The organism is Jiangella ureilytica (assembly GCF_004348545.1).
GTDB classification, from domain to species: domain Bacteria; phylum Actinomycetota; class Actinomycetes; order Jiangellales; family Jiangellaceae; genus Jiangella; species Jiangella ureilytica.
This window is the reverse complement of the sequence record NZ_SMKL01000005.1, coordinates 57,672-140,749: the sequence shown is the minus strand read 5'-3', so window position 1 is coordinate 140,749 and position 83,078 is coordinate 57,672. Positions and strand designations below refer to the sequence as shown.

Genomic DNA, 83,078 nt, shown 5'->3' with positions numbered 1-83,078 from the left:
GCCGGCGGCGGGCGGCCCCGCCGGAGCACACCGCTGGCTGCTCCCTCTTGTGAGGCCCACCACTTTCGTGTCAAATGTGGCATAGTACTTTCCGACCCGCCGGACCCAGTCTGGGTCGCCGTCTCTGACGCTCACCGGCCGGAAGACAACACAGGCCCGCCGCACCCGGGCAACGGTGCAAGAGGAGGGAGGCGACCGGCGGTCAATGTTACCGCTAACACACAGCCATCAGGGTCGTCACGACCACCCACAGTGCCGAGCTCGCAATGAAGGGAACGAAGCATGACCATCGAGAAGCCAGGCCTGAGCCGCCGCACGTTCGTGCGCGCATCCGCCATCGGCGCGGCCGCGGTCGCCACATCGCAGGCCATTCCGGGTGCCGCCGCCGCAGCGGCGGAGACCACGGGTACGGCCGCTGACGCGACGGCCGCGCCGTACGTCGGCGCGGGCAGCAACGCCCCGGTCCGGCCGTTCTGGCCGAACGACGTCCGGCTGGGGACGGGTCTGCTGCAGGAGAAGCGCGACCGCATGAAGGCGTTCCTGCAGACGTTCGACGAGCGTCGCTTCCTCGTGCTCTTCAACCAGCAGGCCGGCCGGCCGAACCCGCCCGGGGTGTCGAACCCCGGCGGCTGGGAGAACGGCGGCCTGCTGAGCGGCCACTGGGCCGGCCACTACCTGAGCGCCCTCGCCCAGGCCTACGCCGACGGCGGCGAGCAGGTCTTCAAGACCAAGCTCGACTGGATGGTCACCGAGCTGGCCGCCTGCCAGGCCGCCATCACCGCGCGCATGGAGAACCCGGGCGAGGAGCCGGAGGAGCCCGAGGAGCCGGTCATCGGTCGCGTGCCGGGCAAGTTCGGCAATGCCTTGCGGCTCAACGGCGACAGCGCCGCCCAGTACGTGCGGCTGCCCCAGGAGGCGGTCTCGCAGCTCACCGACTTCACGGTCGCGACCTGGGTGAACCTCGCCGCGGCGCAGAGCTGGAGCCGGATCTTCGACTTCGGCACCGGCACCACCGCCAACATGTTCCTGACCGCGCGGGCCAGCGGCAACCTCCCCCGCTTCGCCATCACGGTCAGCGGCAGCGGCGGCGAGCAGCAGATCAACGGCACGGCGCAGATCCCGACCGGCCAGTGGGTGCACCTCGCGGTCACCCTCGCCGACAACGTCGGCACGCTGTACGTCAACGGCGCGGTGGCCGGCACGAACTCGAACATGACGCTGAACCCGACCTCGCTGGGCGCGCCCGGCAACGTCTGGATCGGCCGGTCGCAGTACGGCGACCCGGTCCTCAACGGCAGCATCGACGAGTTCCACATCTTCGATCGCGCACTGAGCGTGGCCGAGATCCAGTCGCTGCAGACCTCCGCGGCGGGCAGCACCACCGGCGGCAACATCGCCTGGTACCGCGCCGACGAGACCGAGGGCCCCTCGCTGCTCGACGCCTCGCCCAACGGGCGCGCCGCCGGCATCGTCCCGGTGCCCAGCGGCAACCAGCCCCTGTGGAAGCCGGTCTACCCCGGCTACCTCGGCGCGATCCCGGAGGACGCCGTCATCCGCCTGGCGCCGCCGCGCTTCGCCGTCTACGGCAGCAACCTCGAGACGAACGTGTGGGCGCCCTGGTACACCCAGCACAAGATCATGCGCGGCCTGCTCGACGCGTACTACCTGGCCGGCAACCAGACCGCCCTCGAGGTCGTGACCAAGATGGCGAACTGGGCGCACCTGGCCCTCACCGTCGGCGACAAGAACCACCCGCAGTACACGGGCCCGATCACCCGCAGCGACCTCAACTACATGTGGGACACCTACATCGCGGGTGAGGCGGGCGGCGCGAACGAGATCTTCCCGGAGATCTACGCGCTGACCGGCGACGAGCAGCACCTCGAGACCGCCAAGCTCTTCGACAACCGCGAGTCGCTGTTCGACGCGGCCGTCGAGGACCGCGACATCCTCGTGGTGACGAACCCGAGTGAGATCGGCCGCCGACGTCCGGCCCGGCTGCACGTGAACATGCACGTGCCGAACTTCACCGGCTACATGCGGATCTTCGAGCAGACCGGCGAGCAGGACTACTTCGACGCCGCGAAGCACTTCTTCACCTGGATCGTCCCGCACCGCATGTTCAGCCACGGTGGCACCGGCGGCAACTTCCCCGGCTCGAACAACAACATCGAGATGTTCCAGAACCGGGACAACATCGCCAACGCCATCGCCCAGGGCGGCGCCGAGACCTGCTCGATCTACAACGTGTCCAAGCTGGCCCGGAACCTGTTCTTCCACACGCAGGACCCGGCCTACATGGACTACTACGAGCGGGCCATCTTCAACCAGATCGCCGGCTCGCGGGCGGACACCACGACCACCAGCAACCCGCAGGTGACCTACTTCCAGCCGCTGACGCCCGGTGCGAACCGGTCGTACGGCAACTCGGGCACCTGCTGTGGCGGCACGGGCGTCGAGAACCACACGAAGTACCAGGACACGGTGTACTTCAAGTCCGCCGACGGCTCGGCCCTCTGGGTCAACCTGTTCGTGTCGTCGACCGTGACGTGGGCGGAGAAGGGCCTCGTCGTCTCGCAGGAGACGGCGTTCCCGCGCCAGGACAGCACCCGGGTCACCATCCAGAGCGGCGGTGGCCTGTTCGACCTCAAGCTGCGCATCCCGGCCTGGGCGACGAAGGGCTACACGATCCGCGTCAACGGCCGTCCGGCCCCGATGCAGGCCGCCGACCCGGGCACCTACGCGACGATCCGCCGCACCTGGCGTCCGGGTGACGTCGTCGACGTCACGCTGCCATTCAGCATCCGGATCGAGCGGGCCATCGACCGGCCGGACACCCAGTCGATCATGTGGGGCCCGCTGCTCATGCCGATCCTGGGCAACCCGGGCGGCGGCACCTACCGGCAGCTGACGCTCTACCCGCACCTCAAGCTGGACGGCGACTACTCGAGGACGGCCATCACGTCGGCCGGCCGGAGCGCCGCAGGCGACCAGCTGTTCACGACGCACGGGTTCAACCTGCGCCCGTGGTACGTCGGCGACACGCAGGCGCACTCGGCGTACTTCCGTCGCGTGGAGCCGCAGATCGTCTTCGGCAGCATCGACACCGGCATCGCGAACGTGAAGCGCAACGACGGGTTGCCGAAGTACGACGTCCCGGTCGCCGGCATCCCGCAGCCGGGCACCGACGGCCTGACGTTCCTCGACGTCGTGTGGGACAACGCGCCGTTCAAGAACCACGGCGCGTTCGTCTCGGCGGTCGCCAGGACCGCCGACGAGTTCGTCGGCCTCGGCCTGCTGACCGAGGACCAGAAGGACACGCTCGTCTCGACCGCCGCCAGCCCGGCCGTGCGGGCCGAGCTCGCGGTCTGACGCACCACCCAAGGGAGCCCCTCCGTCCGGCCGAGCGCCGGGCGGAGGGGCTCCCCCGTACTCTTTGGACGACCTCACCGAAGGCGGTTCAGTGACTGACGAGTTCGGGCCCATGGAGCTGTGGGAGCCGCAGACACGCCGCGATCCGCACGCGTTCTACGCCCGGGTGCGCGCCGCCGGCCGGCCTGTCCCGCAGTACGACCCCGCCGGCAACCGGTTCTGGATCGTCGCCCGCCACGCCGACGTCCTCGAGGGCCTGCAGCACCCGGACATCGGCCACGAGGTGCACCGCCACCAGGAGCGCGACGTGTCGCCCTGGGACGAGCCGAGCCCGACCGAGCACATCTCGTCGCGCCAGCTCATCGCGCTCGACCCGCCCGACCACACCCGGCTGCGGCGCCTCGTCAGCACCGCCTTCACCGCCCGCACCGTCGCCCGCATGGAGCAGTGGATCGCCGGCGTGGCGGCCGACCTCGTCGCGCACGCCCGCGGGCTGGGCCGCTTCGACGCCGTCACCGACCTGGCCGACCCGCTGCCCGTCAACGTCATCGCGCAGCTCGTGGGCGTGCCCGACGAGGACCGGCCCCGGTTCCGCGAGTGGTCGGCGGTCATCGTGTCCGCGTCGGACTGGGACGGCTCGGCCACGCTGGCGTTCGCCGGCTACATCGACGAGCTGGCCGCGCGCCGCCGCGTGGAGCCGCGGGACGACCTGCTCTCGGGGCTCGTGGCCCTCGAGGCCGAGGGCGACGCCCTCGACCGCAACGAGCTGGTCGCCATGGTGCAGCTGCTGCTGATCGCCGGCCAGGAGACCACCGTCGACGTCATCGCCAATGCGATCCGGCTGCTGCTCACCCACCCGGACCAGTGGGCCGACCTGCGCGCCGACCCGGCCCTGGCGAGCGCCGTCGTCGAGGAGGCGCTGCGCTTCCGCGGGCCGGTCGAGATCGTGCCGCCCCGGTTCACGTTCCGCGACATCACGCTCGCCGGCGACACGATCCCCGCGTTCGAGCGGGTCGGGCTGTCGCTGTGGGGCGCGAACCGCGACCCCGAGGTCTTCTCGAACCCCGACGTGTTCGACATCCACCGCGCCGACGTCGCCCAGCACATCGCCTTCGGGTACGGCATCCACTTCTGCCTGGGCGCGTCCCTGGGCCGGCTCGAGGCCCGCCTCATGCTCGAGGCGGTGGCCCGCGAGCTGCCGGACCTGCGCCTCGCCGACGGCGCCGGCGAGGCCGAGGACGTCCGCCTGCACCACGGCGGCGTGCTCCCCTTACAGGCCGGGCCGGCTCCGTCCAGCTGATCTGGACGGAACCGGCCCGGCTGGTGTGGGATATCAGCCGCACGTAGCGGCGTCGTAGTCGGCGTAGACCTCGGTCACCACCTCCTCACCGTCGACGACTCCCGTGGCTCTGACCGTCACGTCGCCGAAGGGCACCCGGGACGTGCGCGCGGCGAGGGACTGGTCGACCACCACGCCCGGTGCGACGTCGCGGAACGAGCGGACGCCGTAGGCGGTCTCGATCCGGAGGTCGACGGGGGCGTCATGGTCGTTGGTGACCCGCACGTCCAGGAACCCCGTGCGGCCGAGGCAGCGGGTCTGCGCCGTGGCGCTCACCGGCACCCTGGGCAGGCCCGGGTCGTCCGCGAAGACCCGCCACTCCGTCGCCGCGACCGCGGAGAACGTGGTGCCGTTGCCGCTCGCGGAGATCGACGCGCGCAGCCGGTCGGTGGTCACCGGCGCGAACGTCACCGTGTTGAAGGCGGTCGAGCTGGTGCCGTACGCCGACGGGTTCGGCACGTCGACCCAGCCGGCGCCGTCCCAGTACTGCAGGACCCAGGTCTGCGGCTCGGCCACGCCCTCGCCCGTCCCCTGCGGCTGGTCGCGCCAGAACTTGATCTCGGCGCCGGTCAGCCGGATCGGCCGCGACCACGTGTACTGGGCCCACTGGGTCGCGGGCCGCGTGCCGGACCAGGTGCCCCAGATCTGCGCCTGGCTGGGGTTGGCCGGGTCGAGACCGTCGTTGAGGGCGCCGACGGCGTTCCAGCCGGCCGTGTAGGACGCGGTCGCCGTGCCCAGCGGTGCGACGTTGCCGGTCAGCGGCCCGGAGATGTCGGCGGGAATCACCGCCGACCGGGTCGTCTCGACGTTGCCGGCGACGTCGGTCGCGCGGAAGAACACCTGGTGCCGCTGGGTGTCCGGCGCCTTGACCGGGCGGCCGGTGTAGAGCGTCCAGGCCCCGCCCGTGCCGATGGCGTACTCGATGCGCGCGAGGCCGGACGTGGCATCGGTCGCAACGATCGCCACGGACCGGCGTGCCTGGTCGACGGTCCCCGTGCTGACCGGGGCGACCCGGTCGATCCGCACCGCGAGGCTCGCCGCGTCGGAGGTGTTGCCGGCGCGGTCCGTGGCCGTCGCCACCACGGTGTGCTGGCCGTCGCCCGCCACGGTCACGTCGGTGTAGCGCACCGGCCCGGCGACGACCGGTGTGCCGCCGTCGACCGCCGACTCGATGGTGACCCGGCCGCCGCGGTCGTCGGCGCCGGCGATGCGCACCCGCACGTCGGACCGGTACCAGCCCGCGCTGCCCGCGCTGCCGCTCGGGCTCAGCGTCACCGTCGGCGCCGTCTCGTCGCCCTCGGTGTCGCCCGGGTCGATGACGGTGACGGTGGCCGTGAGCCGTCCGCCCGCGTAGCCGAGGACGGAGCCCTCGACCGTGAACGTGCCGGGCGCGGCCACGTCCGCCGGCTCCACGGCATCCCAGAACGCCGGGATCTGCAGCGTCTCGCCCGACGACTGGAACGTCACCGGCACCGTGCCGGGCAGCTCCGTCTCGTCGACCTCGACGGTCATCGCCGGCGGCGTGACCGACGCGGGCTGCTCGGCCAGGACCTTCCACTCCTCCACCGCGACGGCGGAGTACGTCTGGCCGTTGGTCGAGCCGTTGAACGTGGCCCGCACCTGCGTGGTGGTGACCGGGTCGAAGGTCGTGTTCTGGAAGCCGCTGGTGCCGGTGCCGTAGCCGCTCGGGTTCGGCACGTCGCGCCACTGGCCGTCGCCGGTCGCGTCCCAGTACTGGATCTTCCACGAGGCCGGCGCCGCGACGCCGACGCCGGTGCCCTGCGGCTGGTCGTTCCAGAACTCGATCTGCGAGCCGGTCAGCCGCACCGGCCGGTCCCAGGTGTACTGGGCCCACTGCTGCGGCGGGTTGTTGCCGGTCCAGGTGCCCCACATGTCCGGCGGCAGCGGGTTGGGCCGCACGATCTCGTCGTTGAGCGCCTTCACCCAGTACTGCGTCGGCACCGGCGTGTTCGAGACCGTGACCGTGGCCTCCTGGGCGACGTTCGCGCGCGGAGTGACGTCCTTGACCTTCGCCGGCGTCGTGACGACCGGCGTGATGCGGGCCGGGGTCTGGGTGTCGTCCCACTCGAGGCGGTCGATGGCGACCGAGCGGCGGAAGTGGTTGCCGCCCACGGCGTCGGCCGTGTGGTAGGCCAGCCACCACTGCCCGTCGAACTCGAGGATGCCCGGGTGGCTGGTCGTCGACGAGACCGGGGCGAGGATCCGGCCGCGGTACGTCCACGGCCCGGTGGGTGACGTGGCCGTGCCGTAGGCGATGCAGGCGTGGTAGTTGGCCGGCGTGCACGGCGACGTCGGGCCGGCGTTGTTGCCGGCGTAGGCCATGTAGTAGACGCCGTTGCGCTTGAAGATCCACGCGGCCTCGAAGAAGCCGGTGAGCCCGCTGACGCTGCGGACCGAGCCGATGGGAGTCTTCATGTCCTGCTGCAGCTCGAGCATGCGCAGGTTGCCGAAGCTGCCCCAGTAGACGTAGACGCGCTGGTTCGGCGCCTCGCCGTCGACGAGGATCGTCGGGTCGATGTTGTGGATGGTGTTCGCCGTCGGCACCCGCTGCGAGATGATCGGCGCGCCGACGTGGTCGGTCCACGGACCGGTGGGGGTGTCCGAGACCGCGACGCCGATGCCGAACTTGTCGCTGGCGGGGCTCGCGGCCTCGTGGACGGGGACGTACCAGTAGTAGCGGCCGTCCACGCCGCGCACGACCTGACCGGCGTAGGCGCGGCCCGGGGTGGCCCAGCTGAAGACCTGCTCGGGGCGCATGAGCGACGGGTGGTGTGTCCACTCGCCGGCGTCGACGTCCGACGTCACGAAGGCGCCCCACTCGTTCATGATGAAGTCGTTGCGCGTCGGGCCGGCCTCGTCGTGGCCGGTGAAGATGTAGAGCTGGTCCTCGCCGGTCGCGTTGCCCGGCGTGCCGGCGGGCACCACGATGGGTGCGGGGTCGGCCGAGTAGTAGCTGCCGTCGCCCAGGATCGGGTTCTCGGTGTTGGTGAAGGTGTACGGATCGGCCGCGGCCGCCGGGGCGACGGGACCGAGCAGGGAGGCGGCGAGCGCTGCGGCGACGGCAGCCGGCCCACTGCGGGAGAGCCGGCTGCGGCGTCGGGTGCTGGTCATGGGTGTCTCCTGACGTTTCGGGGATCGGCCAGGGGCCCTCGGGGCGCAGGATTTGCGCCCCGAGGGCTGAGAGGGTGGTGCCGGCCGGTGCCTACCCGCAGGTGGTCGCCGGGTACTGCTGCACCACTCGTGCCGTCCTGCCGTTGGCGTCGATGCCGGTGACCGTCACCTGGCCGGCGGCGATGCTCGCCTGCTTGGTGGCGAACATGTGGGACGCGGCGGAGCCGGGCTCGATGCCGTCCAGCTGCCGGGAGCCGTACGGCGTCTGCAGCGTCATGTCGAGCTCGACCGCCTCGCCGTTCGTCGCCCGGACCTCGATGACGGCTCGCCGCCCGAGGCACCGTGCCTGGCTGGTCACCGTGACCACAGGCGGCGTGCCGCCGTCACCCACCGTCAGCAGGAGCGTCGTGGACGTGGTGCCCGCGTCGCCCACGTAGTCGGGCAGGATCAGGTCGCCGGTGATCGTGTAGGTGCCCGGGGTGTTGACGACGGCCGGGTTGAAGTCCCAGTCCACGCCGATCGCCTGGTTGTCGCGCGAGCCGTCGTTGTAGGACACCTCGACCTTCGTCGGCAGGTGCGGCAGCTCGCCCACGTCGACGGACTGCTCGAACTGCTCGGCGCCCTGGATCGAGATGCCGCCCGGCGAGTTCTCCGGCCGCACGTAGATCCGCGCCTCGGCGATGAGCCCGTACGTCGTGTTCGTGCCGTAGACCACGAACGGGTCGACGTTGGCCTCGGCCACCATCTCCGGCGTGATCTCCTGCCAGGTGAACGGCAGGGACCCCCGCGGACCGCTCGAGTACTCGACGTCGAGCGTGGCCGGCAGCGTCGGGACCTCACCGACCACCGTCCGCATGAGCACCGGCTGATCCACCTCGCTGATCGTGTCGCCGTTGGCCCGCCACCGCAGCACACCCGTCCCGGCGCCGCTGCCCTGCACCCCGAAGATCCGGATGCGCAGATGGCTCGTGGTGACGGGCTCGAAGTCGAGGTGGTTGTAGGCGTTGCGGGTCAGCGCACCGGCGTAGGTCGAGCTGCCGGTGAGCGTCACGGGCGTCCAGGTCTGGCCGTCCGTGGAGTGCTCGACGACATAGGTGTCGGGCCGCGGCATCCGGGTGCCGCCGTTGTCGTCGTACCAATAGATGTCCGTCGACCCGAGGAGCACCGGGGAGTTCCAGGAGTACCGGATCCAGGCCGTGGTGGCCGGGCTGGTGCCGTTGGCCGGCTGACCCCACGAACCCCAGCCGTTGCCGGCACCGGGGCTGGAGCTGGCCGGCGTGGTCGACTCGTTGACCCGCAGCGGGTTCTCCCACGGAGCGCTGCCGCTCGTGGTGATGGTGGCCAGCGCGCCGAACTCGGCGGACGTCGCCTTCTCGGTCAGCTGCACCTCGACGTCGCGCTGCGTGGTCAGCTCGCCGTCCGACGCCGTCAGCCGGAACACGTAGGTCCCCGCGATGGTGCCGGTGACCGACGTGCTGAGGGCGTCGTCGTCGCCGAAGATCACCCCGGCGCCGTCCGGCTTCGAGACGGTCGACCAGCCGTAGGTCAGCTCGCCGGTGTCCGGGATGCCGTCGTCGGTGATCGCGCCGATGAGGTTCGTCGACAGGTTGCCGTCGCGCGACCGGTCGACGGTGACCGTCACCGTCGGCGGGTCGTTGACCACGTCCGGCACCTCGCGGCCGGAGTCGAAGACCTGGATCTCCGAGATCGCGGTGTAGAAGGACGGGGTGTTCGTGAAGGCCACCCGCACCCGGTCGGTCGTGACGGCGTCGAAGAGCGCCTCGTTGAACTTGGCACCGGGGATCTTCGGCGACTTGTAGGCGTCGGGCACGGTGACCCAGCCGCCGTTGCCGTCCGGGATCTGGATCGTGTAGCGCTGCGGCTCGCGGTAGCCGCCGGCCTGGCGGTCGCTGACGAACCAGACCTTGATGTTGTCGAACCGGGTGGGCTCCCCGAAATCGAGCTCGACGTGGCCGCCGGGCTCCGTGGTGCCGTAGTTGCCCCAGTACGGCTCGTTGACGGTGACGCCGTCGGTCACGGCCTCGAGCGTGACCGGGCGCTCGGTGACGTCGATCGCGCCAGGGGTCGAGTTCCGCGAGCCGGACCAGCCAGGCGTGTGGAACTGCCGCCACGGCGTGGGTCGGACGCCCTGCTGGGTGAACGACGACGACAGCTCGGCACCGTCGGCCAGGTTCGGCGCGTCCTCGGCGAGGTCGATACCGGCCGTGCGCAGGTACGACGCGACCCGCTCGTCCTCGATGGCGGTGTCGACCGCCGTGGGCAGCTCGGCGCCCTCGGCGGAGGCGACGGTGACCGTCAGGCCCTCGTCGGACTCGACGACCTCGTTGGAGTTCGGGTCGTAGACGAACCGGCCCAGCGCGTCGGCGGTGGCCTTCTTCTGACCGTCGACGAACAGCGAGTAGCCCGCGCCCAGGCCGTAGTGCGACCCGTCCTCGTCCCAGACGATCGTGACGTCCTTGCCGTGGTAGCGCAGGTTGTTGACCATGAAATGGTCGTAGCCGAGATCGATCGGCCACAGCTCGATCTTGTCGTCGGACCGGGGCTGGATGCCGCCCACGTCCTCGACGTAGATGTAGTTCATGTTGCCGAGCATGATGTGGTTCTGGTTGTTGCGGTTGTAGGTGCGCGTCGTCGGGTTCCAGTTCGAGTAGTACTCGGCCTGGTTGGCCACGCGGGCGTCACCGTTGGGGTAGATGCTCCACGCCATCCAGTTCAGCAGCCGCGCGGCGTACTCCGGCGTGACGTACTTCTGCTCCGGGTCGTAGTGCCGCAACGCCGACCGGACGGCGCGGTACTGGACCGTGAAGTTGATGTTGGAGAAGTTGTTCGACCCGCCGATCCCGAACTTGGTCCGGTCGTACTGGTTGGCCGTGTAGAACGGGAAGATCGGGAAGTTGTCGCCGTAGCGCAGGAACCGGTAACCGTCCACGTAGGTCTCGTGGTCGTCGAACGGGATGAGGTTCTGGGCGTAGATGTCGTAGAGGTTCGACTCCTTCGCCGGGATGAGGTCGCGCTCGGCCTCGGTGAGCGGGTTCTGGCTGCCGCCCGAACGCGCCCCGTGCGAGGTGCCGGCGAGGAACATCCGCATCTCCTGGCTCCACAGCCGGCCCAGGATCGAGTCGCGGATGTCGTCGGCCGTGCCGCCCATCTCCTCGACCTTCGCCGGGTCCGCCCCGGCCATCGCGTAGAGCTGGCGGGCCGCGTCGAACGCGCCCCACACGTACGCCGACTCCGGCCGCTCGATCGTCTGCGCGCCGGGGGCACCGGCGTTCACCTTCGGGTAGCCGAACGTGATCGCGTCGGCGTCGTTGCCCGGCATGTAGTTGGTGTCGTAGGCGATGAGGTCGTCGTCGTTGCCGTCGTAGTGCTCGAGCTGGCCCTTGCCGTCCCACTCGAAGTAGTGGGCGAACCGCTCCGCGATCTCCTCGCCGCCGCCGTGCACGTTGTAGGCCTCGAGGCCCGCCGTGCCCAGGTACTGCGAGTAGTGGTTGTTCCAGCTGGTGTGGCCGGGGCTGTCGAGGAACGCCGACGAGCCGGAGAGCTCACCGATGTTCATGATCTGCCCATAGGCGAGGTACGGGTTGCGGATCCACTTCGTGTCCTGCAGGTGCATCGGCTGCGTGAGCGCGACGGCGTTCTGGTACAGGTTCACGCCCTCGATGGTGGTCGGGTACTGGTAGACGTAGCCCGGCTCGTTCGCGTCGAGGCTGTTGTAGCGCTCGCCCCACCAGCGGTAGACGATCGCCTTCTCGACGCCGGCACTCGGGACGTCGATGTAGGGGATGTCGGCCGCCCAGCGCCGGTTGAACTCGGTGATCGCGGTACGCGCGGCCTCGGCCGGCGGCAGCGCCGCATAGTCGTAGAAGCTGGTCCGCGAGTCCGGCAGGGCGTCGGAGTACAGCACACCGACGACGGACAGGTCGACGGAGCCGCCTGCCGGCACGGTGACCTCACGGTCGAGGTTCGTGCCGTTGCGCGTGAAGCCCGCCGCCTTGAGCCCGATCGTCACCCGCGACCATGGGGTGTCGATGAGGCCGTTGTTGGCGCCACTGGTCAGCGTCCGGGTGCCGGTCAGCTCGTCGCTCGCCGACGTCGACGTCGTCGCGAGCGGTGCGGCCGCCCGGACGGTGAACGTCACGGGCGCGGCGCCCGGGTTGCTGAACGTCAGCGCGGTGACGGCGACGTTGTCGTACGTGATGAACTTGGTCTGCTCCGCGACCACGCCCGTGCTGCCGACGGTGTAGCGGCCCTTCGCGTGGCTCGGGGCGTTCCACCGCTCGGCGCCGACCTCGGCCACGGTCTGGCCCGGCACGGTGACCGTGTAGAAGTTGCCCAGGTTGTTCGGCCCGCCGGCGTACGCGCTGCCGGCGAAGCCCATGGTGCCGAACTGGCTGCCGCCGCGCATGTAGAGCGTGCGACCGCGGGTCTGCAGGACGTTGTTGCCGGCGGTGCCCCGGACCCCGAGGATGCGGTCGAGGTAGTAGTCGGTGCCGCCGGCGGCGAGGTCCTTCTCGAAGATCGACTGATGCATGCTGCCGGCGGTGTAGGGCACCCCCGGCTCGAGCGCGGCCGCCACCTGGTCCTCGTTGAGGTACGTCGGCTCGCCGATGTCCATCGTGTCGGTCAGGCCGTTGGTGTACAGCCCGACGTCGCTCTCGTTGCCCGGCAGGACGTGGGAGTCCGCGTAGGCGACGCTCGGTAACAGCACGAGGCCGCCGCAGACCATCGCGCCGCTGGCCGCGGCCGCGATGGCACTTCTGAATGTTCGTCCCGACATCACCGTGTCCTCTCCATCGGGGAACTGGGGTGGAACAGGGCACTCGGCCCAGGATCTGTGAACGCTCACAACATTGGTCGGATCATGTGTCTCGCGGTGCGTCGCATCAGCACGGGCTCAGCGGATCACCCCTTCACGACTGTTAGCGCTAACAACGGCGTGGCCGGTATCTCTCGTCGAACGTCGTCGCCTGTCATCCGGGGACCGTCGAGCCACGGATCACCACGCGGGTGTCCAGTGCCTCGACCCCGGATCGCGGCTCGCCGTCGATGGCGGCGAACAGGCGCTGCGCCGCCACGCGACCGAGACGCTCGAAGTTCATGTCGACGCTGGTCAGGGTCGGCCGGGCGCCATTGGTGAAGATCTCCCAGTTGTCGAAGCCCATGACCGCGACGTCGTCGGGCACGGTGCGCCCGTGCTCCCGCAGCGCGTCCATGACGCCGCGAGCCACCTGGTCGCTCCCGCAGAGGATCGCGTCGAGCTCGGGGTGCTGGCCGAGCAGCATGGACGCCGCCGCACGGCCCCAGCTCTCGGTCCACGACCCGAACCGCACCTCGCCGACCAGCGACAGGCCATGGTCGGCGAGCGCGGCCAGCGCCCCCTCGGCGCGCTCCTGCGAGGCGCCGTACGTGGGGTCGCCGGTGATGTGGGCGATGCGCGAGCGCCCGGTCGAGACGAGGTGGTCGACCGCGCTGCGGCCGGCGCCGACGTTGTCGACCACGATGGACAGGTCTTCGGGATCCTCGGACGGCGCATAGGCATAGACGACCGGGACGGACAGCTCGCGGCCCAGCGACGGCCGCGGGTCGGTGCGGCTGCCCACGACGATGAGGCCGTCGACCCGGCGGCTGAGCAGCGCCTGGACGTGGTGCTTCTCGCGGATGGCGTCACCGCGGGCGTCGCACAGGAAGACGGCCACGCTGTCGGCGCCGAACGCGTCCTCGGCTCCCATGAGGATCGGGATCGAGAACCGGCCCTCGAGGTCGTTCGTGAGCAGCCCGACGGTGCCGGTGCGGTCGGCCAGCAGGCTGCGGGCCAGCTCGTTCGGTGAGAACGAGAGCTGCTCGGCCGCCTCGACGACGCGCGCGCGGGTTTCGGCGCGCACCTGCTTGCGGCCGTTGAGTGCCTTGGACGCGGTGGCGACCGAGACCCCGGCCAGGCGGGCGACGTCGTTCAACGTCACCTTGCGCGAGACCGGCGACGGCACTTCGGGTTTCATGCTCTGGGTGCCTCCGATGCGACATTTCGGCTCACTGTACCGGCGTGTCCCGAAACTGCCTAGAGGTGTTTTCAAGTTTTCATAACGAGCCTGCCGCACTGTCGTTTCAGTTCGGTGAATTCGCATGCCAGGGAGGGTTGACGCGAGGAAGTCGAGTCCCTACGGTTCGCAGAAAGCCTTTTCGGCACTTTCGTACTCGCGCGGCCAGAGCACTCGTATCGCGGCCCGCCGACCCGGTGCCGGCACGGAGGCATTCCCATCACATTCGGTCCCACCGGGAGACGGACGATGCGACGTAGTACCAGGACACGGGCGACGACGGCCGTGACCGCTGCTGTGCTGGCGCTCGTGGTGAGCGCTTGCGGCGGTGACGACGGCGGCGACGACACCGACACCACAGGCGGCGACAGCAGCGATGGCGCCGACGAGGCCTCCCTCGCCGAGGGGGTCGACGACGGCAGCACCATCACCATGTGGACCCGGGCGGCCACCGAGGCGCAGTCACAGCGCCTCGTCGACGCCTACAACGCCAGCCACGAGAACCAGGTCGAGCTGACGGTCATCCCTACCGACGACTACCTGCCGCGCGTCGGCACGGCGGCGGGCGCGGGCGAGCTGCCCGACGTACTGAGCCTCGACGTCGTGTTCGTGCCGCAGTTCACCACGGCCGGCGCGTACCTCGACATCACCGACCGCATCGACGCGCTGCCGTTCGCCGACGACCTCGCGCAGTCGCACATCGAGGTCGGTACGCAGGACGGCGCCAAGTACGTCGTGCCGCACACCATGGACCTGTCGGTCCTCTTCTACAACAAGGACCTGTACACGCAGGCCGGCCTCGACCCTGAGGCGCCGCCCACCACCATGGAGGAGTTCGCCGAGCACGCCCGCGCCATCGACGCGCTGGGCGGCGACGTCAGCGGCACGTTCTTCGGCGGCAACTGCGGCGGCTGCTACGTGTTCACCTGGTGGCCGAGCATCTGGGCCAGCGGCGCCGAGGTCATGAACGAGGACGGCACCGAGTCGTTCCTGGCCGAGCCCGAGGCGCAGGCCGTCTACGACATCTGGAAGGGCCTGGTCGACGACGACATCGTCGCGGCGGGCACGCAGGACGAGGCCGGCCCGACGTGGACCGGCGTCTTCCCCGAGGGCAACATCGGCGTCATGCCGATGCCGTCCACCACGCTCGGCCTCATGCCCGACACCTTCGAGACCGGCGTCGCGCCGATCCCGGGCGTCGGCGGCGGCGAGTCCACGTTCGTCGGCGGTGACGCCGTCGGCATCTCCAGCAACAGCGAGATCCCCGACGCGGCCTGGAACTTCATCGCCTGGACGCTGGGCGACGAGGCCCAGGTCGAGGTGCTGGCGCAGAACCGCGACGTCGTGGCCCGCACCGACCTCGCGTCGAACCAGTACTCCGATCAGGACCCGCGCCTGGTGACCATCAACGAGGTCGCCGGTGTCGGCCGCACGCCGTACTCGATGCGCTTCGGCGAGACGTTCAACGACCCGCAGGGGCCGTGGCTGCCGCTGGTCCGCAACTACGTGTTCGGTGACGGCACGACGCTGGACCAGGACAACGAGGCGGTCGACGCGTCACTGCAGAGCTAGGCGCGGTGGCGGGGCCGCGCAGCACCGTCCGCAGCCGGCCCCGCCACTCCGTCCCGCCCGACCGCAGCCCGACGCCGTCGACCGAAGAGGAAGGACCGTCGCTTGGCCAGCCCCGTCCTGCAGGAGCACGACGCCCTGCCGGCGCACCAGACCACGAGCTCCCGGGTGTGGTGGCGCACACGGACGTTCCAGGGAGCGATGTACGCGGCGCCGGCCGCCCTCTTCGTCCTGCTGTTCTTCGTCCTGCCGCTGCTGCTGGTGGGGCAGATGTCGGCCAGCGAGTGGCCGCTGCTCCAGGGCGGCCAGGGCATCAACCTCCCCGACAACTACGCCGGCATCGCCGACGACCGGCTGTTCTGGCCGGCGGTCGGGTTCACGCTGAAGTACACCGTCATCGTCGTGGTGGTCCTGCTCGTGCTGTCGATGGCGATGGCGCTGCTGGTGCAGGGCCGCCGCCGCGGCATCGGGCTGCTGCGCACGGCGTACTTCCTGCCGGTGTCGCTCGGCCTGGCGTCGGCGTCGCTGCTGTTCTGGGGGTTCTACAGCCCGCAGATCGGCCCCATCGACCCGGTGCTGCAGTGGCTGGGCCTCACCGACGAGCCGATCCGCTGGATCGGGACGCCGAACATGGCGCTGTTCTCGTCGATCGTCCTGGTGGTCTGGAAGTTCGCCGGATTCTTCATGCTCATCCTCATGGTCGGGCTGCAGTCGATCCCGAACGAGGTGTACGAGGCCGCGAAGGTCGACGGCGCCAGCAAGGTGCAGTCCTTCTTCCGCATCACGCTGCCCCTGCTGCGCCCGTCGATCGCGCTCTGCCTGATCATCTCCGTCACCGGCTCGCTGCTGGCGTTCGACCAGTTCTTCATCCTGACCAACGGCGGTCCGGACAACTCGACCACCACCGTGGTGATGATGATCTACCGCGAGGCGTTCCGCCGGTTCGACCTCGGCTCGGCCGCAGCGCTGTCCGTGGTCGTGCTGCTGGTGCTCCTCCTGATCAACATCGCCCAGTTCCGCTACCTGCGCCGCGGCGCGGACGACTGAGGGGCGACCGATGAGACTGCAACAGGCCATCGGCCGCACGTCGTTCTGGGTGTTCGGCGGCGGGCTGGCGATCATGTTCCTGATCCCGCTGATCTGGACCGCCGTCGCGTCGGTGTCGCCGCACGGCGCCACGGCGCAGCAAGAGGGCTACGGCTTCGCCAACTACCGCACGCTGACCGAGTACGACGCCGGCCTGCCCACCTACCTGTGGAACAGCGCGTACGTCTCGATCCTCACGGTGATCTTCACGCTGGGGCTGTCGCTGCTGGGCGGCTACGCGTTCGCCCGGTTCCGCTTCCCCGGTCGCGACCTGCTGTTCCTGCTGATCATCGCGATCCTCATGGTCCCGTACGCGACGCTGCTGGTGCCGCTGTGGGTGCTGATGGGCGAGATCGGGCTGCGGAACTCGCTGTTCGGCCTGGCGCTCGTGCTGACGCTGTACCAGCTGCCGTTCTCGATGTTCATGATGCGCATCTCCTTCGAGGCGGTGCCGCGCGAGATCGAGGAGTCCGCGCTGGTCGATGGCTGCGGCACGTTCGGCGTGCTGCGCCGGGTGCTGGTGTTCGCCGTCTGGCCGGGCATGATCACCGTCGGGCTGTTCGCGTTCCTGCACGCCTGGAACGACTTCATCGCGCCACTGTTCATGATCAACGACAGCTCGCGCTACCCGCTGTCGCTGGCCATCGCGACGCTGCGGCAGCAGACCATGGGCGCCGTCGACTTCGGCGCCACCCAGGCCGGCGTCGTGATCATGGCGCTGCCCTGCCTGATCCTGTTCGTCCTCCTGCAACGGCACTACGTGCGCGGCTTCATGTCCGGAGCACTGAAGGGATGAGAGACGCGACCCCGCCTCTCTCCCGTCCCGCCGTCCCACCGACCCCTCCTGGAGGTGAATGCATCGTGCCCGCCGACCTGACCGCCGATGCCGGAACCCGCGACGACTCCGGCGGCCGGCCCGTGGTGCCGAGCACCGGCCGGCTGCGCCCGCTCGGACTGCGCGAGGTGCGCATCACCGGAGGCTTCTGGGGCCGCCGCCAGACCGTCAATGCCTCGGCCACGCTGGAGCACAACCTCGGCTGGGAGCGCCGGGTCGGCTGGATCGACAACTTCGCCGCCACCGTCGAGGGCCGGGTCGGCAGCGACCGCCGCGGCCGCGAGTTCTCCGACTCCGACGTCTACAAGCTGATCGAGGGCATGGCCTGGGAGGTCGCCCGCACCGGCGACACGTTCGCCGCGGAGTCGATCGCCGAGCTGTCGAAGGTCATCGAGCGAGCACAGGAGTCCGACGGCTACCTCAGCACGGCCTTCGGCCATCCCGGACAGGGCGCACGCTACTCCGACCTCGAGTGGGGGCACGAGCTCTACTGCTACGGCCACCTCATCCAGGCCGGCGTCGCGCTGCTGCGCACGGGCATCGACAGCCCGCTCACCGACGTCGCGCTGCGGGCCGCCGACCACGTCTGCGCCACCTTCGGGCCCGACGGCAACCAGGGCTTCTGCGGTCACCCCGTCATCGAGATGGCGCTGGTCGAGCTGTACCGGGTCACGGGCGAGCGGCGCTACCTCGACCAGGCGAGGCTGTTCGTCGACCGCCGCGGCCATGGCACGCTGGCCGACATCGAGTTCGGCCGCGCCTACTTCCAGGACGACGTGCCGATCCGCGAGGCCGACGCGTTCCACGGGCATGCCGTCCGCGCCCTCTATCTCGCCGCGGGCGCCGTCGACGTGGCCGTCGAGACCGGCGACGACGAGCTGCTGGCCGCCGTCGTGCGGCAGTGGGAGGCAACGGTCGCGAGGCGCACCTACATCACCGGCGGCATGGGCTCGCGGCACATGGACGAGGCGTTCGGCGAGGACTTCTTCCTGCCGCCGGACCGCGCCTACTCCGAGACCTGCGCCGCGGTGGCGTCGGTGATGCTGGCGTGGCGGCTGCTGCTCGCCACCGGCGACCCGCGCTACGCCGACCTCGCCGAGCGCACGCTCTTCAACGTCATCGCGACCTCGCCCGCCGACGACGGCCGGTCCTTCTTCTACGTCAACACGCTGCACCGCCGCCAGGTCGGCCCGCTGCCGGCGACCGACCGGCACCACCCGCGGGCGGAGTCGGCCGTCCGGGCGCCCTGGTTCGACGTGTCGTGCTGCCCCAACAACCTGGCCCGCACGTTCGCCAGCCTGGCCGCCTACCTCGTCACCGCCGACGACGACGGCCTGCAGGTGCACCAGTACGCCGACGCCGACGTGTCGACGCGCCTCGGCGACGGCCGGCCCGCCGGCGTCGCCATGCGCACCGGCTACCCGGCCGACGGCGCCGTCGTCCTGCGTGTCACGGAGACGTCCGAGGTCCCGTGGACCCTGTCCGTGCGGGTTCCCGCATGGGCCGGCGACGGCGCCGTCCTCGTCGAGCCGGACGGCACCCGCCGTCGCGTCGGCCCCGGCGTCGCGACGGTGACCGCCGCGTTCGCCGTCGGCGACGAGCTCCGGCTCGAGCTGCCCCTGGAACCGCGCTGGGTCCGCGCCGACCCCCGCATCGACGCGCTCCGCGGCACCGTCGCCGCCGAGCGCGGCCCGCTGGTGCTGTGCGCGGAGTCCACCGACCTGCCGGCCGGCCGCGACGTCGCCGCGGTCCGGGTCGACCCGGCGGCCCCACTCGCCCCCGACGGCGACGGCTCGGTCCTCGCCGTCGGGGCGCTGGCCGACGACGGTGACGGCACCTGGCCGTACGCGCCGGACTCCGGCGCGGGCGGCGGCACCACGCCGGCGCCGATCCGGCTGGTCCCGTACCACTCCTGGGCCTCCCGCGGCCCCTCGACGATGCGGGTCTGGCTGCCGGCCGTGGAGTCCGGCCGGGACCTCTAGAGTCGGAGGATGTTCGAGAATCTGACGACCGCCCACCTGGCCGACGCGTGCCTGCGGGCGGGGGTGCCGGTGCGGTGCGCGCCGCTGCCTCCGGTGAGCCCCGGTCTGCGGGCGGCTGGGCGGGCGCTGCCCTGCGTGCACGTCGGCAGCGTCGACGTGTTCCTCGAGGCGTACGAGTCGGCCGGCCCCGGTGACGTGCTGGTGGTCGACAACGGCGGCCGGCGCGACGAGGCGTGCGTCGGCGACCTCGCGGTGCTCGAGGCGCGCGCGGCCGGGCTGTCCGGCGTCGTCATCTGGGGCCTGCACCGCGACACCGCCGACATCCTGGCCATCGGGCTGCCGGTGTTCAGCCTCGGCGCGCTGCCCACCGGCCCGCAGCGGCTCGACCCGCGGCCGGCCGACGGCGGACTGGTGCGGGCCGCGGTGGCCGGGTTCGAGGTCACCCGCTCCGACGCCGTCCTGGCCGACGACGACGGGGTGGTCGCGGTGCCGTGGGACCGGGCCGAGGAGCTCACCGAGCTGGCCGCGGCGATCCGCGACACCGAGCGCAGGCAGGCCGACCTCGTCCGGTCCGGCACGACGCTGCGCGACCAGCTGCGCTTCGGCGACTACCTCGACCGGCGCCGCGCCGAGCCCGACCACACCTTCCGCGACCACCTGCGTGCCATCGGCGGCGCCATCGAGGAGTAGCGCCCGCTCACCTCACCCCCGACGGCGCTTCGCCGGGGTGGCGCGTCAGCGGACGGCGCTCAGCGCCCGCACCGCGGTGGCCTGGTCCGGCGCCAAGCGGAGCTGGTCGGCCAGTCCTGCCAGCAGATGCTCGGCCAGGTTCTGCAGGAGCGCCAGGTGGGCGGCGTCGTCGGGTGAGCCGAACGCCAGCACGACGTCGACCGGGTCGTTCTGGTCGTGGCCGAACTCGACCGGCGCCGACAGCACGGCCGCCGACAGGCAGAGCCGCAGCACGCCGTCCTCGGGCCGGGCGTGCGCCAGCGCGATGCCGGGCGCCAGCACCATGTACGGCCCGTGCTCCTCGGCGATCGCGATGCAGCGCTCCGGGTACCGCGGCTCCAGTGCGCCGGAGCTGACCAACGGGGCACAGGCGGCGTGCACCGCGCCGCGCCAGTCGGCCGCCCGGACGTCGACCACGGCGTCGACGACCGGATCGGCGCCGGCGTGGGTCACGACAGCCAGCCCTGCGCCCGCAGCGCCTCGTCGAGCTGGCGGCGCAGCCCGTCGACGTCCATGAAGTTGCTGATGGCGAGCACCACCGGCGCCACCGAGCCGAGGTCGTCGGCGTGCAGGCCCTGGGCGATGGCGACGTCGGCCTTCATGCCGCGCGCCGACGACACGTCGGTGTGCTCGACCTTCGCCTCGACGCCGAGCGACTTGAGGGCCTTCTCGGCGTTCATTTTCAGGATCAGGCTGCTGCCCATGCCGACGCCGCAGACGGTCAGGACTGTCAGCGGGCGGTTCGGTGCTGGCGACATCGGGGGACTCACCGCTCTCTCGAGGCTTCTTCGTCGGACGGCTCGGGCTCCGGCTCGGGCTCCGCCTCCGACTCTGCCAGGGTCTCGTCGTCGCGGCGCTGCAGACGCTTGAGAAGCCACGTCCAGACACCGAAGATCACCACGACGACGAGGCCGACCAGCAGCACGGCGTTGTCGCCGAACCCGGAGAACAGCTCGCCGAGGCCGAGCAGCAGCAGGATGACCAGGTACCAGTCGGGGTCGGCCAGCGTGGCCAGCTCGGGCGCGGTGTCGGACAGCAGGCTCCAGCCGAGCCACTGGCCGAAGGCCAGCGAGATGCCGGTGACGACCCCGGCCAGCGTGGCGCCGCGCCAGCCGCCGAACGCGTTGCCGAACACCGCCGCGCCGGCGCCCACGAAGAACAACATGATCATCGGGGGCACCAGGACGAACCAGCCGGCCGCCGCGAACACGCCCATGAGCACGAGGAACGTCGCCGTCGTCGAGACGAACCCGAGCATGACGGCGCTCGGCGCGACCGGGAAGATCGTGGGGGCGTCGAGGGCCGGCCGCGAGCCCGGAATGGCCTTCTCGCTGATGCCGGTGAACGCCGGCACGATCTCGGCCAGAAACATCCGCACGCCGTAGAGCAGGATCGCGATGCCGGCGGCGAACCGCAGCGCGGCGACGACGCCCCACACCCACGGGTTGATCTCCGGGTCGTACGCGGCGGCCTGCTCGTCGACCACGCCGCCGTCGGCGAAGGCCAGCCCGACCAGCATGATCAGGCCGATGACGACCGCCGTCGACACCGTGACGTCCTTGAAGAACGACAGCCGCTTCGGCAGCCGCACCTGCTCGACGTCGTGCTTCTGCGGGTCGCCCACCAGGGGCGCGAGCCGCCCGCTCAGCCACGCGACGGACGAGCTCGTGTGCCCGTAGCCCCAGTCGTCGGAGGAGATGACCCGGCGCATCATCGGCGCGATGAACAGCGGCTGCACCGTCCAGTAGCAGCCGGCCACGGCCGAGCCGACCAGCACGAGCTGCCACCGGTCGAGCTCGCCGAAGACCTGCACCAGCGACGCCGTGATGACGACCGCCATCCAGAACAGCAGATGCCCGGTCAGGTAGACGTAACGGGTCTTGAGCACCCGGACCAGCACCAGATGCACCACGAAGCCCAGCGTGATGACCAGCGCCACGTCGCTGCCGTGCGTGCCGAGGAACTCGTCGAGCGTGTTGTTCGACGACGGCGGGTCGAGGCCGACGGCGCTGGCGACGATCGCCTGGAACGACGCCAGCCCGGCGACGAACACGTCGACGCCGATGAACAGGATGATGATGCCGATGGTGGCCCTGATGGCGCCGCCCACGACGTCCTCGACCGGCTTGCGCTGCAGCAGCAGGCCGATGGCCGTGATGGCGCCGATGAGGATCGAGACCTCGTTGAAGAGGTTGATGGCGATGAACTCGAGAACGTCCACGACTCGTGTCTCCCCGAAATCGGCGTTTCGACACCCCCCGTTTGGTTGGGTGAGACTCTACGTCAGCGGAGCCTCAGGCGCCGGTCGCGAGATGCAGCAGCGCCTTGCCGTAGGCCTCTTCGGCCTGCTCGTCGTCGAGCTCGACCCGGCGCCCGGCCACGTCGAGGGTGACCCGGAACCCGTCGCCGGAGCGGTCGAGGCGGACGAACGCGCCGCCGAGCAGCTCGCGCAGCCGGGACTCGCCGGGCAGCCAGAGCGCGGCGTCCTGCTCGACGCTGTCCAGCGCCCACTCGACGGTGCCGTTGAAGCCGAGCACCCGGCCACCGGACGGGAACTCGTGCACGTCGACGACCATGTGGCTGACCACGAAGACCTCGTCGTCCATGCCGCGGTCGGCGATGACGAAGCGGTCGCCTGGCTGGGGCTCCCAGCGCAGGCCCGCCTCGCGCAGCTTGCGGGCCAGCTCGAGGGAGATCATGCCTCCATTGTCCGCCTTCAGCGACGGCGGCCGAGCAGCCCCAGGAGCTTGGTCTGGTCGTCGGCGTCGTCGGGCACCGGGACCTCGGGGCCGCAGACACCGGGCCGGCGCAGGTTGTCGCCGAGGGCGCGGACCATGGGCAGCAGCTCCTCGACGTCCTCGGCCGGGATGGTGTCGTCGAGGCCGGCGCCGCGGGCGATGTCCCAGCCGTGCACCACGAGGTCGAAGCCGAGGAACTGGTCGGCCGTCGCGGCCACCGTCGTCGGGCCGAACATGCCCTCGTACGGGGTGTTCGCACGCTCGGGGTCGTCGAGCAGCTCCTGCATGGCGTCGCGGGTGTGCCGCCAGGCCGCGACGGGGTCGTCGGCGGCCGAGGGCCCCTGGGGCAGTGTCAGCTCGCCGAGCTTCGCGACGCCGTGGTGCCAGTCGACCAGGTGCGCGACGACGTCGCGCGTGGTCCAGCCCTCGCATGGCGACGGCGACTCCCAGCGGTCGTCCGGGACGGACTCGATGCGGCGGGTCAGCGTGGCGGCCAGCCGCCGGTAGCGGTCAGCGATGTCGGTCATGCCTCCACCCTGACGCGGCCGCGGGCGGCGGCGCTTGTACCGATCGGACATCGAGCCGTCAGCCCGGACCGCGTGGTGCCGCCCGACGTGGAGGTGCGGGCGGACGGCGGCAGCGTGCGGCTCACGCCGCAGCCGGTGTCGTGGACCGCGGCGCGGCTGACGCGCCGCCCGCGGGGTCGACCACCGAGCCGGGGCCGTGCCAGTCGGGCGCCTGGCCGGCCAGCAGTTCGCTGGGCGTGCGGGAGGCGATGCGGCGGCAGTCGTGGGAGAGGTGCGCCTGGTCGCTGTAGCCGGCCAGATGCGCGAGCTCGGCCAGCCCGAGCGCGGCGTTGCCCGGGGCGCGGGCCAGCGCCATGAACCGCTGCAGCCGCAGGATGACCCTCAGCATGGAGGGCGGATAGCCGAACGCGGCCCGGCTGCGCCGCTGCAGGTGCCGGTCGGTGAGCCCGGCGGCGTCGGCGAGCTCGGCGATGCTGCTGTTGCGCCGGCTGAGCACCCGCACTGTCCAGGACGCCAGCGGGTCGGGGCCGCCGGCGTCGCCCAGCCAGTGCCGGGCGGCCGCCGTCAGGAGCGCCAGCCGCGCGTCGGCGGTGCCGGCGTCGGTGACCTCGCGCGCCAGGGCCCGCGCGCCGGGGCCGAGGACGTCGTCGAGCCCGACCCGGGTGTCGAGCAGCACATGCGCCGGGGTGTTCAGCACGCCGGGCGCGACGCCGGGCCGGAACCGGACCCCGACGGCCTCGGTGCCCGGCGGCGTGGTGACCGGCCAGGCCGCGGTCTCGGGGCCACACACGACGACCCGGCCGTCGGCCAGCCACATGACGTCGATGCAGCCGTCGGGCACCAGCACCTCGACGCCGTCGACCTGCGCCGTCCAGCCGCAGACCAGCGCGTCGCGCAGCTCGGGCGCGACCGCCACGGGCCGGTACCAGGACATGGGACGAGCCTAGGCGGCGGCACCGACAGACCGGGCGAAACGTCCGGACCGCTCACGACGATGACGCCGTGGGCGCCGCGCTGCCGGGGTACGAGGAGCAGTGGTGGCGCGCGCTCGCGGTGTTCCGCACGTTCTCGGTGCTCTATGCGGCCGCCCTCTACGCCTTCGCTCTCGACGACTACCGGCACGTGACGGCCGCCTGGCTGGTGCTGGCCGGGCTCGGGCTCTGGACGGCGCTGACGTTCGCCTGGTACCGCCGGCCGGGAGCCCGGCGCTGGCCGCTGCTCACCGTCGACCTGCTGGTCGCGGCCGCCGCCATCGTCGCCACCCGTCCGCTGCAGCTGGAGGCCGCCGTCGAGCGGGGCGCCCAGACGCTGCCCGTCTTCTGGGTGGTCGCGCCGGTCATCGGCTGGGCGCTGGTGTACGGCTGGGTGGCCGCGCTGCCCTCGTCGGCGGTCATCGGGCTGGCCAACGTGGCCGAGCGGGGCGCCGTCACGCCGCCGCTGCTGCACAACACCGCGCTGGTGCTGATCGCCGGCGCGACGGCGACCAGCAGGAGGACGCCGCGCTGACGAAGCGGCTGGACCAGGCCCGCGTGGACAAGCTGATCGCCGAGCACGACCCGTTCCGCGAACCCGTCTGAATCGTGGCGGACGGGGAATCACGACACGCCTATGGGGTCGTCTAGCGAAATCTACGGTTCCCGCTAGACGACACCATAGAGTCCGATCATGGACCCGGTGCGCAATCCCTACGCCCCCGGCGCCGGTCAGCGCCCGCCCGAGCTGGCCGGCCGCGACCGCGAGCTGCAACAGTTCGACGTCGTGCTCGAGCGGATCGCGCGCGGGCGACCCGAGCGCTCGCTCGTGCTCACCGGTCTGCGCGGCGTCGGCAAGACCGTCCTGCTGAACGCGCTGCGGTCGCAGGCCATCGGCCGCATGTGGGGGACCGGGAAGATCGAGGCCCGGCCGGACCAGTCGCTGCGCCGGCCCCTGGCGAGCGCCCTGCACATGGCGGTGCGCGAGCTGACCCCGCGCCACCGCGACCCGGACCGCGTCGACGGCTTCCTCGGGGTGCTCAAGGCGTTCGCGCTGCGCTCGGCCGGCGACGACGCCAAGCTGCGCGACCGCTGGCAGCCGGGCATCGACGTCCCCGCCGCCACGGGGCGGGCCGACACCGGAGACATCGAGGTCGACCTCGTCGAGCTGCTGGTCGACGCCGCCGGCGTGGCCCGCGACGTCGGGGTCGGCATCGCGCTGTTCGTCGACGAGATGCAGGACATCCCCGCACCCGACGTGTCCGCTCTCTGCGCCGCCTGCCACGAGCTCTCGCAGCAGGGCCTGCCGCTGGTGGTCGTCGGCGCCGGGCTGCCGCACCTGCCCGCCGTCCTGTCGGCGTCGAAGTCGTACTCCGAGCGGCTGTTCCGGTACGTGCGCATCGACCGCCTCGACCGCGAGGCCGCCGACCGCGCGCTCGTCGCACCCGCGTCGGACGAGGGCGTGACCTACGAGCCGGCCGCCCTGGACGCGCTCTACGAGGCGACCGAGGGCTACCCGTACTTCGTGCAGGCCTACGGCAAGGTCACCTGGGACAACGCCCCCACCGACCCCATCGGCGCCGACGACGTCCGCATGGCCGCGCCGGAGGCCCAGGCCGAGCTGGCGGTCGGGTTCTTCGGGTCGCGATACGAGCGCGCCACCCCGGCGGAGCGCGAGTACCTGCGGGCCATGGCCGCGCTGTCCGACGACACCCACGGCGTCGTCCCCACCTCGGACGTCGCCACCTACCTCGGCCGCAAGCCGTCGTCGTTGTCGCCGGCCCGCGACTCGCTGATCAAGAAGGGGCTGGTCTACTCCGCCGAGCGCGGCACCATCGCCTTCACCGTCCCGCACTTCGGCATCTACCTGCGCAAGCACGCCACCGTCTGACGGTGCATCGGGTCGTCTACGACTCTCTAGCGCGACAGCTAGAGAGGGCTAGAGCGACGCAGACCGCGAGGTCCCGGGCAGCGGCGAGGCCCGCACGGGAAAGGAGACCAGCCTCACCAGAGACCGTAGTCGTCGACGACGATCTGCTCGTCGGGGACGCCCTGCTCGCGCAGCCGCTCGAGACTCGTGGCCACCATGGTCGTCGGGCCGGCGACGTAGACGCGGTGCTTGCGCCAGTCGCCGTAGGCCGAGACGATGTTGCCCATGAGGTCGGGACTGCGGTCGGTGGGGCCGTCGGGCGACACCACGGGGACCACCGTCAGCCGCCGGTAGCGCACCCCGATGGACTCGAGGTGCGGCAGCGCGTACAGGTGGTCGCGGTCGCGCCCGGCGTAGAAGACGTGCACCCGCCGTCCGTCCTGGCGCTGCTCGAGCTCTTGCAGCGTGGCCAGCACGGGCGCGATGCCGGTGCCTCCCGTGATGCACAGCAGGTCGTGCTCCGACCGCGGCGTGGCGACGTCGTGCCCCTGGGGGGCGCCCAGGTGCAGGATGTCGCCGGGCTCGGTGCGCCAGACCAGCGCGCTGCTGACCCAGCCCGCCCCGACGGTGCGCACGTGGAACTCGAGCAGGCCGTCGTCGCGGGGAGCGGAGGCCATGGAGTAGGCCCGCCAGATCTTCGGCCGCCGCGGCGTCGTGAGGTACGTGTACTGGCCGGGCCGGTACGGGTAGTCGGTGTGCGGGCGCACCTGCATGATCGCGAGGTCGTCGAGGATGCGCCGGTGGTAGACCACCTCGGCGTCCCACCAGGGCGGCGAGATGACGGCGTCGCGGCGGGCGGCGCCGACCATGATGGCCGCGATGCGGTCATAGGCCTCGATCCAGGCCGACTCGAACCGCGGGGTCCACTGGTCGCCCAGCGCCCGCCGGATGGCCAGGACGAGCGCCGTGCCGACCGGGGCGTAGTGCTGGTCGATGACGCCGAACTTGCGATGGTCGCGGCCCAGGCCCTCGAGGTACGGGACGAGGGTGTCGCGGTCGTCGGCGCTGCCGACGATGCTCACGAGCGCGCCGACCAGACGCGAGCGCTGCACCGCCATGCCGGCGCCGAACAGCTCGCGCGACTCGGGGGCGATGGTGAACAGCTGCGCGTAGAAGTCGACACCGACGGCGTCGAGGTGGTCCTCGACCAGTGCCAGGCTCTCGCGCAGCGCCTCACCGTCGAGCCCGGTGGTGTTGGGCGGCTGAACGTCCAGTGTTCGCTCCGGCTCCGCCTCGGTTCCTGCTACCGCATGTGCCCCTGACTCGCCGTCGGGCGACGGCGCGTCCTCCTCGCCCGGTCGCGACTGAGTCTCACCCGCATCGTCGGCGCTCGCAACCGCGGCCACGCCGTTGCGGCGCAGCGGGATGGGCGGCACGGCCACGCCGGGCTCGAACCACGACACCGGGTCGCGCGTGTCAGCCTGGACGTGCGCATCGGTCCCGGTAGCGTCGGTCATGGCGTCGCCCGACGCGCCCCCGGTCCGATCACCTTCCGCTCCACGTTGTCCCGAAGACCGGGAGTGAGTCCACATCGTCATCCTCTCCGCCCCGCTCTAACCTAGCGGTCGATCCGCCACTTCGGCACGGAAGGAAATGTCACGGTCGGACATATCTGTGCGATGGGGGCATCCTGATCGCCACGCAACCGCGACGGCGGTGACCCAAGATCAGACAAACGCGCTGGTGATCTATGGTGCACATGCAGATGCACGGCTACCAAGGCGCTCGCCTGCGGCGACGGAGAATCGGCAAACTCTCATCTCAACATATGGACGGGAGCGTGTGGCGAATGGTTCACTGTCGGGAGGTTTGGCAGAGTCGTGCAGTGGGCACCACTGGATGCGGGTGGCGTGGGTCCGGTGAAGGGAGATCTGGCTGTGGGTCGAGTCGTGGCCACGAGGCGTGAGGCCCGATCCAACAGTGCACGCTCGGTCGAGCTGACCGGCGAGGTCAGCAACGTCCCTCACGCCCGTCATCTGGTGGCCGAGGATCTGCGCAACACCAACATCTCGCCGACGGTCATCGAGAACGCTCTGATCGTCGTCACCGAGCTCGTCACCAACGCCATCCTGCATGCTCAGCCGCTGCCGCTGAGCAGCACCCGCACGGGGGTCGTGCTGCAGTGGGCGGTCCTGGGCGACGACGTCCTCATCGAGGTCAGCGACGGCGGCGGCTCCGAGCGCCCACAGGTGCGCCAGCCCACGTCCACCGAGGACCAGGGCCGCGGCCTGTCCATCGTCGACGCCATCGCCCGCGAGTGGCGGGTCCGGTCCGAGCCCGGCCGGGTGACGGTGCACGCCGTCGTCGGCCCCTGGAACCCGGCCGCCTGAGCCCCGGCCGGCGCCGTCGCGGCGTCCCGCTCACACCTTCTCATCGCGACCGGCTGTTCGTCCTGGACCGGCGTCGGACCTCGCGGCCGGCGACGATGTACGCTCGCCTTCCGTGAGTGCCACTACCGAGGTTCCCGTCGTCGGCCCCCGCCAGCCGTGCCCGTGCGGCTCGGGCAAGCGCTACAAGGTCTGCCACGGCAAGAAGGCCCGCGAGGCCGAGCGGCAGTACGTCGTCCGCCCGTTCGCCGGCCTGCCGGGCGAGTGCGACTGGGTCGCCATGCGCGAGATCGTCTCCGCCGCGACGGCGCCACTGCGGCTCGCGTCCGGCGACGACCGCTCCGTCCTGCTGTGCACGCTGCTCCCGGGCGCCTTCCCCGCCCTGGTGCGCGACAACGGCGAGATCCTGCTGGCGCTGCAGACGATGACCTCCACCGGCGACCCCGCGGCCGACCTCGGCCACACGCTGACGACGGCGCTGCAGGCCGAGCCGGGCAGCACCGTCAGCCCCGGCCCGCGCACGCCCGACGCGCCGCGGCTGCACGACGTCATCGACGTCGACGCGGAATTCCAGGTCACGGTTCACGACGGATTCGACTACTGGTTGGATCCCGAGTCGGACACCGGCTCCGACGCGAAGTCGGCGCTCGAGGAGGCGAACTCGGCCATCGTGCCGGCCGCGCGGCTGAGCTCCGTCGAGGCCGCCTACTGGTGCAGCCTCGGCGACCGCGACCAGGTGCGCTGGGTGCTGCCGTACGACGAGGAGCCCCTCCTCGACGGGCTGGCCCGGCTGCACGCCGCCGGCGACGACACCCTCGGCGAGGGCACCCGGCTGCTGGGCACGTTCCGGGCGTCCGGCCTCCTCGTCCCCGTGTGGGATCTGGTCGACGGCACCACCGCCGACGCCGTCGAGGAACCCGCCGCCGCGCTGGGTGAACGCCTCGCCGCGGCCGTGGCCGACCGGACCCCGCTGACCGGCGAGCAGCGCCGCGCGCGGTCGGGCCTGGCCAACCGGCAGGTCACCATCCGCTGACGCCGGGGACATCCGGGCAGAGAAGACCCCGACCGCTCACGACGGGGGAACACGAGCGACCGGGGTCACTTCGGAGTTTACCGTCATCCGGCGGGAGAAGGTCCACCCAATGACGACTTCTCGCGATTGGTCCGGTTCGCACCTTGTGAAGGGGTGCCGTGGCACGAGGTAGCGACGGCGTCAGCGTGCGCCGGGCAGCGCCGCCAGGGAGTCGCGGCGGATCGGGCAGGACATGCAGCGCGGGCCGCCGCGGCCTGATCCCAGCTCGCTGCCCGGGATGCGCAGCACCTCGATGCCGGCGTCCTCGAGCCGGGCGTTGGTCTCGGTGTTGCGCTCGTAGGCGACGGCCAGCCGCGGCCCGATGGCGAGGGTGTTGTTGCCGTCGTCCCACTGCTCGCGCTCGGCGGTGACGGGGTCGAGGCCGGTCTCGACGATGCGCAGCGCGTCGATGCCCATGGCTGCGGCGGCCACCTCGACGAACGGCGCCGGCTCGCCGTCGATGACGAGGTCGTCGCCGGACCACCGCAGCCCGACCGCCGTCAGCTCGTCGGCGACGTTCGGGTACATGACGATCGCGTCCTCGTCGACCATGGTGAGGACGGTGTCGAGGTGCATCGTGGCGCGGTCCTGCGCGATCGGGACGGCCAGCACGGTGTGCGCGAGGCCGGCGCCCAGCACGTTGCGGGCCAGCCGCTCGACCCCGGCCGGGGTGGTCCGCTCGCCGGTGCCCACCGCCACGACGCCGGGCGCCAGCAGCAGCACGTCGCCGCCCTCGAGGTTCTCGAGCTCCGGCCCGTAGACCGTCTTGCCGCCGGCGAAGCGCGGGTGGTGCCGGTAGATGGCCGACGTCAGGCTGGTCTCGCGCCGCCGCGCCGCCATGGCCAGGCTGGTGACGGCCACGTGGTCGCCGATGCGCACGCTGGAGTCGCGGGTGAACAGCAGATTGGGCAGCGGGTCGATGACGAAGTCGTGCCGGTCCATCAGCTCGAACGCCAGCCCGCGGCCGGTGCGCAGCTCGTCGTGTGCCAGGCCGGCCATGAGCACCTGCGCGAGGTCGTCGGGCTGCAGCCCGCCCAGGTGCGAGCGCAGCACGCCGCGCAGGGTGTCGCCGTGGCGCGGGTCGGCCAGCGCCGCCTCGATGCACTCGTACCGGGCGGCCTCGTCGGCCAGCGTCTGCGCCAACAGCTCGGCGAGGTACAGGACCTCGACACCGTGGCCGCGCAGCGTGTCGGCGAAGGCGTCGTGCTCGTCCTGCGCGCGGCCCACCCACGGGATGCCGTCGAAGAGCAGCTTGTCGTTGTTGCGCGGCGTGAGCCGCTTCAGCTCCGGCCCCGGGCGGTGGAGCATGACGGTGCGCAGCCGCCCGACCTCCGAGTCGGCGGCGTCGACGGTGGACACGGTTGTCATGGTGAGCCGAGGCTACGCGAGCGGCCCGGCGGTTGCCCCCTCGGCACGACGGCGACCCTGTTTCGTCGAAGACCGGCGTCGGACCCTGCGGTCGGCTGGCAGCCTCTAGGCTTGGCACCCATGACCACCGACGACCGCCGCGCGGACGGCGTGGCCGCGATCATCCCCGCCAAGGACGAGCAGGACCGCATCGCCGCCACCGTCGCGGCGACCATCGCGATCCCAGGGGTCGATCTCGTCATCGTGGTCGACGACGGCTCCACCGACCGCACCGCAGCGACGGCCACGGACGCCGGCGCCGTCGTCGTCGGGCACGCCCGCAACCAGGGCAAGGCCGCCGCCATGGAGACCGGAGCGACCGCGCTGGCGGCCATCGAGGCGCGCGAGGCCGGCCGCGCCGCGCCCCGGGCGCTGCTCTTCCTCGACGGCGACCTCGAGTCGACGGCGGGCAACGCCGCCCCGCTGGTGACGCCGGTGCTGAACGGCGAGGCGGACATGACCATCGGCGTCCTGCCGGCGCAGAAGACCGAGGGCGGCGGACGCGGTCTCGTGGTCGATCTCGCCCGCACCGGCATCGAGCGGGCCACCGGCTGGACGCCGCGGCAGCCGCTGTCGGGCCAGCGCTGCCTCACCCGTGCCGCGTTCGAGGCCGCCCTGCCCCTCGCCCAGGGCTTCGGCGTCGAGACCGGCCTGACGATCGACCTGCTGCGGGCGGGATTCCGCGTGGTCGAGATCGACGTCGACTTCCACCACCGGGTCACCGGCACCGACCTCAAGGCCCAGATGCACCGCGGCAAGCAGTACGCGCACGTCATGCGCGCTCTGGTGACGCGCGGCATCCGCCCGTCCGCCCCGGCCCGGTTCCGCCGGGTCTGAGCGCCGCATGGCGGCGTGCGGCTCGGCTGGTCGCCGGCCCCTGCACGAACGCCCCCGTGCCCGATGCCGAGGTCGTGATCGCCGGCGCCGGCGGCGCGACGCTGTGATCCGGCGGCACCGAGAGCGACGGAACGCTCGCGGCGAGCTTCGGGGCGGCGTCGGACTGGACGCTGCGGGTGAGCTCGCCGTTCGTCGACGAGGTCCTCGAGAGCGAGGTCCAAGAGGCGAGACCGGGCACTCACCACAGCATCAGCATGTCGCCGCCGGTTCCGTACCTGCTCACCCCGAGCCGGGAGCCTGACTGCCCTACGGTAGGCGCATGGCTGATCCGTGGGAGATCGACCGGCTCGACCTGGCCGGCTATCTGAAACGGCTCGGGGTCCCCGAGCGGGAGCCGAGCCGCGAGGCGCTCGACGAGCTGCACGAGGCACATGTGCGCGCCTTCACCTTCGACAACGTCGATGTGCTGCTCGAGCAGCATCCGGGCGTGGGCATCGAGGCCGTGCAGGGGAAGTTCGCCGGGCTCGGCCGGGGCGGCTACTGCTTCGAGCACGCCACCGTCGTCGCCGCCGCGCTGGAGCGGCTGGGCTACGACGTCCGCCGGCACCTCGGCCGTGTGGGCGACCCCGCCGCCGGCACCCAGCAGGGCCGCAGCCACATGGTCGTCGAGGTGGTGCTCGACGGCGAGCGGCTGCTGTGCGACCCCGGGTTCGGCATGAGCCTGCTGCGGCCGATCCCGATGACCGACGGCGCGGAGTCCGACCAGGACGGCTGGCCCTACCGCGTCGTCAGCACCGGCGACGGCCTCTGGGGCCTGCAGCGCTTCCGCGAGGCCGGCTGGGAGCTCGCCCACACGACCGACGAGTACGAGGTCAAGCCCATCGACGTCGTGATGGCGCACCACTACACGAGCACGTTCCCCGGCATCCACTTCCTGACCGGCCTCATGGTCGGCAAGCACCTGCCGGGCCGGCACGTCATGGTCACGCACCGGACGGTGACCGTCCGCCGCCCCGGCGAGGCCACCGAGCACCGGCCGCTGCGCGACGGCGAGCTGGCCGAGTGGCTGCGGGTGCTCGAGGTGCCCCTCACGACGGACGAGGAGTCGCGCCTGCTGGCCCGAGTCGCCGCCCTCTAGAAGAGCCGGCCTACGACGACGGCGTCAGCAGTTCGCTCGGGTCGCGGGCCGGTACGGGCGACAGCCGCTGGGCGGCGGCCACCGCGGCCACGCCCAGCGGCACGCCGACAGTGAGCAGCAGCGCCGGCACGATGATGCCGGAGTCGTTGGCGGCGAACCCGGCCGCGCCGGTCAGCAGCGCCGCCCACACGAGGTAGCGGAACAACGACCAGTACTGCACCGTGCGGCTCACCGCGTTCTCGCCGTCGGGCCGCACCAGCCACAGGATGACCAGGAACGCCAGCGGCACCAGCCAGCCGTAGATGGGCCAGCGCTCCAGCGTGCCGAGCGACGCCTCGGCCTTCCGGATGATCACCGTCAGCGCGTCGCCGGAGAGCAGATCGGCGAAGAAGCTGCCGAAGTGGGTTCGCGAGCCGGCCGGCCGCAGCCAGTCGAGGAACGCGAACAGCCCGAACAGCGCCGTCGCGCCGAGGCCGGCCAGCAGCAGCTTCGACACCGTCACCCGGGCGCCGTACGCGCCGATCACCAGCACCGCGAAGCCGGGGATGGCGGCCAGGATGCCGCCGACGTCGGCGCCGGCCTGCGGGGCGCCGTCGATGACGACCGCGATCATGCCGACGACGGTGACAGCGCCCGCGGCGAACCGGCGGGACCGGCCGGTGTCGAGCAGCCACTGGCCCAGCGCCGCCGCGGCCACCAGGCCGGCGACCACGAAGATGGCGAACGGGATGTTGCCGAAGCCGTAGAACCGCCCGGCCACCAGCGGCGACAGTCCGAGCAGGCTGGACTGCTGCAGGCTGGACCCGCTGGCGACGTCGACCGCCAGCACCGTGGCCGTCACGCCGGCCACCACACCGGGCGGGCCGTAGACCCGGCGCCGCCACGGGCCGGCCAGCGCCATCACCGCCAGGGCGATGGAGATGAGCACGATCGAGGTCCACAGGACGGTGTTCGGCTCGTCGTAGCGCCACCAGCGGCTGATGTTCGCCAGGTACGACGCGACCGGCGCGGCGGCCGCCAGCACGGCCACCACCTGCACGGTTCGCAGGACGGCCGGACGGAACGACACGCCGCGCCGCAGCGCCAGCACCGCCGCCGCGAACACGGCCAGCAGCAGCCCGCCGAGGATCTGGAAGAACGGCCCGGACTGGTCGCGGTAGATGTCCGCCGCACGATCGACGCCGATCAGCTCCGCCACCGTGCCGGCAGAGGTGCCCGGGTGGGCGTCGGCCTGACGCCACGGCCGTCCGACCACGTCCTGCGAGGGGTTCTCGACGCCGGCGTAGGCGAGCAGCGTCGGCGCGACGTCGGTCAGCTGCACCAGCCCCGGCCACAGCGTCGACGACGACGTCAGCCAGTTCGGGCCGAAGGTGCCGCCGTCGGCGACCGGACCCGAGGCCAGCGCCGCCCGCAGCCCGGCCGGCGGGACGGGCGTGGGCTCGTCGGGCAGCGGGATCGGAGTGGCGATGCTGTCGGCCAGCCCGGCGATCATCAGCGCGGTGTCGGGCGGCAGCTGCTCGGTGACCCGCCCGATGAGCATGTCGATGCCGGCCGCGGCCTGCCGTCGCGAGTCGAGGGCGGCTTGGACGGCGGCCTCGTCGCTGCCGCGCGGTGCCGGGTTGGGGAGGCCGCCGAGGTCGACGACGGTGACCGGGCACTCGCTCAGCAGCCCGGAGCCGAGCTCGCCGGAGTACGGATGGTAGGCCGGGACCCTGCCCGTGGAGTCGGCCAGCGCCAGCGCCGCGCCGGGGCCGACCGCCGTCGCACACACGCCGGCCTCGGCGAGCCGGTCGCCGAGCAGGCCGATCTCGGCGTTGTAGGAGTTGTCCTCCTGTTGCTGCTGCAGCAGCTCCCAGCCGGGAACGACGGCACCCGGGCCGTCCTGTGCGGCCGCCGGCTCCGGCGCCTGCCGGCAGAACCGGTCGTTCTCGCCGTCGCCGTCGGTGTCCATGAGGTCCGTGGAACGCCGGCCGGAGCTCACGGTCAGCCAGCCGTCGACCACGCAGGTGCGGGCGCTGACCGTGCGCACGGTCAGCGAGCCCGCCGCCTCGGAGCCGGCCATCTCGTAGAGGTGCGGCATCCCCTCGGGCGTGATGTCGGGCCAGGAGAGCCCCGCGACGCCGAGCAGGACGACACGGAACTGCGGGTCCGAGCCGGTGGTGGGCGCGGGCGGGTCGGCGGCCGCGGGCGACGCCGTCAGCACCGGCACCAGAATCGCGAGGACGGCCGCCAGGAGCCCGGCGATGCGGATCCGGCCCGCCCGCATCCGGCGCCGCACGGGCCCGGGATGCGTGCCGGTCCTGCCTGCGCGCTCCACGTCCATCATGGTCGACCGTATCCGTACCTGCTCGTTCAGAAGGCAACGACAACGCTAATTGTGGCCAGGCCGACACACTAGTCTTGCCTGACATGACCGAGCGTTACGCCTACCTGGGTCCGGAGGCCACCTTCACCGAGGCGGCCGCCCTGCGCTTCCCCGCCCTGGCCGGCGCGACGCTGGAGCCGTCGCCGACGGTGCACGCCGCCATCAACGCCGTGCGTACGGGCGAGGTGACCGGTGCCGTCGTCCCGGTCGAGAACTCCGTCGAAGGGTCGGTCAACGCCACTCTCGACGAGCTGATCCGCGGCGAGCCGCTCGCCATCACCGCCGAGGTGCTGCTGCCGGTCACGTTCACGCTGCTCGCCCGCCCCGGCACGGACCTCGCCGACGTGCGGCGCATCGTCACGCACCCGGTGGCCGAGGCGCAGTGCCGGGCCTGGGTCTCCGCGAAACTTCCGCACGCCACCATCGCGCTCGGGCCGTCGACGGCGGCAGCCGCGGCCTCCGTGGCGAACGGCACGCCGGGCCCCGATGGCACGGTGTACGACGCGGCCATCTCCGCCCCGCTGGCCGGCGAGCGGTACGGGCTCGCCGCCCTCGCCGTCGACATCGGCGAGGACTCCGACGCGGTGACCCGGTTCGTGCTCGTGACGCTGCCGGGGAAGCCGGGCCGGCCCACGGGGTCGGACAAGACCACGCTGGTCGCCTTCATCCGCGACGACCACCCCGGCGCGCTGCTCGAGATCCTCGAGCAGTTCGCCACCCGCGGCGTCAACCTCACCCGCATCGAGTCGCGCCCGACCGGCAACGGCATGGGCCGCTACTGCTTCGCCATCGACGTCGAGGGCCACGTCGCCGACGCCCGGGTCGGCGAGGCGATGATGGGCCTGCGCCGGGTGTGCGCGACCGTCCGGTTCCTCGGCTCCTATCCACGCGCCGACGGCGTCCGCCCGCCGGTCCTGCCGGGCACGTCCAACAGCGACTTCGCCGACGCCGCGGCCTGGCTGGATCAGCTGCGCGGCTGACGGCGCAGCAGAACGTACCGGACGACGACACCCTCGTCCGCCGGCTCGTCACCGGCTGACCGAGCACGAAACCCGCGCGCGCTGCGTCCGTCCCGCCCGATACCCTCGGGTGGTGCTAGATGTGCGCCTGATCCGCGAAGACCCCGACCGTGTCCGCGCCTCGCAGCGAGCGCGTGGCGAGAGCGAAGCCGTCGTCGACGACATCGTCTCGGCCGACGAGTCGCGCCGGTCGTCCCTGGCGGAGTTCGAGCGGCTGCGCGCGGAGCAGAAGAGCCTCGGCAAGCTGATCCCGAAGGCCGCGCCCGAGGAGAAGCAGGAGCTGCTGGCCCGCACCCGCGATCTCGCCGCCGCGGTGAAGACCGCCGAGGCCGCCGCCGCCGAGGCGCAGGCCCGGCTCGACGAGCTGGCACGGGTGCCGTCGAACATCGTGCTCGACGGCGTCCCGGCCGGCGGCGAGGCCGACTACGTCGTGATCCGCGAGGTGGGCGAGAAGCCGGCGCTCGAGAAGGTCCGCGACCACCTCGAGCTGGGCGAGGGCCTGCGCGCCATCGACACCGAGCGCGGCGCGAAGGTGTCGGGCTCGCGCTTCTACTTCCTCACCGGCGTCGGCGCCCAGCTCGAGCTGGCCGTGCTCAACCACGGCATGGCCACAGCGGCCGCGGCCGGGTTCACGCCGGTCATCACGCCGACCCTGGTGCGCCCCGAGATCATGCAGGGCACCGGCTTCCTCGGCGCCCACGCCGAGGAGATCTACCGCGTCGACGCCGACGACCTCTACCTCGTCGGCACCAGCGAGGTCGCGCTGGCCGGCTACCACGCCGACGAGATCCTCGACCTCTCGGACGGCCCGCTGCGCTACGCCGGCTGGTCGGCCTGCTACCGCCGCGAGGCAGGTTCTTACGGAAAGGACACCCGCGGGATCATCCGCGTTCACCAGTTCCACAAGGTGGAGATGTTCTCCTACTGCCGCGAGGAGGACGCTGCCGACGAGCACGCGCGCCTGCTCGGGTGGGAGGAGCAGATGCTGGCCGACATGGAGCTGCCGTACCGCGTCATCGACGTCGCCGCGGGCGACCTCGGGTCCAGCGCGGCGCGCAAGTTCGACTGCGAGGCCTGGCTGCCGTCGCAGCAGCGCTGGCTCGAGCTGACCTCCACGTCGAACTGCACCACGTTCCAGGCGCGCAGGCTGGGCGTCCGCGAGCGCACGCAGACCGGTACCCGCCCGGTCGCGACCCTCAACGGCACGCTGGCCACCACCCGGTGGCTCGTGGCGCTGCTCGAGAACCACCAGCAGCCCGACGGCTCGGTGTACGTGCCGAAGGCGCTGCAGCCGTTCCTCGGCGGGCGCGAGCTGCTGGAACCGGTCGCGACGTGACCCTGACCAACGGGTGGCGCCCGGCACTGGTCGCGCTCGACGTCGACGGCACCCTGGTCACGTACGCCGAGTTCCACCGGCCGCCACGCCCGCCCGTGGTCGAGGCCGTGCGCCGGGCGCACGACTCCGGCGCACAGGTGGTCGTGGCCACCGGCCGGTCCATGCACTCGACGCTGCCGCTCTTCGACCAGCTGGGGCTGAAGGACGGCTTCGCGGTCTGCTCGAACGGCGCGGTCGTGGTCGACGTGTCCGAGCGGGCACCGGTCGACATCGAGACGTTCGACATCACCGACACCGTGCGCTACTTCACCGAGCAGATCCCCGACGCGGTGCTGGCGGTCGAGGAGCTGGGCCGCGGCTACCGCGTGACCGGCGAGTTCCCCACCGGCGACCTCGACGGCCGCGTCACCGTGGTGCCGCACGACGAGCTGGTCGCCAACCCGGTCACGCGACTGGTGGTCCGCTGGCCCGACGGCGACCGCGAGCGGCTGCGCGAGATCGCCCGCGACTCCGGCCTGCCCAGCGTCGACTACGCCATCGGCTACACGGCGTGGCTCGACATCATGCCGGTAGGCGTCTCGAAGGCGTCCGGGCTGGCGAAGGTGGCACGCCGGCTCGGCCTGACGGCGTCGGCCGCACTGGCGGTCGGCGACGGCCACAACGACATCGAGATGCTGCGCTGGGCCGCCGTGGGCGTGGCCATGGGCCAGGCTCCCGACGACGTCAAGGCCATCGCCGACTTCGTCTGCGGCGACGTCGAGTCCGACGGCCTGGCCGTCCTCCTCGACGACTACTTCGCCGCCGGCCCCGGCTGACGAGCCGTGGACGGCTCGGCCTCGGTGCCACTCCGGTCACAGGAATCCCACCAGTTCCTGGCGTACCGAATTGGACAAAAGGCACTCTTCGCCGCACTGATCTCCGTGTTCTACAGTGGCGTGGCACGTCTGACACACATGATCGATATCGATACTGAGGGGCACTTCCCACATGGCTGACACACTCCGCGAGATCCTTCTCGACCCGAGCCGCCGGCCCGCCGTCGTCAAGGACCTCCACCAGCTCGTCGACGCCGAGGTCTCCGACAAGGGCGGCGTTTCGGGGATGGCCGTCAAGGGCGGCTACGCGGTCCTGAAGAAGATCAACGCCGGGTTCGTCCCGGAGACCATCGACAACATGCTCGACTCCTTCGTCGAGCGGGCCGAGCCGTTCTACGCCGACTTCCAGGCCACCGGCGGTGGCTCGCTCGCCGACTACTTCGAGAGCCGTCGCAGCGAGATCTCCGACGCGCTCCTCGGAGTCTCCGACGCCCGGGCCGCGGCGTCGCAGCGCGACAGCGTCAAGAAGGTCTACGCCAAGCTGCGCCCGCAGGCGCAGAAGCACGTCGAAGAGGCGCTGCCGCGCCTGGCCGGCGTCATCGAGAGCCACGCCCGCACCGCCGCCTGACGGGCTCGCACCATCACCCGCGTGGCCGGGCCGGGTCGACCGCGTCGATCCGCTCGGCCAGGCGGGCCACCCCGGCCCTGATCATCCGGCCGTAGCCGTCGTCGTCGAGGTCGTCGCAAGCCGCCAGGGCCAGCGCCGCGTGCGTCCGCGCCGACGCGACGTCGCCCAGCCGCCGGTACGCGTCGGCCACGTTCAGCTGCAGCGACGCCGCGAATTCGCGGACGTCGAACCCCGCGTCCCCGAACCCGTCGGAGGCGGCCGCCAGCGCGCGCAGGTCCCACGCGAGCTCGTCGGCGGCGTCGTCCTGCAGATCGGCCAGGTGGTGCGCCAGGACGCAGCGGTGCAGCCGGCCGCCGCCCAGCTCGTCGAGCGACTCCCACAGCACGGTCAGCTGCGACCGCGCAGCCGGCCGCGACTCGGTGTGGCCGACGGCGACCGCCACGGCGATCCGCTCGAGCAGCGGATCGCCGGCGGGGATCGTCAGAGGTACATCCCGCTGCCGCGCTGGTCGCCCTCGTCGCCCTGAGGCTGGCCGCCCGGCATCGCCTGGCCGGGCGCGAGCTGCACGCCCGGCGGCAACGCCCGGCGCATCTGCTCCAGCTGCGCCCGCGCGGCCATCTGCTGCGCGAACAGCGTGGTCTGGATGCCGTGGAACAGGCCCTCGAGCCAGCCGACCAGCTGGGCCTGCGCCACCCGCAGCTCGGCATCGGTGGGCACGGTGTCGTCGCCGAACGGCAGCGCCAGCCGCTCGAGCTCGTCGACCAGCTCGGGCGCCAGGCCGTCCTCGAGCTCGTCGAGGGACGCGCGGTGGATCTCACCCAGGCGGCGCCGGCTGGCCTCGTCGAGCGGCGCGGCCTTCACCTCGTCGAGCAGTTGCTTGATCATGCTGCCGATACGCATGACCTTGGCCGGCTGCTCGACGAGGTCGGTGAGCGAGCGCTGCTCCTCGTGGCTGCCGGGCGCGGACTCGATGGCCATGCCGCCGGGGCCGACGACGACCACGCGCTGCTCGTCGTCGGCAGAGGTGTCGTGGGATTCGGCGTTCTCGTTCGGCTCCGTCATGGGACCATCTTCACCCCTCGCCGCCCGCTTCGGGACGGCCGGGTCGAACTTGGCCCCCGGTCAGCGCGGTCGCGGGTCGCGGTGCCTGCCGCCGGACCGCCGCCTCGGCCCTGCGCAGGGCGAGAAGCTGCAGCGTACGGCGGCGAGCGGCCTGCCGGGCACGACGCACCGCGATGCTGTTCACTCCACCCTCCTGATCATCGGCAACCGGCTCGGTGTGAAGACCACCGCCACGAGGACGGCCAGTACGGGGACGGCGACACCGGTGAGCACGAGGGTGTCCCAGGCCCAGATGAACTCCGGTGCGCCGAGCGCCGGCCAGACCAGATAGGCGAAGTACACGCCCAGCACCGACCCGATCAGCACGCCCAGACCGCCCACCACCAGGGCCTGCGCACCGGCCAGGCCGCGCCGGCGCCGCGGCGGGGCCCCGACGGCGGCCAGGGTGGCGAGGTCGGCGCGGCCCTCGGCGGCCGCCAGCGAGACGGCGATGGCCACTCCGACCAGCGTCACGAACGCCGCGCCCGCGGTGAGGGCCAGCACGGCCGGGTCGGTGCCGTCGTCGGGGGGCACCTCGATGGCCGGCCAGGCGCCCGCCGTCTCGGCCGCCTGGAGGGCGGCGTCGATCTGCTCCGGCGTCGCGTCGCCGAACCGGATGAAGCTCGTGGTGTCCATGGGGGTGAACCCGTGTGCGGTCAGGGTCTCCGCGGACGCGAACGCCCCCGGCAGCATCGAGTACGCGGTGGGCCGTTCGGCGAGGTGGGCCGGGATCCGGGTCTGCTGTGGCTCCCCGTCCATCGGATAGATGTCGATGACCACCTCTCCGCCGGCGCGGACGAACGGCTGCTCGAAGACGACCACCCGGCCGGCGGCCAGGGCGTCGAGGGTGGCCTGGTCGGGCGCGCTGCCGGCGACGAGCTCCATGAGCGCGGGATCGGCGACGGCCATGGACACCGAGCCCGCGTAGGCGCAGTCGAGGCAGTCCGACCCGGCGGCCATCCAGACGGTGTCGAAGGTCGTGACGTCGTCGTAGGTGTACTCCGCGGCGGCCTCGGCGGCCCGGATCACCCGTGCGTCGGGCAGGGCGCCGGCCACGGCGCGTTCGGCCGCGCCGAGGAGCTCGTCGATCTGTGCGGCGGTCTGACCCTGCCGCTCGACGTCGATGCGCAGGACGTCGTCCGGCAGCGACGGCATGTATCTCAGCTCGTCGGCGCGGGCGGCGCCGCCGGCGCCGAAGGCCACCGCCGTCGACCCCGCCACGACGATCGCGATGGCCGCCACTGTCGGCGCGGTCCGGTGCCGGTGCCGGGCGGCGTCGCGCAGCGCCAGCCGGGCCGAGAGCCCGAGCCGGTGCGCGGCGCGGGCAAGGACCGAGATCAGGCCGGGCAGCAGGACCACGATGCCGGCCGTGGCGATGAGCGCCCCGCCGAGCTGCACGGCGATGTACGGCGTGGTGGTGGGCCCGGCGACGAACATGCCGGTGCCGGCCAGCCGGGCCAGCTCGTCGGCGTAGTCCTCGAGGTCGCCGGCGAGGGCCCGGCTCGCGATCAGCGCGCCGGCCGCCCCCACGACGAACAGCGCGACGCCGACGACCGGCAGCCGGGCCGCCAGCCGGGTGGTCCGGAACCGCTCCGCCAGCGCGTCGACCGGCGTCATCCGGGCCGCTCCCACGGCCGGGACGACGGCGGCGGCCAGGCCCGCGAGCACTCCGACACCCGCGGCGGCAGCGAGCTCGGCCCAGCCGAACGTCCAGTGGTCGACCAGCTGGCCGAGGTAGCGCTCCCAGATGGGCCCCGCGACGGGCACCAGTGTCGCCCCCACGGCCAGCCCCGCGGCGGCGCCGAGCACGCCCAGCACCAGCCCCTGGGCCAGGACGGTCCGGCGGACCTGCGCCGCACTGGCCCCGGAGGCCATCATGAGGCCGAGCTCGCGCACCTGCCGCCGGGCGCCGACGGCGAACGCGGCGCCGGCCAGCAGCACCACCTCGAGCAGGCCGAGCCCGACCACCAGGACCACGAGCGCCGCCTGCTGCACCTGCTCGACGCTGGGCGCGCCGCCGGAGCCGGCGTCGGGGTAGTACCGCTCCGGGTGCGCGATGACGTCGCGCGGCAGCAGACCGACGCCCTCGGCGGCCAGCGCGCCGGCGAGCTCGCCGAGGTCGGCGCCGTCGGGGAGGTCGGCCAGGTAGGCCATGCCGCCGAACATCCCGGCCGCTCCCCACGAGTCCGAGCCGGAGGCCGCCGCATGCTCGGCGACGATGGAGCCCGGCGCGACGGTCATCCGCTCGGCCCGCAGAAAGAACGGATCGACCACCAGCGCAGTCACACTGACGGTGGGCCCGTCGTGGACCGTGGCCGTCGCGCCGGTCCGCAGCTCGCCGTCGTCGTCGAGCAGGTCGAGCCGCTCGGCGAGCCGGCGCGTGATCGCGGCCTCGTCGCGCGCCTCGGGCCACCGCCCGGCCTCGAGCCGGACGGCGTGATCGGTCAGCGGGCCGTCGAACGGGATCACCTCGAGCAGTGCGGAGCGCACCACGGAGTCGCCGTCGTCGAGCCGGAGGCTGTGGTTGACCCGGTCGGGGACCAGGACGGTTCCGGCCGGCAGCAGGGCGGCGACGTCGACCGAGGCAGGGTCGCGCTCCGGCTCGGAGGGCACATCGCCGGTGAAGGTGAGCTCGACCATCGGCAACCGGCCGTCGTCCGGTACCGGCAGCTCGCGGTACGGCACCACCTCGACGATGGCGTCGGCGTCGCCCATGCGCGAGTAGGCGTCGCGCTCGGGCGACTCGACACTGCGGTACAGGACGTCGGCGATGGTGGCGCCGGCGACCGGCAGCCCCACGAGCACGGCGATGAGCGCCGACCGGCGGAGGTTGCGGCGCACCTGGCGCCGGGCGATCCGCAGCGCGGGCACCCACCCGCGCCCCCGCAGCCTCATCCGAGACCGTCCGCGGCGAGCAGCACCTCGGGCGGCGGCGCGATGCCGGTGTCGTCGATCAGTGCGCCGTCGCGCAGGAACACCACGCGGTCGGCCCAGGCCGCGTGCCGGGCCTCGTGGGTGACCAGCAGCCCGGAGGCGCCGGCGTCGCAGCGCGCCCGCAGCACCCGCAGCACGTCCTCGCCGGTCTGCGAGTCCAGCGCACCCGTCGGCTCGTCGGCCAGCACCAGCCGGCGCGGCCCGACCAGCGCCCGCGCGATGGCGACCCGCTGCTGCTGCCCGCCGGACATCTCGTCGGGGAACCGGCCGGCCAGCTCGCCGACGCCGACCTCGGTGAGCGCGTCGAGCGCCTCGCGCCGTGCGGCCTTGGCGCGGACGCCGTCGAGCTCGCGCGGCAGCGCCACGTTCTCGGCCGCGGTGAGCGCGGGGATGAGGTTGAGATCCTGGAAGACGTAGCCGAGGCTGCGCCGGCGCACGGCGGCGAGCTCGCCCCTGCTCAACGTGGCGAGGTCGGTCCCCTCGACCAGGACGGTGCCGTCGCTGGGCTCGTCGAGCCCGCCGGCCAGGTGCAGCAGCGTGCTCTTGCCGGACCCGGAGGGGCCCATGACGGCGACCAGCTCGCGCGGGCGCAGGGTGAGGCTGACGGCGTGCAGGGCGTGCACCGCCGTGGGGCCGTCGCCGTGGACGCGGCTGACCGAACGCAGCTCGAGGACGGCGCCGGCGCTCATCGCCGTGCGGCCTGATCGGTGCCGGCCGGGTCGGGCGCGACGGCGGCGGCCGGAGCGGGCGGGCGCGTGGTGAAGCCGCGCCGCGCCAGCCGGGTCTCGGAGTGGTCGAGCCACCGCACCTCGGCCTCGGCCCGGAAGATCATGGAGTCGAGCACGAGTAGCCAGGCGGTGTCCTCTGAGCCGTCGGCCACGGCCTTGAGCCGGGTCAGCTCCTGCAGGTGCCGCAGGGTGGCGGTGCGCTGGGTCTGCAGCACCGCGCGGACGTCGACGCCCGGTGTGGTCAGCGCCAGCGCCACCTTGATGGCAAGCTCGTCGCGCGGGCGGTCGGTGGCGCCCAGCGGGGTGGCGAACCAGCCGGTCAGCTCCGCGTGCCCGGCGTCGGTGAGGCGGTAGACGACCTTGCCGTCCTCGTCGGACTCACCGGTCTGCTCGACCAGGCCATCGCGCTCGAGCCGGGCCAGTGTCGTGTAGACCTGGCCGACGTTGAGCGGCCAGGTCGCCCCGGTGGACCGCTCGAACTCGTGCCGCAGCTGGTAGCCGTACATCGGGGAGCGTTCGAGCAGGGCCAGCAGACCGTGACGAATGGACATGGCTACCAAGTATGCATACTCGGTATAGCCCGTCAAGCGCTGGGCTCGCCGGCCTTGCTCATGGAGTGAGTCGGGGAGTCAGCGGGCGAAGTGATTCGTCGGGACCGTCGACTCCTCGGCCGCGCTGAGGACGACCGGCCAGAGCGAGGGGTCGTGGCTGGCCGCGAACAGGTCGGCCAGCCCGACCGGCCAGATCGGCCGCTCGGTGCTGCGCAACTCGTCGAGGCTCCACCAGCGGTGCCCGATGACGGTGAGCTGCTCGTCCTCGGTGAGCCCGGCCGGCACGATCTCCTGGCTCGGGGCGTCGGCGACGAAGAACGTCTCGGACTGGACCGCGATCTTGTCGGAGTAGGCGTGGACGACGGTGCGCTCGGCCATGGGGCCGCGCACCGACGACGGGCGCAGCCGCAGGCCGGTCTCCTCCTCGACCTCGCGGACGGCTGCGTCGATCAGCGTCTCGCCGGGGTCGACGCCGCCGCCGGGCGTGATCCAGAACGTGGGCGCGCCGGGCGCGGACGGGTCGCTGTCCTCGAACAGCAGCAGCCGGCCGCCGGGTTCGACGAGCAGCACCCGGGCGGTCCGGCGGTGTGTGACCGGCCGGTCGAGGTCGGACTCCAGCGACATCACCACATTTGCCAGGGTACGCCCCCATCGGCAGGTCGTGACCGTCCATGTCGCATCGAGTCATCACTTCCGCGTCATCGGCGCTGGTCGCGGCGATCTCAGCTGGTGAGCAGCACCTTGCCCACGTGTTCGCCGGCCTCGAGGACGCGGTGCGCCTCGGCCGCCTGGGACATCGGCAGGACGCGGTCGACCACGGGCCTCACCGCACCGGACTCGATGAGCGGCCACACGTGCTCGCACACCTCCGCGACCACGGCGGCCTTGCCGGCGGGCGTGCGCCGGCGCAGCAGCGAGCCGGTGATGCGGGCCCGCTTGCGCATGACGGAGCCGAGGTTCACCTGGGCGTCGCGGCCGCCCAGCGTGCCGATGATCGTGATGCGGCCGTCCATGGCCAGCACGTCGAGGTTCCGGGCCAGGTAGGGGCCGCCCATGATGTCGAGCACGACGTCGGCGCCGTGCCCGCCCGTCGCCTCGCGCACGACCTCGACGAAGTCGTCGTCGCGGTAGTTCACCAGGATGTCGGCGCCCAGCTCCGCGCACCGTTCGAGCTTGGCCGCCGACCCCGCCGTCACAGCGACCCGGGCGCCCAGCGCGCGCCCGATCTGGATGGCGGCCGTCCCGATGCCGCTGGCGCCGCCGTGGACCAGCAGCACGTCGCCCTTGCCCAGGCTCGCGGTCATGACCAGGTTGGACCAGACCGTGCAGAAGACCTCGGGCAGGGCGGCCGCCGTGACGAGATCGACGCCGGCCGGCGCCTGCAGCAGCTGGCCCGCCGGTACGGCGACCCGCTCGGCGTAGCCGCCGCCGGACAGCAGCGCGCACACCTGGTCGCCGACCTTCCAGCCGGTGACGCCGTCGCCGACCTCGCTGATGGTGCCGCTGCACTCGAGGCCGGGCCAGGCGGGCGACCCGTCCGGGACGTCGTACTTACCGCGCCGCTGCAGGACGTCGGCACGGTTGACGGCGGACGCGACGACGTCGACGACCACCTCGCCCCGGCCGCAGACCGGGTCGGGGACCTCGCTCCACACCAGCACCTCGGGCCCGCCGGGCTCGGTGATGACGACCGCGTGCACGTGCCCCTCCGCTCAGACGCCGCCCGGCGGCCGGTCCGCCGGGTCCTCGGGCTCCTCCGGATCGTCGGCCAGAGTCGTGTCGTGGGCGTCCTCGCGCCGGGCCCACGGATACTCCTCGGACGGCCGGATGACGACGAGGCGGTCGCCGCGGACGAGGTGCCCGATGGCCGGCGAGTGGAACGGCAGCTCGGCGCCGTCGCGCACCACCGCCACCACGAGGTCGGTCAGCTGCCGCGGCTGCTTGCCCTCTTCGCGCGGCATGACCAGCCGCTCGGCCACCTCGAGGCCGGTGCCGGACGTGGTGAGGTCCTCGAGCACGTGCCCCAGCGCGGGGCTGACCGTGGCGAGGCCAAGGATGCGGCCGACGGCGTCGGACGACGTGACGACCTCGTCGGCGCCGCCCTGCCGGACCAGCGCGACGTTGTCGGCCTCGCGGACCGCGACGACGATGTTCGCGTTCTGGTTGAGCTGCCGGCAGGTCAGGGTCGCCAGCACGCTGGCGTCGTCGCGGGCCGTGGTGATGACGATGCGGCTGGCGGCCGGGACGCCGGCGCGGCGCAGCACCTCGGTGCGGGTGGCGTCGCCCATGACGGCGACCAGGCCCTGCTCGTTCGCCTCGGCGATGGCGGACGGGTCGGGATCGACGACGACGAGGGCCTCCTGCGCCATCTCGTTCGCGAGCATCGTGGCCACCGCGCTGCGCCCCTTGACGCCGTAGCCGATGACGACGGTGTGGTCGCGCAACTTCTTCCTCCAGCGGTTGAGCCGCACCTGCTCGCGGCTCCGGGTGGTCAGGGTCTCCAGTGTCGTGCCGATGAGGACGATCAGGAACAGCACCCGCAGCGGAGTGATGAGGATGATGTTGACCAGCCGCGCGGTGTCCGACGTCGGCGTGATGTCACCGTAGCCCGTGGTCGAGAGCGAGACCGTCGTGTAGTAGAACGCGTCGAGCAGGTCGACCGAGCCGTCGGAGTTGTCGGTGTAGCCGTCGCGATCGAGGTAGACCAGCAGCGCCGTCAGCACCAGCACCGACACCGCGATGATGACCCGCTGCGTCAGGAGGCGCAGCGGGTCGACCACGTCTGCCGGGGCCGGCAGGTGGACGGAGCTCTTGGTCTGCACAGCGTGACGCTACTGCAGCGTCGGTGTGGCGGCGTCGGGGCCGTCGGTCCAGTCGCGCGCCAGCTCACCCGCGGCGTCGAGCGCCGCGGCGACGGCGGCCGCTCCGCCGCCCTTGGTGGCGGCGGCGTAGCCCGCGACGAACGCCGTCACCGGCGCGGCCGGCCGCTCCACGCCGTGCGCGGCGTCGCGAGCGACCTCGAGGATCGCGCCGACATCGACGTCGTCGACCGGCACCCCCAGCCGTTCGCACAACGCGGTCACCCAGCTGTCCATGTCACGTCCCCTCCTCCTGGCACCCGGCACATCCTCCCCTGGCCGAGCCTGCCATCGGGCCAGGTCGTCCGGCGTGTCGATGTCCGCGGCGCCGTCGGCGTCGGCGATCGTGGCCACCCGCAGACGCGCCAGCAGGCTCCGGACCGGCCGGTCGCGAGGGTCGCCGACGGCCTCGAGCGCGGCCCGCAGCGGCTCCGTCCGGTAGGCCGCCACCAGCGGTTGTACCCACCCCTGCGGATCGACGACGGCGACGGCGTCGGTTTCGTCGCCGAGTCCGGCCAGCAGCCGCCCGACCAGCGTCGACGACACCCGCGGCAGGTCCGCTGCGAGGACGACGACGACGTCCGGCCCGGCGTCCGGCCCGGCGTCCGGCTCGGCCGCCAGTGCGGCGAGACCGGCGGCCAGCGCGGCCAGCGGCCCGCTTCCGGGCGGGTCCTCGCGGGTCCAGCTGATGGGCAGCCCGGTGTCGCGCCGCCGCCCGACGACGACGATCCGCGCGGCGCCCGCCTCGGCCGCGGCGGCGACCGACCGGTCCAGCAGCGTGCGCCCGCCGACGACCAGTCCCGGCTTGTCGACGCCGCCCAGCCGCTGCCCGGCTCCGCCGGCCAGCACGACCGCCGCCCACGTGTCGGTGCCCGGTCCTGGGCTGGGTCCCACCCGGTCAGGGCGGGCTACGTCCCCGCCGTCGACACCGCCACCGCTGCCCGAACCCACCGGTCTGTCGGCGCTCACCCGGCTGCCGTCACCCGCCGGTCTGCCCGAGCCCGCCCGACTCTCGTCATCCGCCGGCCCGTCGGTGCCCGCCCCTAGAGTGGGTCCCACCCGAACGGGGCGGGGCATACCCGGGTCGTCGGCCGGAACCGTCACGATGGCACCGTCACGGCCGCGGTGGCCAGGTCCGGCGGTGCTGCAGCGCCGGGTTGCGGGTCCGGGCGGCGGTGACGCGCTCGAGGGAGAGTTCGGCGGCCAGGAGACCCTCGTCGTCGCCCAGGGCGGCGACCACGACGCCGAGTGGGTCGACCAGCTGGCTGAGCCCGCAGTAGGCCCGCCCGGTCTGCGCCGCGGCGGCGACGTAGACGGTGTTCTCGATGGCCCGCGCCCGCAGCAGCGTCTGCCAGTGGTCCTCTTTGAGCGGCCCTCGGACCCAGGCCGCCGGGATGACGAACGCGTCGGCGCCGGCGTCGACCAGTGCCCGGCCCTGTTCGGGGAAGCGCAGGTCGTAGCAGGTGAGCAGGCCGAGCCGGACGCCGTCGACCTCGAAGACCGCGGGCACAGCCGAGCCCGCGCGAAGTCGGTCGGACTCCCGGTAGCCGAAGGAGTCGTACAGGTGGGCCTTGCGGTACATCGCCCGCACGGCGCCGTCGGGCCCGACCGCGACCAGCGTGTTGTACGGCCGGTCGGGGTCGTCGGAGCGCTCGAACATGCCGCCGACGACGACGGCGCCGGCCTCGCGCGCCACCGACGCCAGCGTCGCCACGAACGGGCCGTCCAGAGTTTGAGCGACCGGGCCGAGCGGCAGGGCGGGGTCGCCGAAGTCGTGCATGACCGCCTCGGGCAGCACCACGAGATCGGCCTCGACGCCCGTGGTGAGCCGCCGAACGGCCGCGGCGTTCTCGGCGGGATCGGTGCCCGCCGCCAGCTGGACCAGAACCGTCCTCATGACGCTATTGAAGCGCGACCGGGGTGACCAGCGTCCCGTCGGCCAGGAAGCGTTCGAGGTTGCGCAGCACCAGCTGCGCCATGGCCTCGCGCGTCTCGACGGTGGCGCTGCCGATGTGCGGCAGCAGCACGACGTTGTCCAGCGCGAACAGCTCGTCGGGCACCTGCGGCTCGGCGGCGAAGACGTCGAGTGCCGCGCCGCCCAGCGCACCGGACGCCAGCGCCGTCACCAGCGCGTCCTGGTCGACCACGCTGCCGCGGGCGACGTTGACGAGGTAGCCGTCGGGCCCCAGCGCGGCCAGTACGCCGGCGGAGACCAGCGCGCGGGTGCCGGCGCCACCCGGCGTGACGACGATCAGCGCGTCGACCGAGCCGGCCAGCTCGACCGGCGAGGCCGCGTAGGCGTATGCGACGTCGTCAACGCGGCGGCGGTTGTGGTAGCTGACGGTGCAGCCGAACGCCTCGAGCCGGTGCGCGACGGCCCGGCCGATGCGGCCCAGCCCGAGGATGCCGACCCGGGTGCCGCTGACCCGGCGCTGCAGCGGGAATCGCGCCCCGTCGGCCCAGGAGCCGCGGCGGACGAATCGGTCGCCGGCCGACAGCCCGCGCATGACGTCGATGAGTCCGCCGACGGCGAGGTCGGCCACGCAGTCGGTCAGCACGTCGGGGGTGTTGCTGAGCACGATGCCGCGCGAGCGCAGCGCGTCGACGTCGACGGCGTCGTAGCCCACGCCGAGGTTGATGACGGCGGCCAGCTTCGGCAGCGCGCCGATCAGCTCGGCGTCCATACCGGGGCCGGTGACCGCGACGCTCACGTGCGGGCCGTGCTCGGCCAGGAACCGCTCGCGCTCGTCGCCGGGCGCCGGCAGCCGGAGCGCGTCGTACGTCGCCGTCAGCTCGCGCTCGGCCGTGGGATGGAGCCTGCCCACCTGCAGAATCACGCCGTCAGTCACGGCCGCCAGCGTACAAGGCCCGACGCGGGCGAGACGCCGAGGCGGCGAGGGAGGCCGAAGGTCCCTCGCCGCATCGACCGGGGTGCGCCCTACGCCGCGCGACCACGCGCCGTCGCGCGGCCGGTCCCGCGAACGCACTGTTCACGCCGGCGTCACGTGCCCGAACCGCGGACTCAACATGATCCATCTTTCATAGAGGTCATGGACGTCATGGAACGGGAGCCCGCGGCCCTGCTGAGCGTGCTCACCGATGGCAACGCCGTACTCAACGACCACGCCGACGACGCCGGGCTGTGCGCCGTCTGCGGCTCGGCCTGGCCCTGCGACGCCACCCGGCTGGCGGGCGCGTTTCGCTGACGGCTGCCGCCGTCGCTCATCCGGCGCCTCTACCATGGCGCCGTGCTGCACCTGCGCGTGACGACGCCGGCGGACACGACCGAGCGCATCGTCGAGCTGCTCTCCGGGTGCCCGGGCGTGGCCAGCATCGCCGTCCTGCGCGGGGCCTCGGTGAAGCCGCCGGGCGACATGGTGCTGGCCGAGCTGGCCCGCGAGTCCGCCGAGGACATGCTGAGCTCGCTGCGAGAGTTGGGCATCGACCGCTCCGGCACCATCGCGCTCGAGTCGGTCGAGACCTCCATCTCGCAGGCCGCCGAGAAGGCCGAGGACGACGCCCCCGGCGAAGGCGCCGACGCCGTCATCTGGGAACAGGTCGTGCGCCGCGCCGACGAGGACTCCGTCCTCTCGAACACGTTCGTCTGGTTCCTGAGCCTGGCCGCCGTGCTGGCCGCCATCGCCATCGTGCTCGACTCCGCGATCCTCGTGGTCGGCGCCATGGTCGTCGGCCCGGAGTTCGGGCCGCTCGCCGGCATCGCCGTCGGCCTGGTGCACCGGCGGAGGAGCGTCGTGCGCCAGGCGCTGGTCACCCTGGTGGTCGGCTTCGCCGTCGCCATCGCCGTCACGACGGTGCTGGGACTGATCGCGTCGTGGGCAGGGTGGATCGACCCGTCGGTGCTGACGGCGGAACGGCCGCTCACGGGGTTCATCTGGCGGCCGGACCGGTGGTCGTTCGTCGTGGCGTTCATCGCCGGGATCGCCGGCATCCTGTCGCTCACGTCCGCGAAGTCGGGTGCTTTGGTGGGCGTGTTCATCTCGGTGACGACGGTGCCCGCCGCCGGGAACCTGGGACTGGCCCTGGCCCTCGGCGACGCCGCCGAGATGGGCGGCGCGGCCGCTCAGCTCGGCATCAACATGGCCGCGATCGTGCTGGCCGGCGTCCTAACCCTGCTGGTGCTCAAGGGCGCGAACGGCCGGCTGGCGCGGCTCAGTGCTCGACGGACGCCCGTCGCATGATGTCCTCGATGAACGGTGCCTTGCCGGCCCGGTAGGCCGGCCGGTCGTCGTGGTGCAACGCCGCCAGACTCTGCTTGATGCCGGCGTAGCTCTGCGCGTCCTCGGGGTGGTGCCGGAGGTGGTCGCGGAAGGCGAGGCAGTCGCGGCCGAGCTGCGACACGTACTCGACGACGTGCAGGTGGTGGGTGCGCCAGGCGGGGTCGGGGTAGCAGAACGACCAGCGCCGCAGCTCTTCGTCGCCGGCTTCCCACACGTGCGTCCAGCCGGCCGCCTCCATGGCGGCGATGGCGCCGCGAGCGTCCTCGTAGGACGCGACCATGGCCAACATGTCGATGATGGGCTTGGCGGAAAGACCGGGCACGGCGGTGCTGCCGACATGCTCGACGGAGCCGATGAGCCACGGGCGAAGAGCCGGCTCGACGCGCCGGCGCTCCTGCTCGAAGGACGCGGGCCAATCCTTGTCGTAAGAAACGATCTCTATAGGGTCGCGGCGCACAGCATCGTGCGCTGCATCACTCTCATGCATGGTTCGACCATAGCCCTCCGAGCCGCGTTCGGGCGCGCGAGATTCGCATGATCGCGTGGAGTTCCGGGCCTGTTCACGGCACGGATGGTGACCGCTGGCCTGATCGACACTACGGTGACGCGACGGCCGTCCGCAGCTCGGGCGCGATCATGCCGGCCCGCTTGACCGTGCGCAGTGCCACGGCGACGTCTGCGTGGATGAGTCCGGGCAGGTGGCCGATGGTCTCGGAGAGGAACTCGTAGAGCGCGCTGTCGCTGGCGACGGCGATCTCGCCGCACAGGTTCCGGTCGCCGGTCGTGGCCGCGATCATCACGACGTTGCGGTGCCGCGCCAGGATCTCGCCGGCGAGGCCGATCTTCGTCGGGTTGATCGTGAGCCAGACGAAGGCGTTCACCGTCAGGCCCAGCACCTCCGGCTCGACGACGGTGCGCATGCGCAGCACGCCGCTCGACATCAGCGCCTCGGTGCGCCGGCGCGCGGTGCTGGGGGTGACGCCGCACCGGACGGCGAGCTCCTGCCAGCTCATGCGGCCGTCGCCGATGAGCTCGCCGACGATCTGCTCGTCCAGCTCGGTCATGGGGGCGGCCTCGGCGGGCTCGGGGCGCTCGCTCCACCGGTCGCGGCGCTCGGAGCGCAGGACGGCGACGGCGTCGTCGGGCAGCAGGCCGGGGTTCCAGCCGTGCGGCGTGGAGAACCGGCGGATCACCTGGTTGCTGAACGTCGCCATGACGCCGTCGAACTGCGGCAGCCGGTGCATCATCAGCGCGTAGAGGTGCTCGTTGGAGGTGTAGGCGATCTCCGCGACGCAGTCGACGCTGCCGGTCAGCACCTTGACCGACCCGGTCTCGCCCCACTGCGCCAACGGCAGGGCCAGATCGTCGGCGGCCCCCGGCGCGCACCGCAGCCGGACGAACACCGACCGCGCCCGGTGGCTGATCTGCGAGTCCAGCGCGCCGACGACGCGGACGGCACCGGCCCGCCGCAGCCGCATGAGCCGCCGCGAGACCGTCGCCTCGGAGCTGCGGACCGCCTGGCCGATGGTTGCGTGGGTCGCCCGCGGGTGCGCGAGCAGCGCCGCGACCACGAGCCGGTCGAGTTCGTCGATCTTCACCGAGTTCACTCAGATCACCGCCTATGGGTTGCGATTCCTTGCATTTCGTTCCCATTCGTTGACACGTTGAATCACATTTCCCAAGCATGGTGCCCCACATTGCAGGCGAGAACTCCCACCGAGGAGGACGGCATGATGTGGCGACGACCTCTGGGCACACTCGCGGTGATCGGTCTGGTCGCTGCGGGATGTTCCGGCGACGACGGCGACAGCGCCGACTCCGAGGGGGGCGGCGGCAGCATCACGTTCTGGACCGTCTACGACACCGCCGACCGGATCGCCATCATGGAGCAGGTGCTCGCCGACTTCACGGAGCAGTCCGGCATCGACGTCGAGCTGGTCGGCGTCAGCGCGCCGGATCTGTCACAGGCGATGGTCTCGGCCGCCGCGGCCGGTGATCTTCCCGACGTCGTGGTGCACGGCGTCGAGCTGGCCGCCGGCTGGGTCGCCGAGGGCATCCTCGACTCCGCCGCCGCCAGCGAGATGGTGGACGAGCTGGGCTCGGACACGTTCAACGAGAGCGCGCTGGACCTCATCCGGGTCGAGGACGCCGAGGGCGAGTACGCCACCGTCCCGTCCGACGGCTGGGGCCAGATGATCTTCTACCGCACCGACCTGTTCGAGGCGGCCGGGCTGGAGGAGCCGTCCACCTACGAGGCGGCACTGACCGCCGCCGAGCGGCTCAACGGCCAGAACGGCGTCTCCGGCTTCGCGCTCGGCAGCACCGGCGGCGACGGCTTCACCATGCAGGTCTTCGAGCACGTCGCGCTCGCCAACGACTGCCAGCTGGTCGACGACGAGGGCGAGGTGACGCTGGACAGCCCCGAGTGCGAGGAGGCGATCCAGTTCTACGTCGACCTCGCGCAGTACGCGCCCGCCGGCGCCGGCGACGTCGACACCACCCGCGCCAACTATCTGGCCGGGCAGACGGCGATGACGTCGTGGTCGCCGCACCTGCTCGACGAGCTGGCCGGGCTGTTCGCGGACACCCCGCTGACCTGCGCCGAGTGCGCCAACGACCAGCAGTGGCTGGTCGACCGCACCAGGATCCTGCCGCTGTTCCAGGGTCCGTCGGGCGACGAGCCCACGCAGTTCGGCCTGACGATCAACCTGGGCATCACCGCGTCGGCCGACCTGGAGCCGTCGAAGGAGCTCGTGCGCTACCTGCTCGGCGACGGCTACATGGGCTTCCTCTCCATCTCGCCCGAGGGCCGCTTCCCGATGCGCAACGGCAACTCCGCCGACGACACCACCTACGTCGACGGCTGGACCGACCTCGCCGTCGGTACCGGGTCGCAGCAGCTCTCCGTCGGCGAGCTGTACGGCGACGAGGCGGTACAGACCATCACCGAGGGCGCCACCGGGTTCGAGCGCTGGGGCTTCCCGCAGGGACAGGGCGCGCTGGTCACCGCGATGTACGGCGACCTCGAGCTGACCAACATCCTGCGCGACGCGCTGGACGGCACCCTCACGCCCGCCGAGGCGGCCGCGCAGATGGACGAGAGCGCCACCCAGCTCCAGGCCGAACTGGGCTGAGGCCCATGGCTTCCGGACCTCTCGCCACGTCCGCCGCCGACACCGAGCCGGCCGGCACCGGCTCGGGCGGCGGCCCGGGCGCCGGACGCGTGCGCGGGCGCGGGCGTCGAGGACTCTCGCTGCGGGCGCGCGAGTCGCGGGCCGGGCTGGTCCTGGTCAGCCCGACGGTGCTGATCGTCCTGCTGGTGGTCGTGCTGCCGTTCCTGTGGACGATCGTCATGTCGTTCCAGCGGCTGCGGCTGATCGACCTGCAGAACGTCTTCGACATCACGCTGACGCTGCGGAACTTCGAGACCGTCCTGGGCAGCGCGGACCTGTGGGAGATGGTCCGCACGACGCTGATCTACAGCATCGGCGGCACGGTGCTGTCGGTCGGCGCCGGGCTGGCGACGGCGCTGGCGCTGCGGCACCGGTTCCCCGGCCGCTTCCTCATCCGGGCGTTCGTGCTGGTGCCGTACGTCATCCCGGTGGTGTCGGCGGCGCTGGTCTGGCGGACGCTGCTCAACCCGCAGTTCGGCCCGGTCAACGTGTTCGGCGTCGAGGTGCTCGGCTGGGACCAGCCCATCGGCTTCCTCAGCGAGCGGTTCCACCGGCTGGAGCTGTTCGGCGTCGGGTTCGACGCGCCGATCGCCCTGCTGACCGTCATCGTGTTCGAGGCCTGGAAGACGTTCCCGCTGGCGTTCCTGTTCATCCTGGCCCGGCTGCAGGGCCTGCCCCGCGATCTGGAGGAGGCCGCGCGGGTCGACGGCGCCACGCCCCTCCAGCGGTTCCGCCACATCGTCCTGCCGCAGCTGTCCGGAGTCATCGCGCTGCTGGTGCTGCTGCGCTTCATCTGGACGTTCCAGAACTTCAACGACGTGTACCTGCTGACCCGCGGCGCCGCGGGCACCGAGGTGGTGGCGGTGCAGGTCTACACGTACCTGGTCTCCCGCAACGACGTCGGCGGGGCGGCGGCGCTCGGCCTGCTGATGTCCGTCGTGCTGATCATCGCCTTCGCCGTCTACTACCGGTACGGCGTCGTGAAGCAGGAGGCGGAGGTCTGATGGCGTCGCGCGAGGTGGTCGAGACCCGCGTCCTGGGCGTGGCGCGTGTGGTGTGGCTGGCGTTCATCCTGGTCGCCTGCGTGCTGCCGCTGTTCTACATGCTGCTGCTGTCGGTCCGGCCGCTGCAGGCCGTGCTCTCGGACCCGCTCGGCGTGCCGTCGTTCGGCGAGCTGAACCTCGAGGCGTACCGTCGGGTGGTCGCCTCGCCCGAGGACGGCGGGTACGGCCTGCTGTCGTTCTTCGGCAACTCGCTGATCGTCGCGCTGGGCTCCGTGGTGCTGACGGTGCTGCTGTCGGTGCTCGGGGCATACGCCGCGACCCGCCTGCGCTTCCCCGGCAAGAACGTCGTCAACATCTCGTTCTTCGCCGTCTACATGTTCCCCGGCATCGTCATGGCGATCCCGCTGTTCGTGCTGTTCTCGCGGCTCGGGCTGCGCGGCGAGCTGCCGGCGCTGATCATCATCTACCTGGCGTCGACGGTGCCGGTGTCGGTCTACATGCTGCGCAACTACTTCCGGTCCATCCCGAAGGGCCTGGAGGACGCCGCCATGGTCGACGGCTGCAACCGCGGCCAGGTGATCATCCGGATCGTGCTGCCGCTGGCGATGCCGTCGATCGCAGCGACCTCGCTCTACGTCTTCATGATCGCCTGGAACGAGTACCTGTTCGCGCTGCTCTTCCTGCTGGAGAGCCGTGACAACTGGACGGTCTCGCTCGGCCTGGCACAGCTGGACGACATCAGCGTGTCGGCGACCGTCCTCATGGCCGGGTCCGTGCTGCTGACGCTGCCGGTCATCGCGCTGTTCTTCGCCGCCGAACGACTGCTGGTCGAGGGCCTCACCGCGGGGGCCGAGAAAGGGTGAGCATGACGGACCTGAACGCGCCGGTGCGGCTGCTGGTGCTCGGCGCCGGGAGCCGCGGCGGCACCGCCTACGCCGGCTGGTGCCTGCAGCATCCCGACGCGGCCGTGGTGACGGGGATCGCCGACAGCGACGGCGCGCGGCTGGCCGAGGTCGGCGACGCCCACGGCGTGGCGCCGGAGCACCGGTACGCCGACTGGCGCCCGGCGCTGGACCGCCCGGGCCCCTGGGACGCCGTCGTCGTCGCCACACCGGACCGGATGCACGTCGACCCCACCCTGCGGGCGCTCGAGCTGGGCTACGACGTCCTGCTGGAGAAGCCGATGGCGCCGACCCCCAGCGAGCTGGACCGGCTGGTCGCCGCCGCCAAGGACCGGCCCGGCGCGATCACCGTCTCGCACGTCATGCGGTACACGCCGTTCTTCAACGCGCTGCGGCGGCTGCTGCGCGAGGGCCGCATCGGCGACCTGCAGGGCATCCAGCACTCCGAGAACATCGGCTACTGGCACTTCGCGCACAGCTACGTCCGCGGCAACTGGCACCGCGCCGCCGACTCCAGCCCGATGCTGCTGGCCAAGGCCTGCCACGACCTCGACATGCTGCGCTGGCTGGTCGACTCACCGTGCGTCGCGGTGTCGTCGTTCGGCGACCGGCGGCACTTCCGCATCGAGAACGCGCCGCCCGGCTCGACCGACCGCTGCATCGACGGATGCGCCGTCGCGGCGAGCTGCCCGTACAACGCCGAACGGTTCTACGTGGAGCACCTGGCCGGCGTCGACGGCTGGCCGGTCTCCGTCATCACCAAGGACCCGTCGCCCGAGGGCCGGCTGCGGGCGCTGCGCGAGACCGACTACGGACGCTGTGTCTACCGCATGGACAACGACGTCGCCGACCACCAGACGACGTCGCTGCGGTTCGCCAACGGCGTGACGGCGTCGCTGGTCGTCTCGGCGTTCACGCAGCAGAACACCCGCAAGGTCACGCTCATGGGCAGCCACGGCGAGATCACCGGCGACATGGAGAGCGGGCGCATCGAGGTCGTCCGCTTCCTCGACGCGGTGCCGGACATCGCCGGCCGGCAGCCCACCGGCCGGCACGTGGAGCAGGTCGCCGAGGACCTCGGCGGGCACGCCGGCGGCGACGCGGGCCTGATGACGGAGTTCACCGAGCGCACCCGGCGGCGCCGGGCCGGGCTGCCGGTGCCGGCCGCTCCCAGCGCGTTCGAGGAGAGCCTCGAGAGCCACTGGGTCGCGTTCGCCGCCGAGCGGTCGCGGCAGAACGGGACGGTCGAGTACCTGTGAGTCCCAGTGCGGGCGACGACCGGCCGAACCTGCTGCTCATCACCACCGACCAGCAGCGCCGCGACACGCTGGGCCCGGGCGCGCCGCCGTTCCTGCGCACGCCGCACCTGGACCAGCTGGCGCACGAGGGCATCCGGTTCGACGCCGCCTACGCCTCGACACCGGTCTGCGTGCCGTCGCGGGTCACGCTGCTGACCGGGCAGTCGGCGCTGCGCCACGGCATGACGCACAACGGCCGCACCTGCGACGTCCTGGCGCCGGGGGCGCCGACGCTGCCGGCCCGGCTCGGCGCGCTGGGCTACGCCACCGTCGGCATCGGGAAGATGCACTTCACGCCGCCGCGGGCGCACCACGGGTTCGAGGAGCTGATCCTGCCCGACGACTACTACCGGCACGGCAGCCGGAGCGGGGTCGCCGCCATGCGGCACGGCCTGGGGCAGAACGAGCTGTACCCCGGCATGGCGACCGTCCCGGAGTCGCAGACGCTGACGTCCTGGCTGTCCGAGCAGGCCGTCGAGCACATCCGGCACCGCCGCGACCCGACCCGGCCGCTGTTCCTCTGGCTCTCCTACAGCAAGCCGCATCCGCCGCTGGACCCGCCCGAGCCGTACTACTCGATGTACCGCGACGCGCCGATCCCGGCGCCGATCGCGGGCGACTGGGCCGGTGACGACGCCCCGGCCGCGTTCCTGCGGCAGCGGCACCGCGGCTCCTTCGACCTGCTCGACCCCGCGACGATCCGGGCCGCCCGAGCGGCCTACTACGGCCTGGTGACGCAGATCGACTACAACCTCGGCCGCGTGCTGGCGGCCCTGCAGGACGTCGGCGAGCTGGCCCGCACCACCGTCGTGTTCACGTCCGACCACGGCGAGTACCTCGGCGACCACGGCACCGGGAACAAGGTGTTCTTCCACGAGGCGGCGGCCGGTGTGCCGATGATCGTCCGTCCGGCGGCGGGCCGGTCGACGGTCGCGCCCGGCACGGCGGTCCGGACGCCGGTGACGCTGGCCGACGTGCTGCCGACCTTGGTCGCGGCGGCGGGCAGACCTGTTCCGGACGGCGTCGACGGGACCGACCTCGTCGCGCTGGCCGGGCAAGACGGCGGCGACCGGCCGCGCATCGTGGTCGGCCTCGCGAGCGGCGACGCCGGCCCGCCCGGCCTGCCGTACTACCTGGCGATCACCGACGGGCGGCACAAGTACGTCTGGTACCCCGAGGGACCGGCCGAGCAGCTCTTCGACCTGGGCACGGACCCGCAGGAACTGCACGACCTGGCGAGCGGCGCCGAGGATCAGCTCCAGGGATGGCGGGATCGCCTCGTCGCTGCGGTCCGCGACGGCGGCGGCGAGCGTCTCCTCGACGACTCTGAGCTGCCCGCCGCCGAGCCGCACGCCGACACCGTCGCCGAACAGCGCGCCACCGCCTGGCCGGGCTACCACACCGACGCCTTCCACCTCGACGTCCGCCACTGACCACCGCGATGAGCACCTCCACGCACCAGGCGCGGGTGGTGCCTCAGGGTGCTCCTGGTAGAGCGGCGGGGAGGTCGAAGGCCGGGAACAGCTCCGGGCCGAACGTGGTGACCTCGGCGATCAGCCCGCCCTCGATGCGCAGCACGTCGAGCTTGAACGCGGCGAACGTGGTCTCGCCGGGTGGGCGCAGGTAGCAGGCGGCGGCCGGCATCCGGTTCGCCGTCGTCGGCAGCAGCCGCCAGTCGCCGTGCCGGGCGGCGGCCACGTGCAGCGGGGCCAGCGCGGCCCAGCCGTCGTAGCAGACCGGCTGCGGCGGCATGGTGACCCGGATGTCGTCGCGGACCAGGGCCGCCATGCGGTCGGTGTCGGGCCGCTCGCTGAGGGCGATGTAGCGGTGCAGCAGGTCGCGCTCGTCGGCGGTGAGCGCGGTGCGCGGCGCGCCCGACTCCGGCGTCGGCCGCTCGCGCTGCAGTGTCGCCCGGGCCCGCTGCAGCGCGCTGTTCACCGCCGGCACCGTCGTCTCGAGGATCGCCGCGGTCTCGGCCGCCGACCAGCCGATGGCCTCGCGCATCACCAGCACCGCCCGCTGCTGGGCGGGAAGCAGCTGCATGGCGGCGATGAACGCCAGCTCGATGGTCTCGCGCCCGACGACGACGGCCTCGGGCTCGTCGGCGCTGGGCGCGACCTGGTCGAGCAACCGGTCCGGGTACGGCTGCAGCCACGGCACCTCGGCGAACGAGCGCACCTGCTCCAGGCGCCGGGACCGCTGCCGCAGCTGGTCGAGGCAGGCGTTGGTGGCGATGCGGTAGAGCCACGCGCGCAGGTTGGTGCCGTGCTCGTAGGAGTCGCGGTGCGTCCACGCCCGCAGCAGGACGTCCTGGACGACCTCCTCGGCGTCGTCGAACGAGCCGAGCATCCGGTAGCAGTGCACGTGCAACTCGCGCCGGTGCTGGTTGATCGCCGTCGAGAAGTCGTCCATCGGGACATTCTGCAAAGTCGCGTGCTCGACCGATGAGTCGACGCGCGCGGCGTCGTTACACGGGGCATGAACACACTCGTACTCGACATCAGCATCTCCCTCGACGGCTTCATCACGGCGGGCGGCCAGACCCCCGACGAGCCCCTCGGCAAGGGTGGCGAGCGCCTGCACGACTGGGCCTTCGGTGCCGACGACGTCAACCGCGAGTTCACCGCAGATTCGGTCGGCGGGCTCGGCGCACTGATCACCGGCCGGAAGAACTACGACGACTCGCTCCGGTGGTGGGGCGCCGACGGCCCGACCGGCCCGGCCCGGCGGCCGCTGATCGTGCTGACCCACGAGGCGCCGGCGGAGTCGCCCGAGAACGGCGTCTACACGTTCGTCACCACCGGCATCGAGGACGCGCTCGCGCAGGCCCGCGCGGTGGCCGGCGACGGCGCGGTGGCCGTCATGGGCGGGGCGAACGTCGCCCAGCAGTACCTCGCCGCCGGCCTGCTCGACGAGATCTCGCTGCACATCGTGCCGGTGCTGTTCGGTGACGGGATCCGGCTGTTCGACCGCACCGGCGCCGAGCATGTCCGGCTGGAGCATGTCCACACCGTCCCGACCGACGTCGCCACGCACGTCCGCTACCGCGTGGTCAGGTGAGACCGGCGGCGCGCAGCGCGAGGTAGCGCTGCTCCGGCACGCTCGCCGTCCGCCGCGCCGCCCGCAGATACGCCGCGCGGGCGCCGTCGGGGTCGCCGGCCAGCTCGAGCAGGTGGCCCCGGACGGCGTCCAGCCGGTGCGTCTGCGTCATCCGGTCGTCAGCCCCCAGGGTGCCGAGCAGCGCCAGCCCGGCCCGCGGCCCGTGCACATTGGCGACGGCGACGGCGCGGTTGAGTGTGACGACGGGGCCGGGCGCCACCTTCTCGAGCACCTCGTAGAGAGCGAGGATCTGCGGCCAGTCGGTGGCGTCGGCCGTCGCCGCCTCGTCGTGCACCGCGGCGATGGCGGCCTGGAGCTGGTACGGGCCGACCGCGCCGCCGCCGAGCACACCGGTCAGCAGCGCGACGCCCTCGGCGATCTGGCCGGCGTCCCAGCGCGACCGGTCCTGCTCGGCCAGCGGCACCGGGACCCCGTCGGCCGTGGTGCGGGCAGAGCGGCGCGCGTCAGTGAGCAGCATGAGTGCCAGCAGGCCGGCCACCTCGGCGTCGCCGGGCGCCAGCCGGTGCAGCAGCCGGGTCAGCCGGATCGCCTCGGCGGTGAGGTCGGCCCGCAGCGTCCGGGTGCCGGAGCTGGCGGTGTACCCCTCGTTGAAGATCAGGTACAGCACGTGCAGCACGGCGCGCAGCCGCTCGGTCCGCTCGGCCGGCGGGGGCGGGTCGAACCGGGCGCCACCGGCTTTGAGCTTCTGCTTCGCGCGGCTGATCCGCTGCGCCATGGTCGCCTCGGGGACCAGGAAGGCGGCCGCGATCTCCGCCGTCGTCAGGCCGCCGACCGCTCGCAGCGTGAGCGCCAGCTGCGCGGGCAGCGGCAGCTCCGGATGGCAGCACAGGAACAGCAGGATCAGGGTGTCGTCGGACTGCTCGACCTCGCCCTGCTCGACGAGGTCGAGCGTGGCGACGGTCTCCTCGCGGCGGCGCCGGGCCTCGGCGCCGCGCACCTCGTCGACGAACCGGCGCGACGCGACCGTGACCAGCCAGGACCGCGGGCTGTCCGGAACACCGTCGACCGGCCACTGCTGCGCCGCGGCCAGCAACGCCTCCTGGACGGCGTCCTCGCACGCGTCGAACCGCCCGTACTTGCGCACGAGCACGCCGAGGGCCTGCGGCGCGGCGGTGCGCAGCAGGTCCTCGATCGCCGGTTCGAGGCTCACAGATCCTCTGGTGCGTCCATCGCCACGCGGATCTCGAGCCGGCCGGAGTACCTCACGATCTGCCCGGCCAGCTCGATGACGCGCTCCTCGCTCTCGACGTCGACCACCCAGAAGCCGATGAGCGACTCTTTGGCCTCGGCGAACGGCCCGTCGGTCACGACCGGGAGAGCGTCCTGCAGCACCACCGTCTTCGCGGTGCTCGGATCGGCGAGACCCTGCTGGAACACCAGCTCGCCGGACGCCTCGAGGTCTTTGTCGAGCTGGATCATGAAGCCGATCATCTCCTCGATCTGCTCCTTGGTGTGCGTGGCCATCATGGTGCCGGTGTCCCCGAACATCATGAGCATGTACTTCATCGGGTCGCTCCCCGTCGTCAGGAGCACCGCCGTGGGGTGCTCTCAGCAGTGGGTCGGAGCCACGGCGCCGTTCTCGACGACCCGCGCGGCGTCAACTCTCGTCGTTGCGGCCGGCGCACCGTAGCGCCTGCATCGCATCGAGGGCGGCGCGCTGAGCGTCGTCGACCGGGATGGCGGTGGGGATCGGCTCGCCCGCGCCGAGGTCGACCCACGCGGTGAAGCCGTACGGCCTCTTGGCGTCGCCGATGGCGTGCCCGCCGCAGCGCAGCACGTCGGAGTGGATGCGCAGCTGTCCCGGCGGCAGCGCGGGGTCGGGCTGCGGGGTCACCTCGAACAACACGCTGCCGCGGGTGTCGGTGATGCTCGGCGTGACACCGGGGTCGACCGGCGTGACGGTGAGAAGGCCGGTGAGCGTGCCGTCGGCGGCCGGCACCAGCGGGCTCATGGTCAGCGACACGGACTCCCTCAGCACCTGTGCGGCGCAGTCGGTCCGCAGCAGCCGGTCGAGGGTGCCGTTGGGGTGAGGGAGGTCGAGGACGAGCGCGTGCTCGTCGCCGCCCTCGGCCTGAGCGGTGAGCGCGACCCGCGCCTGGGCGGTCGTGGAGTCGACGCCGTCGGGGCAGCGCGCGAGACCGTACTCGACCTGCAGGTCGCGCGGGATGTCGCCGGGCGGGATGGTGGAGTCCAGCGGCTGCGGCCCGGTCTCCTCGAACGAGTCGCTGAGCAGTTCGGCCGACGTGACGTGCACCGGCTCGCCGCCGTGGTTGGTGACGGCGATGACGACCAGCCCGGAGCGGTTGAAGGAGCGGCGGATCTCCGCGGTGGCGGTGAGGTCGGGCGTCGGCTCCGCGGCGCCGGCGGCATCACCCGCCGCCACCTCGTCGCCGTTGTCGCCGGTGGTCAGCGCGACGAGAATCGCGGCGATGCCGGCCACCAGCACCGTCACCACGAGGACGAGCACGAACCGCAACCGGCGCATGACGCATTATCTCCCCGCGCGACGGCGTCAGCTCGCCGGCACCGGGAGCGGGCGGCCGTCGAGCGCGGCGAGCGCCAGCAGGACGGTCGCGCCGGTCAGTCCCAGCGGCGCGACGGCGGCCGGCCGGCCGTCGGCGGTGACCTTCTCCGGCAGCGCGCCGAGGACCGTCCGGCGCAGGTCGAGCCAGCTGAGCAGCCGGTGCGCCAGAGCGGAGTCGCCGAGCGACGCCGCGGCCAGGGCGTGCAGGGAGACCTGCGGCGTCCAGGCGGTGTCGCGGTCGGTCCACTCCTCGCCCGGGCGGACGCCGCCGTTGCCGACGGTGGTGGCGTCGACGGCCGCGCGCCAGGCCGCGTCGACGCCGCGGGACGGCCGGGCGAACGGCGGCAGCAGGAACGCGACCGACGCGTCGCGGCCGCCGGTGCCGCTGATCCGCCGGGCGTAGCCGTGCGCACCGAACCCGTCGGTGACGGCGGTGGCCAGCCGGTCGGCACCGTCGGCGGCCCGGGCGGCGAGCTCGTGGTCGCCCACCAGGGCGAGCAGGTCGCGGCCGGTGCGCAGGCCGAGCAGCAGGGGCGCGGCCGAGCCGAGCGTCGCCTCGTCGAGGTCCATCTCCCAGAAGTCCTGCGACGCCCGCGGCAGGCCGGTAGCGGGATCCAGCGCGGCCAGCGCGGCGCCGGCGGCGCGCCGGATCAGCGCCGCCAGCGGGGTCGGGTCGCTCGCCGTCGCCCCCGCGAAGACCCACGCGGCCCACAGCGTCCAGCCGATGCCGTCGAGCTGCAGCCCCCGGTCGTCCGGCACGCCGCGCGACCCGTCGGGCAGGTAGCGGGCCTGCCAGGTGCCGTCGTCCTCCTGCATGGCCGCCACGTACGCGAGCTGCGCGTACGCCAGCTCCGGCCGGCCGGCCACCGTCAGCGCGGCGGCCATGTACCCGGCGTCGCGCGGCCACACGTAGCGCCAGTACGGGCTGCCTGCCGCCACCGCGGCACCGTTGGGGTAGGTCAGCACGCCGATGTCGAGCAGCGCCTCCTCGGCCATCGCCTCGTACGGCGTGCCGCGGCCCGGGAGGTCGGTGCCGGCCAGGATCTCGCGGGCCATGGCCACCTCGTCGGCGGCGGCGAGGGCCGCGCCGGGCAGGCTGCCGGACTCCGGGTCGAGGTAGCCGGTGCCGGGCAGCCGGCGCAGCCCGCTGCGGGCCGGCACGACCACCGGGCCGCCGTCCGCGCCGATGACGACGCCGTCGGAGTAGAGCCGGGTCTCGGGCGACCACGCCGTGCCACGGGTGCCGAGCTCGCTCACGGGGTCGGGCTCCATCGCCCCACCCAACCACAGGGAGTCGTCGGGCCGAGCAAGCCCATGGACAGCCGCGCGGTCCTGTATCTCGCACCGACGCCGTCGAGGAGGCCTCCGGCTCCTCTCGCCGCCGGTTGTGCCCGGCCCTCCTGGGGGAAGCGAAAATGCCGCGGCCCGGGGCGAGACACCCCGGGCCGCGGCGGGTCGAACCGGACCGATCACGCCGTCGCGACGTCACCTCCGGCGGGGAGGACGCGACCCGGGGCCGGAGCCGCCGGTGCGGCCGCCGCCGCGGGCTCGGCCGCGCGGGCCATGACGACGTCCTCGGACTCCTCGGCGCCGATCTCGTAGCCGGACTCGCCGTGGTGCACGCGGTCGACCCCGACCACCTCGTGGTCGTCGTCGACCCGGAAGCCGATGGTCTTCTGCAGCACCAGGCCGATGAGGTACGTGACGACGAACGAGTACGCGAGCACCGCGCCGGCGCCCACGACCTGCCGCCACAGCTGGTCCACTCCACCACCGAAGAACAGGCCGTCGACGCCGGCCGGAGCGTCCGCCGTCGCCAGGAAGCCGATGGCGATGGTGCCCACCAGGCCGCCGACCAGGTGCACCGCGACGACGTCGAGCGAGTCGTCGTAGCGGAGCCGGAACTTCAGGTCGACCACCAGCGAGCAGATGGCACCGGCGACCACACCGAGGATCAGCGAGCCGACCGGGTTCAGCGCCGAACACGCCGGGGTGATGGCGACCAGGCCCGTCACCGTGCCCGACGCCGCGCCCAGCGACGTCGCGTGCCCGTCGCGGACCTTCTCGACGATGATCCAGGCGAGCATCGCCGCGCCCGTGGCCGCCACGGTGTTGACCAGGGCGACCGCGGCGAGCCCGTTGGCGCCCACGGCCGAGCCGGCGTTGAACCCGAACCAGCCGAACCAGAGCAGGCCGGCGCCGAGCAGCACCAGCGGCAGGTTGTGCGGACGGTGCGAGCCCTTGGCGAAGTCGCGGCGCCGCCCGAGGACGAGCGCGAGCGCCAGGCCGGCCGCACCGGCGTTGATGTGGACCGCGGTGCCACCGGCGAAGTCGATCGCCAGCAGGCGGTCGGCGATCCAGCCGCCGTCACCGTCGGCGAACGCGAACACCCAGTGCGCGACCGGGAAGTACACGAGCGTGCCCCACACGGCCGCGAACAGCAGCCAGGTCCAGAACTTCGCGCGGTCGGCGATGGAGCCCGACACCAGCGCGACCGTGATGACGGCGAACATGCCCTGGAAACCGACGAAGAGCATCGTCGGAATCGTGCCGGACAGTGCCTCCGGGTCCATCAGACCCGTGAGCCCGAAGAACTCGCTGGGGTCGCCGAGGAGACCGCCGCCGAGGTCGGTGCCGAAGGCCATCGAGTATCCGTAGAGAATCCACAGCACACTGATGACGCCGAGTGCGCCGAAGCTCATCATCATCATGTTGATGACGCTCTTCGCGCGGACCATGCCGCCGTAGAACAGCGCGAGGCCCGGAGTCATCAGCATGACGAGTGCCGTGGACGCGAGTATCCAGGCGGTGTCTCCGGTATCCATGGAGTGCCGTCCCCTCCCCATCCGTCTGCTGAGCCGCGACATTGCGACATCCGATCGCGGACAGCGTCGTCCCCCGGCGTTTCCCCGGACGGCACGGGCGGTTACAAGGTGATGTCGCGAACTCCGGCCGTGTGACGCGGCCGTTACCGTGGATCATGACTTCCACCAGCGACGATCCTGCGGCAGGGTGGAACCGACAGACGCCGGCGTCGCCGGGTCCTCGATGGGGAGGTCTCGTGATCACCAGCACGATGATGGACGTTCCACTGTCGGTGCGCCGGCTGCTCGAACACGGAGCGACGATCCACGGAGGCAGCCGGGTGGTCACGGCCACCGACTCCGGGCCGCACGAGGTGCGCTTCCGCGACATCGCCCGTGGCGCGGCGCGGCTGGCCGGCGCGCTGGCGAGCCTCGGCGTGAAGCCGGGCGACCGCGTCGCGACGTTCATGTGGAACAACCACCGCCACGTCGAGGCGTACTTCGCGGTCCCGGCCATGGGCGCGGTCCTGCACCCGCTGAACATCCGGCTGTTCCCGGAGCAGATCGCATTCATCGCCAACCACGCCGCCGACCGCGTCGTCATCGTCGACGCCTCGCTGCTGCCGGGGTTCGCGAAGCTGCTGCCGGCGCTGAAGTCGGTGCGCCACGTCATCGTCGCGGGGCAGGCCGACCGCGCGGTGCTCGACGGCTCCGGCGTCGGTGTGTACGACTACGAGACGCTGCTGGCGGCCCAGCACCAGACCTACGACTGGCCCGACGTCGACGAGCGCTCCGCCGCCGCCATGTGTTATACGTCCGGCACCACCGGCCATCCCAAGGGCGTCGTCTACAGCCACCGCTCCATCTACCTGCACGCGCTGGCCGAGGCCATGCCCGACGTCTTCGACCTCTCCGCGCGCGACCTGCTGCTCACCGTCGTCCCGCAGTTCCACGTGCTGGCGTGGGGGCTGCCCTACGCCGCGTTCGGCACCGGCACGTCGCTGGCCATGCCCGACCGCTTCCTCACCCCGGCACCGCTGGCCGCGTTCATCGCGGCGGCCCAGCCCAACAAGGGCGCCGGGGTCCCGACGGTATGGATCGGGCTGCTGCAGTACCTCGAGGCGAACCCCGATGTCGACGTCTCCTCGCTCACCGAGGTGGTGGTCGGCGGGTCGGCGATGTCCGAGACGCTGATGCGGACCCTCGACGAGCGCGGCATCCGCGGGCTGCACGCGTGGGGCATGACGGAGATGAGCCCGCTCGGCACGTTCTCGCGCCCGCCGGTCGACGCCGCCGACGAGGACGTCGACGGATACCGGCTCGCGCAGGGGCGGTTCGTGGCGCCGGTCGAGGCCCGGCTGGTCGGGTTCGACGGTGACGAGGTCGGCTGGGACGGCGAGTCGGTGGGCGAGCTGCAGGTCCGCGGGCCGTGGATCACCGGGTCGTACTACCTCGAGAAGGACGACGAGGACGAGCACTTCGACGAGGGCTGGCTGCGCACCGGCGACGTCGGCTCCGTCACGCCCGACGGCTACCTGCGCCTCACCGACCGAGCGCGCGACGTCATCAAGTCCGGCGGCGAGTGGATCAGCTCGGTCGAGCTCGAGGGCCACCTGGCCGCGCACCCCGCCGTCGTCGAGGCCGCTGTCGTGGGCGTCCCCGACGAGACGTGGGGCGAGCGGCCGCTGGCCACCGTCGTCGTCAAGGATGGCGCCGAGGTCGACGTCGCCGAGCTGCGCGAGTTCCTGTCGTCGAAGGTGGCGAAGTGGCAGCTGCCGGAGCGCTGGGCCGTCGTCCCCGAGATCCCGAAGACGAGCGTCGGCAAGTTCGACAAGAAGATCATTCGCGCGGCCTACGCCCACGACGACCTGAACGTCACTACGCTCGGCTGAATGCCGGTCGAGTTCATCGGGGCCAACCCGTGCGCCACGCTCATGCGCGCGCAGTCGCGTGCCGGGTTCGTGTCGCTGTGGGAGGCGGAGTGGAGCGTCCATGGCTCCGGTCTCGCGGTCCTGGTCTGGGTCGACGGTGACGACGTCGTCCGGCTGCTCACGCCCGATCTCACCCTCGGCACCTGGCTGGCCGAGACGTTCAGCCGCTGGTTCCCCGAGCTCGAGGGGCTGCCCGAGATCGGCGAGCCGGTCGAGTGCGACGTCGTCGAGTGGCACATCGGCCCCGACCACGCCCGGGCGAAGGTCATCGGCGCCGACGGCACCCGTGTGGTCACGACGATCAGCCGGCCGGTCGAGACGCGCCCCGGCCAGGCCGAGGCCTGGCGGCTCGGCGGCGTGCCCTGGACGCTGACCAACCTGCTGACCTTCTGCACCGACGCCACCCTCGAGGTCGACGGCGCCCGCGTGCTCGGGCGGCCCGAGGTCGGCGGGTCCGACGGCCGGGCCCACTCGAGCGCGGTCATCGCGATGCACGAGACGTGGTCGCGGCCCGCGGCGCCGTCAGACACCCACTAGCGATCAGGCGACGCAGAACTCGTTGCCCTCGGGGTCGAGCATGACGACGTGGCCAAGAACGCTACCGCGCTCGTCCGTGTACTGCTCCTCGCGGACGACGGTGGCGCCTCGGCCGGCGAGGGCGGCGACCTTCGCCCGGATGAGGTCCGCACGCTCGAGCCGGTCCCAGGGCGGCTCGCCGGCGACCCGGAGGTCGATGTGCAACCGGTTCTTCGCCGTCTTCGGCTCGGGCACCCGCAGGAACCCGATCGCCGGGCCGTGGCCGTCGGGATCGACGATCGAGGCGCCGTCGGGGTCCTCGTAGCCCGGCTCGGGCACGTAGCCCAGCGCGAAGGCCCAGAACGCCGCGAGCGCGTGCGGGTCGGCGGCGTCGCCGCCGAGGGTCCAGTGCATCGCCATGGCCGCGACTCTAGGCGTGGTTCCGGACCGAAGACGTCCGGATGTCCTCAGTCGGGGTCGCGGGCCTGCGCGACCAGGTGCACGACGCCGGCGGGGTTGGCGATCCAGTGCGCCCGCATGGTGTCCGGCAACGGCTCCAGCTCGTCCCGCGGCGTGATGCCGGCCGCCGCCAGGCGCTCCATCGCGGCCGGCACGTCGTCGGTCGACAGCTCCAGCCAGACGTCGGAGCGGCTGTAGTTCGGCACCTCGTCGAGCCAGAGCCGGTTCGGGCCGAATTCGACGCCGACGCTGCGGGACACGCCGGCCGCGATCTCGGTGCCGGTGACGTCCTCGGCCGGGAGGCCCAGCACGTCGCGGTAGAACGCGACGGTCTGGTCGAACTGGGCCGTGGGGATCTTCATGGCGATGTTGACGCTGCCCTGGAACGTCACGACGGGTCTCCTTCCGGTGCTTCTGCCAGTGCTTTGATGACGGCCAGGCGCGACTCCCACGCCGTCGCCAGGTCGGCCAGACCGCGGGCCGCCTCGGTCAGCCGCTCGGGCCGCGCGCGGTAGAGCACCTCGCGGCCGGCCCGCCGCCCGGTGACCAGGCCGGCTCCGTCGAGCACGGTGAGGTGTTTGACGACGGCCTGCCGGGTCACCGGCAGCGCCTGGGCGAGCGTGCTGGCGCTGGCCTCGCCGCGGTCGGCGAGCAGGTCGAGCAGCTGCCGGCGGGTCGGTTCGGCCAGCGCCACCAGAACGGAGTCGAGCGCTGCCGCTGCGGGGCGGCTCATGCCGCGACGGACTCCGCGTAGGCGCGCAGCTCGTCGAGCTCGAGCCGCCAGCCCTCGGTGTTCTGCTCCAGGTGGGTGGCCTGCCGCTCCGGGCCGCCGGCGAGCGCGGCGAACCCGGTCTCGACCACCCGCAACCGGGTGCCGTCGCCGTCGGGCGTCAGGGTGAACACGACTCGGGTCGAGTTGCCGTCGCCCGGCCGGCGGTCGTCGACGGCCCAGCGGAACGCGAACGTGGTGTGCGGCTCGACGGTCTCGACGACGCCGTGCGAGACGCCGTACTCCTTCCAGGTGAGCGTGAGCGCGCCGCCGGGCCGAAGGTCGATCTCGGCGGCGGAGTCGGCGAACCAGGTGCCCAGGTGCTCGGCCCGGGTGACGATGTCCCACACCCGCCGCGGCGTGGCGGCGATGACGATGTCGCGTTCGATGCGGTCGCTGGTCATGGTGGCTTCGATCCCTTCACTAGAGCAACCCCAGGGTTGCACATGACGATCCTTGGCGCAACCCGCGGGTTGCGGGTGGGTGTGGACTAGCGTGCTCGGCATGAGCGTGCTGATCGACACCGAGGAGCTCGGCGAGCGCATGGCCTCGGGGGAGCGCACCGTGCTGCTCGACGTCCGCTGGAAGCTCGGCGATCCGCACGGCCACGACCATTACCTGGCCGGCCACCTGCCCGGCGCGGTCTACGCCGACCTCGAGACCGAGCTGTCCGCGCCGCCGTCACCGGCCGACGGACGCCACCCGCTGCCCGACGTCGCGGTGCTGCAGAGAGCGGCCCGGCGGTGGGGCGTGCGCGACGGCGACACCGTCGTCGTGTACGACGACCTCGGCGGCATGTCCGCGGCACGCGCCTGGTGGCTGCTGCGCTGGGCCGGCCTCTCCGACGTGCGGCTGCTCGACGGCGGCCTGAGCGCTTGGACGACCGCGGGCGGCGCACTGGAGTCCGGCTCGGTGACGCCGCCGACGGGCGACGTGACGCTGCGCCCCGGCGCACTGGCCACACTGTCCGCCGACGATGCCGCCGCGCTGCCGGCCGACGGCGTCCTCCTCGACGCCCGTGCGGCCGAGAGGTTCCGCGGCGAGGTGGAACCGGTCGACCCGCGCGCGGGCCACATCCCCGGCGCGCTCAGCGCCCCGACGGCGGACAACCTCGACCCGGCGGGCCGCTTCCTGCCGGCGGGCGACCTCCGCGCCCGCTTCGCCGCCCTCGGCGTCGACGGCACCCGCCCGGTCGGCGTCTACTGCGGCTCCGGCGTGACGGCGGCCCACGAACTGGCCGCGCTCGCCGTCGCCGGCATCGATGCGACCCTCTACCCCGGCTCCTGGTCCCAATGGTCCGCCGACGAATCGCGCCCCGCCGCCACCGGCTGACGGCAAGCTCGCACAGAAAGCCGACAACGCGACGCAACCAGACCGCGGGGACGCCGGCGGTTCGCGGAGCCGGCCTAAAGTGGCCGCGCCGGCTGTACACCTTGGTTGGTCGCAGAGCCGGCGCAGCGAACCGCCGGCGTCCCCGCCCCACCCTCAGCAGCGACCCAACTCGTCCCTGATCGCGGGAACGCGGTCCTCGAGAGCAGCGAGGGCGGCGCGCGTCCGCCCGGGCTCGCCGACGGCGGCGAGGTTCAGCAGTCCGGGATCCCCACGGCGTTGGCCGGCCTCGATCCGGTCAGCCGCCATCGTCATCCGCGCACGGACGTGATCGAGAAGCCGCACCGGGTCGACGTCGCCGTATGCGGACGCCATCAGCCGCAGCCGGGCGGCGACCACAGCGCTGGGAGCGGCGACGCGCAGCGGGAGCGACATCCAGGCGACGAAGGCGAGGTCATCGAGGGGGACTCCGGGACCTGCCATGTCCCAGTCGACCACGCCGACCACGCGGTCGCCGCCGGCGATCCAGTTGTAGGCGGCGGGGTCGTTGTGGCAGACGAGCTCGCCGGGGCGGAGCGCGCGCCGTCCGTGCCGCCACTGCACCTCGCCGGCGGGCCGGTACCCGGCGACGACGTCGTGGTAGCGGCGCAGCCAGCGGACACCGTCGGCCAGCAGGGCATCGGAGACGACCTCGTCGCGGGCGATGGTGCGGCCGGGGACGAGCGTCAGGATCTCGCGGCCCTGCTCGTCGAGGCCGAGGGGCTCGGGGACGCCGTCGAGGCCGGCCGAGCGCAGGTGGCCGAGCAGGGCGTGCACCGCGGGCGTCCACGGTCCCGCCGGGCGCCGCACGGTGTCGCCGACGCGGACCGCGCCGCCGACCCGGCCGCCCGGCAGCGGCGTCTCGCCCTCTCTCACCGGCTCGATGCTGCCACAGGCGGGGCATGGCACACTTGCACTGCCTGGAGGGCTGCCGGAGTGGCCGAACGGGGAACTCTTGAAAAGTTCTAGGGCGGGGCCCTCTCCGTCCTCATGGGTTCGAATCCCATGCCCTCCGCCAACAGCACTGGATCAGCCGGCCCGGACACCACAGCGCACTGGTCGATGCCGTCAATGCCGTCAACGTGGCCGATTGATCGATTTCCACCACCTCGCGGTGGTCTTCTCGCTAGCCTGGCAGCAGGTCACGGATGCGTTCGGTCGCGATGTCCGGCGAGTTTGCAAGCCACATCACTATCGGTCAGGCATCCTTGACACAGGGTGGGAACGCGCCGCGGGGGCGGCGCACGAACAGACAGCGAGGAGCACCATGAGCGCACAGGTGGCCATCGTCTGCGACCAATGCGGCGACTTGGGTACCGTGGGTTCGACGCCGCACCACGCTCGCGCGACCCTCTCCGGCTGGACCCGCCGGCACGGGCTCGACCTGTGCCCGCTCTGCCGGATCATCGCCGAGAACCGGGCCCGGCTGGCCTCCACGGCCTGACCCCGCACATGGGCTGACCTGCACTCGCGTGTCACACTGTCGGCGTGACTCGCACGGTCTACGGTCCACCGGCCCAGCTCGCGGTCCGCGGCGTCGGGGTGGGCGCCGCCGGTCTCGGGCTGGTCGTCGTCGCGCTGACGGTGGTGCTGTCGGTCGACCTCGCGGGCTGGCTGCGCGGCACGCTGCTCGTCCTGCTCGGGCTGGCCGCCGTGGTGGCGCTGGTCATCCTGGTGGTCGGCGTGCTGCGGGTGTTCGGCCGCGGCACCCGGCTGGTGCTCGACGACGACGGCTTCGTGAACGCGACGGGGTTCGGCGTCGGCCGGCGGGTGCCCTGGCGCGACGTCCGCAAGGTGCAGACCGACGGCGCGATCGTCTCGGTCGACCTCTCCGGCGGCCGGCAGAGCCTCATCCGCACCGCGTCGATCGACGTCGAGCCGCGGGCGCTGGCGCGCGAGCTGCGCGGGCGGCTCAACCGCGACCGCGGCTACCGGCCGCTGTCCGGTCACGACGATCTGGGCTGAGGCCGCATGCCGCCCGGACATACCGGGCACACTGCCATGAGTGCGTAGATCTCTCGTCCTGCTGACGGCGGCCGTCCTCACGGCGGCCGGGTGTGCCGGGGGCGCCGGCGTCCCGGACTCCGCACGCACGCCCACACCGTGGTCCGCCGCCCCGTCGTCGGCATCACCCGAGGCGACGCCGTCACCGAGCCCCACGCCGACGCCCACCCCCGGCCCGACACCGTCGCCGTCGCCGTCGGCCACCCTGCCTGGCGGCGGGACGACGATCCTGCCCGATCACCGGCTGGTCGGGTTCGCGGGCGGGCGGTCGCCGGCGTTCGGGCGGCTCGAGCCGGAGGCGCTGGACGCCGCGACCGCGCAGATCGCCGCGCTGGCCGCCGAGTACGCCGTCGACGGCCGCACCGTGCTGCCCGTCTTCGAGCTGATCACCGTCGTGGCGCACGGGTCGCCGGCGGCCGACGGGCTGTACCGCACCCACGAGCCCGACGACGTCATCGCGGCATACCTCGCGGCCGCCCGCCGCCACGGCGCCCTGCTGCTGCTCAACATCCAGCCCGGCCGCGCCGACTTCCTCCCCGAGGTCACGCGGCTGGAGCGCTGGCTGCTCGAGCCCGACGTCGGGCTGGCGCTGGATCCGGAGTGGGCCGTAGGCCCGGGCGAGGTGCCCGGCGACGTCTACGGCAGCACCACCGGCGCGGAGCTGGACTCCGTCGCCGCCTACCTGTCGGCGCTGGTGCAGGAGCACGACCTGCCCGAGAAGGTCATGGTGTTCCACCAGGTGCACGCGTCAGTGGTCGAGAACGAGGCCGCACTGCTGCCGCACCCGGGCGTCCTGCCGATCAAGAGCGTCGACGGCATCGGCGACCAGGGCAGCAAGGAGCAGACCTGGACCACGCTCATGGCGACGAAGCCGCCGCACGTCGCGCCCGGCTTCAAGCTGTTCTTCGACGAGGACACCGAGATGGGCCCGCTGATGACGCCCGCCCAGGTGCTGGCGCTGGTGCCCACGCCGGACTACGTGCTGTACGAGTAGGCCGGTCAGCAGACGGCGCCGGCGTCGACCGGCTCGTCGGCGGCGGGCTCGTCGGTCTCGCCGTCCTCGGGCTCGCCGCTGCCGCCGTCGTTCTCGGGCTCCTCGGTGCTGCCGGACGCCCGCTCGATCGAGGCGGTTCGGTCGCTCTCGGCGTTGTCGGCGGACTGGCCGGTCGCCTCGGTGGTGTCGCCGGGCGGCGTGGTCGCGTCAGCCGGCGGGGTCTCGGCGGAGTCGGAGAGGATCTCGGCGATGCGCGCGTGCAGCTGGTCGTAGTCGGGGTCGCTGGACGTGGTGCCCATGCTGCCGAAGAAGTCGTTGTCGAGGGTGAGACTCTCGAGCGGCTGCGAGCGGACCTTCACCATGAGCTTGATCAGCTCAGGGAACAGCTCCGCCGGCACGTCGGAGGTGATGATGTCGCCGGCCGCCGTCGCGAGGCTCTGGTACTGCGCGAGCAGCGTGGCGGGGTCGACCTTGTCGACGATGGCGTTCATGACGCAGCGCTGCCGCTCCATGCGCTCGTAGTCGTCGCTGCCACAGCGCGAGCGGGCGAACCAGAGCGCGTAGAAGCCGTCGAGGTGCTGGTCCTCGCCCTCTTCGATGTAGCCGTTGGCCTGCGTGCAGCTGCCGTCGGGGAGGCTCTTGTTGCCCCACGGGATGTCGCGCGGCACATCGACCGTGATGCCGCCGAGCGCGTCGACGACCGCCTCGAACCCGTTGAGGTCGACCATGATGAAGTAGTCGACCTCGACGCCGAGGGCGCCCTCGACGGCCCACTTGGTGGCGTCGGCGCCGGGGTCGCCGACCCCCTCGAACACCTCGGGGTGGTCGCGCGGGACGTTGGCGTAGACGGCGTTGAGCATCCACTCGAGCGGGTCGCCGCCGCCGGTGAAGCCGTCGGGGTAGGCCTCGGCCAGCGGGGTGCCCTCGGGGAACGGGATCTGCGACAGGTTGCGTGGCAGCGAGATCATCGTCGTCGCGCCGGTCTCGGTGTCGATGCTGGCGAGGATCTGGGTGTCCGGACGCAGCCCGGTGCGGCCCTCGCCGGCGTCGCCGCCCAGGAACAGGACGTTCAGCCGCGGCTTGTCGGCCCACGGATCGGACACGTCGACCTGCGGCGTCGTGTTGCTGCCGCCGGACGACGCGAGGTTGCCCACCAGCTCGCGCTGCGTGAAGGCGTACCGCGAGCCCAGGGCCATGGGCGCGACGACGACCGACGCACAGAGGATGACGACGAGGGCGCCGGCGAACCGCTTGCCGGTGGACAGCCCGTCCGGCTCGAGCGACCGGTGCGACCCGAGCGCGATGAGCAGCCAGGCGAGCGCGCCGGCCGCGAGCAGCGTGCCGACGATCAGCATCATCTGCCGGTCGCCGCCGTACGACATCAGCTCGGACGTCGGGACGAGCACCAGCACGGCCAGCCCGACGATGGCGAGCGCGGCCAGGACGACGAGGACCGTCGTGCCCGCACGGCGCTTACCGGCGGCGATGAGGCCGGTACCGGGGATCAGCGAGCCAAGTGCGGTGAGGCCGATGAACCGGCCGTAGCGCTGGTTGCGCTGCTGCCGGCGCGACTGCAATCGAGCGCGTCGAGCACCTTGAGCTCGTCGTGCACGCGCCACCTGCCGGTCACCCCTCCTTGCGCTCGCGCGGGTCGTCAGCACTCATGATCCGCTCTGTTCGCCGAAGCCAGGATAGTCACACCGAGCCGTGGCCCGGCCCGGACGTCCGTGTCACCGTCTCTGTAACAAGACGCTCGAACCCACCGATGAGTTGCCGACGTGACCACGATCACCGGTTCAGGAGTGCCCTGACGTCGGCGTCGTCGACTTGGGTGAAGTCCTCGTACCACTCGCCCACCGCGTTGAACGTCGGCGGGATCCGCAGCACCACGACGGCGTCGACGACGCCGGCCAGGTCCTCGACGGTGTCGCTCGGTCCCACCGGCACGGCGACGACGACCCGGCCCGGCCCGGGCACGGCCGATGCCAGCAGCTCCGCCGCCGCCCGGATCGTCGCGCCGGTCGCAATGCCGTCGTCGACCAGGACGACGGTCCTGGCGGCGAGACGCAGCGGCGGCCGGTCGCCGCGCAGCAGCCGCTCCCGGTCCTCGGCGGCGGCCTGTGCGCGGCGGAAGGCGCCCTCGACCTCGGCGGGCTCCAGACGGATGCGGCGGGCGACCTCGCCGTTGACGACCCGGTGCCCCGACGCCGTGACGGCGCCGAACGCGAGCTCCGGCTGCCAGGGCACGCCCACTTTCCGCACCACGAGCACGTCCAGCTCCCCGCCGACGGCGCCGGCCACCACCGCCGCGACGGCCACGCCGCCGCGCGGCAGCCCCAGCACCAGCACGTCCTCGACGTCGCCGAGCTGCTCCTGGACCGCCGCGCCGAGCTGCTCGCCAGCGTCGCGGCGGTCGCGCCAGAGTCGTGCGCCAGGTCTCACACCACCTGACTTTGCCGTCTCCGGCGCTGGAACGGTAGCCTTGCGTCGCCCGGTCTTGCATCCGGGCGAAGGAGGCGTCGCCTAGCCCGGTTTATGGCGCCCGCCTGCTAAGCGGGTTGAGGGCTCACACCCTCTCGCGGGTTCAAATCCCGCCGCCTCCGCACCGCCAGCACGAACACTGAGGGCCGGTCCTGACCAGGACCGGCCCTGAGTCGTCCCCGGGCCGCGTGTCAGCCGACGTAGAGGCAGAACGGGTGGCCGACGGGGTCGAGACAGACGCGGACGTGGGCCTGGGGCTGGAAGCCCGCCACCCGGGCGCCGCAGTCGACGGCGTGGTTCACGGCCGCCTCGAGGTCGTCGACCTCGATGTCGAGGTGCATGAGCATCTGCTGATGGTCGCCGTCGGCCGGCCAGACCGGGGGCCGGAATCGCTTCTCCCGCTGGAAGGCGAGGGTCGGGCCGACCGCCGGGCTGCGCAGCACCACCCACTCCGGTGCGTCGTCGCGGACCTGCCAGCCGAGCAGACGCCGGTAGAAGTCGGCCAGTTCCCGGGGATCCGGAGCGCCGATGACGAACCCGGACAGACTGAAGCTGGGCGAATCGGACATCGCACGGCCCTTTCGACGACGGCGTTGTTCCTGGACCGTTACCCGATCCGCCATCGATATCCGGCCATGCCAGTTGCTAGGGTCAGGACCTGCTTCGACGTGCTCACGAGAGGTATCCGCAGGTGAACACTTCGTCCAAGCGGTCCGCGGTCGCGGCTGCCCTCATGGTGGCGGCCGCCGTCACGCTGACCGGATGCGGCGGCGACGACTCCGCCGAAGCCTCCGGCGACTCCTCGGCGACCCCCGCGTGGGACTCCACGCCCGCCGACCCCGGCGCCGCGCCCACGGAGCCCGGCGAGACCCCCGCCGCCGCGGAGGCACCCGAGGAGGCGCCCGCCGCCGATTCCGGCCAGCCCGCCGAGGGCGGCGACGCGACCGGAGCGGCCGCCGACGGTGGTGACGCGGCCGGAGCGGCCGCCGAGGGCGGTGACGCCTCGGGGGCGGCCGGGACCGACGGCGGCACCGGAGGAACCGGCGGCGACGGCGGCATCGAGGACCCACCGGCCGCCGATCCCGTCGCGCAGCCCATCGACGCCTGCACGCTCGGCGTCGAGGCGATCACCGCCGTGCTCGGCGCCGGGCCGACGCCCGAGGACATGTCCGACCCGGCGGAGTTCGGGCCGGCCTGCGCCTGGACCGGCACCAACGGCCACGAGATCGCCGTCAGCGTCTCCGGCTACGACGACTGGGTCGGCATCGACAGCCTCCTCGGCGGCGACGCGCACGCGATCGACGACCTCGGGTCCGAGGCGTGGGCCTCGCTGGGGTCGCCGTCGAACGTGCAGGTCGCGTGGCGCCGCGACGACATCTCCGTCTCGGTCGCGGCCAGCCTCGACAGCGACGGCGAGGTCGTGCTCGACACCGCGCGGGCCATCGACGCGGCGCTGCTGGCGGCCGGGTATTGACGAGAACCGCAGGCCGACGCCGCCGTCAATCGATGACGTACTCGTCGCCGACGGCGCGCCGCAGCTCGTCCTTCGTGAGCGTCTCAGGCGAGGTGATGTGCCAGCGGTGGCCGAACGGGTCGTAGAGCCAGCCACCGCGGCCGTGCGGCGAGTCGGTGACCGGCCGGTCGACGGTGGCGCCGGCCCGGACCGCCCGCTCGAAGAAGCCGTCCACGTCGTCGACGGTGAGGACGAGCGACACCGCGGTGCGGCCGGGGTCCGGCGCGTACACGCCGCCGGCGGGCCACTCGTCGGCGATCATGACACGGGCGCCCTCGACGGTGAACTCGGCGTGGCCGATGGTGCCGTCCTGCGGGTTCGTCCAGCGCGTGGTCTCGACCGCGCCGAACGCCGTCGCGTAGAAGACGAGCGCGGCGGCGGTGTCCTTGGCGCACAGATAGGGCGTGACGGTGGCCATGGTGGCTCCCTTCGTCCGAGGCCTGCGCCACCGACGCTAGAGCACGGCCGCCATCGCCGCTTGGACGAATGTGACCCGGACCCTGGACCGGACCCGGCACGCGACGTGCCGGGTCCGGTCGGTCGTCACAGGCCCAGGCGCGCCTTCAGCCCGTCGAGCTCGGCCCACAGCAGAGTCGGCAGGTGGTCGCCGAACCTGTCGAACCACTCGGCGATGCCCGGCACCTCGGCGCGCCATTCCTCGGGGTCGACGGCGAGGCAGGCGGCCAGCTGCTCCCGCGTCAGGTCGAGGCCGGTGGTGTCGATCGCCTCGGGCGTGGGCACGTGGCCGATCGGCGTCTCCGTCGCGGCGGCCAGGCCCTCCATGCGCTCGACGACCCACTTGAGCACGCGGCCGTTCTCGCCGAAGCCCGGCCACAGGAAGCCGCCGTCGTCGTCGCGGCGGAACCAGTTGACGTAGAAGATCTTCGGCAGCTTGATCGCGTCGGCGTCCTTGCCCATGGCGATCCAGTGCGCGAAGTAGTCGCCGGCGTTGTAGCCGATGAACGGCAGCATGGCCATCGGGTCGCGACGGACGACGCCCACCTGCCCGGTGGCTGCCGCCGTCGTCTCCGAGGACAGCGTCGCGCCCATGAAGACGCCGTGCGTCCAGTCACGCGCCTCGGTGACCAGTGGGATCGTCGTGCGGCGGCGGCCGCCGAACAGGATGGCCGAGATCGGGACGCCGCGCGGGTCGTCGAACTCCGGCGCGATGATCGGGCACTGCTCGATGGGCGTACAGAAGCGCGAGTTCGGGTGCGACGAGGGCTCCGGCGACCGCGGGTCCCAATCGCGGCCCTTCCAGTCGGTCAGGTGGGCCGGCTCCTCGTCGGTCATGCCCTCCCACCAGATGTCACCGTCGTCGGTCAGGGCGACGTTGGTGAAGACGCTGTTGCCCTTGGCGATGGTGCGCATGGCGTTCGGGTTGGTCTTCCAGCCGGTGCCGGGCGCGACGCCGAACAGGCCGATCTCGGGGTTGACGGCGTAGAGCCGGCCGTCCTCGCCGAAGCGCATCCAGGCGATGTCGTCGCCGAGCGTCTCGACCTTCCAGCCCGGGATGGTCGGCTCGAGCATCGCGAGGTTGGTCTTGCCGCAGGCCGACGGGAACGCGGCGGCGATGTAATGGACGGAGCCGTGCGGCGCGGTGAGCTTGAGGATGAGCATGTGCTCGGCGAGCCAGCCCTCGTCGCGCGCCATGGCGCTGGCGATGCGCAGCGAGTAGCACTTCTTGCCCAGCAGCGAGTTGCCGCCGTAGCCCGAGCCGTACGACCAGATCATCCGCTCCTCGGGGAACTGGGTGATGAACTTGGTCTCGTTGCACGGCCAGGCGACGTCCTCCTGCCCGGGCTCCAGCGGCGCGCCGACCGAGTGCAGACACGGCACGAAGGGGGCGTCGTCGCCCATCGCGTCGAGGACGTGGGCGCCCATCCGCGCCATGATCCGCATCGACACGGTCACGTACGGCGAGTCGGTCAGCTCGACCCCGAACATCGGGTTCTCGGCGGTCAGCGGGCCCATGCAGAACGGGATGACGTACATGGTGCGGCCGCGCATCGAGCCCCGGTACAGCTCGGTCATCTCGGCTTTCATCTCGTTCGGGTCGCGCCAGTTGTTGGTCGGCCCCGCGTCGGCCTCGTCGACCGAGCAGATGAAGGTGCGCTCCTCGACCCGGGCGACGTCGGTCGGGTCCGTGCGGGCCCAGAACGAGTTCGGCTTCTTCTCCGGGTTCAGCCGCACGAGGGTGCCGGCGTCGACGAGTTCGTCGGTGAGGGCAGCCCACTCCTCGTCGGACCCGTCGCACCAGTGGATGCGGTCCGGCTGGGTCAGTTCCGCGACCTCGCGGACCCAGGCGAGCAGGCGGGCGTGGGACGTAGGCGCGTCGTCGAGATCGTGTGCTGCTCCGGGTTCGGCGAACGTCGTCATGTAGCGGTCACCCTCTTCGTGTCGGTGCGCGCAGTCGGCCCTGCAGCGCGTTCCGGGTATGCGGAAGCCTCCCGGCCTCAGGCCATTCGGAGGCGGGGAGTGGTTCCGCGGGGATGCTCAGCACGCTAGGGCCGGCATCTCAGGGACTGGAACCGACGCTGGGGTGATCAGGACCACACCGGGTTCCAAAAATCGGGACAAAACAGACACTGGCACGTACCTCACCTCACCAGTTGGTGATCGTGGTACGTACCAGTCTGCGGGTTCGGTGCTCCGCTCGGTCAGACGACGGCGCCCGCGCGGACGACGGTGCGGCGGCCGCCGTCGGTCCAGAGCAGCGACGGGTCGTCGAAGGGGTCACCGTCGTACAGGACGACGTCGCCGGCCGCGCCCGCGCCGATGCGGCCGAGGTCGTCGCGGCCCAGCAGCTGGGCGTTGACCGAGGTCGCGCTGCGGAGCGCGCCGAGGACCCCGAGCACCTCGACCTGCAGCCGCAGCCCGATGAGCTGGTCGTCCTCGAGGTCGCCCATGAGGTCGGTGCCGAAGCCGACCCTCACTCCAGCGGCGGCGGCCAGTTCGATGGCACGCTTGCCGGAGTCGAGGACCTCGCGGTTCTTGGCCTGCGAGATCGGGTTCAGGCCCAGGGCGTCGCCGCGGCGGTCCAGCGCGTCGTACGCCGCCAGCGTCGGCACCAGGAACGCGTCGTGGTCGGCCATCAGCTGAGCGGTCGCCCCGTCGAGCAGGTTGCCGTGCTCGATGGAGCGGACGCCGTTGGTGACGGCGTGCTCGATCGCCTCGGGCGAGTACGCGTGTGCGGCGACGTACGACCCGCGGCGAGCGGCCTCGTCGGTGATGGCGCGCACCTCCTCGGGGCTGTACTGCGGCCGTCGGATCGGGTCGGTCAGCGACACCACCCCGCCCGACGTCATGATCTTGATCGCGTGGGCGCCACGGCGGAACCGGTCGCGGACCGCTGTTCGCACGGCGTCCACACCGTCGACGACCTCGGTCATGTGCGTGTGGCCGACGCACAGGTCGTGGTCGCCCGGGCGGGGGTCGCCGTGGCCGCCGGTCTGGGACAGGGCGGGGCCGGTGTAGAAGTAGCGGGGCGCCGCGGTCAGCCCCTCGTCGATGGCGCGGGCCAGTCCGTGATCGCCGCCCGCGACGTCCCGCACGGTGGTGAAGCCCCGACGCAGTGCGTTGTTCAGCCGCCGGGCCGCCTTGAGCGCGACGTAGCTCAGCGGGCTCGACTCGATGCCGACCATGTCCAGCCCGATGCCGTACGCGTGGCAGTGCGCGTCGATCAGCCCGGGAACCACGGTGCCGCCCCGGGCGTCGATCGTGGTCGCGCTCCGGTCCGCACTGTCCCGCGTCTCCGGACCGACGATGACGCCGTCGACGATGTGCAGGTCGCCCTCGGTCAGCTCGGCCGAGGAGCCGTCGAAGATGCGAGTGTTCGTGATGGTCAGGCTGGCCGGCTGCAGGCCCATGGGCAGTGACCCTTCGTCGTGGGTGCGGTGTTATGTCACACGGTATAGGTGGTCTCCGCGCTGGTGGCAGACGGACGCCGGGCCGCGACGTTATCCGATTTCGGCGTGGCCGCTCGGACCGGTACACTCGGTGACCGGTCCGCTCGTGCGGATCGAGCGCCCGTAGCTCAACGGATAGAGCATCTGACTACGGATCAGAAGGTTAGGGGTTCGAATCCCTTCGGGCGCGCTCCTCCACCCCAGGCCAGAGCGGCAACGGCCTGGGGTCTCGTCATTCTCGGGCCTTCAGCGCACCGGCTCGATCGCGGCGATGAGGCGGCCGCGGCCGGAACAGGACTCATGAAGCGATCGTGAAGCAGGGGCGAAAGAGCGACTCCCTAGCGTCGAACTCGTCCGAGTCAGCGATCTAGGAGTCGATCCATGCGCCTCGCGTCCCGCCTCGCCACGACAGGAGTGGTCGCCGCCTTCGCGGTCGGCGGCCTGCTCACCCCTCCCGCGCACGCCACGCCCGACCGAGCGGCGACGGCCCAGCAGACGGTCACCACGCAGTCCTCGGGCACGCAGTGGTGCACGAACGGCATCGCCGACTGCCGGCAGAAGCGCAACTACCGCCTCTACCTGGGCTGCTGGGCATCGCACATCCGCGGCACGTGGTACCCGGACTGGTACGTCTTCGACTGGCGCTGCTGAGCGGCACGGGCCTCGGCCGGTCGAGCGGGTCGGCCGACC

75 protein-coding genes, 3 tRNA genes and 1 pseudogene are annotated in these 83,078 nt (G+C 72.4%); 36 read left to right on the top strand and 43 right to left on the bottom strand.

Annotated features, from left to right (window positions below; genetic code table 11):
- Positions 1-282: 282 nt before the first annotated feature.
- Entirely contained in the window at positions 283-3,372 is a 3,090-nt protein-coding gene (locus E1212_RS03680) for a beta-L-arabinofuranosidase domain-containing protein (protein ID WP_131979258.1), read from the top strand.
- A 91-nt stretch (positions 3,373-3,463) separates the two neighbouring features.
- Complete coding sequence (locus tag E1212_RS03675) at positions 3,464-4,672, top strand: cytochrome P450 (RefSeq protein WP_131979255.1); 1,209 nt, start codon at positions 3,464-3,466, stop codon at positions 4,670-4,672.
- A 33-nt stretch (positions 4,673-4,705) separates the two neighbouring features.
- On the opposite strand, the gene E1212_RS03670 is transcribed toward E1212_RS03675, so the two are convergent.
- From E1212_RS03670 to E1212_RS03660, 3 genes are all read right to left on the bottom strand, one after another.
- Complete coding sequence (locus E1212_RS03670; protein ID WP_131979252.1) at positions 4,706-7,843, bottom strand: family 43 glycosylhydrolase; 3,138 nt, start codon at positions 7,841-7,843, stop codon at positions 4,706-4,708.
- Between the two features lie 91 nt (positions 7,844-7,934).
- A complete protein-coding gene (locus E1212_RS03665) occupies positions 7,935-12,641 on the bottom strand; it encodes an Ig-like domain-containing protein (protein ID WP_203416325.1) in 4,707 nt (1,568 codons plus the stop codon).
- Between the two features lie 193 nt (positions 12,642-12,834).
- A complete protein-coding gene (locus E1212_RS03660; RefSeq protein WP_131979249.1) occupies positions 12,835-13,860 on the bottom strand; it encodes a LacI family DNA-binding transcriptional regulator in 1,026 nt (341 codons plus the stop codon).
- Between the two features lie 288 nt (positions 13,861-14,148).
- On the opposite strand from E1212_RS03660, the gene E1212_RS03655 reads away from it, so the two are divergent.
- From E1212_RS03655 to E1212_RS29880, 5 genes are all read left to right on the top strand, one after another.
- Positions 14,149-15,471, top strand: coding sequence for an ABC transporter substrate-binding protein (locus tag E1212_RS03655; protein ID WP_131979246.1), 1,323 nt, complete (start codon positions 14,149-14,151; stop codon positions 15,469-15,471).
- 102 nt (positions 15,472-15,573) lie between these two features.
- Positions 15,574-16,515, top strand: a complete 942-nt coding sequence (locus E1212_RS03650) for a carbohydrate ABC transporter permease (RefSeq protein ID WP_203416314.1) — start codon at positions 15,574-15,576, stop codon at positions 16,513-16,515.
- A gap of 10 nt (positions 16,516-16,525) precedes the next feature.
- Positions 16,526-17,350, top strand: coding sequence for a carbohydrate ABC transporter permease (locus tag E1212_RS03645; protein ID WP_131979243.1), 825 nt, complete (start codon positions 16,526-16,528; stop codon positions 17,348-17,350).
- Between the two features lie 65 nt (positions 17,351-17,415).
- Positions 17,416-19,371, top strand: coding sequence for a glycoside hydrolase family 127 protein (locus E1212_RS03640; RefSeq protein WP_203416312.1), 1,956 nt, complete (start codon positions 17,416-17,418; stop codon positions 19,369-19,371).
- 9 nt (positions 19,372-19,380) lie between these two features.
- Positions 19,381-20,061, top strand: a complete 681-nt coding sequence (locus E1212_RS29880; RefSeq protein ID WP_203416310.1) for an RraA family protein — start codon at positions 19,381-19,383, stop codon at positions 20,059-20,061.
- Between the two features lie 45 nt (positions 20,062-20,106).
- Here the strand turns inward: E1212_RS29880 and E1212_RS03635 are convergent, their stop codons facing one another.
- The 6 genes from E1212_RS03635 to E1212_RS03610 all read right to left on the bottom strand — a co-directional run bounded on the left by E1212_RS03635 (position 20,107) and on the right by E1212_RS03610 (position 24,299).
- Positions 20,107-20,553, bottom strand: coding sequence for a PTS sugar transporter subunit IIA (locus E1212_RS03635; RefSeq protein ID WP_162605290.1), 447 nt, complete (start codon positions 20,551-20,553; stop codon positions 20,107-20,109).
- Positions 20,550-20,858: a PTS sugar transporter subunit IIB gene (locus E1212_RS03630; RefSeq protein ID WP_131979240.1), complete on the bottom strand. Its 309-nt coding sequence runs from the start codon at positions 20,856-20,858 to the stop codon at positions 20,550-20,552. The genes E1212_RS03635 and E1212_RS03630 overlap by 4 nt, the downstream gene beginning before the upstream one ends.
- Before the next feature lie 8 nt (positions 20,859-20,866).
- Positions 20,867-22,321: a PTS ascorbate transporter subunit IIC gene (locus E1212_RS03625; protein WP_131979237.1), complete on the bottom strand. Its 1,455-nt coding sequence runs from the start codon at positions 22,319-22,321 to the stop codon at positions 20,867-20,869.
- A gap of 73 nt (positions 22,322-22,394) precedes the next feature.
- Positions 22,395-22,799: a pilus assembly protein CpaE gene (locus E1212_RS03620; RefSeq protein WP_131979234.1), complete on the bottom strand. Its 405-nt coding sequence runs from the start codon at positions 22,797-22,799 to the stop codon at positions 22,395-22,397.
- A gap of 17 nt (positions 22,800-22,816) precedes the next feature.
- Positions 22,817-23,365 (bottom strand): TIGR03086 family metal-binding protein, encoded by a 549-nt coding sequence (locus E1212_RS03615; protein WP_131979231.1) that lies wholly within the window; start codon positions 23,363-23,365, stop codon positions 22,817-22,819.
- Positions 23,366-23,486: 121 nt separating this feature from the next.
- Positions 23,487-24,299 (bottom strand): helix-turn-helix domain-containing protein, encoded by an 813-nt coding sequence (locus tag E1212_RS03610; protein WP_131979228.1) that lies wholly within the window; start codon positions 24,297-24,299, stop codon positions 23,487-23,489.
- Positions 24,300-24,367: 68 nt separating this feature from the next.
- Here E1212_RS03610 and E1212_RS03605 point away from each other — a divergent pair, with 68 nt between their 5' ends.
- A complete protein-coding gene (locus E1212_RS03605) occupies positions 24,368-24,871 on the top strand; it encodes a DUF5931 domain-containing protein (protein ID WP_131979225.1) in 504 nt (167 codons plus the stop codon).
- 159 nt (positions 24,872-25,030) lie between these two features.
- A complete protein-coding gene (locus tag E1212_RS03600; RefSeq protein WP_131979222.1) occupies positions 25,031-26,227 on the top strand; it encodes an AAA family ATPase in 1,197 nt (398 codons plus the stop codon).
- Positions 26,228-26,340: 113 nt separating this feature from the next.
- Here the strand turns inward: E1212_RS03600 and E1212_RS03595 are convergent, their stop codons facing one another.
- Positions 26,341-27,723 (bottom strand): globin domain-containing protein, encoded by a 1,383-nt coding sequence (locus tag E1212_RS03595; RefSeq protein WP_162605289.1) that lies wholly within the window; start codon positions 27,721-27,723, stop codon positions 26,341-26,343.
- A gap of 432 nt (positions 27,724-28,155) precedes the next feature.
- Here E1212_RS03595 and E1212_RS03590 point away from each other — a divergent pair, with 432 nt between their 5' ends.
- Positions 28,156-28,596: an ATP-binding protein gene (locus E1212_RS03590; protein WP_162605288.1), complete on the top strand. Its 441-nt coding sequence runs from the start codon at positions 28,156-28,158 to the stop codon at positions 28,594-28,596.
- A gap of 112 nt (positions 28,597-28,708) precedes the next feature.
- Positions 28,709-29,626, top strand: coding sequence for a DUF5926 family protein (locus tag E1212_RS03585; RefSeq protein ID WP_131979214.1), 918 nt, complete (start codon positions 28,709-28,711; stop codon positions 29,624-29,626).
- Positions 29,627-29,806: 180 nt separating this feature from the next.
- Here E1212_RS03585 and E1212_RS03580 read toward each other — a convergent pair whose 3' ends face one another.
- A complete protein-coding gene (locus tag E1212_RS03580; RefSeq protein ID WP_131979211.1) occupies positions 29,807-31,033 on the bottom strand; it encodes an arginine deiminase in 1,227 nt (408 codons plus the stop codon).
- Between the two features lie 120 nt (positions 31,034-31,153).
- Between E1212_RS03580 and E1212_RS03575 the strand changes: the two genes are divergently transcribed.
- Entirely contained in the window at positions 31,154-31,909 is a 756-nt protein-coding gene (locus E1212_RS03575; RefSeq protein ID WP_131979209.1) for a glycosyltransferase family 2 protein, read from the top strand.
- A gap of 319 nt (positions 31,910-32,228) precedes the next feature.
- Positions 32,229-33,047 (top strand): arylamine N-acetyltransferase family protein, encoded by an 819-nt coding sequence (locus E1212_RS03570; RefSeq protein WP_203416305.1) that lies wholly within the window; start codon positions 32,229-32,231, stop codon positions 33,045-33,047.
- A gap of 10 nt (positions 33,048-33,057) precedes the next feature.
- On the opposite strand, the gene E1212_RS03565 is transcribed toward E1212_RS03570, so the two are convergent.
- Positions 33,058-35,364 (bottom strand): hypothetical protein, encoded by a 2,307-nt coding sequence (locus E1212_RS03565; RefSeq protein WP_131979207.1) that lies wholly within the window; start codon positions 35,362-35,364, stop codon positions 33,058-33,060.
- Positions 35,365-35,456: 92 nt separating this feature from the next.
- Here E1212_RS03565 and pheA point away from each other — a divergent pair, with 92 nt between their 5' ends.
- The 4 genes from pheA (at position 35,457) to E1212_RS03545 (ending at position 39,210) form a co-directional block, all read left to right on the top strand.
- Complete coding sequence (gene pheA, locus E1212_RS03560; RefSeq protein ID WP_131979204.1) at positions 35,457-36,392, top strand: prephenate dehydratase; 936 nt, start codon at positions 35,457-35,459, stop codon at positions 36,390-36,392.
- A 112-nt stretch (positions 36,393-36,504) separates the two neighbouring features.
- Positions 36,505-37,767, top strand: a complete 1,263-nt coding sequence (serS, locus tag E1212_RS03555; RefSeq protein WP_131979201.1) for a serine--tRNA ligase — start codon at positions 36,505-36,507, stop codon at positions 37,765-37,767.
- Positions 37,764-38,582, top strand: coding sequence for an HAD family hydrolase (locus E1212_RS03550; RefSeq protein WP_131979198.1), 819 nt, complete (start codon positions 37,764-37,766; stop codon positions 38,580-38,582). The genes serS and E1212_RS03550 overlap by 4 nt, the downstream gene beginning before the upstream one ends.
- Positions 38,583-38,754: 172 nt before the next feature.
- Positions 38,755-39,210 carry a DUF6918 family protein gene (locus E1212_RS03545; RefSeq protein ID WP_131979195.1) on the top strand — a complete coding sequence of 152 codons (456 nt, stop codon included), beginning with the start codon at positions 38,755-38,757 and terminating at the stop codon, positions 39,208-39,210.
- Between the two features lie 13 nt (positions 39,211-39,223).
- Here the strand turns inward: E1212_RS03545 and E1212_RS03540 are convergent, their stop codons facing one another.
- The 11 genes from E1212_RS03540 to E1212_RS03490 form a co-directional block, all read right to left on the bottom strand.
- Positions 39,224-39,652, bottom strand: a complete 429-nt coding sequence (locus E1212_RS03540; RefSeq protein ID WP_131979192.1) for a hypothetical protein — start codon at positions 39,650-39,652, stop codon at positions 39,224-39,226.
- A gap of 38 nt (positions 39,653-39,690) precedes the next feature.
- Positions 39,691-40,272 carry a bacterial proteasome activator family protein gene (locus tag E1212_RS03535; RefSeq protein ID WP_131979189.1) on the bottom strand — a complete coding sequence of 194 codons (582 nt, stop codon included), beginning with the start codon at positions 40,270-40,272 and terminating at the stop codon, positions 39,691-39,693.
- 180 nt (positions 40,273-40,452) lie between these two features.
- Positions 40,453-43,206 (bottom strand): FtsX-like permease family protein, encoded by a 2,754-nt coding sequence (locus E1212_RS03530; protein WP_131979186.1) that lies wholly within the window; start codon positions 43,204-43,206, stop codon positions 40,453-40,455.
- Complete coding sequence (locus tag E1212_RS03525; protein ID WP_131979183.1) at positions 43,203-43,934, bottom strand: ABC transporter ATP-binding protein; 732 nt, start codon at positions 43,932-43,934, stop codon at positions 43,203-43,205. Before E1212_RS03525 ends, E1212_RS03530 begins: the two co-directional genes overlap by 4 nt.
- Positions 43,931-44,524, bottom strand: coding sequence for a PadR family transcriptional regulator (locus E1212_RS03520; RefSeq protein ID WP_131979180.1), 594 nt, complete (start codon positions 44,522-44,524; stop codon positions 43,931-43,933). The genes E1212_RS03525 and E1212_RS03520 overlap by 4 nt, the downstream gene beginning before the upstream one ends.
- Positions 44,525-44,602: 78 nt before the next feature.
- Complete coding sequence (locus E1212_RS03515; protein WP_238992236.1) at positions 44,603-45,148, bottom strand: NUDIX hydrolase; 546 nt, start codon at positions 45,146-45,148, stop codon at positions 44,603-44,605.
- Positions 45,149-45,246: 98 nt separating this feature from the next.
- Entirely contained in the window at positions 45,247-46,224 is a 978-nt protein-coding gene (locus tag E1212_RS03510; protein ID WP_131979174.1) for an NAD(P)H-quinone oxidoreductase, read from the bottom strand.
- 12 nt (positions 46,225-46,236) lie between these two features.
- Entirely contained in the window at positions 46,237-47,346 is a 1,110-nt protein-coding gene (locus E1212_RS03505; protein WP_131979171.1) for a potassium channel family protein, read from the bottom strand.
- Positions 47,347-47,355: 9 nt separating this feature from the next.
- Positions 47,356-48,276 (bottom strand): NTP transferase domain-containing protein, encoded by a 921-nt coding sequence (locus E1212_RS03500; RefSeq protein WP_203416303.1) that lies wholly within the window; start codon positions 48,274-48,276, stop codon positions 47,356-47,358.
- A gap of 220 nt (positions 48,277-48,496) precedes the next feature.
- The gene (locus E1212_RS03495) at positions 48,497-49,279 is read right to left on the bottom strand and encodes a carbon-nitrogen hydrolase family protein (protein WP_131979165.1); all 783 of its coding nucleotides are present in this window, start codon (positions 49,277-49,279) and stop codon (positions 48,497-48,499) included.
- Positions 49,280-49,283: 4 nt separating this feature from the next.
- Positions 49,284-50,240: a 2-hydroxyacid dehydrogenase gene (locus E1212_RS03490; protein ID WP_131979292.1), complete on the bottom strand. Its 957-nt coding sequence runs from the start codon at positions 50,238-50,240 to the stop codon at positions 49,284-49,286.
- Positions 50,241-50,432: 192 nt separating this feature from the next.
- Between E1212_RS03490 and E1212_RS29220 the strand changes: the two genes are divergently transcribed.
- Together E1212_RS29220 and E1212_RS03485 are read left to right on the top strand one after the other, a co-directional pair.
- A complete protein-coding gene (locus tag E1212_RS29220; RefSeq protein ID WP_162605287.1) occupies positions 50,433-50,588 on the top strand; it encodes a hypothetical protein in 156 nt (51 codons plus the stop codon).
- A 42-nt stretch (positions 50,589-50,630) separates the two neighbouring features.
- Positions 50,631-51,581, top strand: a complete 951-nt coding sequence (locus E1212_RS03485) for a DUF389 domain-containing protein (protein ID WP_131979162.1) — start codon at positions 50,631-50,633, stop codon at positions 51,579-51,581.
- On the opposite strand, the gene E1212_RS03480 is transcribed toward E1212_RS03485, so the two are convergent.
- On the bottom strand, positions 51,553-52,107 hold the full coding sequence (locus E1212_RS03480) for a GrpB family protein (RefSeq protein WP_131979159.1): 555 nt from the start codon (positions 52,105-52,107) through the stop codon (positions 51,553-51,555). The genes E1212_RS03485 and E1212_RS03480 overlap by 29 nt on opposite strands.
- Positions 52,108-52,216: 109 nt before the next feature.
- Complete coding sequence (locus E1212_RS03475; RefSeq protein WP_162605286.1) at positions 52,217-53,218, bottom strand: Lrp/AsnC family transcriptional regulator; 1,002 nt, start codon at positions 53,216-53,218, stop codon at positions 52,217-52,219.
- Positions 53,219-53,350: 132 nt separating this feature from the next.
- Between E1212_RS03475 and E1212_RS03470 the strand changes: the two genes are divergently transcribed.
- Genes E1212_RS03470 through E1212_RS03450 form a run of 5 tightly spaced genes read left to right on the top strand, consistent with a single transcriptional unit; the run spans position 53,351 to position 59,430 of the window.
- A complete protein-coding gene (locus tag E1212_RS03470; protein ID WP_131979153.1) occupies positions 53,351-54,754 on the top strand; it encodes an ABC transporter substrate-binding protein in 1,404 nt (467 codons plus the stop codon).
- Positions 54,755-54,759: 5 nt separating this feature from the next.
- A complete protein-coding gene (locus tag E1212_RS03465; protein ID WP_131979150.1) occupies positions 54,760-55,797 on the top strand; it encodes a carbohydrate ABC transporter permease in 1,038 nt (345 codons plus the stop codon).
- The gene (locus E1212_RS03460; RefSeq protein WP_131979147.1) at positions 55,797-56,660 is read left to right on the top strand and encodes a carbohydrate ABC transporter permease; all 864 of its coding nucleotides are present in this window, start codon (positions 55,797-55,799) and stop codon (positions 56,658-56,660) included. The genes E1212_RS03465 and E1212_RS03460 overlap by 1 nt, the downstream gene beginning before the upstream one ends.
- Positions 56,661-56,662: 2 nt before the next feature.
- Complete coding sequence (locus E1212_RS03455) at positions 56,663-57,958, top strand: Gfo/Idh/MocA family protein (protein ID WP_131979144.1); 1,296 nt, start codon at positions 56,663-56,665, stop codon at positions 57,956-57,958.
- Complete coding sequence (locus E1212_RS03450; protein ID WP_162605285.1) at positions 57,955-59,430, top strand: sulfatase-like hydrolase/transferase; 1,476 nt, start codon at positions 57,955-57,957, stop codon at positions 59,428-59,430. Before E1212_RS03455 ends, E1212_RS03450 begins: the two co-directional genes overlap by 4 nt.
- 43 nt (positions 59,431-59,473) lie before the next feature.
- Here E1212_RS03450 and E1212_RS03445 read toward each other — a convergent pair whose 3' ends face one another.
- Complete coding sequence (locus E1212_RS03445; protein WP_275296147.1) at positions 59,474-60,580, bottom strand: RNA polymerase subunit sigma-70; 1,107 nt, start codon at positions 60,578-60,580, stop codon at positions 59,474-59,476.
- On the opposite strand from E1212_RS03445, the gene E1212_RS03440 reads away from it, so the two are divergent.
- Positions 60,476-61,057 carry a dihydrofolate reductase family protein gene (locus tag E1212_RS03440; protein ID WP_131979135.1) on the top strand — a complete coding sequence of 194 codons (582 nt, stop codon included), beginning with the start codon at positions 60,476-60,478 and terminating at the stop codon, positions 61,055-61,057. The genes E1212_RS03445 and E1212_RS03440 overlap by 105 nt on opposite strands.
- Here E1212_RS03440 and E1212_RS03435 read toward each other — a convergent pair.
- The 5 genes from E1212_RS03435 to E1212_RS03415 form a co-directional block, all read right to left on the bottom strand.
- Positions 61,050-62,267 (bottom strand): RNA polymerase sigma factor, encoded by a 1,218-nt coding sequence (locus tag E1212_RS03435; protein ID WP_131979132.1) that lies wholly within the window; start codon positions 62,265-62,267, stop codon positions 61,050-61,052. The genes E1212_RS03440 and E1212_RS03435 overlap by 8 nt on opposite strands.
- Positions 62,264-62,623 carry a YciI family protein gene (locus tag E1212_RS03430; RefSeq protein WP_131979129.1) on the bottom strand — a complete coding sequence of 120 codons (360 nt, stop codon included), beginning with the start codon at positions 62,621-62,623 and terminating at the stop codon, positions 62,264-62,266. The genes E1212_RS03435 and E1212_RS03430 overlap by 4 nt, the downstream gene beginning before the upstream one ends.
- Before the next feature lie 91 nt (positions 62,624-62,714).
- Complete coding sequence (locus E1212_RS03425; RefSeq protein ID WP_131979126.1) at positions 62,715-63,602, bottom strand: hypothetical protein; 888 nt, start codon at positions 63,600-63,602, stop codon at positions 62,715-62,717.
- Positions 63,603-63,629: 27 nt separating this feature from the next.
- Positions 63,630-64,898, bottom strand: coding sequence for a glycoside hydrolase family 15 protein (locus E1212_RS03420; protein ID WP_203416301.1), 1,269 nt, complete (start codon positions 64,896-64,898; stop codon positions 63,630-63,632).
- A gap of 212 nt (positions 64,899-65,110) precedes the next feature.
- Complete coding sequence (locus E1212_RS03415; protein ID WP_131979120.1) at positions 65,111-66,466, bottom strand: ammonium transporter; 1,356 nt, start codon at positions 66,464-66,466, stop codon at positions 65,111-65,113.
- A 239-nt stretch (positions 66,467-66,705) separates the two neighbouring features.
- Between E1212_RS03415 and E1212_RS03410 the strand changes: the two genes are divergently transcribed.
- Positions 66,706-68,337, top strand: a complete 1,632-nt coding sequence (locus tag E1212_RS03410) for a long-chain fatty acid--CoA ligase (RefSeq protein WP_131979289.1) — start codon at positions 66,706-66,708, stop codon at positions 68,335-68,337.
- A complete protein-coding gene (locus E1212_RS03405; RefSeq protein WP_131979117.1) occupies positions 68,338-68,913 on the top strand; it encodes a hypothetical protein in 576 nt (191 codons plus the stop codon). It begins immediately after the preceding gene.
- A gap of 3 nt (positions 68,914-68,916) precedes the next feature.
- Here E1212_RS03405 and E1212_RS03400 read toward each other — a convergent pair whose 3' ends face one another.
- From E1212_RS03400 to E1212_RS03385, 4 genes are read right to left on the bottom strand one after another with little or no spacing between them, the layout of a single operon-like run.
- On the bottom strand, positions 68,917-69,312 hold the full coding sequence (locus tag E1212_RS03400) for a VOC family protein (protein WP_131979115.1): 396 nt from the start codon (positions 69,310-69,312) through the stop codon (positions 68,917-68,919).
- A gap of 47 nt (positions 69,313-69,359) precedes the next feature.
- Positions 69,360-69,743, bottom strand: coding sequence for a VOC family protein (locus tag E1212_RS03395; RefSeq protein WP_203416299.1), 384 nt, complete (start codon positions 69,741-69,743; stop codon positions 69,360-69,362).
- Positions 69,740-70,084 (bottom strand): ArsR/SmtB family transcription factor, encoded by a 345-nt coding sequence (locus E1212_RS03390; RefSeq protein ID WP_131979112.1) that lies wholly within the window; start codon positions 70,082-70,084, stop codon positions 69,740-69,742. Before E1212_RS03390 ends, E1212_RS03395 begins: the two co-directional genes overlap by 4 nt.
- On the bottom strand, positions 70,081-70,524 hold the full coding sequence (locus tag E1212_RS03385) for an SRPBCC family protein (protein ID WP_131979110.1): 444 nt from the start codon (positions 70,522-70,524) through the stop codon (positions 70,081-70,083). Before E1212_RS03385 ends, E1212_RS03390 begins: the two co-directional genes overlap by 4 nt.
- Before the next feature lie 100 nt (positions 70,525-70,624).
- Between E1212_RS03385 and E1212_RS03380 the strand changes: the two genes are divergently transcribed.
- Entirely contained in the window at positions 70,625-71,452 is an 828-nt protein-coding gene (locus E1212_RS03380) for a sulfurtransferase (protein ID WP_131979107.1), read from the top strand.
- 153 nt (positions 71,453-71,605) lie between these two features.
- Here the strand turns inward: E1212_RS03380 and E1212_RS03375 are convergent, their stop codons facing one another.
- A complete protein-coding gene (locus E1212_RS03375) occupies positions 71,606-72,364 on the bottom strand; it encodes a phosphotransferase (RefSeq protein ID WP_203416297.1) in 759 nt (252 codons plus the stop codon).
- Positions 72,365-72,410: 46 nt separating this feature from the next.
- Here E1212_RS03375 and E1212_RS03370 point away from each other — a divergent pair.
- The 4 genes from E1212_RS03370 to E1212_RS03360 all read left to right on the top strand — a co-directional run bounded on the left by E1212_RS03370 (position 72,411) and on the right by E1212_RS03360 (position 74,486).
- Positions 72,411-72,506, top strand: a tRNA-Ser gene (locus E1212_RS03370).
- Positions 72,507-72,755: 249 nt separating this feature from the next.
- On the top strand, positions 72,756-72,932 hold the full coding sequence (locus tag E1212_RS29215; protein WP_162605284.1) for a hypothetical protein: 177 nt from the start codon (positions 72,756-72,758) through the stop codon (positions 72,930-72,932).
- Positions 72,933-72,976: 44 nt separating this feature from the next.
- Complete coding sequence (locus E1212_RS03365; protein ID WP_131979104.1) at positions 72,977-73,453, top strand: hypothetical protein; 477 nt, start codon at positions 72,977-72,979, stop codon at positions 73,451-73,453.
- Between the two features lie 40 nt (positions 73,454-73,493).
- Complete coding sequence (locus tag E1212_RS03360) at positions 73,494-74,486, top strand: hypothetical protein (RefSeq protein WP_131979101.1); 993 nt, start codon at positions 73,494-73,496, stop codon at positions 74,484-74,486.
- Between the two features lie 5 nt (positions 74,487-74,491).
- Here the strand turns inward: E1212_RS03360 and E1212_RS03355 are convergent, their stop codons facing one another.
- Together E1212_RS03355 and E1212_RS03350 are read right to left on the bottom strand one after the other, a co-directional pair.
- Entirely contained in the window at positions 74,492-76,063 is a 1,572-nt protein-coding gene (locus tag E1212_RS03355; RefSeq protein ID WP_131979098.1) for an LCP family protein, read from the bottom strand.
- Between the two features lie 211 nt (positions 76,064-76,274).
- The gene (locus E1212_RS03350) at positions 76,275-76,928 is read right to left on the bottom strand and encodes a phosphoribosyltransferase (RefSeq protein WP_131979095.1); all 654 of its coding nucleotides are present in this window, start codon (positions 76,926-76,928) and stop codon (positions 76,275-76,277) included.
- A gap of 70 nt (positions 76,929-76,998) precedes the next feature.
- On the opposite strand from E1212_RS03350, the gene E1212_RS03345 reads away from it, so the two are divergent.
- Positions 76,999-77,089 (top strand) — tRNA-Ser (locus E1212_RS03345).
- A gap of 69 nt (positions 77,090-77,158) precedes the next feature.
- Here E1212_RS03345 and E1212_RS03340 read toward each other — a convergent pair.
- Both E1212_RS03340 and E1212_RS31000 read right to left on the bottom strand, forming a co-directional pair.
- Positions 77,159-77,536 (bottom strand): VOC family protein, encoded by a 378-nt coding sequence (locus E1212_RS03340; RefSeq protein WP_131979092.1) that lies wholly within the window; start codon positions 77,534-77,536, stop codon positions 77,159-77,161.
- Between the two features lie 338 nt (positions 77,537-77,874).
- Positions 77,875-78,060: pseudogene (locus E1212_RS31000) on the bottom strand (hypothetical protein); the annotation flags it as partial.
- Positions 78,061-78,132: 72 nt separating this feature from the next.
- On the opposite strand from E1212_RS31000, the gene E1212_RS30995 reads away from it, so the two are divergent.
- Entirely contained in the window at positions 78,133-78,441 is a 309-nt protein-coding gene (locus E1212_RS30995) for a hypothetical protein (RefSeq protein ID WP_420814348.1), read from the top strand.
- 25 nt (positions 78,442-78,466) lie between these two features.
- Here the strand turns inward: E1212_RS30995 and E1212_RS03330 are convergent, their stop codons facing one another.
- From E1212_RS03330 to E1212_RS03320, 3 genes are all read right to left on the bottom strand, one after another.
- Positions 78,467-78,898 (bottom strand): VOC family protein, encoded by a 432-nt coding sequence (locus E1212_RS03330; protein ID WP_131979089.1) that lies wholly within the window; start codon positions 78,896-78,898, stop codon positions 78,467-78,469.
- Between the two features lie 125 nt (positions 78,899-79,023).
- Positions 79,024-80,859, bottom strand: a complete 1,836-nt coding sequence (locus E1212_RS03325; protein ID WP_131979086.1) for a phosphoenolpyruvate carboxykinase (GTP) — start codon at positions 80,857-80,859, stop codon at positions 79,024-79,026.
- A 281-nt stretch (positions 80,860-81,140) separates the two neighbouring features.
- The gene (locus tag E1212_RS03320) at positions 81,141-82,349 is read right to left on the bottom strand and encodes a metal-dependent hydrolase family protein (protein WP_131979083.1); all 1,209 of its coding nucleotides are present in this window, start codon (positions 82,347-82,349) and stop codon (positions 81,141-81,143) included.
- Positions 82,350-82,505: 156 nt separating this feature from the next.
- On the opposite strand from E1212_RS03320, the gene E1212_RS03315 reads away from it, so the two are divergent.
- A tRNA-Arg gene (locus tag E1212_RS03315) sits at positions 82,506-82,578 on the top strand.
- A 191-nt stretch (positions 82,579-82,769) separates the two neighbouring features.
- On the top strand, positions 82,770-83,039 hold the full coding sequence (locus tag E1212_RS30315; RefSeq protein ID WP_238992232.1) for a hypothetical protein: 270 nt from the start codon (positions 82,770-82,772) through the stop codon (positions 83,037-83,039).
- The last annotated feature ends 39 nt before the right edge of the window (positions 83,040-83,078 follow it).

What these genes read in the sequence shown, in the direction of transcription:
- E1212_RS03680 (WP_131979258.1), top strand. Translation starts at nt 283, where the DNA reads ATGACCATCGAGAAGCCAGGCCTGAGCCGCCGCACGTTCGTGCGCGCA.
- E1212_RS03670 (WP_131979252.1), bottom strand. Translation starts at nt 7,843, where the DNA reads ATGACCAGCACCCGACGCCGCAGCCGGCTCTCCCGCAGTGGGCCGGCT.
- E1212_RS03665 (WP_203416325.1), bottom strand. Translation starts at nt 12,641, where the DNA reads ATGTCGGGACGAACATTCAGAAGTGCCATCGCGGCCGCGGCCAGCGGC.
- E1212_RS03660 (WP_131979249.1), bottom strand. Translation starts at nt 13,860, where the DNA reads ATGAAACCCGAAGTGCCGTCGCCGGTCTCGCGCAAGGTGACGTTGAAC.
- E1212_RS03655 (WP_131979246.1), top strand. Translation starts at nt 14,149, where the DNA reads ATGCGACGTAGTACCAGGACACGGGCGACGACGGCCGTGACCGCTGCT.
- E1212_RS03645 (WP_131979243.1), top strand. Translation starts at nt 16,526, where the DNA reads ATGAGACTGCAACAGGCCATCGGCCGCACGTCGTTCTGGGTGTTCGGC.
- E1212_RS29880 (WP_203416310.1), top strand. Translation starts at nt 19,381, where the DNA reads ATGTTCGAGAATCTGACGACCGCCCACCTGGCCGACGCGTGCCTGCGG.
- E1212_RS03630 (WP_131979240.1), bottom strand. Translation starts at nt 20,858, where the DNA reads ATGTCGCCAGCACCGAACCGCCCGCTGACAGTCCTGACCGTCTGCGGC.
- E1212_RS03620 (WP_131979234.1), bottom strand. Translation starts at nt 22,799, where the DNA reads ATGATCTCCCTCGAGCTGGCCCGCAAGCTGCGCGAGGCGGGCCTGCGC.
- E1212_RS03615 (WP_131979231.1), bottom strand. Translation starts at nt 23,365, where the DNA reads ATGACCGACATCGCTGACCGCTACCGGCGGCTGGCCGCCACGCTGACC.
- E1212_RS03610 (WP_131979228.1), bottom strand. Translation starts at nt 24,299, where the DNA reads ATGTCCTGGTACCGGCCCGTGGCGGTCGCGCCCGAGCTGCGCGACGCG.
- E1212_RS03600 (WP_131979222.1), top strand. Translation starts at nt 25,031, where the DNA reads ATGGACCCGGTGCGCAATCCCTACGCCCCCGGCGCCGGTCAGCGCCCG.
- E1212_RS03595 (WP_162605289.1), bottom strand. Translation starts at nt 27,723, where the DNA reads ATGACCGACGCTACCGGGACCGATGCGCACGTCCAGGCTGACACGCGC.
- E1212_RS03580 (WP_131979211.1), bottom strand. Translation starts at nt 31,033, where the DNA reads ATGACAACCGTGTCCACCGTCGACGCCGCCGACTCGGAGGTCGGGCGG.
- E1212_RS03575 (WP_131979209.1), top strand. Translation starts at nt 31,154, where the DNA reads ATGACCACCGACGACCGCCGCGCGGACGGCGTGGCCGCGATCATCCCC.
- E1212_RS03570 (WP_203416305.1), top strand. Translation starts at nt 32,229, where the DNA reads ATGGCTGATCCGTGGGAGATCGACCGGCTCGACCTGGCCGGCTATCTG.
- pheA (WP_131979204.1), top strand. Translation starts at nt 35,457, where the DNA reads ATGACCGAGCGTTACGCCTACCTGGGTCCGGAGGCCACCTTCACCGAG.
- E1212_RS03545 (WP_131979195.1), top strand. Translation starts at nt 38,755, where the DNA reads ATGGCTGACACACTCCGCGAGATCCTTCTCGACCCGAGCCGCCGGCCC.
- E1212_RS03535 (WP_131979189.1), bottom strand. Translation starts at nt 40,272, where the DNA reads ATGACGGAGCCGAACGAGAACGCCGAATCCCACGACACCTCTGCCGAC.
- E1212_RS03530 (WP_131979186.1), bottom strand. Translation starts at nt 43,206, where the DNA reads ATGAGGCTGCGGGGGCGCGGGTGGGTGCCCGCGCTGCGGATCGCCCGG.
- E1212_RS03525 (WP_131979183.1), bottom strand. Translation starts at nt 43,934, where the DNA reads ATGAGCGCCGGCGCCGTCCTCGAGCTGCGTTCGGTCAGCCGCGTCCAC.
- E1212_RS03520 (WP_131979180.1), bottom strand. Translation starts at nt 44,524, where the DNA reads ATGTCCATTCGTCACGGTCTGCTGGCCCTGCTCGAACGCTCCCCGATG.
- E1212_RS03515 (WP_238992236.1), bottom strand. Translation starts at nt 45,148, where the DNA reads ATGTCGCTGGAGTCCGACCTCGACCGGCCGGTCACACACCGCCGGACC.
- E1212_RS03495 (WP_131979165.1), bottom strand. Translation starts at nt 49,279, where the DNA reads ATGAGGACGGTTCTGGTCCAGCTGGCGGCGGGCACCGATCCCGCCGAG.
- E1212_RS29220 (WP_162605287.1), top strand. Translation starts at nt 50,433, where the DNA reads ATGGACGTCATGGAACGGGAGCCCGCGGCCCTGCTGAGCGTGCTCACC.
- E1212_RS03480 (WP_131979159.1), bottom strand. Translation starts at nt 52,107, where the DNA reads ATGCATGAGAGTGATGCAGCGCACGATGCTGTGCGCCGCGACCCTATA.
- E1212_RS03470 (WP_131979153.1), top strand. Translation starts at nt 53,351, where the DNA reads ATGATGTGGCGACGACCTCTGGGCACACTCGCGGTGATCGGTCTGGTC.
- E1212_RS03465 (WP_131979150.1), top strand. Translation starts at nt 54,760, where the DNA reads ATGGCTTCCGGACCTCTCGCCACGTCCGCCGCCGACACCGAGCCGGCC.
- E1212_RS03460 (WP_131979147.1), top strand. Translation starts at nt 55,797, where the DNA reads ATGGCGTCGCGCGAGGTGGTCGAGACCCGCGTCCTGGGCGTGGCGCGT.
- E1212_RS03455 (WP_131979144.1), top strand. Translation starts at nt 56,663, where the DNA reads ATGACGGACCTGAACGCGCCGGTGCGGCTGCTGGTGCTCGGCGCCGGG.
- E1212_RS03440 (WP_131979135.1), top strand. Translation starts at nt 60,476, where the DNA reads ATGAACACACTCGTACTCGACATCAGCATCTCCCTCGACGGCTTCATC.
- E1212_RS03430 (WP_131979129.1), bottom strand. Translation starts at nt 62,623, where the DNA reads ATGAAGTACATGCTCATGATGTTCGGGGACACCGGCACCATGATGGCC.
- E1212_RS03425 (WP_131979126.1), bottom strand. Translation starts at nt 63,602, where the DNA reads ATGCGCCGGTTGCGGTTCGTGCTCGTCCTCGTGGTGACGGTGCTGGTG.
- E1212_RS03415 (WP_131979120.1), bottom strand. Translation starts at nt 66,466, where the DNA reads ATGGATACCGGAGACACCGCCTGGATACTCGCGTCCACGGCACTCGTC.
- E1212_RS03405 (WP_131979117.1), top strand. Translation starts at nt 68,338, where the DNA reads ATGCCGGTCGAGTTCATCGGGGCCAACCCGTGCGCCACGCTCATGCGC.
- E1212_RS03400 (WP_131979115.1), bottom strand. Translation starts at nt 69,312, where the DNA reads ATGGCGATGCACTGGACCCTCGGCGGCGACGCCGCCGACCCGCACGCG.
- E1212_RS03390 (WP_131979112.1), bottom strand. Translation starts at nt 70,084, where the DNA reads ATGAGCCGCCCCGCAGCGGCAGCGCTCGACTCCGTTCTGGTGGCGCTG.
- E1212_RS03385 (WP_131979110.1), bottom strand. Translation starts at nt 70,524, where the DNA reads ATGACCAGCGACCGCATCGAACGCGACATCGTCATCGCCGCCACGCCG.
- E1212_RS03380 (WP_131979107.1), top strand. Translation starts at nt 70,625, where the DNA reads ATGAGCGTGCTGATCGACACCGAGGAGCTCGGCGAGCGCATGGCCTCG.
- E1212_RS29215 (WP_162605284.1), top strand. Translation starts at nt 72,756, where the DNA reads ATGAGCGCACAGGTGGCCATCGTCTGCGACCAATGCGGCGACTTGGGT.
- E1212_RS03340 (WP_131979092.1), bottom strand. Translation starts at nt 77,536, where the DNA reads ATGTCCGATTCGCCCAGCTTCAGTCTGTCCGGGTTCGTCATCGGCGCT.
- E1212_RS30995 (WP_420814348.1), top strand. Translation starts at nt 78,133, where the DNA reads ATGTCCGACCCGGCGGAGTTCGGGCCGGCCTGCGCCTGGACCGGCACC.
- E1212_RS03330 (WP_131979089.1), bottom strand. Translation starts at nt 78,898, where the DNA reads ATGGCCACCGTCACGCCCTATCTGTGCGCCAAGGACACCGCCGCCGCG.
- E1212_RS03325 (WP_131979086.1), bottom strand. Translation starts at nt 80,859, where the DNA reads ATGACGACGTTCGCCGAACCCGGAGCAGCACACGATCTCGACGACGCG.
- E1212_RS03320 (WP_131979083.1), bottom strand. Translation starts at nt 82,349, where the DNA reads ATGGGCCTGCAGCCGGCCAGCCTGACCATCACGAACACTCGCATCTTC.
- E1212_RS30315 (WP_238992232.1), top strand. Translation starts at nt 82,770, where the DNA reads ATGCGCCTCGCGTCCCGCCTCGCCACGACAGGAGTGGTCGCCGCCTTC.